The 114,841-nt window shown below is 71.7% G+C and carries 91 protein-coding genes and 3 pseudogenes (1 of these 94 cut by a window edge); 54 read left to right on the top strand and 40 right to left on the bottom strand.

Going from position 1 to position 114,841, the window contains the following annotated elements; translation table 11 throughout:
* The 9 genes from ACZ60Q_RS25330 to eccD form a co-directional block, all read right to left on the bottom strand.
* Positions 1–15,174: the 5' portion of a lonely Cys domain-containing protein gene (locus ACZ60Q_RS25330; RefSeq protein ID WP_469638908.1), read on the bottom strand. It extends 9,264 nt beyond the left edge of the window; only the first 15,174 of its 24,438 coding nucleotides appear in the window; it begins with the start codon at positions 15,172–15,174; the stop codon falls past the left edge of the window.
* Positions 15,175–15,288: 114 nt separating this feature from the next.
* Complete coding sequence (locus tag ACZ60Q_RS25325) at positions 15,289–15,657, bottom strand: hypothetical protein (protein WP_469638856.1); 369 nt, start codon at positions 15,655–15,657, stop codon at positions 15,289–15,291.
* A 3-nt stretch (positions 15,658–15,660) separates the two neighbouring features.
* The gene (locus tag ACZ60Q_RS25320; RefSeq protein WP_469638853.1) at positions 15,661–16,116 is read right to left on the bottom strand and encodes a YbaB/EbfC family nucleoid-associated protein; all 456 of its coding nucleotides are present in this window, start codon (positions 16,114–16,116) and stop codon (positions 15,661–15,663) included.
* A 103-nt stretch (positions 16,117–16,219) separates the two neighbouring features.
* Positions 16,220–19,729, bottom strand: a complete 3,510-nt coding sequence (locus ACZ60Q_RS25315; RefSeq protein ID WP_469638850.1) for an AAWKG family protein — start codon at positions 19,727–19,729, stop codon at positions 16,220–16,222.
* A gap of 53 nt (positions 19,730–19,782) precedes the next feature.
* The gene (locus ACZ60Q_RS25310; protein WP_469638848.1) at positions 19,783–20,259 is read right to left on the bottom strand and encodes a type VII secretion system-associated protein; all 477 of its coding nucleotides are present in this window, start codon (positions 20,257–20,259) and stop codon (positions 19,783–19,785) included.
* A gap of 117 nt (positions 20,260–20,376) precedes the next feature.
* Complete coding sequence (locus tag ACZ60Q_RS25305; protein ID WP_469638845.1) at positions 20,377–20,685, bottom strand: WXG100 family type VII secretion target; 309 nt, start codon at positions 20,683–20,685, stop codon at positions 20,377–20,379.
* 91 nt (positions 20,686–20,776) lie between these two features.
* Positions 20,777–21,112 (bottom strand): hypothetical protein, encoded by a 336-nt coding sequence (locus ACZ60Q_RS25300; protein ID WP_469638842.1) that lies wholly within the window; start codon positions 21,110–21,112, stop codon positions 20,777–20,779.
* Between the two features lie 443 nt (positions 21,113–21,555).
* Positions 21,556–23,100, bottom strand: a complete 1,545-nt coding sequence (eccB, locus tag ACZ60Q_RS25295; protein WP_469638839.1) for a type VII secretion protein EccB — start codon at positions 23,098–23,100, stop codon at positions 21,556–21,558.
* A gap of 44 nt (positions 23,101–23,144) precedes the next feature.
* Positions 23,145–24,551, bottom strand: a complete 1,407-nt coding sequence (gene eccD, locus ACZ60Q_RS25290) for a type VII secretion integral membrane protein EccD (protein WP_469638836.1) — start codon at positions 24,549–24,551, stop codon at positions 23,145–23,147.
* 400 nt (positions 24,552–24,951) lie between these two features.
* On the opposite strand from eccD, the gene eccCa reads away from it, so the two are divergent.
* Complete coding sequence (gene eccCa, locus ACZ60Q_RS25285) at positions 24,952–28,983, top strand: type VII secretion protein EccCa (RefSeq protein WP_469638833.1); 4,032 nt, start codon at positions 24,952–24,954, stop codon at positions 28,981–28,983.
* A gap of 46 nt (positions 28,984–29,029) precedes the next feature.
* Here eccCa and ACZ60Q_RS25280 read toward each other — a convergent pair whose 3' ends face one another.
* The 4 genes from ACZ60Q_RS25280 to ACZ60Q_RS25265 form a co-directional block, all read right to left on the bottom strand.
* A complete protein-coding gene (locus ACZ60Q_RS25280; RefSeq protein ID WP_469638830.1) occupies positions 29,030–30,268 on the bottom strand; it encodes a S8 family serine peptidase in 1,239 nt (412 codons plus the stop codon).
* Positions 30,265–33,582: a right-handed parallel beta-helix repeat-containing protein gene (locus ACZ60Q_RS25275; RefSeq protein ID WP_469638827.1), complete on the bottom strand. Its 3,318-nt coding sequence runs from the start codon at positions 33,580–33,582 to the stop codon at positions 30,265–30,267. The genes ACZ60Q_RS25280 and ACZ60Q_RS25275 overlap by 4 nt, the downstream gene beginning before the upstream one ends.
* A 144-nt stretch (positions 33,583–33,726) precedes the next feature.
* Positions 33,727–34,974 (bottom strand): ricin-type beta-trefoil lectin domain protein, encoded by a 1,248-nt coding sequence (locus ACZ60Q_RS25270; RefSeq protein WP_469638824.1) that lies wholly within the window; start codon positions 34,972–34,974, stop codon positions 33,727–33,729.
* Positions 34,971–35,681, bottom strand: coding sequence for a type VII secretion system-associated protein (locus tag ACZ60Q_RS25265; protein ID WP_469638905.1), 711 nt, complete (start codon positions 35,679–35,681; stop codon positions 34,971–34,973). Before ACZ60Q_RS25265 ends, ACZ60Q_RS25270 begins: the two co-directional genes overlap by 4 nt.
* Positions 35,682–35,971: 290 nt before the next feature.
* On the opposite strand from ACZ60Q_RS25265, the gene ACZ60Q_RS25260 reads away from it, so the two are divergent.
* The 4 genes from ACZ60Q_RS25260 (at position 35,972) to ACZ60Q_RS25245 (ending at position 41,832) form a co-directional block, all read left to right on the top strand.
* Complete coding sequence (locus ACZ60Q_RS25260; RefSeq protein WP_469638821.1) at positions 35,972–36,967, top strand: mannose-binding protein; 996 nt, start codon at positions 35,972–35,974, stop codon at positions 36,965–36,967.
* Positions 36,968–37,931: 964 nt separating this feature from the next.
* On the top strand, positions 37,932–39,083 hold the full coding sequence (locus tag ACZ60Q_RS25255) for a carboxylate-amine ligase (RefSeq protein WP_469638819.1): 1,152 nt from the start codon (positions 37,932–37,934) through the stop codon (positions 39,081–39,083).
* 137 nt (positions 39,084–39,220) lie between these two features.
* Complete coding sequence (locus tag ACZ60Q_RS25250; RefSeq protein ID WP_469638816.1) at positions 39,221–40,579, top strand: KamA family radical SAM protein; 1,359 nt, start codon at positions 39,221–39,223, stop codon at positions 40,577–40,579.
* Positions 40,576–41,832 carry a pyridoxal phosphate-dependent aminotransferase gene (locus ACZ60Q_RS25245; RefSeq protein ID WP_469638813.1) on the top strand — a complete coding sequence of 419 codons (1,257 nt, stop codon included), beginning with the start codon at positions 40,576–40,578 and terminating at the stop codon, positions 41,830–41,832. The genes ACZ60Q_RS25250 and ACZ60Q_RS25245 overlap by 4 nt, the downstream gene beginning before the upstream one ends.
* A 54-nt stretch (positions 41,833–41,886) precedes the next feature.
* Here ACZ60Q_RS25245 and ACZ60Q_RS25240 read toward each other — a convergent pair.
* Positions 41,887–42,023 (bottom strand): annotated as a pseudogene (locus ACZ60Q_RS25240) (IS630 family transposase); the annotation flags it as partial.
* Positions 42,024–42,339: 316 nt separating this feature from the next.
* Between ACZ60Q_RS25240 and ACZ60Q_RS25235 the strand changes: the two are divergent.
* From ACZ60Q_RS25235 to ACZ60Q_RS25200, 8 genes and pseudogenes are all read left to right on the top strand, one after another.
* A complete protein-coding gene (locus ACZ60Q_RS25235; RefSeq protein ID WP_469638810.1) occupies positions 42,340–42,909 on the top strand; it encodes a papain-like cysteine protease family protein in 570 nt (189 codons plus the stop codon).
* A gap of 16 nt (positions 42,910–42,925) precedes the next feature.
* On the top strand, positions 42,926–43,771 hold the full coding sequence (locus tag ACZ60Q_RS25230; protein WP_469638807.1) for a hypothetical protein: 846 nt from the start codon (positions 42,926–42,928) through the stop codon (positions 43,769–43,771).
* A gap of 173 nt (positions 43,772–43,944) precedes the next feature.
* The gene (locus ACZ60Q_RS25225) at positions 43,945–44,196 is read left to right on the top strand and encodes a putative leader peptide (RefSeq protein ID WP_469638804.1); all 252 of its coding nucleotides are present in this window, start codon (positions 43,945–43,947) and stop codon (positions 44,194–44,196) included.
* A 331-nt stretch (positions 44,197–44,527) separates the two neighbouring features.
* Positions 44,528–45,415, top strand: coding sequence for an ABC transporter permease (locus ACZ60Q_RS25220; protein ID WP_469638801.1), 888 nt, complete (start codon positions 44,528–44,530; stop codon positions 45,413–45,415).
* Complete coding sequence (locus ACZ60Q_RS25215) at positions 45,388–46,308, top strand: ABC transporter ATP-binding protein (RefSeq protein ID WP_469638799.1); 921 nt, start codon at positions 45,388–45,390, stop codon at positions 46,306–46,308. The genes ACZ60Q_RS25220 and ACZ60Q_RS25215 overlap by 28 nt, the downstream gene beginning before the upstream one ends.
* The gene (locus ACZ60Q_RS25210) at positions 46,305–47,333 is read left to right on the top strand and encodes an ABC transporter substrate-binding protein (RefSeq protein WP_469638796.1); all 1,029 of its coding nucleotides are present in this window, start codon (positions 46,305–46,307) and stop codon (positions 47,331–47,333) included. Before ACZ60Q_RS25215 ends, ACZ60Q_RS25210 begins: the two co-directional genes overlap by 4 nt.
* Complete coding sequence (locus tag ACZ60Q_RS25205; RefSeq protein WP_469638794.1) at positions 47,330–48,538, top strand: LLM class flavin-dependent oxidoreductase; 1,209 nt, start codon at positions 47,330–47,332, stop codon at positions 48,536–48,538. The genes ACZ60Q_RS25210 and ACZ60Q_RS25205 overlap by 4 nt, the downstream gene beginning before the upstream one ends.
* 102 nt (positions 48,539–48,640) lie before the next feature.
* Positions 48,641–48,871, top strand: a pseudogene (locus ACZ60Q_RS25200) (NAD(P)-binding protein); the annotation flags it as partial.
* A 179-nt stretch (positions 48,872–49,050) separates the two neighbouring features.
* Here ACZ60Q_RS25200 and ACZ60Q_RS25195 read toward each other — a convergent pair.
* On the bottom strand, positions 49,051–49,578 hold the full coding sequence (locus ACZ60Q_RS25195; protein ID WP_469638791.1) for a GNAT family N-acetyltransferase: 528 nt from the start codon (positions 49,576–49,578) through the stop codon (positions 49,051–49,053).
* Positions 49,575–50,828: a helix-turn-helix domain-containing protein gene (locus tag ACZ60Q_RS25190; protein WP_469638789.1), complete on the bottom strand. Its 1,254-nt coding sequence runs from the start codon at positions 50,826–50,828 to the stop codon at positions 49,575–49,577. The genes ACZ60Q_RS25195 and ACZ60Q_RS25190 overlap by 4 nt, the downstream gene beginning before the upstream one ends.
* 227 nt (positions 50,829–51,055) lie before the next feature.
* On the opposite strand from ACZ60Q_RS25190, the gene ACZ60Q_RS25185 reads away from it, so the two are divergent.
* From ACZ60Q_RS25185 to ACZ60Q_RS25150, 8 genes are all read left to right on the top strand, one after another.
* A complete protein-coding gene (locus ACZ60Q_RS25185; protein WP_469638902.1) occupies positions 51,056–51,523 on the top strand; it encodes an ATP-binding protein in 468 nt (155 codons plus the stop codon).
* Entirely contained in the window at positions 51,520–51,819 is a 300-nt protein-coding gene (locus ACZ60Q_RS25180) for a hypothetical protein (protein WP_469638786.1), read from the top strand. The genes ACZ60Q_RS25185 and ACZ60Q_RS25180 overlap by 4 nt, the downstream gene beginning before the upstream one ends.
* Complete coding sequence (locus ACZ60Q_RS25175; protein WP_469638783.1) at positions 51,816–52,376, top strand: nucleoside-diphosphate kinase; 561 nt, start codon at positions 51,816–51,818, stop codon at positions 52,374–52,376. Before ACZ60Q_RS25180 ends, ACZ60Q_RS25175 begins: the two co-directional genes overlap by 4 nt.
* Before the next feature lie 21 nt (positions 52,377–52,397).
* Positions 52,398–53,573: a radical SAM protein gene (locus ACZ60Q_RS25170; protein WP_469638780.1), complete on the top strand. Its 1,176-nt coding sequence runs from the start codon at positions 52,398–52,400 to the stop codon at positions 53,571–53,573.
* Positions 53,570–54,172: a 3'-5' exonuclease gene (locus ACZ60Q_RS25165; protein ID WP_469638777.1), complete on the top strand. Its 603-nt coding sequence runs from the start codon at positions 53,570–53,572 to the stop codon at positions 54,170–54,172. The genes ACZ60Q_RS25170 and ACZ60Q_RS25165 overlap by 4 nt, the downstream gene beginning before the upstream one ends.
* Positions 54,169–54,765 (top strand): AAA family ATPase, encoded by a 597-nt coding sequence (locus ACZ60Q_RS25160; protein ID WP_469638774.1) that lies wholly within the window; start codon positions 54,169–54,171, stop codon positions 54,763–54,765. The genes ACZ60Q_RS25165 and ACZ60Q_RS25160 overlap by 4 nt, the downstream gene beginning before the upstream one ends.
* On the top strand, positions 54,762–54,920 hold the full coding sequence (locus ACZ60Q_RS25155) for a hypothetical protein (RefSeq protein ID WP_469638771.1): 159 nt from the start codon (positions 54,762–54,764) through the stop codon (positions 54,918–54,920). Before ACZ60Q_RS25160 ends, ACZ60Q_RS25155 begins: the two co-directional genes overlap by 4 nt.
* 102 nt (positions 54,921–55,022) lie before the next feature.
* The gene (locus ACZ60Q_RS25150) at positions 55,023–56,177 is read left to right on the top strand and encodes an NAD(P)-binding domain-containing protein (RefSeq protein WP_469638768.1); all 1,155 of its coding nucleotides are present in this window, start codon (positions 55,023–55,025) and stop codon (positions 56,175–56,177) included.
* Between the two features lie 21 nt (positions 56,178–56,198).
* On the opposite strand, the gene mltG is transcribed toward ACZ60Q_RS25150, so the two are convergent.
* The gene (mltG, locus tag ACZ60Q_RS25145; protein ID WP_469638765.1) at positions 56,199–57,059 is read right to left on the bottom strand and encodes an endolytic transglycosylase MltG; all 861 of its coding nucleotides are present in this window, start codon (positions 57,057–57,059) and stop codon (positions 56,199–56,201) included.
* Positions 57,060–57,783: 724 nt separating this feature from the next.
* On the bottom strand, positions 57,784–59,601 hold the full coding sequence (locus ACZ60Q_RS25140) for an ABC transporter ATP-binding protein (protein ID WP_469638762.1): 1,818 nt from the start codon (positions 59,599–59,601) through the stop codon (positions 57,784–57,786).
* Positions 59,602–59,735: 134 nt separating this feature from the next.
* Between ACZ60Q_RS25140 and ACZ60Q_RS25135 the strand changes: the two genes are divergently transcribed.
* The 6 genes from ACZ60Q_RS25135 to ACZ60Q_RS25110 all read left to right on the top strand — a co-directional run bounded on the left by ACZ60Q_RS25135 (position 59,736) and on the right by ACZ60Q_RS25110 (position 69,187).
* Complete coding sequence (locus ACZ60Q_RS25135) at positions 59,736–60,269, top strand: MarR family winged helix-turn-helix transcriptional regulator (protein WP_469638759.1); 534 nt, start codon at positions 59,736–59,738, stop codon at positions 60,267–60,269.
* A gap of 33 nt (positions 60,270–60,302) precedes the next feature.
* Positions 60,303–63,248 (top strand): FAD-binding and (Fe-S)-binding domain-containing protein, encoded by a 2,946-nt coding sequence (locus ACZ60Q_RS25130; RefSeq protein WP_469638900.1) that lies wholly within the window; start codon positions 60,303–60,305, stop codon positions 63,246–63,248.
* Positions 63,249–63,510: 262 nt separating this feature from the next.
* Complete coding sequence (locus tag ACZ60Q_RS25125; RefSeq protein ID WP_469638757.1) at positions 63,511–64,995, top strand: Gfo/Idh/MocA family protein; 1,485 nt, start codon at positions 63,511–63,513, stop codon at positions 64,993–64,995.
* 159 nt (positions 64,996–65,154) lie between these two features.
* Entirely contained in the window at positions 65,155–67,002 is a 1,848-nt protein-coding gene (locus tag ACZ60Q_RS25120; RefSeq protein ID WP_469638754.1) for an ABC transporter transmembrane domain-containing protein, read from the top strand.
* Positions 66,999–68,780, top strand: a complete 1,782-nt coding sequence (locus ACZ60Q_RS25115; RefSeq protein ID WP_469638751.1) for an ABC transporter ATP-binding protein — start codon at positions 66,999–67,001, stop codon at positions 68,778–68,780. The genes ACZ60Q_RS25120 and ACZ60Q_RS25115 overlap by 4 nt, the downstream gene beginning before the upstream one ends.
* Positions 68,781–69,028: 248 nt before the next feature.
* A complete protein-coding gene (locus ACZ60Q_RS25110; protein WP_469638749.1) occupies positions 69,029–69,187 on the top strand; it encodes a hypothetical protein in 159 nt (52 codons plus the stop codon).
* A 53-nt stretch (positions 69,188–69,240) separates the two neighbouring features.
* On the opposite strand, the gene ACZ60Q_RS25105 is transcribed toward ACZ60Q_RS25110, so the two are convergent.
* Together ACZ60Q_RS25105 and ACZ60Q_RS25100 are read right to left on the bottom strand one after the other, a co-directional pair.
* Positions 69,241–69,879 carry a hypothetical protein gene (locus ACZ60Q_RS25105; protein WP_469638747.1) on the bottom strand — a complete coding sequence of 213 codons (639 nt, stop codon included), beginning with the start codon at positions 69,877–69,879 and terminating at the stop codon, positions 69,241–69,243.
* A gap of 443 nt (positions 69,880–70,322) precedes the next feature.
* Complete coding sequence (locus ACZ60Q_RS25100) at positions 70,323–71,885, bottom strand: fused MFS/spermidine synthase (RefSeq protein WP_469638744.1); 1,563 nt, start codon at positions 71,883–71,885, stop codon at positions 70,323–70,325.
* Positions 71,886–72,109: 224 nt separating this feature from the next.
* On the opposite strand from ACZ60Q_RS25100, the gene ACZ60Q_RS25095 reads away from it, so the two are divergent.
* A complete protein-coding gene (locus ACZ60Q_RS25095; protein ID WP_469638741.1) occupies positions 72,110–73,471 on the top strand; it encodes an NAD(P)/FAD-dependent oxidoreductase in 1,362 nt (453 codons plus the stop codon).
* 46 nt (positions 73,472–73,517) lie between these two features.
* Here ACZ60Q_RS25095 and ACZ60Q_RS25090 read toward each other — a convergent pair whose 3' ends face one another.
* Together ACZ60Q_RS25090 and ACZ60Q_RS25085 are read right to left on the bottom strand one after the other, a co-directional pair.
* Positions 73,518–75,053 (bottom strand): ATP-dependent DNA ligase, encoded by a 1,536-nt coding sequence (locus tag ACZ60Q_RS25090; RefSeq protein ID WP_469638738.1) that lies wholly within the window; start codon positions 75,051–75,053, stop codon positions 73,518–73,520.
* Between the two features lie 56 nt (positions 75,054–75,109).
* On the bottom strand, positions 75,110–75,901 hold the full coding sequence (locus ACZ60Q_RS25085; RefSeq protein WP_469638735.1) for a metal-dependent hydrolase: 792 nt from the start codon (positions 75,899–75,901) through the stop codon (positions 75,110–75,112).
* A 138-nt stretch (positions 75,902–76,039) separates the two neighbouring features.
* Between ACZ60Q_RS25085 and ACZ60Q_RS25080 the strand changes: the two genes are divergently transcribed.
* A complete protein-coding gene (locus ACZ60Q_RS25080; protein WP_469638732.1) occupies positions 76,040–78,553 on the top strand; it encodes a DEAD/DEAH box helicase in 2,514 nt (837 codons plus the stop codon).
* A gap of 34 nt (positions 78,554–78,587) precedes the next feature.
* Complete coding sequence (locus ACZ60Q_RS25075; protein ID WP_469638730.1) at positions 78,588–79,454, top strand: acyl-CoA thioesterase; 867 nt, start codon at positions 78,588–78,590, stop codon at positions 79,452–79,454.
* 10 nt (positions 79,455–79,464) lie between these two features.
* Here ACZ60Q_RS25075 and ACZ60Q_RS25070 read toward each other — a convergent pair whose 3' ends face one another.
* Entirely contained in the window at positions 79,465–79,719 is a 255-nt protein-coding gene (locus tag ACZ60Q_RS25070) for a DUF6011 domain-containing protein (RefSeq protein ID WP_469638727.1), read from the bottom strand.
* Between the two features lie 51 nt (positions 79,720–79,770).
* Positions 79,771–81,600: a glycoside hydrolase family 15 protein gene (locus ACZ60Q_RS25065; RefSeq protein WP_469638725.1), complete on the bottom strand. Its 1,830-nt coding sequence runs from the start codon at positions 81,598–81,600 to the stop codon at positions 79,771–79,773.
* 203 nt (positions 81,601–81,803) lie between these two features.
* Here ACZ60Q_RS25065 and ACZ60Q_RS25060 point away from each other — a divergent pair, with 203 nt between their 5' ends.
* The 5 genes from ACZ60Q_RS25060 (at position 81,804) to ACZ60Q_RS25040 (ending at position 86,143) form a co-directional block, all read left to right on the top strand.
* Entirely contained in the window at positions 81,804–82,769 is a 966-nt protein-coding gene (locus tag ACZ60Q_RS25060; RefSeq protein WP_469638722.1) for a DUF389 domain-containing protein, read from the top strand.
* Positions 82,770–82,791: 22 nt separating this feature from the next.
* Positions 82,792–84,249 carry a DUF2252 domain-containing protein gene (locus ACZ60Q_RS25055; protein WP_469638719.1) on the top strand — a complete coding sequence of 486 codons (1,458 nt, stop codon included), beginning with the start codon at positions 82,792–82,794 and terminating at the stop codon, positions 84,247–84,249.
* 204 nt (positions 84,250–84,453) lie between these two features.
* Positions 84,454–85,032: a helix-turn-helix domain-containing protein gene (locus ACZ60Q_RS25050; protein WP_469638716.1), complete on the top strand. Its 579-nt coding sequence runs from the start codon at positions 84,454–84,456 to the stop codon at positions 85,030–85,032.
* Positions 85,033–85,079: 47 nt separating this feature from the next.
* Positions 85,080–85,604, top strand: a complete 525-nt coding sequence (locus ACZ60Q_RS25045) for a GNAT family N-acetyltransferase (protein ID WP_469638713.1) — start codon at positions 85,080–85,082, stop codon at positions 85,602–85,604.
* A gap of 50 nt (positions 85,605–85,654) precedes the next feature.
* Complete coding sequence (locus ACZ60Q_RS25040; RefSeq protein ID WP_469638710.1) at positions 85,655–86,143, top strand: glutathione peroxidase; 489 nt, start codon at positions 85,655–85,657, stop codon at positions 86,141–86,143.
* A gap of 57 nt (positions 86,144–86,200) precedes the next feature.
* On the opposite strand, the gene ACZ60Q_RS25035 is transcribed toward ACZ60Q_RS25040, so the two are convergent.
* On the bottom strand, positions 86,201–87,427 hold the full coding sequence (locus ACZ60Q_RS25035; RefSeq protein WP_469638707.1) for an acyl-CoA dehydrogenase family protein: 1,227 nt from the start codon (positions 87,425–87,427) through the stop codon (positions 86,201–86,203).
* Between the two features lie 185 nt (positions 87,428–87,612).
* Between ACZ60Q_RS25035 and ACZ60Q_RS25030 the strand changes: the two genes are divergently transcribed.
* The gene (locus ACZ60Q_RS25030; RefSeq protein WP_469638705.1) at positions 87,613–88,275 is read left to right on the top strand and encodes a TetR/AcrR family transcriptional regulator; all 663 of its coding nucleotides are present in this window, start codon (positions 87,613–87,615) and stop codon (positions 88,273–88,275) included.
* 37 nt (positions 88,276–88,312) lie between these two features.
* On the opposite strand, the gene def is transcribed toward ACZ60Q_RS25030, so the two are convergent.
* Positions 88,313–88,858 (bottom strand): peptide deformylase, encoded by a 546-nt coding sequence (gene def, locus ACZ60Q_RS25025; protein ID WP_469638702.1) that lies wholly within the window; start codon positions 88,856–88,858, stop codon positions 88,313–88,315.
* A 114-nt stretch (positions 88,859–88,972) separates the two neighbouring features.
* Here def and ACZ60Q_RS25020 point away from each other — a divergent pair, with 114 nt between their 5' ends.
* The 7 genes from ACZ60Q_RS25020 to ACZ60Q_RS24990 all read left to right on the top strand — a co-directional run bounded on the left by ACZ60Q_RS25020 (position 88,973) and on the right by ACZ60Q_RS24990 (position 95,537).
* Positions 88,973–90,211: a MurT ligase domain-containing protein gene (locus ACZ60Q_RS25020; RefSeq protein ID WP_469638699.1), complete on the top strand. Its 1,239-nt coding sequence runs from the start codon at positions 88,973–88,975 to the stop codon at positions 90,209–90,211.
* 34 nt (positions 90,212–90,245) lie between these two features.
* Positions 90,246–90,974, top strand: coding sequence for a type 1 glutamine amidotransferase (locus tag ACZ60Q_RS25015; protein WP_215102167.1), 729 nt, complete (start codon positions 90,246–90,248; stop codon positions 90,972–90,974).
* Positions 90,975–91,184: 210 nt separating this feature from the next.
* Entirely contained in the window at positions 91,185–92,210 is a 1,026-nt protein-coding gene (locus tag ACZ60Q_RS25010; protein WP_469638696.1) for a 6-phosphofructokinase, read from the top strand.
* Between the two features lie 122 nt (positions 92,211–92,332).
* Positions 92,333–93,283: a cytochrome c oxidase assembly protein gene (locus tag ACZ60Q_RS25005; RefSeq protein WP_469638693.1), complete on the top strand. Its 951-nt coding sequence runs from the start codon at positions 92,333–92,335 to the stop codon at positions 93,281–93,283.
* Positions 93,284–93,349: 66 nt separating this feature from the next.
* Positions 93,350–93,508, top strand: a complete 159-nt coding sequence (locus ACZ60Q_RS25000; RefSeq protein ID WP_469638691.1) for a hypothetical protein — start codon at positions 93,350–93,352, stop codon at positions 93,506–93,508.
* Between the two features lie 194 nt (positions 93,509–93,702).
* Entirely contained in the window at positions 93,703–94,419 is a 717-nt protein-coding gene (locus tag ACZ60Q_RS24995) for a lysophospholipid acyltransferase family protein (RefSeq protein ID WP_469638688.1), read from the top strand.
* A gap of 86 nt (positions 94,420–94,505) precedes the next feature.
* A complete protein-coding gene (locus tag ACZ60Q_RS24990) occupies positions 94,506–95,537 on the top strand; it encodes an NAD-dependent epimerase/dehydratase family protein (protein ID WP_469638897.1) in 1,032 nt (343 codons plus the stop codon).
* A gap of 63 nt (positions 95,538–95,600) precedes the next feature.
* Here ACZ60Q_RS24990 and ACZ60Q_RS24985 read toward each other — a convergent pair whose 3' ends face one another.
* The 9 genes from ACZ60Q_RS24985 to ACZ60Q_RS24945 all read right to left on the bottom strand — a co-directional run bounded on the left by ACZ60Q_RS24985 (position 95,601) and on the right by ACZ60Q_RS24945 (position 102,652).
* Positions 95,601–97,118: an alpha/beta hydrolase gene (locus ACZ60Q_RS24985; RefSeq protein ID WP_469638894.1), complete on the bottom strand. Its 1,518-nt coding sequence runs from the start codon at positions 97,116–97,118 to the stop codon at positions 95,601–95,603.
* 219 nt (positions 97,119–97,337) lie between these two features.
* Positions 97,338–98,123 (bottom strand): urease accessory protein UreD, encoded by a 786-nt coding sequence (locus tag ACZ60Q_RS24980; protein ID WP_469638685.1) that lies wholly within the window; start codon positions 98,121–98,123, stop codon positions 97,338–97,340.
* Entirely contained in the window at positions 98,120–98,797 is a 678-nt protein-coding gene (gene ureG, locus ACZ60Q_RS24975; RefSeq protein ID WP_469638682.1) for an urease accessory protein UreG, read from the bottom strand. Before ureG ends, ACZ60Q_RS24980 begins: the two co-directional genes overlap by 4 nt.
* Before the next feature lie 28 nt (positions 98,798–98,825).
* A complete protein-coding gene (locus ACZ60Q_RS24970; protein ID WP_469638679.1) occupies positions 98,826–99,488 on the bottom strand; it encodes an urease accessory protein UreF in 663 nt (220 codons plus the stop codon).
* A gap of 12 nt (positions 99,489–99,500) precedes the next feature.
* The gene (locus tag ACZ60Q_RS24965; protein ID WP_469638677.1) at positions 99,501–101,222 is read right to left on the bottom strand and encodes an urease subunit alpha; all 1,722 of its coding nucleotides are present in this window, start codon (positions 101,220–101,222) and stop codon (positions 99,501–99,503) included.
* Positions 101,215–101,526: an urease subunit beta gene (locus tag ACZ60Q_RS24960; protein ID WP_469638674.1), complete on the bottom strand. Its 312-nt coding sequence runs from the start codon at positions 101,524–101,526 to the stop codon at positions 101,215–101,217. Before ACZ60Q_RS24960 ends, ACZ60Q_RS24965 begins: the two co-directional genes overlap by 8 nt.
* Before the next feature lie 13 nt (positions 101,527–101,539).
* Positions 101,540–101,842: an urease subunit gamma gene (locus ACZ60Q_RS24955; RefSeq protein ID WP_469638672.1), complete on the bottom strand. Its 303-nt coding sequence runs from the start codon at positions 101,840–101,842 to the stop codon at positions 101,540–101,542.
* 137 nt (positions 101,843–101,979) lie between these two features.
* A complete protein-coding gene (locus tag ACZ60Q_RS24950; protein ID WP_469638669.1) occupies positions 101,980–102,252 on the bottom strand; it encodes a hypothetical protein in 273 nt (90 codons plus the stop codon).
* Between the two features lie 115 nt (positions 102,253–102,367).
* Complete coding sequence (locus tag ACZ60Q_RS24945) at positions 102,368–102,652, bottom strand: type II toxin-antitoxin system Phd/YefM family antitoxin (RefSeq protein WP_469638666.1); 285 nt, start codon at positions 102,650–102,652, stop codon at positions 102,368–102,370.
* An 85-nt stretch (positions 102,653–102,737) separates the two neighbouring features.
* Between ACZ60Q_RS24945 and ACZ60Q_RS24940 the strand changes: the two genes are divergently transcribed.
* From ACZ60Q_RS24940 to ACZ60Q_RS24930, 3 genes are all read left to right on the top strand, one after another.
* Positions 102,738–103,343 carry an ATP-dependent Clp protease proteolytic subunit gene (locus tag ACZ60Q_RS24940; RefSeq protein ID WP_469638663.1) on the top strand — a complete coding sequence of 202 codons (606 nt, stop codon included), beginning with the start codon at positions 102,738–102,740 and terminating at the stop codon, positions 103,341–103,343.
* Between the two features lie 37 nt (positions 103,344–103,380).
* Positions 103,381–103,680: a hypothetical protein gene (locus tag ACZ60Q_RS24935; RefSeq protein WP_469638660.1), complete on the top strand. Its 300-nt coding sequence runs from the start codon at positions 103,381–103,383 to the stop codon at positions 103,678–103,680.
* 547 nt (positions 103,681–104,227) lie between these two features.
* Positions 104,228–104,698, top strand: a complete 471-nt coding sequence (locus ACZ60Q_RS24930) for a C40 family peptidase (RefSeq protein WP_469638657.1) — start codon at positions 104,228–104,230, stop codon at positions 104,696–104,698.
* 75 nt (positions 104,699–104,773) lie between these two features.
* Here the strand turns inward: ACZ60Q_RS24930 and ACZ60Q_RS24925 are convergent, their stop codons facing one another.
* On the bottom strand, positions 104,774–105,433 hold the full coding sequence (locus tag ACZ60Q_RS24925; protein WP_469638653.1) for a LysE family translocator: 660 nt from the start codon (positions 105,431–105,433) through the stop codon (positions 104,774–104,776).
* 72 nt (positions 105,434–105,505) lie between these two features.
* On the opposite strand from ACZ60Q_RS24925, the gene ACZ60Q_RS24920 reads away from it, so the two are divergent.
* Positions 105,506–106,447 (top strand): LysR family transcriptional regulator, encoded by a 942-nt coding sequence (locus ACZ60Q_RS24920; RefSeq protein ID WP_469638649.1) that lies wholly within the window; start codon positions 105,506–105,508, stop codon positions 106,445–106,447.
* Positions 106,448–106,504: 57 nt separating this feature from the next.
* Here ACZ60Q_RS24920 and ACZ60Q_RS24915 read toward each other — a convergent pair whose 3' ends face one another.
* Positions 106,505–106,936: an ATP-binding protein gene (locus tag ACZ60Q_RS24915; RefSeq protein WP_469638645.1), complete on the bottom strand. Its 432-nt coding sequence runs from the start codon at positions 106,934–106,936 to the stop codon at positions 106,505–106,507.
* A gap of 234 nt (positions 106,937–107,170) precedes the next feature.
* Between ACZ60Q_RS24915 and ACZ60Q_RS24910 the strand changes: the two genes are divergently transcribed.
* Positions 107,171–108,025, top strand: a complete 855-nt coding sequence (locus ACZ60Q_RS24910) for a helix-turn-helix domain-containing protein (protein WP_469638642.1) — start codon at positions 107,171–107,173, stop codon at positions 108,023–108,025.
* A 58-nt stretch (positions 108,026–108,083) separates the two neighbouring features.
* A complete protein-coding gene (locus ACZ60Q_RS24905; protein ID WP_469638639.1) occupies positions 108,084–108,317 on the top strand; it encodes a DUF397 domain-containing protein in 234 nt (77 codons plus the stop codon).
* 77 nt (positions 108,318–108,394) lie between these two features.
* On the opposite strand, the gene ACZ60Q_RS24900 is transcribed toward ACZ60Q_RS24905, so the two are convergent.
* Complete coding sequence (locus tag ACZ60Q_RS24900; RefSeq protein ID WP_469638636.1) at positions 108,395–109,555, bottom strand: 8-amino-7-oxononanoate synthase; 1,161 nt, start codon at positions 109,553–109,555, stop codon at positions 108,395–108,397.
* Positions 109,556–109,757: 202 nt separating this feature from the next.
* Here ACZ60Q_RS24900 and bioB point away from each other — a divergent pair, with 202 nt between their 5' ends.
* The 4 genes and pseudogenes from bioB to ACZ60Q_RS24880 all read left to right on the top strand — a co-directional run.
* Positions 109,758–111,023: a biotin synthase BioB gene (gene bioB / locus ACZ60Q_RS24895; protein ID WP_469638634.1), complete on the top strand. Its 1,266-nt coding sequence runs from the start codon at positions 109,758–109,760 to the stop codon at positions 111,021–111,023.
* Entirely contained in the window at positions 111,016–112,368 is a 1,353-nt protein-coding gene (locus ACZ60Q_RS24890; RefSeq protein ID WP_469638631.1) for an adenosylmethionine--8-amino-7-oxononanoate transaminase, read from the top strand. Before bioB ends, ACZ60Q_RS24890 begins: the two co-directional genes overlap by 8 nt.
* A gap of 6 nt (positions 112,369–112,374) precedes the next feature.
* Positions 112,375–113,070, top strand: coding sequence for a dethiobiotin synthase (bioD, locus tag ACZ60Q_RS24885; protein WP_469638628.1), 696 nt, complete (start codon positions 112,375–112,377; stop codon positions 113,068–113,070).
* Between the two features lie 9 nt (positions 113,071–113,079).
* Positions 113,080–113,483: pseudogene (locus ACZ60Q_RS24880) on the top strand (class I SAM-dependent methyltransferase); the annotation flags it as partial.
* Between the two features lie 106 nt (positions 113,484–113,589).
* On the opposite strand, the gene ACZ60Q_RS24875 reads toward ACZ60Q_RS24880, so the two are convergent.
* Together ACZ60Q_RS24875 and ACZ60Q_RS24870 are read right to left on the bottom strand one after the other, a co-directional pair.
* Positions 113,590–113,961 carry a fic family toxin-antitoxin system, toxin component gene (locus tag ACZ60Q_RS24875; RefSeq protein ID WP_469638625.1) on the bottom strand — a complete coding sequence of 124 codons (372 nt, stop codon included), beginning with the start codon at positions 113,959–113,961 and terminating at the stop codon, positions 113,590–113,592.
* Positions 113,958–114,185: a hypothetical protein gene (locus ACZ60Q_RS24870; RefSeq protein WP_010062312.1), complete on the bottom strand. Its 228-nt coding sequence runs from the start codon at positions 114,183–114,185 to the stop codon at positions 113,958–113,960. The genes ACZ60Q_RS24875 and ACZ60Q_RS24870 overlap by 4 nt, the downstream gene beginning before the upstream one ends.
* Before the next feature lie 109 nt (positions 114,186–114,294).
* On the opposite strand from ACZ60Q_RS24870, the gene ACZ60Q_RS24865 reads away from it, so the two are divergent.
* Positions 114,295–114,729: a GNAT family N-acetyltransferase gene (locus ACZ60Q_RS24865; protein WP_469638622.1), complete on the top strand. Its 435-nt coding sequence runs from the start codon at positions 114,295–114,297 to the stop codon at positions 114,727–114,729.
* Positions 114,730–114,841 lie beyond the last annotated feature (112 nt).

Here is a 114,841-nt window from a genome sequence, read left to right as displayed (position 1 = left end):
ATAGCCCTCGCCGACCTCCGCCCAGGCGAACTGGTTGACGCCGGTGCGGGCCGCGGCCGCGTTCAGCGGCTCGTGCGGCGGGTTGTCCGGCGTGTGGCTCAGGGCCCGGCCGTACGTCTCGCCCGGGGTGGGGGCGCCCACCACGCCTCCGGTGAAGCGCGGGTCCGAGCCCGCCCGGCGGGCCGCCCAGCCGGGGGTGACGCCAGTGGCGGGGAGGTCGCCGCGGGCGACCTCCGTCAGTGCCTGGGCCAGGTGGTGGGTGCCGGTGACCTCCCGGCCGTGCAGTCCGTTGACCGGGGCCGTGGCGACGGTGCCGTCCGGGCCGCGGAGAGCGATGTGGGAGAGCGGCGCGGCCTCGGCTCCGGCGACCATCCGGGCGAAGTCCCGGGTGAAGGAGTGCTCGGAGGTGCCGGACGAGGTCAAAAACCGTGGCTCCACCCGGAACAGCGGCTCGCCCGTCGAGCCGTCCTCCCGGGTCAGGAGCACGCTCACCGAGGTGTCGGCCACCAGTCTCACCCCGGCACCGGTGGCGGCCAGCCGCGCGGAGGAACGCTCGATCGCCGCCCGGGTCGCGTACACCTGCCTGCTCCGGCCGGTGGTGTCGTCTCCGGCCGAGAGCAGGGCCAGCGTCCGGTCCGCGGAGATGTGCAGCGGCGGCCGGTCGGCGGCGTGGACGGCGCCCTGGTCCTGGTGCGGCAGGACCAGGACGGGCGCGTCGGAGCCGCCCTCGGCCCGGACCTCGCCGACCGCCCGGGGGCGCGGCTCGGTGAACAGCACCCCGGTGGCGCTCTCGTCGACGACCCGGTAGTCGCGGGTGATCAGGGGCCGGGGGCGCAGGGCGTCGATCCGGTGTTCCCACTGGGCCCGGTCGGCGAGCCGGTCGAACTCCGCGTCCCCGTCGCTGGTGGAGCCGCTGCCGCTCTCGCCGTCGCTGTCCGGGTCGCTGTCACTGCTGAGGTCGCGGGCGCCGATCAGGCCGCGGTCGCGCGGTGGTGGCGGCGTGGCCCAGTCCGGCCCGGAATCCCCCGGGCTCCGGTGTACGACCATGCGGCGCTCTCCGGTGGTGGGGTGGGTGGCCACCTCGGCCGGGCCCGACGGGTACCAGACGGGGCGGGCCGTCGTGCCGGAGACCAGGTTCGCGACCTCTGCGGCGAACGTCGCGGGAAGTACCAGGACGATGTCCGCGCCGCGCGGGCGCCGGGAGTCGTAGGAAATGATCCGGGCCAGCTCCACGGCGTCGCGGACCACGAAGGTCCGCCACGGCGTGACGATCTCGATGCCCCCGCCGTCGGCCTCCTCGGCCACGATCACATACGGACTGCGCCACGGCGCGGGCTCCCGGGCGACACCGCCGGAGCGCTCGGCGAGGTAGGAGTCCAGCTCCGGCAGGCGGCGGCCCGTCCCGGTGAAGTCACGCCCGGTCGGGCTCCGGTCCTCGTTGCGCAGCAGGGTCTCCTCGGCCAGGGAGTCCCGCCGGATCTCGATCTGACGGTCGATGAAATACGCGGCGAGGCCCTCGGCGCTCTCCAGATCGTCCGAGGACGCCTCCAGCGCCAGCGCCCCGAGATCCAGCACGTCCTGGGAGCTCACCCCGGCCCGGCCCGGCAGGTGCAGGACCTCGCGGGTGAGGTCGGCCAGCCCGGCGCGCGGCGGACGGCCGCCCGCCGCCTCCTCGACCAGCGCGTACAGCGCCTCGGAGGTCTCCTGGAGCCGGGGGCGCGGGGCCCTGCTCCACTGCGGGCCGAACACCGTGCTCAGCCACCGGGGGTCGGCCCAGTCCGCAGGCCCGTCCTCGTCCTCGGAGTCCGTGCCCTCGTCCTCGGAGTCCGTGCCGTCGTCCCCGGAGTCCGTTCCGTCGTCCGGCTGGGGCTGTGCACCGGAGAGCGTGCTGAGTTCGTACGCCTCTTCCACTCCCGCCGGACCGGGTACGGAGGTGCCGGTGGCGGCGGGCGGGGCGGTGACCTCGGTTTCGGTGTCCGCGGGGGCGATGATCCCGGTGTCGGTGGTGACCGTCGGGGCGGTGACCTCGGCGTCGGTGACCGCCGGGGCCGAGGTGTTCTTGCCGTCGGACATCTTCTGCACCGGGTTCCCGGTCCTGGGCGTCACGGGAGCCTGGGTGCGCGGGATCAGGGTGACGAAGTCCCCGCCGCGCCGGCGGAGCCGGAGGACCGGGGAGTCAGCGGACGGGCCCGCGTAGGTGTGGGCGGTGCCGTTCTCCTCGATCAGCATGACGGTGGTGCCGGTCGCGGCGGCGGCCCACTCGGCCGGCGCGCGGTCGGCGTCCGGGCCCCACGGGGCCTCGGCCAGGTGGCGGCGCAGGTGGCCCTCGCGGGCTTCCCGGCTCGGCGCGGGTGCGCCCGGGCGGGAACGGAAGGGCGGGGGCGTGAAGAGCGCGTCGCGCTCCGCCGGGTCGCCGGGCAGGCCGTTCAGTCGCATCAGCTGGGCGGGCGAGGCTCCGGCGCGGTTGCGCAGCCGTGCGGCCTCCCGGCGGTCCACTCCCTGCTGCCCGGCCGCCTGGTGCAGGGCCGAGGAGAGCGCGCCGAAGAACCCGTTGCCCCGGCCCGCGGGGGCGCCTTGGGTGTAGGTCGCGCCGTCGGGAGCGGTGAGTACGCCGTCCCGGCCCAGGCGGTAGCGCGGGCCGGTGGCGTCGGCGGGCGGCAGCCAGGGGGCGGTGGCGTGACTACGGTGCGTCGGGCGCTTCGCCGGGGTCTGCGCCGTGGACGTGGTCGTCAGGGGCTCCGCTGTCGTGCCCGTCTCCGTGCCCGTGGCGGTGCTCGTCGCCGCGGGCGCCGGGAGCGGCGTCGTGACCGGTGGCGCGGTACCGGCCGGGAGCGTGGCGTGGAAGAAGCCCCCCTCGGCGAGGAGGACGGGATCGGTCGCCGCGTCGACGGCCGCCGGATCCGCGCCGTGCGGGAGGAAGAGCTGCGGTCGGCCCTCCCCCGTCACCACCGTCAGCGGGATGCCCAGGACCCTGGCCGCGAGCGCGGGCAGCAGGTCGGCGCCGCCGTGGTCGCCCGCGCGGCGCTCGGGCGGGGCCGGCTCTCCGGTGTCCCGGTCCGTCGTGTCCGCTGCCGACGGCTCGGCCGCGAACGGTCGGAACAGGGCCGCGACGGCCAGCGCGACCCGCTGTTCGGGCGTCGGCCAGAACGTCTGCGGGAGACGGCCGAGCGCGTCGAACTCCGCCTGCTGGGCGGCGGTCAACCGCACCCCGGCGCTGTCGAGTTCGTCCGGTGTGAACGTGTCCGCGACATCCAGGGCCAGGGCGTCGAGCAGGTCCTCATTGCCGTCGTCGGCCCATGCCCAGGCGAGGCGGTCGCGTGCGGCGGCGACGGCCTCGGCCGTGACCGCCGGATCCCCGGGGCCGGCCGCGAACCGGTCGGCGAGGTCGGTCCCGAGGAGGAAGGGGAGACGTCCGCGGTCCTGGGCCACGGCGAGCAGCGCGTGGAAGAACGAGGCGCCGTCGTGCGGCACGGCGTGTATCTCACGCACCGTGGCGCCGTCAGGTGAGGTGAGGGTCCGGGGAGCGGAGTCGGTGGCGTCGGTGATCGTGTACGGTTCCGGCGCTTCGGAGCGCCAGGCGGGGGCGGTGTACGCCTGCGGCGGGTCCTTCACCGCGGCGGAGGCCGAACCCTGGTGATGGGCGGTCAGGCGAGTCGCGGCGAGGTGCAGGCGGTGGTGGTCCGCGGCGGCGGCGTCGGTGCTCAGCTCCCACCGGCGTACCTCTTCTCGGGCCGTCTGCCAGGCGGCGACGGCCGGGGACTGTGCCACGGACCGGGGAAGGACGGTCGCCCGGTCGGGATGCCCGTCGCCGAGCGCGGCCCGCTCGTCGGCGCTCAGGTCGAGCCAGGCCTCCCGGGCCTGCGCACGGGCGTCGTAGTAGTTCTTCTCGGCGGCGGCGAGGTCGGCCGCCGCCGTGGCCTGGTCGTCCCAGGCCACGGCGGCCTCGTCGGGGAACGTGGTGTCGTCCAGGAGTCCGTAGTCACGGGCGATGTCCTCGCGCAGCCAGACCAGGGCGGTGGTCTCGGCCTCGGCGGCGCGCGGGCCGCGCCTCGGGTGGCCGAGCGCCCGCATCGGGCGGCTGTCGGTGAACCGGTGGTCGACCTCGGCGACCGTCAGCCAGGTCACCGGTACCGCGAAGAGCATGCTGCGGTCGGTGACGACCTTGACGTGGGTGCCCAGGGTGGTGTCCGTGACGGCCTTGAGCGTGGTGCCGTCGTTCGCCCCGCCGATCGGGACCGTGGCGCCGGGGTTGGTCACACCCGCGTTGCTGTTGCCCGCCATCGGCGACGAGCTCACCGCGCCCTCGACGTTGTCGACGATGCCCGCCTCCAGCGCGTCGGAGGTCTTGCGTCGCTGCATCGCCTCCATCCGCGGCTTGTTCTCCACAGCGAGCAGGCGGGCGCCCCGGCGGTGCATCTTCGCGTAGAGGCGGGATTCGGCGGTGTGGGACTGGCCGATGAGGTGGGCGGAGGCCCGGGTGGGCAGCGGCGAACCGTCCGCGCCGAGCGCCTCGCGGAATCCGGCGGTCAGGCCGACCTGGGTGGTGGCCTCCTGTTGGGCGTGGGCGGGGGCGGTGCCGAGGCCGGTGAGTGGGGTGTGACGGGCCATCCGGACACGCTCGGCGAGCACCGTTCCGGTGTGCCGCAGGCCGAGGTCGCTGTCGCCGGGGAAGCCGTCGGCGCGCGCGGTGGCGAGGGTCAGGGCGTCCCGCACCTGGGTCGCACCGAGCATGTCCACAGCGAGGATGCCGGAGCCGATCCGGTCGTCGAAGGGCAGGATGTCCGGGTCGGAGGCGCCGGTGTCCCCGACCGGGTTACCACGCCACTTCGCGATGGCCTCCGGCCGCGCCTGTTCTGCTGTCAGCAGCCTTACCGCGCGCTCCGGTTCCGGGATGTCCTGCTCGGTGAGCGCGCCGTCGGCGCCGTCGCCGTCCGGGGTGAGCAGGCTCGTGGGGAGGATCTCGTTGAGGCTGCCGACCGGGGCGGTGGCGGTGGGGCCGAGCGGCTCCCCGGACGCGTCCGTCATGGTGACGGTCAGGGTGTACGAGGTGACGATCTCGGCGTGCGTCTGGGTGGTGGCGATGTTCGGCATCGCGGTACTGCCGGTGGTCTCGGTCCGGGCGCTCGACCGCTGCTTGGCCGCGGTGCCCTGGAGCGCCGGGTTGGCGACCAGCACACCGCTGCCGGCCGCGCGTTGGCTCGCGCTGAGCGTCGCATCGGCGCCGCGGTCCTGGGACGTGTCCTTGGCCTCGTCCCGGGCCGTGGTGCGGTAGTCCTCCAGTTCGTAACCGGTGCGCAGCCGTTCCACGGTGGTGGTGACCGGCGTCAGCGTGAACCGGAGTTGCCCCGGGCTGCCGCCGACCGGCAGGTGGTGCGGGCGGGTCCACGCGCGGTAGCGGACCGGCAGCAACATCCCGTCGGTCGTCAGCTCGTGCAGGTGGGAGCGGAGGAAGTCGGGCGAGAGGTGCTGGAGCACCTGCTCACGGTCGTGCGAGGGCACGCCGATCTTCTCCAGTTGCGCCATCAACTGCCTCGCCGCCCGGCCCGCGTCGAGCTGTCCGCTGGGGTGGGAGGGGAAGCGGCGGCGGCTCAGGAAGGGTGGCAGCCGGTAGCCGCCGCCGAGGTTGGCCGGCGTGGTGGTGCCGAGGCCGTCCGGTGCGAGCCCGGCCTCGATGGCGTCCTGCAACGGCAGGTGGAACATCACCGCGTCGCGGATGTGCTGGAGCGCGGCGGCGGCCCGGCGCGGCGCGAGCCCTCGCCCGAGCCGTTCGGAGATCCGCCCGGCGGCGGCGCTGATCCCGGCCCCGGCGCGGGTGCCGACCGCCCCCATCGCGGCGGTCCAGCGGTCCCGTACGGCGACGGTCTCGGCGGCGTCGGCGACCACCAGGTACATCCGCCCGGCGTAGGCGAGGGTGGTGTTACGGCCCCGGGTGAGGGTCCCCGAGGCGCTGCGGCCCTTGCCCCAGGCGTACTGGAGAGCCGTCGTGTACGAGCCGACCACCGCCTGCTCGCCGGGTGCCTGCTGCAACGGCATGATGGCGCCCTGGAGACCGAGGGTGGTGCGGGACACGGTGCTGGAGCTGCCGGCGACGCGGTGCTCGTTGCCGATCGTGGCTTCGAGGCTGCCGGGCTTCGGGTCGCTCGCGACCCGTACGTTGGCGAGTTCGCCGCGGACCGCGGCCTTCAGGTAGTGGGTGGAGAGGGGGCCGGCGCCGTTGAGCCCGGTGATGCGGGAGCCGAACGGGCCTAGATACTGGCCGAGTTGTCCGGCGATGCTGAGGTTCGCCATCGCCCGGCGCAGGGCGGTGCGTATCGGGGCGCCGGGGGCGCTGACGTGCCAGGACGTGCCGGAGGCGCGGTCGGCGGTGTCCTGGACGAGCCGTTGGCGCTGCCAGCCCCCCTCGGTGCTGAGGACCACGTGCGGGGCGCTCAGAAGCCTCTGGACGAGCCGCCGGTCGGACGACTCGCCGCGTGGCAATGGACGTGTTCCGTCCAGGAGTTGGTCCGCCTCGGTGGAGGAGAGGGGGCGCGGCGCGGGGGTCGGCGCGGGCGCCGCCGGCATCGCCGTTGCTGTCGCCGTCTCCGTTGTCGTTCCAGCTCCTGCCCGTGCCCGTGTTGCGGGGCCGGTGGCCGGAGGGTCGGTGGGGGCATAGCGGTCGGAACCGTGCGCCGCGGGCACGGCCAGCTCCACCCGCCCCACGGCCTCACTCCCCCGGCTGAACAGCGGACGCTCCTCCGCCTTGCTGACGAAGACGCCCGCGCCCAGCAGACCGACCGAGACGAGCCGGGCCCAGCCGCGCGGGCGGCGGTGGCCCTCGAAGGTGGCACCCAGCTCCACCCGGTAGCTGTAGAGGTCGGCACCGTTCTGGAACGTCAGCTGGTCGTGGGCGACCGCGACAGTGCTCCGAGTGGCCTTCGCGTCGGTCCTCGCGTACCTGCCGCCGAGGGACACGTTGCCCGTCCGGCGCGGCAGCCCGGCCTCGGGCGCCTTGTCGTGGTCGCGCGGCGAGACGCCCAGTTCGACACCGGCGGACAGCGTGGTGGACGCCTGCTGCCCCTGGCCGGAGACCTCGGTGCCGATCACCGCGTTGCGCAGCGAGCGTTCACTCATGGTGGTCTCGAACCGCCGGTCGGTGAGGCGCGCCCGCAGGATCAGGGTGTGGTGGCCGCGCCGCACCTTGCCGTCCTCGGTGAGGGTGACCGGTACTCCGGTGGTCGTCAGGTCGTCCAGACTCTGCGCCAGACTGGGCCGGTTGAGCGCCTCGCGCACCTGACGGTCGTTGTGCAGCGCGGTCCGGATGCGCCCGTCCCCGTACCAGAGCTTGGCCAGCCGCGGGTGCCGCAGCATCAGCGGCGGGACGAAGAGGGACGGGTAGGAGTGGTGGAGTGTGTCCAGCACCGTGTCGGCGAAGGCCCGCAGGGGGTCCTGGGGAGACGGGTCAGGCGTGGGAGACGGGAGCGGCTGCCCGTTCCGGTCCTGCTGACGCTGCTGGTTCTGCTGATCCTGCTGGGCGGGTGGCTGACCGCTCGGGTCGGGCCCGGCGGGAGGTCGCTGGTCCGGCCGGAAGCCCTCGGCACGGACCTGCCCGCCCAGATGCACCGGATCCTCGCGGGTGAGGTACCACGGCACCGGCGGCTCGGCGTCCGGGTTCGGGCCCGTCGCGCCGGGCGTACGGCTGTCCCAGCCCGCGAGCCGGCGCGCGTCCTGGGTGGAGATCCAGTCCAGGCTGACCACCCGCACCGGCCGGGCCGCGGACGCCGGTTCACCGGCCCCCCGCACCATCAGGGTGCGTTCCACCCGGTAGAGCGCGAGCGGGTGACTGCGGACCCGGCCGGTGACCTTGCGGGCCGCGTCGTTGCCGAGGTAGTGGCCCCGGCCGGTGCTGAGATCCGCGCGGACCAGCGGGCCGCCCTGGAGGCGTACGTCCGTCTCCGGGCCGATGAGGGCGTGGTGGGGACCGGCGGTGACCTGCACGCCGAAACGGGTGTCACGGACGTGGGCACGTTGGTTCTGGTACGTGGTCTGGGCGAGGTCGCGCACCTCCGCCTTGACCGACTCCGTGACCAGGGTGGCCCGGTGCGGGATCGACCGCTCGACGACCAGGTGCCCGAGCGGGTGCTGACCGCTGCCACGGGTCAGCTCGGGCCCGCTGACCGGTCCGGACAACCGCCCGAACAGACCGTGCAGCCGTCCCGGCCGGACATAGGAGACCAGTGTTCGGTGCGCCGAACTTCCGGGCCGTGCACCGGATATGGCGATCGCCACGTCCTCCGGCGGGTCCGTCAGGTGCAGTGCGGTGGTGTCGCTGATCCGCGGCTCGACGCCGTCCGGGAAGGTGAGCGTCTCCGGAGCCCGCTTCGGCCCCGTGAACGGCACGGTGAGATCGTCCGGCAGTCGCCAGCTCAGCCCGTCCCGCATGGCGAACGTCGCGCCGTGCACGGGGGTGCGCTGCCACGGAGGAGCGGGGGCGGGCCGGGTGGCGTCCGGCCCGGTGGCCTTCGGCGCCTCGGTGACGCGCTCCACCCGCACCCGGTAGTGGACGTCGTCCAGGTGCAGATGCGAGCCGTCCACCGCCCGGTACTCGGACTGGTGGTACGCCTGGGTCCCCAGCGTGTAGTCGGTCCGGCGGCTCCAGCCCAGCGAGACGCCGATCTTCAGCATCCAGTTGAACGGCGGCCCCATGCCCACCGCGGCGGCCACCCGACGCCCGACGCCGACGCCGCGTCCGCCGCCCGTACCGGCCTGGCCGCGCCGCATGGTGTCCACCCGGACCGTGGAGCCATTGATGTCGGAGAAGCGTTCCCAGCGGTGGTACGGCACGGCCTCGACGGTCATCTCATGGCCGACGCCGGACTTCTCCCGGCCCACGAAGCGGGCGCCGCGCGGGGCGGTGAACGCGCCGGGCTGATCGGTCAGCAGACGCAGCACCTCCGCCTCGTCGAACTGGGCGCGCAGCTTCTCGGGCAGCTTGCCGAGGATCTCCTGGGCCACCTGTTCGGGCGAGCGGAGGATGAGGACGCCGACCCCGTTCAGGAGCCCCGTCCGGGGGGCGACGGCGGGGCGGGAGCCCGTCCCCCCGTCGTCCGGCCCGGCGTCCGGGCTGATCAGGACGGTGGGCAGCCGGCCCCCGTCCTCGAAGGTGACGGTACGCGGTGCGGGGCCTGGCGGCCGGGCGTCCTCGCCCGTCAACAGGCGGGCGGGGCGGTGCCGTTCGAGCTGTGTCTCCAGTGGCACGGGATCACCCGGATCCGGGACCGGGGTATCCGGGGCGCCCGCTTCGACGATCCCGCCCGTGTTCCGCAGGCGCTCCCCGAAGACGTCTGAGCCGGCCGGGTCCTGGGTGGCCGGAGCAGGAGTGCCGGCCGGAGCGGGAGTGAGGGCGGGTGCGGGAGTGAGGGCGGGTGCCGGGGCGAGGGGGAGGGGGGCCGTGGCGGGGACCAGGGCGTCGAAGTGGTCGGTGCCGTTGTAGGACAGGTGCAGGGCCTCGCCCCGACCGCCCGGGTTGAGGGGGGTGACGAAGGTGCTCCCCGGCGCCTGCGGGTCGGGCTGGACGAGCCGCAGGTCGAGGTCGAGGGTGTGCGCCAGCGCCTGCGGGAGTATGTCGGCGAACGGCGACGCCCACAGCGCGGGGAGCTCCGCCGCCGCCAGGATCAGCCCGTCGGCGCCCAGCCGCCGCGCGTCGGCGGGGGTCGTCGCCACCTCGGCGAGGTGCGGGTAGCCGCTGTCCCGGAGGATCCGCCGCCACCGTCGGCCGTCTCCGTCGGTGACGACCGCCTGCGCGATCCGGTCCCAGCGCTGGGCGATCCTGCCCTGTGCGTCCGGGTCCCGTACTCCGGCGAGGGCGGTCATCCGCAGGTCGTCGACGACGGCGAGCACCGGATCGGGGTTCGCCGCGGCCGCCGCGGTGAGAAGTTCGGACCCGGTGAGCCGGTCGCGCAGCAGCTCGCGCAGCCGGGTGACGTCCCGCGCGGCCCACGCCGGGGGGACGGACCGGCTGCGCGCACTGTCGAGCAGCGCCCGGAAGAGGCAGTCTCCGCCGCCCGGGGTGTGCAGACGGCGCAGAGCCAGCCCCTCCACGCGCACGGCGTCCGCGGGACCGGGCGTCACCGGGGCCTTGCTGAGCAGGGTCAGATCTTCGGCGAGGCTCTCCGGGCGGCTTCGCGTGGGCGCCAGATCGGGTCGCCGGCGGGCGAGTTCGGCGGTGTCCTCGGGGCTCAGGGCCAGATCGGAGAGGGGCAGCGGCGCGGTGGAGAGTGACCAGGTGATCCGCGCGGCGGGCGCGTAGGTGAGCCCGGTCACGTCTTCCGGCGAGACCAGGGCGGTCGGCGGGAGCTCGGGGGGCGGCGGGGGCAGCAGGGCGTCGAGCGTCGTGCCGGGCCCTGCGGTGGCCCTCAACTCGGCTGCGGCGCGGAGGAACTCCCGGTACTCCTCGGGTGTGGGGTCGGCCGACGGGTCTCCGGTGGTGGTCGCGGCGCCTACCGGGCCTACCTCCGGGCCGGCGGTCGCCGTCGTACCCGTCGCGCCGCGCCGGTCGATGACCATCCGGCGCAGGAGGTCCGGGGTCATCCGGCCATCGCCGTAGCGGGCCGCCGTGTCCTGATGGAGCCAGCGCAGGCCGTCCACGTACGCGAGTCCGGCGATCAACCCCCGGCTGTCGAGGTGCTGCTCGGCGTCCGTGCCGAGTACCCCGCGCAGTGTACGGATCTGCTGGAGGGTACGGGCCCGGGCGAAGACATCGGCCGGGTCCGGGCCCATGTGAAGGCCCGCTTCGCGTGCCAGCGCGTCCAGTTCGGCTCCGCCGGGCTCCGGGGTGAAGAGGCGCCACCGGCCCGGCCCGTCCGGGCCCTCGGTGAGCACCGCGCGAACGTCGCCGTCCCCGTCCCTGGCCGTGCCCGCCTCGGTGGTCGGCGCGTACACCGGGCGCCCGGTCCGGTTCGCGACGTGCTGGGCCACCGGCAGTCCCGCGATCCGCGGCTGCCGCCCGGTCTCGCAGGAGAACAGCACCAGTGGGCGGTCCCGATCGCCGTCCTCGGCCCAGTACTTGAGGAGCTCGCCGAGCTGCACCCCGCTGACCCGCACGGTGGGACGCGCGGCGTCGTCGGTGCCGAGCGTGACGGTACGGGGGGTGCCGTGGCCCGCGAAATAGTCGGCCCCCCGCTCTGTACCGGAGCCGGGGAGAGCGGTCGGCGGTCCCGTGAACATCGTACGGGGGGCGGGCGGAGCCTCGGTGGACCCCAGGGCCGGTGCCGGGGTCCCGGAGGAGGTGGTGCGCACGCCGCGGAAGGTGTCCTGGCCGAGCAGCGCCCGGCGGCCCGCGCTCCGCGCCGTGCCGTCTTCGGCGGGGCTCTGCGAGATGGTCAACGTCCGCACCGCGCGGCCCGGTCGGGGCTGGTCGGGCCCTTCCGGTACCCAGCGCCTCAGCTGTGCGAAGGGCACCGCGTGGCCGCTCAGGGTGGTGATGACCGGCTGCCCGTCGGAGGGTGTGGGGCCCTCTCCCCCGGTGGTGTCGATGCCGCCATGGCCCGACTCCAGGTGCGGTTCCGTGGCGGTCCGTTCCGGATTCGGGCGTGGCCGGCCGGTGCCCAGGGCGCCGTTGCGGACCAGGGACTCGACCATCTGCGGTACCGAACGGCCGCCCTGGAACAGGCTGTACATGTCGTCGGGTACGACGGGCCGGAGGCCCTGTTCCAGGAGGAGTTTGGGCAGCAGGATCTGGACGTTGGAGCGGAGGTTTCCGTCCTGGAAGGGGTGGACCACGTGCAGCGCCCGGATGGTGCGGGCGATGGAGGCGAGCTTGGCTCCGTCGTCGGCGTCGGGCCGGCCGACGCGCGCGTAGTGCTGCTGGAACAGCGTCTCCACGAGGTCGGGGGCGGCGCCCTTCCTGTAGTTGGTCGCCAGCGACGGGTTGCTGTGCATGAAGCGGGTGAGGATCGTGACCGGCCGGGGCGAGGGCAGCGGGTTGGCCCAGTTGTGCGTGCTCATGTCGTAGACCAGGGCCTGGCCCCCGATGCGCTCGTCGAAGATATCGGGAGCGAGCGTGTCACCGCGCAGCGGGAACTGGGTGGCACCGCCGCCGGACCAGCCGATCGTACGGCCGAGATGACCGGTCGCCAGACCGTGCATGGCCTGGTACGCGGAGGAGTCCATGGGGGTGGTGACGGTGTCGGGGTCACCCAGGAACCGGGCGTACGCAGCGACCATGCCCGCCTGGAAGCCCGGGGACCGGTCGTGGTCGTAGTAGGAGCCGGGATCGTCGGGGAAGGCGGCCAGCGCGGCGTCGTGGTTCTTGGGGTCGATGTAGAACCGCCACCACTCGCTCTCCGGCAGGACGTCCCGCAACGTCTCGGGCCGCCCCGGCCGCACCTGGCCCGTGGAAGACCCGCCGGTCCCGTCGCCCGTGCCCGTATCGGTTCCCGTGCCGGAGCCGGTGCCGGGCTCGGGGGTGGTTCCGTCGCCGCGCCCCGACTCCAGGAGCAGGTCGGCCGCCGTCTCGGTCCAGGGGCTGGACAGAGTGTCCGGCTTGGCCGCGGCGGGGATGCCGGGGGCGGTGCGGAGGCTGTCGGGGGCCGTGGTCGGCGTCGGCTCGAGGTCCGGGTCGGGCGAGCTGTCGGTCGTGGTGACGACCAGCGGCTCGACGTCCGTGCCGCCCTCGGTGCTGGTCACGGGAGTCGACTCGCCAGAAAGCACCTTCACGGGCAGCGGGTCCGGGTCGCTCGGTTCCGGGTCGCTCGGTGTGGACACACCACCGGCCGGTTTGCCGGCGGGCTTCTCCCCGGGTGGCGGAGTGGCCGAGGCGGCGGCCACGGAAGTCACCGGCGCGGGAGCGGTCGACGTGCCGGGCGTGCCGGGCGTGGCCGGCGCCGGCCCGGCAGACGTGACGGGTGGCGGGGTGGTCGAGACGACGGGCGGCGAAGTGGCCGACGCGATCGACGGCTGGCCGAGGGCGACCGAGAGCGGCAGCAGCACGTCGGCAGCGGGGAACGCGGTGCCGTCCGGTGCCACCGTGCCTTCCGGACCGGTGAGCGGACGGACCTGGACCGGATCGCCGGGGCCGTGGCGGGTCAGCTCCACGGCGGTGCGTACCGGCTCCCCGGCCTCCCCCGTCACGTCCGACGGGACCGGCGCGACCGGCGGGCCGAGCACCACGGCCCGATCCACCCCGGCGCCGTCCAGCAGCTCGGCGGCCTCCGGGGACCCCGCGGCCGGTGGCGGCGCCTCCGAGACGACGACCGTCGGCGCAGGTGCCTCGGCGCCGGCCACGGGACCCGCGACGGGCGGAGCCTCGCCCCACACCTCACGCACCTCACGCACGTCCGAACCGTCGTCGGCCTGCCCCGGATCACGCACACCCGAACCACCGCCCGCCTCGCCCGGACCCGGCACCTCCGAGCCGACGGCCGACGGCGCCTCGGCTCCCCCGGGCAGGGAGCCGCCCACCCCGATCGGCGGGGCCACCGTCACCGGCGTACCGAAGCCCCCGAGGGCCCTGCGGATCTCCTCGGCGTCCACCTGGGCCGCGGGGCTGTTCCCGGCGGGCACCACGCGGACTTCGGGCACCTGCGACAGACCGGCGTTCAGGCTGTCCCGTACACCGACCTCGGTGCTGCCGGGCCCCTGGCCGCCCCGTAGCGCGGCGAGGTCGCGCAGCGCCTGCTCGCGCAGCTCGGCGGAGCCCTGGTGGACCTGTTGCCACAGCCCGTTCTCGAAGGCGGTCACGGGCATCGGGCCCGGGGAGTACGGGGGCGGGTCCACCGGGACGTACGGCGGCGGATCCTGCGCGACATAGGGCGGCGGCGCCTGGCCGCCGGTGAGACCGCCCTCGCCGGTGGTCTGCTGGACGACCGGCACAGGCCCGCCGCGTGCGGATCCGTCGCCGCCCGTGGTGTCCGTACGCGAAGGGCCGTCGGTGCGATCCGGGCCGTCGACGGTGCGGGAGGAGTCCCCGGAGCCGCGCGTACCGGAGTCTGCGCCACCGGAGACGGTGGGCGGCGGCTGGTTGCGCAACTTGTCGATGGCGTGGCGCAGTTCGGCGCCACTGTTCAGGGCCGTGCTGGTGAGCGACGATTCCACCTGGCTGCTGATGCCCGCGCCGACGAAGGTGGACCAACTGGTGGACCAGTCACCGTCGAAGGCCCCCTTGATCAGGATCTCCGCGAGCGCCTCGCCGGACCCGGCGGCGAGGAAGTCGGCCGTTCCCTTCAGCCCGTAGTGCCCGGCCAGCGCGCCCGGCCGGTCGGAGTTGTAGCGCAGGATCTGGTTGTTCCGCCACAGATCGGGGTTGTTCCGGAAGGCGAGCGGGCCGTCCCGGAAGGTGACCGGCGGCCTGGGCGGGGGGATCGGCCCGTTCGGGGTCGGGGTCGGGTCGGGGCGGTCCTTCGGAAGGTTGCCGCCGCCCGGACCCGGCCCGGGGTGGGGGGTCGGGCCGTTGTTCTTCAGGTCGATGTCCGGGGTGTCCCGCAGGTTGGGGTTGTTCTTGAAGTCCGGCCCGCCCTTCAGGAAGTTGCCGTCGAAACTACGGACGATGTCCTTCGCGAACTTGTCGAAGATGCTCGAGAAGAGGCCCGCCGCCGCACCGAACGCGGCGGCCTTGCCGATATCGCTCCAGTCGATGCCGTCCGGTCGGCGGCCGTCCGGGGCGAAGTTCATCATCGCCAGCCGCACGGCGAAGGTGGTGAACGCCTCGGCGAACGCCTCGGTCAGGGAGGGCGTCAGGTGCAGCCGCTGGAGCAGGTGGCTGAGGGTGGTGAGGATGAAGAAGCGGCTGCGGAGCTTGGCCATCATGATCTGACTGGCCGAGGCGCCGCCGGTGAAGAAGGACATCGCCAGGTAGATGGCGATCTCGATGAGCAGCCGGATGATCTCGGCGATGACCTGCCACTTGGACTCCATGATGTCCATGGAGGTCTTGCGCCGGCCTTCGGCGATCTTGTCGAGCTGCGCGGCGAAGTCGCGCAGGTAGTTCTTGCCGCCGTCGTCGACGAGCATGCCCATCGCCCGGCCGTACGACGTGGCGAGGTCGTCCGGCATGGACTCGCCGATGTCGTGGATCGACTTGTCGATCAGCGAGGACAACCGCTCCAGTTTGCGCCCGAGGCCGGAGTAGGGCCGACGGCTGTCGAAGGCGAGATCCTCGTCGGCGTCCATGAGCTTCTCCCCGGTGAGGACGAAGATCATGGCGTTGATCTCGGGCGATACCTGGATGCTCACAGCCGGCCGCCTCGTGCGGCGCCCGGGCAGGACGGAGCGGCCGCTCCCGATCGCGTACGGGAGCGGCCTGCGCTGCGCGGGTCAGCGGCGGCCATACCCGCCCGGGCCGTCGAATCCATCGGTGTCGAGGCGGCTGTTGCCGTACTCGATCTCGTCGATGTTGCGGTCGCGGGTGTCCTTCATCATCCGGACGTTGCTGACCGTGGCGTCGGTGATGCCCACCAGCGCGTCGCGGATGGACAGCATGGTGTCCTTGGTGGTCTGCCGCTCCTCCTGCTCCTGCGGCTTGGCCTTCTCCGAGAACTCGCTGTTGGTTCCGGGCCACGAGACCGTGGGGGCCAGCTCGTCGAGGAACTCCTCGGTCATGCTCCTGGTGAGCGTGCCGATCTCCTCCAACTGCCGTGCCAGGGCCTCGATACGGTGCGGGTCGACGTAGTAGCGCTGTCCCATCCGTCAGTCCTCTCCCTCGTCGCCGAGCGCGTCCCGCCAGGCGGGGGTGGCCGGGCCGCCCCGTGCCGGATCCTCGTCGTCCTCGCGCAGCACCTCGGGGCCGAAGATGCGCTCCCAGTCCAGCTCGAAGCCCTTCAGCTCCGGCACATCGCTGCTGGGCTCGGCGAAGGGGGCCATCGCCCGCATCACATGCCGGTTCATCTTCAGGCGTGCCGCGCTCGCCGCCTCCAGGACGCTGGCGGCCAGCTCCTGCGGGGACATGTCACGGTACTTGTTGTCCAGGAACTCGATCCCGGTCAGTTCGCCCTGCGGGCCCGAGGTGGCCCGGACCACGCGGTCGGAGGAGAGCACGGCAAACGAGGCCGTCCGCAGCTCGCGCTCGGTGCGCGCGACCGCCTCCTGGGCCGCGTGCAGTTCGGCCATGGCCTTCTCCAGGCGCTTCTCCAGCGGTTCCGTCACGTCCGATCCCCTCCTGCCTCGTTCTTCCCGTCTCCACGTATGACCGTACGGTCACCGTGTCCGGCCCTCGCGTCCGGCCCCGCCGTGGGGGCCTGAGCGGCCGTCACCTGCCGATGACGGCCGGGGTGCCGCCCTCCTCCGTGCCCCACACGTCCGCGTCCTCCTCCAGGTAGTCGGTGTAGGTGGCGGGCCTGCGCTCCTGATCCGGCTCCTCCTCGGGGGTGTTGCCGCCGCCGGTGGTCGTCACCCGGGAGGCTGGGGCCAGGAAGGTGTCGCTGTCCTCCTGCCGGTTCCACGGGCTGCGCCTGCGGCGGTTGCGGCGTTCGCTCTCCTCCGCCGCGTCGACCAGGACGGCGCGCACGCGCTCGCCGTTGCCCTTCTCGCCACCCGCGCCCATGCCTCCCATGCCGCCGCCCATCGGCATACCGGGGCTGCCCGGCATGCCCGGGGCGCCGGGGGCTCCGGGGCCGCTGCCTCCGGCGCCGGGGGTCGTCGCGTTGTTCGTGGCGCTGTCGGAGAGCGGGGGCACCTGGCCGGGGATCTCCGAGGAGGGGAGGTTCGCACCGGGGAGGCCGCCGCCGGAGCCGCCCGCTCCACTCTGGGCACTCAGCCCCAGCTCCGAGAGCGAGACGTCCCGGGTGCTGGTCCCGTCGCCACCTCCGTCGCCGCCTTCGCCGCCGACTCCCTTCAGCGCGTCGAGATCGAGGTCCCGGCTGCCGTTGGGGTCCCGGTTCCCGTTGAGGTCTCCGAGGTCGCCGAGATCACGGTTCCGGCCGAGGTCCCGAAGGTCGTCGAGGTAGTCGGGCCTTCCGTCGCTCCCGCGCGAGTCGAGCTCGTCGAGGGTGACCGTCTCCGTCCTGCCCTGCGGGTCGGTGACGGTGGCGATGCCGGTGTCCGGGTCGATGGAGTGACGGGAGCCGTCCGGGAAGGAGTTGACGAACCGGCCGTTGTCCAGCGAGGAGACGGAACCGTCCGGGTTGGTCACGTCGGCCCCGTGGGTGAGGTCGGTGGTGAGGCTGGAACCGTCCGGAGCGATGCTGGTGAGCTGTCCCGTGTCCGGGTCGAAGACGGCTTTCCCACCGTCCGGGAAGGACGTGGCGAAGTCGCCGTTCTCCAGGCCGGTCAGGCTGCCCGTGGAGGAGGGGAGGCCCGCGCCGTCGGTGTTGAGGTTCCCGAGGTCACCGAGGTCGTTGACGGTCTCCCGGTCGCCGAGGGACTCGGTGGGCAGGTCGGCGTTGATGTCACCGAGGTCACCGAGGTCTCCCGTCCCGTTCCGGTCGTTCAGGCCCCCGAGGCCTCCGAGGTTCTCGGTGGTGACGGTGCCGTCGGGCGCGGTCGAGGTGGCCTGCCCGGACCTCGGGTCGATGACCTGCGTCGTCCCGTCCGGGAAGGTCGTGGTCAGCTTGCCGTCGTCGCCGAGCGAGGTGACCGAGCCGTCCGGGTTGGTCACCCGGACGCCGTCGCCCAGATCCTGCGTGGTGGTGCTGCCGTCCGGGTGGGTGGTGGTGAGCAGCCCGCTGTCCTGATCGAAGGAGGTGCTGCTGCCGTCCGGGAAGTCGGTGGTGAGGCCGGAGCCGTCGAGCTGGGTGGAGCCGCCTGTCGGAGTGTCGAGGGAGCCACCCGCACCGTTCAGGTCGCCGAGGTCGCCCAGGTTCCGGGTGATCGCGTCGTTGGCCGCGTCGGCGGGGTTCCTGGTGTTCCCCGGGCCGTTGAGGTTGCCGAGGTTCTGTCCGATCGGGAGAGGTCCGCCGCCCGGTGCCCGCTGGTTCTCGCCGCCCGGGTTGTTCACGTCTTTGAGGCCGCCGAGGTTCTCGGAGACCACGTGGTTCACGTCGTCGAGGCTCGGGCTGTTCCCGCCGCCGGGACCAGGGGTGTTGAGGCCGCCGAGGTCGCCGAGGCTCTCGGTCACCGGGACGTCCTGCTTGAGGTTCAGCAGGTCGTCGAGGTCGCCGGGGTTCCCGCTCCCGCCGCCCGGCCCGTTGATGTTGCCGAGGCTCTCCTCCATCTGCTTGGCCTGCTCCTCGGCCTCCCGCTTGGCCTCCTCCTTCTCGCGCCGCTGCTCCTCACGAAGCTCGTCCGCGTACCGGCGGTCCTCGTCGCGCTGGTTGTTCTGCTCCTCGCGCATCTCGTCCTGGAGCTTCTTGTCCTCCTCGCGCTGGAGGCGCTGCTCCTCACGCATCTCCTCCTGGAGCTTCTTGTCCTCCTCCCGTTGGCGGCGCTGCTCCTCGCGCAGTTCGTCCTGGAGCTTCTTGTCCTCCTCGCGCTGGAGGCGCTGCTCCTCGCGCAGTTTCTCCTGGTACCGGCGGTTCTCCTCGTTCTCCTTGTTGATCCTGTTCCTCTCCTCCTCCAGCTTCTTCTTCTCGTACTCCTCGCCCGCCGTACTGGTCGACTTGGGTTTGGGCACGTTCTCGGTGAAGTCGTCGGAGAGCGAGAGGAACTGGTTGTTGAGCTTGGACTGCACTGCGCGCGCGGGGACGACGAGCAGCTCGTCGACGGCCCTGCTCCAGATGTCGACCGCCTTGTCACCGACCTTCGCCCAGTTCGCGATGTCGTTGAGGTCTCCGTAGTCCGGGTGCACCTGGGTGAATCCGGCCTGCGGTTTGTGGGTGACCGTCGTGGTGTACCGGGAGCTGTACGACGTGATGTCCGTCTTCGCCACATTGTTGGTGTCCACCCACTGGGCCAGGTCGTCGAGCACGTAGCGCAGTACCCGGTGCGGGTCGTAGTAGTCGGACTGGGCCCAGGCCAGCCACTTCTCCAGCAGGGTCCTGGCCGCTTCCTCCAGGTGGGCGCGGCCCAGGGAGAGCGCGCGGGAGTACACGGTCTTGCCGGTGCCGTTCTGGTCGCCGGTGCCGGCCGTGTTGTCGAACGTCTCCACGTAGTTGTCGTAGTTCTCGCGGACCTTCCTGATGAGGCTGATGAAGACCTCGGCCGCCTCGCCCTTCCAGCTCGCGTCGTCGCGGCCGAAGCGGTCCTCCCACTCCTTGAGCAGCGGCGCCTGGTCCTTGAAGAACTTGGCCGCGTAGTCGAAGGACTCACCGGTGGAGTTGAAGGTGCTCAGGTCGACGATGCCCTTGTCGCTGGCTCCTTCCCCGCTGAAGCGGCCGTCCCCGCTGTTTCCCTGCAGCAGGGCGAGGAGTGCCGCCCGCGGCCCGTTCATGTACCGGGCCAGCGGGATGGTGCTCATCTTGTCCTTGTTGTAGTCCGTGAACTCGCCGCCCTCACGGACGCTCACCTTCGAGACGTCGGTGGAGTCGGTACCGGCGAAGATGATCTCGTCACCCGACTTCACACGCCCCTCGAAGACGATCCGGGCCTGCTTGATGGAGCTCTTCTTTCCGCTGTCGAAGAACCAGATGTCGTAGTCCTGGCCCTTGTTCTGCAGGAAGCCGGAGTCCTTGACGAGGAGACCGAGACTGCGCTCCTTGATGTCCATCCGGAAGAGCTTGCCGCCGTGGTCGGAGCGGAGCGTGTCGAAGATGGTGGAGCGGCTGGGCACCGGGTAGCCGGTGATGTGGGTGACGAGTTCGGCCCAGTTGTCGGAGGACGCCGCATCCGTCTTCCGGTACTTGTCGACGTTGCCCTTGGATTCATCGTCGTACTGGTCGGCCACCGGGCGCCCTTCTGGTCATGTGTCGTCCTCGCCCCCGCTGCGCGCGGGTCGCGCTACTTCTTTTCCGTGCCCGTGGACCCGCTGGTGAGCGCGTCGACCTCGTCGAAGGTCTGGAGCAGCGTCTGGGCGTCGATCGCGTCCAGGTTCTTGTTCTTGGTCTTCTCGGCCTCGTCGATGGTGTCGGTGAGGGCCTCCTTGAGCTCCTTGAAGAGCTCCATCTGGTCACCGAGCAGTTTGTCGAGGGCCTTCGCGGCCGTGGCGACGCTCTCGATCAGCGTCGGTCCCGAGACCAGCTTGTCGGTGTTCATGAACCCCAGACGCAGCATCTGCTGGGCCTGGTTCAGGTTGTCCGCCGTCGTGTAGCCCTTGATGAGCTGACCCAGGGGCCGGATGTGGGCATCGCCCTCCTCGCCGCTGCCGTCCTCCCGGTGCCGCTTCGCCTTGGTGTACACCGGGTGCACCTCGTTGTCCCGGAAGTTCTCCATCTGCTTGAGGTCAAAGTGCTTGACGTCGGCCTTCTCACCGGCCATGAGGCGTCCTCCTGCGGTCGGAGCGGGACAGGGTTACGGGAAACGGGGCGGGGAGCACACGCGCATGCCGGGGTTCGCCCTCCGCACCGTACGGGCGGAGGTGAACCCCGGCGGGGACTACCGGGCGCGCACACCGCCCCAGTTGTCGGCGCTCCTGCGCTCGTCGCGGGAGTGGTTGTCATGGATGCTCTGGACCAGATCACCGCTGTCGCCGAGGAGCAGGGCCATGTTCTTGGTCGCCTGGTCCCACTCGGCCTGGACACCGCGGTACATCTGCTGGTCGTCACCCTCCCACGAGGTCACGAGCGGCTTGAGCTCGTCCTCCAGGTTGTTGAGGGTGGTGATGATCTGCTGGGTCTGCTGCTTCAGCTCCTCGATCGCGTTGCGGACCGTGGAGTACTGCACATCGATGATGCCGTCGGCCATGACATCTCCTCTCGGGTGGCCGGGCCCCTGGGCCCGGGGATGCTCACAGGTTCCGGCCGCCGTGGGAGGGGCCGGTGCCGCCGGGGACGGCTCAGCGCAGCGCCTCGAAGACGCCCTGGCTGGTCTTGCTGTTGAGCACCTCGGTCAGGTCCTGGTTCTCCTTCGCCAGCCGGTCGGCCGACGTCACGTTCTCCTGGAGCGCGTCGACCATCTTGCTGATCTGCACGACGACCTTCTGCGCCTCGCCGTTCCAGCTGCGGAACAGCTTCAGCAGGGACTGACCCTCGTCACCGCCGACGCCCGAACGCGCGGCGATCTCGGCGACGTTGTTCTGGATCTTCTCGACCGCGGCCCGGGCCGACTCCAGAGAGGAGACACCTCCCAAGCCCTTGGCATGGTCCGCCCGCCTCTGGCCACTGTCCGCCATGTCGCGCTCCCTTCGTTGAGTGACTTCGCATCGCACCGTTGCCCGCTGAGGCTAAAGAGAAGCCACCGTCCGGCGCAACGCGTGCAGGAAGATTTGAGCATAGTTCCGCGCGTCGGAATCCTTACCCGCCACCGGAGTTGTCCGAAGGTTTCCAGGAAATGAACGCGACCCGCCCCGTCGGCTCCCGGGACCGGCCGATGCGGACGGAAAACGGGCAGCCAGGGAATCCGAACGGTCATCGAGGCGGTCCGTTTCCGACACCGTACGCCCCTTTTCACAGGTTCTCCCAGAGAGGCGGTAGCCACATATCTGAGCTTTTTCTGAGGTTTCCCGAGCGCGCGGCACACATCGAATGGCACGCCGGGTGACGCCGAGTCAGGCGCGAAGTTCCACCTACCCACCCATTTCCCTTTCTTCGCCACCGTATGGGGTTTTTGCCTGGATCATGGCCGGGAGTCGACTGTCCCGGTCTTCCCGGCGGCGGCGCACTTCGGGGCGGTGACCCTGGGCTCCGCGGTGCCGGAGGCGGCTGCCGGATCGAGGTCCGCACCGGTCGGCAGAGCGGCGAGCAGCGGGGCGGGGACCGAGCCGATGTCGCCCTCCCCGTACCCGAGCGCCTCCAGCGATTCCTTGGCCGGGACCCGGTACTTCACACCGTTGTCCGCGACCAGGTAGGTGGTTCCGGCGTGTGCGGCGCCGCTCGCGTGCAGGGCGCGGACCAGGGCGCCGCGCCCGGGGCGTACCACCGTGGCGTCGGTCCGGGCGCAGGCCGCGAGCAGCGGCCGGTCGGTTCCCTGCGACATCGTGACGGGGGCGAGCCCGGTCAGCGGGACCAGCACCGATCCGATCCGGGCGCCGCCGTTGCCACCGTCCACCTGCGCGCAGAGCGCGGTGCCGCGCGGCGTGGACTGCGGGACGGGCGGCGTACGGGGCAGCTCCGCGGCTCCGGGGCCGGCGGGGGCCGTCTCCTTGGCCCGGTGCGTACGCAGCGCGTCCGCGCCGACCGCCCGGGCCTCGGGTGAGCGCCCCTGGTAGGCGTCCTTCTGGGTGGCCGGGTCGCCCAGTACCAGGGCGGCCTCCAGCCGGGACACCGGTACCAGGCCGTCCTTCCGCAGCAGGTGGTACGTACTGCCGCCGCCGGGCACGCTGACCTCGAAGAGCTGGCCGATCCTGCTCCGTTCACCGCCGAGCACCGGTCCCCTGCCTCCGCGCCCCGGCACCTCCTGCGGCTTCAGGGCCGGGCCGGGGGCGAGTGCGTCGAGGAAGGCCGCCGAGACCGGCATCGTCCGCTCGGAGCCGTAACCGAGGGCGTTGCGGGCGTCGGAGTCCGGGTCCAGCGGGAGCCGGCTGCCCCGCCACACCAGGTACTCGGTGCGGTCCGGGCCCCGCACGAGCACCGCGCGTTCGGCGTCGACGCCCCGGGAGTCCAGCGGCGCCCCGGCGACCACGGTGGTGGCCCCCGGCCGGTCCACGCCGGCGTCCGCGACGGCGCCGGAGGTGCTGGGCAGGGCACCGTCCGGTCCGGTGACGCACATGTGCCAGGCGCCGGCGTCGAGCCCGCCCTTGCCGGGCAGACTGTCCGGGGCGCCGGGGATACCGGCCGGGGACCCGACGGGGACGTCCCGCAGCGAGGCGGTGGAGACGTCCACGGCCTTGAGGTCGGACCCGCCGATCAGCCGCGCCGAGGCGTAGTTGCGCACCGGGTGCAGTACGCCGTCGGTGCCGGTCCACAGGTAGCGGGCACCGGTGTCACGGTTGACGACCAAGTGCTCGCCCTTGCGCCAGGTGTCGTTCCCGCCGGGGCGCAGCAGCCCGTAGACGGTGGCCCCCGCACCGATCAGGACGGTCACCAGCAGGCCGAAGACGACGCCCCGGGTGGTGCGGCCCAGTGGGCTCTCCGCGGCGTCCGGTTCGGCGGTCAGCAGGCCCGAGCTGAGCCTGCCCATCATGAAGCCGTGGGCCTGGACCTGGTCGCGCTTGGACTGCACAGCCTCTCCTCAACTCGTTTCTGGTGGACCGGCGTACGGGGTGCTCAGCCGAACAGGCCGCGCAGCCAGCCGAAGAGGCCCGCCCCCCACAGCGTGAGCGGCAGCAGCGCGACGGCCAGCCCGGTGTGCGCCAGTTCCGCCGCCCGGCCCCAGTACGGCAGGACCCGCCGGCCGGGCACCGTCCAGGAGGCGGTCACCAGGACGGCCGCCGCGGCGAGCAGCACCCCGAAGACCACCACGCGCCCGTCGGCGTCGCTGTCCACCGCCCAGGCGCGGGCGAGCAGCAGCAGCCCGATGATCCCGGGCACTGCCAGGGTGAGGCGCTGGCCGATGTGGACCAGGCCCCGGGAGTGCAGGAGCAACAGCAGGGCCAGTGCCAGGGCGGTGAGCGTCCCGGGCAGGTCCGGGTGGTGGGCGAGAACGGCGAGGGCGGCGGCGGCGATGGCGCCGGTGGCGGCGAAGAGCGCGGTGACCCAGCGTCCGGCGAGCTCGGTGCGCTCGGCGACCTCGTCGCCCGCGTACGGGTCGATGCCTTCCTGGAGCTGTCCGGCGGAGGACGGCAGGGCGGGCATCCGCATGCCGGCCAGCTTGAAGGCGAAGGGGGCCACGGCCCCGGCGGCCAGCGCGACGACCGTCGCCACCAGTGACACCGCGGCCGCCGCGTCCAGGCCCGTGTAGCCCATCAGGGCCCCGGAGACCGCCGTGGCCACGGCGACCACGGCGGTGGCCAGGAGGGCGGGGGCGCCGACCGCGGTGGCGGCGAGCGCGAGGACCGCGCCGCCCGCGGCCGCCGCGCCCGCCGCGAGCAGCCGCGCGCCCACGACCTGTGCCGCGTCGGGGCCGGAGAGGTCGCCGCCGGGCAGCACCCAGCCGACCAGCGCGAAGCACGGGGCGACCAGCAGGGCGAGCGCGGTGGCGGAGAGCCGGTCGCCGACCGCCCGGCTGGCGGAGCCGGCGCCGGCGAGGAGCAGTAGTCCGGCCACGGCCGCGAGGGCCGCCCGGGTGGCGGCGGAATCGGTCACTCCGGGCCAGAACACCAGCAGGAGGGCGGACACCACGGTCGCCACGGCGGTGCCTGCCAGCAGGCCGCGGGCCGCGTCGGCGCTCCAGGTGTGCAGCCGGCGGCCCACGGTCTCGGCTATCCCGTCGACCAGGTCGTCGAGCCGCGCCTCGGGGAGCGCTTCGGTGTGCGGGCGCAGATGGAGCACGGCTCCGTCGGCGAGCCCGGCGCGGGCCAGGGTGGTCTCCTCGTCGAGCGGGGCGTCACCGAGCCGCTGGAGCACCCAGCCGGCGTGGTCGAGCCCGGCCTCCTCGGCCTCCTCGCCGACGTACCGCAGGAGGGTGGGGAGCAGATCGGCGACCGGTACGTCGGCGGGCACGGCCAGATCGATGGTGACGCTCGGCGCACGTACGGTCAGGCGGCACGATTCGGCCACCGCACTGTCGGTCATCAGCAGAACTCTCGGCTTCCGTGCGGGCTTTGACAGAGGACTTCCGGGGGAGGGAATGTGCGAACAGTACGGATAAGTCGGCGCGGCCGTGAACCGGGGGGCCGCGCAGGGAAATTGTGCCCGCACACCGGGCGACCGCCCCTCCCGCGTGGACAGGTCGCGTTCCGTGAATGCAGACTACTGCCTGCGGCCACCGGTCGCGCTGCGGGCCGGGCCTCGAATCCGGTATGCGGTTGGTCATCATGGAAGTTGGCCGTTCCGCGCTCCCCCGCTCGAAACATTCACCCGGCGTTCACCGGGGCGCGTTCCGCCCGGAGAATCAGCCTGGTGCGGCCTTTCCCCTGCCGGGTACGCCGGTATTCTGCGGGCCGGAAAGTCAGTGAACCGGAGGTTCTGTTCCTTGAGTGTCGTGCTGTTTCGCCGCCCGGCCCGCAGGCGCGGGCCGGAGATGCCCGATGGGCAGTTGACCCTCCAGGAGCCGCCCGTCCTCTCCGAGACGGTGCCCGACACCTCGGCGGTGTGGACGTACCTGCCGATGGCGCTGATGTCGGTGTCGATGATGCTGATGTTCCTGCGCCCCGGCGGCGGGAACGGCGTCTTCATGTATCTGGCGATGGGCGTCATGGCGCTCTCCGCCGGCGCCATGCTGCTGGGGCAGTTGATGCGCCGCTCCAGCGAGCGCAAGCAGCAGCTGAGGGGCGAACGCCGCGACTACCTGCGCTATCTGGCCCAGACCCGCAAGCGGGTGCGGAGCACCATCGCGGAGCAGCAGCGGGCGCTCGCCTGGCGTCATCCGGAGCCGGCCTCGCTCCGCTCGCTGGCCCGCACCTCCCGACTGTGGGAGCGCCGCCCGGCCGACGAGGACTTCGGCGAGGTCCGTCTCGCGGTCGGTGAACAGCAGCTGGCCCTCACCCTGAACCCCGTCTCCACCCGACCGGTGGAGGACCTCGAACCCCTCTGCGCGCACGCCCTGCGCCGCTTCATCCGCGCCTACTCCACCATCCCGGAGCAGCCGCTGGGGCTCTACCTGCGCTCCTCGGCCCGGATCCTGCTGCGCCCGGAGGAGGCGCCGGACGAGGGGGCCGCGGAGGCTCCCGGGGTGAGCGGCGAGGAGTCGAAGGACCCCGACGCCGTACGTGCCCTGGTACGGGCCGTGCTGGGACAGCTCGCGGTGTTCCACGCGCCCGAGGAGCTGTGGATCGCCCTCTGTGTCAGCGACGAGCGGCGGCCCGACTGGGAGTGGGCCAAGTGGCTGCCGCACGTGCTGGACCCGCACGAGGAGGACGGCGCGGGGCAGGCCCGCCGGATCACCGCCGACCTCACCGAGCTGGACGACCTGCTGGGCGCCGAGTTCGCCGAGCGCCCCGGCTTCGACCCGGACGCCCGCCCCGGCCGTGACGAGCCGTACACGGTCCTCGTGCTGGACGGCGTCACTGTCCCGGAGGGCCACCGCTGGGAAGGACACGGCTACCGCAACGCCCTGATCCTCGACGTGTCCGGGGCACTGCGCTGGCGGCCCGGCCGCAACACGCTGCGGTTGACCGTCGGCCCGGACCGGGTGAGCCTGGTGCGCACCGACCGCAGCCGCAAGGAGCGCTCGGTGCCGCTGGGCGTTCCCGACCGGCTCGGCCCGCTCGGCGCGGAGTCGCTGGCCAGGCTTCTCACGCCGCGCCGGATGAGTCTCGGCACCGACATCGCGCAGCCGCTGGACTCCGACGTCGAACTGACCACCCTGCTCGGCATCCCCGACCTGCACCGGCATGACCCGCAGACCCTGTTCGACCGGCACTCCGGCTCCGGCAGGCTGCGGGTGCCGGTCGCGGTCGGCGTGGACGGCCGCCCGGTCGAGCTCGACATCAAGGAGTCCGCGCAGGGCGGCATGGGTCCGCACGGCATGCTCATCGGCGCCACCGGCTCCGGCAAGAGCGAGCTCCTGCGCACCCTCGTCCTCGGCCTCGCCCTGACCAACTCCTCCGAGACGCTCAACTTCGTGCTGGTCGACTTCAAGGGCGGTGCCACCTTCCTCGGCCTGGAGGAACTGCCGCACACCTCCGCCGTCATCACCAACCTCGCCGACGAGGTCGCGCTGGTGGAACGCATGCAGGACGCCCTGCACGGTGAACTGATCCGCCGGCAGGAGCTGCTGCGCTCGGCGGGCAACTACACCTCGGCCCTGGAGTACGAGCGGGCCCGGGCCGCCGGGGCGGACCTGGCCCCACTGCCCAGCCTGTTCGTGGTGGTCGACGAGTTCAGCGAACTTCTCTCCACACACCGGGAGTTCATGGAGCTGTTCGTGATGATCGGCCGCCTCGGCCGCTCACTGGGCGTGCATCTGCTGCTCGCCTCGCAGCGGCTGGACGAGGGGCGCATGCACCAGTTGGAGAGCCACCTCTCGTACCGCATCGGGCTGCGCACCTTCTCCGCGATGGAGAGCCGCGGTGTGCTCGGCGTCCCGGACGCCTACGAGCTCCCCGCCGCGCCCGGCAGCGGCTATCTGAAGTCGGGCGTGGAGGCCCTGACCCGGTTCCGCGCCGCGTACTCCTCGGGGACGTACCGGCGTCGGACGGGTGCGGTGGTGCAGGCCCGGGTGGCCAGCCAGGTGGTGCCGTGGACCAGCGGCTGGGTGGTGCCCCGCACCTTGGAGACCCCGCCGGAGCCGGAGCCGGAGACGGAGGAGGCGGGGGACGACGAGGCCCTGCTGGACGTGGCGCTCGACCGGCTGCGCGGCTCCGGACCGGCCGCCCACCAGGTGTGGCTGGCGCCGTTGGACGAGCCGTCTCCGCTGGACGCCCTGCTGCCCGGCATCGTGCCGGACGAGGCGCGCGGTCTGATCGCCGCCGGCTGGCCCGGCGCCGGCCGGCTGCGGGTCCCGGTCGGTCTCGTCGACAAGCCCTTCGAGCAGCGCCGCGATCCGCTGATCGTGGACCTCTCCGGTGCGGGCGGCCATGTCGCCGTGGCGGGCGGTTCGCAGAGCGGCAAGTCCACGCTCGCCCGCACGCTCATCTCCGCCCTCGCGCTGACCCACACCCCGGCCGAGGTCCAGTTCTACTGCCTGGACTTCGGCGGCGGCGGGCTCTCCCAGCTCGCCGCGCTCCCGCACGTGGGCGGGGTCGCGGCGCGGCTCAACCCGGAGCGGGTGCACCGGGCGGTGGCCGAGGTGATGACGCTGCTGGCCCGTCGCGAGCAGTTCTTCGTGGACCACACCCTCGACTCCATGCAGTCCTACCGTCGTCGCCGGGCCGCCGGGGAGTTCCCCGACGAGCCGTTCGGTGATGTGTTCATGGTGGTCGACGGCTGGTCCACCGTCCGTCAGGACTACGACGACCTGATCCCGAAGTTCAACGAACTCGCCGCCCGCGGTCTCAACTACGGTATTCACCTGATCATCACCACCACCCGCTGGGTGGAGCTGTCCGCCCAGGTCCGCGATCAGGCGGGGACCCGTCTGGAGCTGCGGATGGGTGATCCGATGGACTCCGAGATCGACACCCGCAAGGCCCGTTCGGTGCCGCGCACCGGTGGCCGGGGCATTACCGCCGACAGCAAGATGCACTTCCTCGCGGGCCTGCCCCGCCTGGACGGCAGCGGCTCCCTGGAGGACCTCGGTGACGGCGTCGCCCATCTGGTCGCGGAGATCTCGCGGCACTGGCAGGGTCCGTCCGCCCCCCAGGTACGGATGCTGCCGCACCGCCTCCCGCTCGCCGAACTGCCCGCCCCCGAGGCCACGGAGGGCGGCGGCATGCGCCTCGCGCTCGGGCTCGACCAGGACGCCCTGGAACCGGTCTGGCACGACTTCAGCCGGACCCCGCACCTGATCGCGGTCGGCGACACCGAGAGCGGCAAGACCAACCTGCTGCGCCTGATCACCCGGGGCATCACCGCCCGCTACACCCCCCAGGAGGCGAAGATCATCGCGGTGGACTACCGCCGCACCCTGGTGGACGCCATCCCCGAGGAGTACCGCATCGGGCATGTGATCTCCCTCGACAACCTCAACGAGACCATCGAGGGCGCGGCCCGCGCGATGAAGACCCGCGTCCCGGGGGCGGACATCGCTCCGGCCCGGATGCGCCGGTGCGACTGGTGGACGGGCCCGCGTCTGTTCATCCTGGTCGACGACTACGACATGGTCTCCGGAAACTCCTTCCAGAGCCCCTTCGAGCCGCTCTTCGAGAGTCTGACGCTCGGCTACGAGATGGGTCTGCACCTGGTCGTCGCCCGCAGTGCCATGGGCGCGGGCCGCGGTCTCAGCGACGGGCTCATCCGCCGTCTCGACGAGGCCAACAACCCAGCGGTCCTGCTCTCCTGCCCGCCCACGGAGGGCCGCCTCTTCGGCAACGCGAAGCCGCTCAACCTCCCGCCGGGCCGGGCCCTGCACATCGCGCGCCGCAAGCCGCGGCTGATGCAGACGGCGCTGGTGGAGGAGGGCTGAGCGTACGGACGAGAGGCGCCCTCCCGCGGGAGGGCGCCTCTCGCGTTCATCCCTTGCCCGGTGCGCCCGCTCCCGCCGGACGCCAGCCCCGGGCGCGCGCCCGCGAGAGGGCGAAGCCGGCCCAGAGGACCGCGAGGACACCGGCCGCGCCGAGCAGCACGAAGAGCGTGGCCCGGCCGGTGGCCCGGTCGGTTGCGGAGGTGTCGCGTACGGCCACGGGTTCCGCGGCGCGCTCGCCACCGGTGGCCGGTGCGGCCGCGTCGCCGAGGACCGTGGTGACGGCCGCGTAGGCGTCCAGCTGGGGAATGTCGGCCGGGTAAGCGGTCGCCGTCAGCCGACGGGTCACCTCGTCGGCCGTGTCGTCGGGGTGGGTGGCGCGGACCACCGCGGCGGCGCCGGCGGTGTACGCGGTGGCCACCGCGACGCCGCCGCCGAGGTAGTGACCCTCGCCGCGCGGCCCGCCGGAGACCACCCCGGCGCCGGGAGCGGCCAGGTCGACGGTGCCGGTCGGAAAAGCGTTGTCCGGGCGGGCACCGGCGGGCAGCATGTCGGCGACCGAGAGGACGCCCGGTTCGCCGGCGGGCCAGTAGGTACGGGAGGGGGGCTTGTCGGCGGAGCCCCGCGACGGCGGCTCCGGGGTGGCCGCGGCGACGACCACGGCTCCCGCCCGGCGGGCCTCGGCGACAGCCCGGGTCAGCTCCTCGTCCCGGCGCGGCAGGGCGACCGCGACCGCGATCACGCCGGCCCGGGCCCCGGTCGCCTCGCGCATCGCCGCCGCGACCAGGGCCGGGTCCGGCTGCCCGCGCCGGTCGGTGCCGCGCAGGGCCAGGATCTTCGCGCCCGGGGCGACTCCGGCCAGCCTCGGGGTGCTCCCCCCGGTCCCGGCGATCAGCCCGGCCAGGAACGTACCGTGTCCGACGCAGTCGTCGGCGGCGGTCCCCCGGGCGGCGATCCGGCCATCCAGCCCGGTGGCGTCGGGGTCGACCCCGGTGCCGATCAGCGCGACGGTGACACCCGCCCCGGTGGAGTGCTGGCGCAGTCGGTCCAGGTCGAGGCGCTGACGCGACCAGTCCTGCTTCTTCGCCTTCTCCTCGGAGGCGGGGGTGCAGACCACCTCCTGGGCACGCGGGTCGAGCGCGGAGGGCATGCCGGGCAGCTCCTGGCCCTTCTTCCCGTCGGCCGCGGGAAGGTACGAGGGGGGTGCGGCCTGCGCGGGTACGGCCACGGGCAGCATCAGGGCGGCCGTGAGCCCGGCGCCGGACAGCAGGCGGGCGGGGAGCCTCATCGGGGGGCCGCCTCGGGTGCCGCGGCCGTGACGTCCGCCGGGATGAGGACGCGCAGGTCGTCCAGGGTGGGTGCGGCCAGCGAACTGAGCCTGCCCGCCTGGCGGGTGACCATCGACTCGACGACCTGGCGGGCCAGCCGGGCGTTGCCGAAGGAGCGGTCGCGGGGCACCGCGTCGAAGTACTCCTTGAGGAGGGGGCCGGTGCCGGGCCCGCACTCGTACCCCATGTTCGCGGCCTGGGCCCGCACGATGGTGACCAGTTCCTCGGAGGAGTAGTCGGCGAAGGAGACGCGGCGCGGGAAACGGGAGGAGAGCCCCGGGTTGGAGGCGAGGAAGCGCTCCATCTCGTCGGTGTAGCCGGCGACGATGACGACGACCTCGTCGCGGTGGTCCTCCATCAGTTTCAGCAGGGTGTCCACCGCCTCCTGGCCGAAGTCGGCGCCGCCGCCGCGCGGGGTGAGGGTGTACGCCTCGTCGATGAACAGCACACCGCCGCGGGCCCGTTCGAAGACCTCGCGGGTCAGCTGGGCGGTGTGGCCTATGTAGCGGCCGACGAGGTCGGCGCGGGCAGCCTCGATCAACTGGCCGCGTTCCAGGACGCCGAGCTGGGTCAGCACCTCGCCGTAGAGGCGGGCGACGGTGGTCTTGCCGGTGCCGGGCGGGCCGGTGAAGACCAGATGGTTGCTGAGTGAGGGCACGGGCAGCCCGGCGGCGGCACGGTGGCGGGCGGTGGTGATGAGGTTGACCAGGTCGGCGACCTCGCGCTTCACCCCGGCCAGACCGATCATGTCGCCGAGGCGGGTGAGCGGGTCGTCGGCCGGTGCGGCGGTCTCCGCCGCCGACGCGGCGGCGGTGGCGGTGGCGGAGACGTCGTCCGGCAGCAGGAGCCGCAGATCGCGCTCGCCGACCTGCGGCTGTGCGGAGAGCCGGACCGCCTGCCGGTCCACCATCTCCTCGAACACCCCGCGTGCGGCACGACCGTTGCCGAATCCGGCGTCCCGGGGCATCGCGCCGAAGTGCGCGGCCAGGGCCTGGGCGGTGCCCTCGCCCAGTTCGTACTGGTGCTGGGCGCACATGCTTTCCATGATCGCGACCAGCTCGGGCACCGAGTAGTTCTCGAACTCGACGGTCCGTGAGAAGCGGGACGCCAGCCCGGGGTTGGAGCCGAGGAAGGAGTCCATCTCGCGGGAGTAGCCGGCCGCGACCACCACCACGTCGGCGCGGTGGTCCTCCATCAGCTTCAGCAGGGTGTCCACGGCCTCACGGCCGAAGTCGGCGCCCCCGTTGCCGCTGTCCGAGGTGAGGGTGTACGCCTCGTCGATGAACAGCACGCCGCCCAGGGCTCGTTGGAAGGTCTCGGAGGTCTTGATCGCGGTGCCGCCGACGACCTGGGCAACCAGGTCGGCGCGGGAGACCTCCACCAGGTGCCCGCTGCGCAGCGAACCCAGCTCGGCCAGGATCGCCCCGTAGAGGCGGGCGACGGTGGTCTTGCCGGTGCCGGGCGGGCCGGCGAAGACCAGGTGTCTGCTCATCGGCGGTGCCGACATGCCGAGTTGTTCGCGGCGCTGGGCAAGCTGGGTGAGGTTGACCAGGGTGCCCACCTGCTGCTTGACGTTCTCCAGGCCGATCAGCGCGTTGAGGGCGCCGAGCGGGCCGTCCGCGCGGTCCGGTGGAGGCGCGTCGGCGGCGCCGGAGCCCGCCGGGTCGGTGTTCTCGGCACTGCCGCTGCCCCAGGCGTCCCGCTTGCCGTTGCCGACGCTGTTCAGGCCCTCCACCGCGAGCCGGTCGCCGGGCGCGGTCTGCACCAGGCCGCCGCCCTCGTTCTCCCGGGCGGTGCAGTTGACGAGCGAGACGGGGGCGGTGGACTCCACCCGGAAGCCGTCCTGGGCGCCGCCGTTCGCCTCGCAGCCGCTGAGCGAGGCGAGCGCACCCTCATGGAGCAGGAAGCCGTGGCCCTGGGGGGCGTGCACCGAGGTGCGGTTGGCGGTCAGCTCGCCGCCGGCGGCGACCACCACGCCTTCCTCGCCACTCTTCTCGACGCGGAAGTCGCGGACGGTGACGTTGCCGCCGTCCTCGACGACCAGACCGCTGGTGGCCGTGTCGAAGGCCCCGCCGCCGGCCAGGTAGAGGGTGGATCCGGACGCCACCCGTACACCCGCGCCCTTCGGCCGGACGATCTCGCAGTCCTCGACCCGGCCCCGGGCGTCCCGGGTGGCCGCGATGCCGTCACCGGCGGGCTCCACCAGCCGGGCCCGGCGCAACAGCGGGTTGGCGCCGCCGAGCACGGCGACGGCGGGCGAGGAGCCGATCACCTCCAGGCGGTCCAGCTCGGGCGCCGAGTCCTCCTCCAGGAGCAGCCCGACGCCCTCGCAGTCGCGGACGGTCAGGCCGGTCAGCGCCGGGGAGGAGGCCCCGGCGACGCGCAGCGCCGCCGCCTGTGCGCCGTCCACCCAGCAGTCCTCGAAGGTGCCGCGCGCCCGGTCGGTGACGACCACACCGTGGCCCCGTACGCGTGAGACGCGGCAGCGGCGCAGTACGGGGTCGGTGCCTTGGGCCAGGGCGATCCCGTTTCCGGAGGCGCCGGTGACGCGGACGTCCTCCAGGGTGGTGCGGCCCGCGCTGCTCAGGTGCACACCGGTGCTGGTGTCGTGCACGACGGTCCGGACGACCGAGACGGCGGAGTTCTCCTCCAGGGCGATGGAGGGCTTGTCGGTGGAGGAGATGTCGCAGTCCTCCACGGTGCCACGGGTCTCGCCGTTGGCGAGCAGACCGTTGCCGCGGGCGCCCCTTATGGTGCAGTCGCGGACGCGTGCCTCGCCCTGTTCGGCGAGGACGATGCCGCTGGTGCCGAGGTGTTCGAGCGTGCAGGACTCGACGGTGGTGGGTGTGGTGGAGGTGACCACGATGCCCGCGCCTTGCGGGTTGCTCACCCGGCAGTCGCGCAGCGCGAGGGAGCCGGTCCCGCCGGCCAGCATCGCGGTCCAGGCGGCGCCGACGATCTCACACCCGTCCAACGCGGCCTGCCCGCGCCGTACGTCCACGGCGGGCAGCTCGGTGTCGCCGCCGCGCAGGGTGAGTTCGCTGAGCATGACGGCGTCGGCGCGCAGCGCGATGACGCTTCCCGAACGCGGCCGGATCTCCACCGTGCCCCGCCCCTCGGCCGCGGTGAGGGTGACCCGGGTGTGGATCACCAGGTTCTCCGCGTACGTTCCGGGCCGTACGCTGATGAGCGCACCGGTGCGGGCGGCGGCGAGCGCCTCACCGATCGTGGAAAAGCGGTCCTCGGGGCCGACCGACAGTACCTGGCGCGACACGCACCAACCTCCTTGCTACGGCGGCGTCCTCGACGGACGCCCCACTTCGCCGGGACGCGGGTCGGCGATCCGGCGGTGCCATCATGCCTCGCCCGGGCGCACCAGGCGCGCGGGAGCAGGGCTCCCGGCACCTGTGCGTTCAGGTCAGACGCTCCACTTCTGGTTGTCGAGGCCCGTGCAGGTCCACAGGATCAGATAGGTCTCCGGGCCCCTGTCACGGCTGTGGTTCGGAATGTCGACGCACTTGCCGACGGTGGTGTTGACCAGGTCGCGGGCACCGTTCAGGGCGAACTTCTGAGCGGCGGCCCCGTCGCACCGGGCGATCTGGATACGCGAGCCGTTGTCGAGGTTCGCGTCGGCGACGTCCAGGCACTTGTCCTTGACCCGAATCGTGCCGTCGGAGGCGAAGCGCCACTTCTGGGCGTCGGCGCCGTTGCAGTCCCACATGAACAGCGGCTGGCCGTCGTTGAAGTTGTGGCCGGGAACGTCGATGCAGCGGCCGGAGAGGTGGCTGCGGAAGGAGACGGGCCCGCTGAGGGTCACGGGGGCGACCTCGGCGGGCTGGTTCTTCGCACCGTCGGCCTTCTTCGGCCGGGCCTTGGGGCTGTCGGTCTTCTCGGGCGGGTTCTTGGGGGCGTCGTCCGCCTTCGACGCGTCCTTGTCCGTGCCCGCTGCGGGGGCCTCCCGGACGCTCTCGGCGGACTTCTCCGGCTTCTTCTCGTCGCCCTTGCCGGCGCCCGAGGGGCTGGTCTCGGGCGCGGTGACGGCGAACTCGCCCGGCGCCTCCTGTCCACTGCCGTCGAGCACGGTCCCGGCCGCCGCCGTCGACGGCTGCTCGGGCCCCTTGTCGTCGTTCCCGGACAGGACGAGGAAGGGCACGGACACGAGCAGCGCGCCCGCGACCGCGGCCCCGGCGAGCACGGCCCTGCCCGGTCGCCCGACGGGCCCGGCCTGCGGCTGCGGCCGGTCGATGGCGGTGGCGGTCATGGTCCGTACGAGGGCGGGGAGCCGGCTCTGCGCGGCGGCGGAGGCGCCGGGGTCGGGGGCGGATTCGGCCTCGGGAGCTCCGGGCCGGGCCTCGGTGGATTCCGGCCGGGTTCCGGGGACCGAGGACTCCGGGTCGGCGGCGGGGCGGGCGGTTGCGGCCTCGGCCCCGGGGTCCTTCCGCTCTGCGGACTTCTCGCTCTCCGGAGCACCCGGGGCACCCGGGGCAGGTACCGCGGCCGTACCGGGCTCAGCGGGAGCAGTAGGCGCCGCGGGCCCGACGGAGGCGGCGCTCGCGGCCGTCCCCTTGCTCTCGGCGCTCTCGGCGCTCTCGGCGCTCTCGGCGCTCTCGGCGCTCTCGGCGCGAGCCTCCGGGGAGGCGGGGGTCTGCTGGGACGAACGCGTCATGGGGTCCTCCCTATGGTGTGGTGCCAGGGCTCGGTTGAGCTGTGGTCGCCCTTCCCGCTCGCGGCTCCGAGAAGGCTGTCGGCCGGGACGAGCAGCGGGGCCGCGGCTCCGGCGTTGACCAGCAACAGGACGTCGGCGGTCCTCAGCGAACTGGCCAACTCCCTGGCGGGAAGGCTGTCATGGTGAAGTGCCGAGGACATGAATTCATGGGTGGGCGAGGTGAACAACAGCATCACCGGCGACCCGTCCCGCCCGGCGGCCGTGAGCGGCCCGCCGTCCACCCCGCGCACGACGGTGATCTCCGCCTCCGCGAGGGCCTCCAGCGCGGCTTCCACCGATCCGTACCCGGTGGCGGCCCGCTGGGCCGCCGCGTCCACCGGATCGGTGGGCTCCGGCCACCCGAGAACCCGCGCCGAGGGCCGGTAGGCCGGGTTGGCGCGGTACTCCCCGACGCTCCCGTCCTGGTCCGACCGCCACTCCCCCAGCACAGCCCACTCCGGCGGCGTCCGCTCCTCGGCCCACTCCGGGTCGACGATCCCGACCCAGTGCCCCGGAGCCCGCCGGGCGGCGTCCCTCACGGCACCGGGCACCAGGGAGGCGTCGACCACCTCGGTGCTCCCCGAGCCGGACACCTCGGACCCCTCGGACGCTCCGGAAACGCCGAACGGAACAACCTGTCCACCCACTTGCCGCTCTCCGGGCCGCATCTCCACCTGAACTCTTGGCTCCGTACACATTCTTGAGCACCGAACGGCAAACGCCCGCCGCCGAAAATGATCAGATCGGGGAGCCATCAGGATGTCATACGAGCGCCACCCACGGGACGCGGCCCCGGGTCCGTTTCGGCCTCCCACGTGCCCGTTCACTGCCCGAGCAGAGAACTTTCCGGGACCAGTGAGGCGTGGGAGGACAAAGCGCCGGGGGAGTTCGGGGCGAGACACCGCCGTCGCCCCCACGACGGGCTACGTTGGGCGCGCCACCGAGGAGGAATCACCGCATGTCCCCCGAGCACCCCACCCCCGGCGCCACCACCGCGGCAGCGACCGCCAGCGCGGAGGAGCCCGGCTCACCGCCCCCGCCGTCCACCACACCGGCGGCACAGGCCCAGCCCCCTGCCCCCACCACCGAGGCGGAGTCCGCCACGACGCCGGCCGGCGAGACGTCCGCCGCCCCGCCCGAGCCCTCAGCCACGGAGAAGCCGGCCGAGACGCCGGAGGCCCCCGAAGCCCGCGCGGAGCGCCACAAAGTGGCAGCGGCCATCGGCACGACTCCGGCGACCCGGACCGTCACGGCGGTCGACAAGGGACGCCCCCGCACACCGATCCTGGCGGGTGCCGCGTTCGTCGGGGCCGCCCTGGTCGCGATACCCGTGCTGCTGATGGGCAGCGCGAACGACGAGGAGCCCCGTAACCCCGCCACAACCCCGGTCGCGGGGAGCACCGACACGGTCCTCAACCCCGAATCGGCCCCGGCGGCCCTGGACGACTACGTTGCGGTGAAGCCCTCGCCGTCCCCGACGAAACCGAAGAAGACCGCCCCGGCGAAGGCCGTACCCGCACCCGTGGCGACCGCGGCCGCGGCCGCGCCCACGCCCCGGACCAGCACGAGCGCTCCCGCCGAGAAGCCGAAGACCTCACCGAAACCGAAGCCCAAGGCGGCCCCGAAGCCGGACTGGGGCAGCCAGACGGTCTCCGCGACCAGCTCCATCGGGGTCGGCCAGTCCTGGGCCACCAACCGCATCCGCATGACGATGCAGCAGGACGGCAACCTCGTCGTCTACAACGAGCAGAACAAACCGATCTGGGCCGCCATGACCTTCGGCGAGAACCACCGGGCGATCTTCCAGCCCGATGGCAACCTGGTCGTCCACAACGGCGACGACCGAGCCATCTGGGCCTCCAAGACCCATGACTTCGGCGGCGCCCGGATGATCCTGAGGCCCGACGCCAAGGTCGTCATCGTGCACAACGGCGGGGTGGTCTGGTCGACCTGACCGGTGCCGCGAGCGCCTGGGCCTGACGGACGGCGGGCGACAGGGCGGGCCCCGTGCCGGGGCAGACGCGCGGGAGGCCGACTGTCGTCCCGGCCCGGTCGGTCGTGTCCCTCCGTCAGCCCCGCCTCCCGTGCGGCGATGCCGGCGCACGAGCTCCGGGTGGAGCCGCGCGATCCGCTCGCGCGGCGGCTTCTCGGCGCGGGCGTCGTCGGCGACGGACCGGCACATCGAGACGTTCTCCCGCGCCGTGGCCGCCTGGCCTGTGGAGACGGGCGACGTGCTTCTGGTCGCCGGCGCCCTTCCGCTCCGTGCGTGTGGCTGCCGGCCGCGCGGCTGCGGCTGCGGCTGCGGCTGGAGGACTTCGGGCCGACGCTGACCGCCAGGAACGCGCGGAGCGCGGCTGGACAGCGGTTCACCGGGTCGTCCGGGAGATCCACCGGACGCGCCGGCTGCGGTGACGGCCGCGCCCGCGATCATGGCGACGGCCGCCGGCGGCACCGCACGCGACGGTTCGGACACGGACCTCGGCCTGGCACGGACCATCTCTGACGACGAGCGCGTCTGTTACGTCCAGGACGTGGTGGGCAACCCCGCGTATCGCCGGCGGACAAGCGCAACCGTCACATGACGATCTACGGCTGAAGCTCAGGAGAGACGCCCCATTTTCTGCGAGCGGAGGGTGGGGATGGCTACCGTCGCCGACTGCCCTCCGGCGAGGGCCACGAGGCCCGTGCCCCCTGTTCAGCCGTTGCCCGAGGTCGCCGAGTGGCGAGGAGTCATGCCGTCCGGGATGGTGGGAGGCAGAGTGGCCGCGACCACCTCCGCTCCGATCAGGCCCGGTCCGACCCGAACCGCTGAGCAGGTCTTACGCCCCGCACGCCGCTCCGACAGGGAATCCGGAGCACAGCGGACCCACGCTGCGCGGCGAACACGCCGGACGTACCGAGCAGGCCAAAGGATCGCCATGTCAGGTCTCCGCGCCACCCCCACCGGCAGTTCCCACGTCGAGGACGCCCCCCTGCCCTTGACCGTGGGCGTCGAGGAGGAGTTCCTCCTCGTGGACGCCCACTCCCATCAACTCGCCTCCGTCGCCGAAGCCGTCATGGTCAAGGCGGGCGGGGAAGGCGAGAACACACACATCGAAGCCACCCAGCACCAGGTGGAATCGGCCTCCCCCGTGGCCCGTACCGGGCCCGAGCTGCGGGCCCACCTCCTGGCGCTGCGCCGCCTCTACACCGACGCAGCCGCCGCACACGGTTGTCGCCTGGTGGCCAGCGGCACCCCGGTTCTCATGCCAGCCGGAGGGCCATCGCTCATCGATGCCCCGCGCCGCCGGGAACAACGAACCCGCTACGGTGCGCTCACCGAGACCTTCGTCCACTGCGGCTGCCACGTCCACGTCGGCGCGCTCGACCTCGACAGCGCTGTCAGGGTCGCCGACCATGTGCGCCCATGGGTGCCCACCCTTATCGCCCTGTGCGCGAACTCCCCCTTCTGCGGGGGACGCGACACCGGCCACGCCAGCTGGCGCGCCGTCAGCGGCACGATGTGGCCCGCCGCCGGCGTCCCGCCCCACCTGGAGTCGCCCGCGCGCTACCAGCGCGTCCTGGAGTCCCTGATCTCCTCGGGCACGATCATGGATGCCAAGATGCTCTACTGGGACGTCCGCCCGTCCTCGCGATGGCCCACCCTTGAGGTCCGGGCGCCCGACGTGTCCACGAGCGTCGACGAGGCCGTTCTCCAAGCCGTTCTGGTCCGCGCCCTCGTCGCCGGTGGACTGCGCGCCGTCCGCGAGGACCGCCCCGCCCCCGACGTGCGCGACGAGGTTCTTTCCCTGGCCCGCTGGCGGGCCGCCCACGACGGACTCGAAGGCCAGGCCGTCCACCCGTACACCGCCGATCTTGTGCCCGCGCACTCCCTGGTCGACGCCCTGCTCGACCACCTGCACGTCGACCTGCGAGCCGCCGGCGACCTCCGCCACGCCCTGGAAACCGTCGCGGCGTTGCGCCGCGACGGCTCCGGCGCACACCGCCAACGCCGCGCCTACGAGCGTCGGCACCGCTTCACCGACGTGGTGCGGCACCTCGCGGACGCCACCGAGCGCCAGGACGTCTGACCCGTCCTCCCTCGCCGACGGCACAGCTGCTCCCGCAACGCCTCGGCGGCTCCGTACCGACCCGCTCCGTACCGAATCGCGCCGTGCTGCCATGCCCCGTACCGCCTCACGGCCCGTAGCCCATAGAGGAGTTCGTCATGCCCAAGACGCTCACCGCGGTGATGGAAACCGCGCGCTTCCGGGCCCAGGGACCACATCAGCTCGACGACATCGCGGACCGCTACGGTCTCTCCGACGACCTGCGCGACACCATCCGCGTCGTCTCCCGGGTGCTGCCCTTCTGGGTCAACGAGTACGTGTTGTCCCGCCTCATCGACTGGGACAACATCCCCGACGACCCGATCTTCCGCCTGGTCTTCCCTCAACGCGGCATGCTCGACCCCCGCGACCACCACCTGGTGGCCCGTCTGATGGCCGCCCCCCACGGCAGAGCCGAACTCGACGCGATCGTCAAGCGCGTCCGCGACGGACTCAACCCGCACCCCTCCGGCCAGCAGCAGTTCAACGTGCCACGACTGGGCGACGCCGAGATCCCCGGGCTGCAACACAAGTATCGCGAGACAGTGCTCTACTTTCCGGGCCAGGGCCAGACCTGCCACGCCTACTGCACCTACTGCTTCCGGTGGGCCCAGTTCATCGGCGACGCCGACCTGCGCTTCGCCGCACCCGACCCCAGCGGTCTCGTGGCCTACCTCGCCGCGCACCCGGAGGTGGAGGACGTCCTGGTCACCGGCGGCGACCCGATGGTGATGTCGACGGAACGTCTGCGTGGCCACCTCGACCCCATACTGGGCGTGCGGAGCGTACGCACCATCCGCATAGGCACCAAGTCCGTGGCGTACTGGCCGCAGCGTTTCGTCACCGACCATGACGCGGACGAGGTACTGCGCCTGTTCGAACGTGTCGTCGCGTCGGGACGCAACCTCGCCGTCATGGCGCACTTCAGCCATCCCCGGGAACTCGGCACCGACCTCGCCCGCCGGGCGTTGGCCCGCATCCGCGCCACCGGCGCCCTCGTGTACTGCCAGGCTCCGCTGATCGGACACGTCAACGACGACGCCCAGGTGTGGGCCCAGCTGTGGCGGGGCGAACTCGCCGCCGGCGCGGTCCCGTACTACATGTTCGTCGAACGCGACACCGGCCCCCACTCCTACTTCGCGGTTCCTCTCGCCAAGGCCGCCGAGATCTTCCGCTCGGCGTACCGCACGCTGCCCGGACTCGCCCGCTCGGTCCGAGGGCCGGTCATGTCCACCACCCCCGGCAAGATCGTCGTCGACGGCGTCCAGGAGAGCGCCGAGGGTCGGTTCTTCCAACTGCGGATGCTCCAGGCCCGCGACCCGTCACTGGTCGGACGCCCGTTCCGGGCGTGCTACGACCCCCGCGCCACCTGGCTCGACGAACTCGTCCCGGCCCCGGACACCCCGGCGGACATCGCCGCCGCGCTCGCCACCCACATCCGCCGTCCGTGCCCCGAGAGGGAGACGCCCTGCCCATGACCACGTGGCGCACCTCCCCCAACCTGGCCCTTGACGAACTTGTCGCCCGCCGCCGCGCCGGCGGCGCGCGCGTCATTCACCTGGGCTTCGGCGAGTCCCGCCTCCCCGTCTTCGCCCCGCTGGCCGAACACCTGGCCGCAGGGGCCGACGCCACCGCGTACGGCCCGGTCGCCGGCGCGTTCGCGGTCCGCGAGGTTGTCGCCGGCTACTTCACCCGCCGACGCCTGCCCACCGATCCCGAACAGGTCATCGTCGCACCCGGCAGCAAAGCGGTCCTGATGGCGATCCAGCACGTGGTCCCGGGCGACGTACTCCTGCCCCGCCCATGCTGGAACACCTACGCACCCCAGGTGCGCCTGGCAGGAAAGACCCCTCTGGGCGTGCCCATCCCTGCCGAATGCGGAGGTATTCCCGACCCCGCCGCACTGCACGCCGCGCTCCGCGCCGCCCGCGCCCGCGGTCTGGATCCGCGCATGGTCGTGTGCACGCTGCCCGACAACCCCACCGGCACCCTTGCCCCCGCCGCACTCGTTGGCGAGCTGTGCGCGATTGCCGAGGACGAGGACCTGCTCGTGGTCGCGGATGAGATCTACCGCGACGTGGTCCACGACCCCGCGACCGAGATGCTCAGCCCTGCCGAGATCGTGCCCCACCGCACCATCGTCACCACCGGACTGTCCAAGAGCCTCGCGCTCGGCGGTTGGCGCATCGGCATGGCGCGGTTCCCCACCGGCGCCCGGGGCGAGGAGATCCGTGCCGGCGTGATCGCGGTGGCCAGCGAAGTGTGGTCGACCCTGGGGCGCCCCCTGCAGGAGGTGGCACGCTACGCATACGGCGAACCACCCGAAATCCGTGCGCGCCTGGCGGCGAGCGCCGAACTCCACGGTGCCGTCGCCCGCGCGGTCCACACGATCATGATCACCACCGGCGCCCGCTGCCGACCGCCCACCGGGGCCTTCTACGTCTATCCCGACTTCGAACCCCTGCGCGAGCCACTGGCCAAGATCGGCGTCACCGACTCGCACTCGCTCCAGCAACACCTCCTCGAAGAACTGGACATCGCGGTTCTCGCAGGCCATCTGCTTGGCGACGACCCGCACGCGCTGCGCTTCAAGGCCGCCACGAGCATGCTCTACGGCGACACCGCCGAGGAGCAGGAGAGCGCGCTCTCCTCGCCCGACCCCATCGGTCTCCCGCACATCCGGGCCGTGCTCACCCGGATCGAGACCGCCTTCGAAAAGCTCTGCGCGTGAGGGTCCTTCCTCGCTGTGAGTGAGCGTGTCGGTGGTGTGGGATGTGCGGTCGACCGTGCCGTGGCGGGCGTGGTCGAAACCGCGGCGTTCAGGAGCACCCGGCAGCATGGGAAGTACCGGCGCGGTCCGCTCCACTGCCTGGATCTGCGGTTCTCGTCCACCGAGAAGACCACCGCGTTCGTCCCGGCCGATCGCCCGCAGACGGAAACGCGGGGCAACCGTCATGGGCTGTTCGAAGAACTCCGCACGCCCGCCCCCGCCCCCGCCCCCGCCCCCACAGCCACAGCCACAGCCACAGCCACAGCCACAGCCACAGCCACAGCAGAAGATCACAACGCGAAGAAGCTCGAATTCAGTCGAACATACACAATATTCCGGACTATACGACGACTCGTCACATTAGGTGTCTTTGGTCCTCAGCTCCTCCATGGCACCGTCAGTTCGAGGTGTCATATGTCTGCTCAAACTTTCGGCGCTCGCCCTACCCGCACGGGAAAGCAGGAACATATGAGCAGACGCAGGTTCAAGGCCGCCGCGTCGGCCTTCGTACTGGCCTCGGGGCTGCTCCTCGCAGCAGGCGGTACGGCCCAGGCGGAGAGCAACTACGACGACATCACCATGCTGAAGCAGGAGAAGAGCCAGTGGTGCTGGGTCGCGTCCGGGCTCACCATCGCCAAGTACCAGGGGTACAACACCACACAGGCAGACTTCTGCGACCGCTCCTCCCGGTACAGCGGAGGCCCCAGCTGCAACAACCAGCCGGCCACGCTCCAGGACATGGCGAACGCTTGGTCCAGCCTGGGCCTGAGTAAGACCGGCACGGGCCTCAACAGTGCGGCCTCGTTCGCGCAGGTCAGCACAGACGTCAAAGCGGCACGGCCCATCGGAGCCCGTATCGGCTGGGCCTCGGGCGGTGGCCACATGAACATCGTCTACGGATACGACACGTCGAACAGCACCATCGCCGTCGGCGATCCGTGGCCGGACACCCCCACCTACACATGGTGGAAGTACAACGACTACGTCAACAACAGCTCGTTCAAGTGGACCCACTCCAGGATCGGCATCTCCCGCTAGAGAGCAGGAACGTGACATGCGCGACCGAAGACTGCCCACCACGCGGGAGAATTCCGTTCTCTCCCGGCTTCCCACCGTCCTGGTCCTGAGTGCGTGCGCACTGCTGTCCACCGTCGGGCAGGCCGCCGCGGCCGACATCCCCGACTACCCGGCCGCACTCGACGCGGTGAAGTCGCCTGCCGTCCGCGACACCGTCTGCCGCTTCCTCAGTGTTCCGGTGCCCACAGGGGACTCCTCGGCCCCGGTGACGGTCCCGGACAAGGCCGATCCCTGCGAAGGACTCCCGGCGTTCACCCTGAAGGACCCGCTGGCCGTGCACGAGATCACACCGGACTTCGTGGCGGGCACGGCCCAGCCGATCGCCACCCAGGCGGTCAGGCTGAGCCATCTCGTGTCCTCGCTGAACACCACCGTCAACGGCCGCAACGCCACCGTCCTGCTGGCCCCGACCCAGGGTGGAGGCTGGCACCTGGCAGCCGTGCGCGACGGCGACAGCGACGCCACCTACGCGAGCAGGGCGACCGTGGGAACCCTGGTCTTCACCGAACCGCAGATCCGAGGCTGGTACCAGCTGAAGCTCACCACCGTCGAACCCCTCAACGACCAGGCCAAGCAAGGGCTCGACGGCCAGACGTCGATGTCGCTCGGCGACTACCAGAAGCTACTCAAAGCCCGCTATGCCGATAAGATGCCCGGCTCCGACTACGACGGCAAAGGCATGTCCAGCGGCTATGCCACCCCTGACGCGGAGGACGACCCCTCGTCCTCCGCACCGCTGATCACGGCCGGTTCGAGCGCAGCACTCGCCCTCGCGGGAGGCGCCTTCGCCCTCAACCGACGCCGACGTCACACACCTGCCTGAATCCCGACCGCCCCGGTCCCGGCAGCACCCAGGACCGGGGCGCGGACCACAGCCAGAGCAACCGGCGGCTGTAGCCCTCGCCCCGGAGTACAGCGCGTTCTGCCTGGTCAACGAGCTTGTGCACGGCAAGGTTGAACTTCAACGTGTGCGCCGAGCGAGGGAGTTGACACTCGATGGGCCCTGGAGACCGGCCGCACCTCCTGGGTCCGCGCTCCTGGACGCCATCCGGCTCACTGCCCGCGCCGATCTGGCCGCAGTCACCGCCCGCGAGGTCCGAGATGACGCGTCCACGCTCCGAGACGCCATTGACCTGTCCCGACCGGATGGCTACGTTCAGCGCCATGTTCCGATCAGCTCTGCTCACTTCGCGCGGTCACATCGACCTGCTGCGAGTGGCCTCCGCCGCTTGTTGTCGCGGCTGCTGACGTTCTCTCAGCGACTTCCGAGGCGTTCTCCTCCGCACGGCTGAGCCTGCGAAGCTCCGTCGCTCCCGCTTCCGTAACCGTGCTGGTCGCGTAGGCGCGCAGTCGCGTCCGGCTCCGTGCCGCCCGGCGACCGCTGAGTGCGATGCGGTTTCTTCTGCCTTCCGCCGCCCCCGTCGGCCCCGCCGGCCTCCCGGTCGGACATGTCGCGTGGGCACGGGTTGCCCCGGCCTGCCCGCGGCCTCCCCTTTCCACTCGCTGCACCGCGTCGCCCCTTCCCCTTCCTTCCTTCGCCCTATCGCCCCGCATCCGTGCGGCCTTCCGTGGAGCCCTCATGACCGTCAGCCATGCGCCACCATCCGGCGTGCCCCTTGCCCCGGGGAAATACTCCGCGCCGAGCCGTACGCCCCCGGTTCTGGAGGCGGTTGTTCCGGCGTCCGTCCGGCGGTCCCGACCGCGGGCCGCTCCGCGGTGGGTGCGGCGGGCGGTGGGGCCGTTGCTGTTGCTCGCGCTGTGGCAGGTGTTCAGCGCCACGGGGGTGCTGCATCCCGACGTGCTCGCCTCGCCCGGGACCATTGCCCGCGCGGGCGCCCATCTGGTGGCCGACGGGACGCTGCCCGCCGCGATGGGGGTCTCGCTCCAGCGGGTGGTCGTGGGGCTCCTGCTCGGCGGGGTCGTCGGGACGGCGCTCGCGCTCGTGTCGGGGCTTTCACGGCTCGGGGAGGACCTGGTCGACGCGACCGTGCAGATGCTGCGCACGGTGCCCTGGGTGGGGCTGATCCCGCTGTTCATCATCTGGCTCGGGATCGGCGAGGCGCCGAAGGTGGCCCTCATCGCACTCGGGGTGGCCTTCCATCTGTATCTCAACGTATACGCGGGAATCCGCGGCGTTGACGCCCAACTCATCGAGGCAGGTCAGTCGTTGGGGCTCGGGAGGTGGGGGCTGGTGCGGCATGTGGTGCTGCCGGGCGCGCTGCCCGGGGTCATGACGGGGCTGCGGTACTCGCTGGCGACTGCCTGGCTCGCGCTCGTCTTCGGGGAATCGATCAACGCCGACGCCGGGATCGGGTTCCTGATGAACCAGGCCCGTGAGTTCTTCCGGACCGACGTGATCGTCGTCTGTCTCGTCGTGTACGCCTTCCTCGGCCTCACCGCCGACGTCATCGTCCGGATCCTCGAAAGGCTGCTGCTGCAATGGCGACCGACCTTCACGGGCCAGTGAACGACACCCCCACCCCCGACCGACGGGCGGCAACGTCGGCCGGTGCCCCAAAGGCCGCCGTACGGGCCGAAGGGCTCACCCGGTCCTTCGACGGGCGCCCGGTCATCGACGACCTCGATCTCACTCTGAGGGCAGGCGAGTTCACCGCCCTGCTCGGGCGCAGCGGCTGCGGCAAGTCGACGTTGCTGCGGGTGCTCGCCGGGCTCGACCGGGAGATCTCGGGCACCGTCCTGGTGCCCCGCCGGCGCGCGGTCGCGTTCCAGGCCCCGCGCCTGATGCCCTGGAAACGGGTCTGGCGCAATGTGCTGCTAGGACTGCCGGGCAAGCCCGAACGCGGCGTTGCCGAGCGGGCGTTGGCGGAGGTCGGGCTTGCCGAGCGGGCCGGGGCGTGGCCCAAGACGCTGTCCGGCGGTGAGGCGCAGCGCGCTTCGCTGGCCAGGGCCCTGGTGCGCGAGCCCGATCTGCTGCTGCTCGACGAGCCCTTCGGCGCGCTGGACGCCCTGACCCGGATCAGGGCCCAGCAGCTCGTGGCCGAGCTCTGGCAGCGGCGCGGCTGTGCCGTGCTGCTGGTCACCCATGACGTGGACGAGGCCCTGCTGCTGGCCGACCGGGCGCTGGTGATGCGGGACGGGCGCATCGCGTACGACACGCCCGTGGCGCTGGACCGGCCGCGCGGAGTCGGCTCCCCCGGCTTCGCCGACCTGCGCTCCCGGCTGCTGACCGAACTGGGCGTCGAGGGTAGGGGCGGCGTCGAAGCCGGGGCCCAAACCCACGGCGAGTCGGACGCCACCGCCGGTGAGGAGCCGTCCGTGGCCGCCGTCCCGTCCGGTCCCGGACCGGCGAAGAACCCCGACGTATCGGCCGCACACCCCCGTCACGGAGAGGCCTCATGAAACGCCGCACCCTGCCTGCCCTGCTCCTCCCTCTCGCCCTGCTTCTCTCCGCGTGCGGCGGCCCCTCCTCCGCGAACTCGGCCGGCAACACGGACGGAACAGGCGGCCTCACGCTCAACATCGGTGACCAGAAAGGTGGTTACGAGGCGATTCTGCGGGCCTCAGGAGAGCTCGACGACCTCGATTACCGCATCACGTGGTCCACCTTCACCTCGGGCCCGCCGCTGCTGGAGGCAGTGAGCGCCGGGGCGGTGGACATCGGGGGCGTCGGCAACACTCCGCCCGTCTTCGCCGCTGGGGCCGACTCGAACATCACCGTCATCGGCGCCACGCACGGCTCGTCGGCCGGTGAGGTCATCGTCGTGCCCGAGGACTCACCGCTGAAGAGGCCCGACCAGCTCAAGGGCAGGTCCATCGCTGTGGCACAAGGCAGTTCGGCCCACTTCCAGCTGGTCGCCTCGCTCAGGAGGGCCGGGCTCGGGATCGAGGAGGTGAGGCTGAACTACCTCCAGCCCGCCGACGCGCTCGCCGCGTTCAGTCGGGGCAAGGTCGACGCCTGGGCGATCTGGGACCCGTACACCTCGCAGGTCCTGCGCACGGCGGACGCCCGGGTGCTCACGACCGGCGAAGGCGTCGTCAACGGTCTCGGTTTCCAGGTCGCCTCACCCGTATCGCTCAAGGACGGGCAGAAGTCGCAGGCCATCGGCGATCTTCTGGTGCGGCTGGAGCGGGCCCAGAAGTGGGTCTTCGAGCACCCGGAGGCGTGGGCGAAGGTCTGGGCGAAGGAGACCGGGCTCCCCTACGAGGTGGCGCTGGACGCCGTGAAGCTCAGTTACGGCACCCGCGTCCCGGTCGCGATCGACGCCGCGGCCATCGCCTCCGAGCAGGAGATCGCCGACACCTTCGCCGAACTGGGGCTGATTCCCCGGCGGTTCGACTTCGAGGACTACGTCGACACCCGGTTCAACCGTGACCTCCCCGCTTCCTCCACCACGCCGCGCTCCTACGGAAAGGCCTCCTCGTGAACGTCCATCTGCACTGGTTCCTGCCCACCGGGGGCGACGGCCGGACACTCGTCGACCGGCACGCCTACACCGACGGCGGCATCAAGCGCGACCGGATCACCCCGGTGCACGGGGTGCGGGCCCCGGACATCGAGTATCTGGCCCAGATCGCCAAGGCGGCCGAGCAGTTGGGCTTCGAGGCCGTGCTGACGCCCACGGGTACGTGGTGCGAGGACGCCTGGCTGACCACCGTGGCGCTCGCCCAGCACACCGAGCGTCTGAAGTTCCTCGTGGCGTTCCGGCCGGGGGTCATCTCCCCGGTGCTCGCCGCCCAGATGGCCGCCACGTATCAGCGGATCACCCGGGGGCGGCTGCTGCTCAACGTGGTGACCGGGGGCGATTCGACGGAGCAGCGGCGGTTCGGGGACCACCTGGACCACGACCGGCGCTATGCGCGGACCGCGGAGTTCCTGTCGGTGGTACGGGGCGCCTGGGGCGGGCAGCCGTACGATTTCGACGGTGAGCACTACCAGGTGGAGGGCGGGCTGACCGCGCTGCCGCCGGACCCGCTGCCGGAGATCTTCTTCGGCGGGTCGTCCGCTGCCGCGGGACCGGTGGCCGCGGCCCATGCCGATGTCTATCTGACCTGGGGCGAGCCACCGGCCGCGGTGAAGGAGAAGATCGGCTGGATTCGCGGCCTGGCGGAGGAGCAGGGGCGCACGGTCCGGTTCGGCATCCGGCTGCACACCATTTCGCGGGACTCCTCGGCCGAGGCCTGGGCCACCGCCGACCGGCTGCTGGGCGAACTCGATCCGGACACGATCGCGGCGGCGCAGCAGGCGCTGGGGCGGAGCGAGTCGGTCGGGCAGCAGCGGATGCTGGCACTGCACGGTGGTTCGCGCGACAGGCTGGAGATCGCGCCGAATCTCTGGGCGGGCGTCGGTCTGGTGCGTGGCGGGGCCGGGACCGCGCTGGTGGGCAGTCACGCGGAGGTCGCGGACCGGATCGAGGAGTATCACGCGTTGGGCGTGGAGCACTTCGTGCTCTCCGGGTATCCGCATCTGGAGGAGGCGTACTGGTTCGGCGAGGGGGTCACCCCCGAGCTGGCCCGGCGCGGGCTGCTGTCGATCGTGCCCGCGTCCCCGCTGCTGGGCGGGACCGGCGCCGAGGGCCGGACCGCCCCGGCACCGGGCGGGGCGCCGCTGCTGCTCGCCGGAGGACGCTGAGGTCCGCCGCCGACAGCCATCGACGCCGGGGCTCCGGGACCTCCCCCGTACGGGAAGATCCCGGACCACCGAACAGTTAGTACAAGCGTGAACATTTCTGGGGTGCGTGAACTGGACGTGATCGTGATCGGCGCGGGTCAGGCGGGACTGTCCGCCGCTCACCACCTGCGCCGCGTCGGACTGGAGCCGGACGTCGGCTTCGCCGTGCTGGACCACGCGCCCCGGCCGGGCGGCGCATGGCAGTTCCGCTGGCCCTCGCTGACCTACGGCAAGGTCCACGGAATGCACGCCCTGCCGGGCATGGAGCTGACCGGAGCCGACCCCGACCAGCCCTGCGGTTGGCGCAGGGCCGTGGCGACCTCCCGGCCCACGCTGGCGGCGGCGCCCTTGTTCGGGGTGACGGCCCAGTTCCGTACGGACCGACCGCGGATCGTGACCGGAGCCGGCGGCGCAGTGTTCTGCTGCTCCGGCGGATCCGGGCCCCGCGGGTAGGTCTCGCTGCACGGCTGTACTCAGGGGTGCAGCCGCTTCATCATGACCGCGTACAAGGGGGAGTCGGCGAAGGGCCGCTGCTCCCCAGCCTTCTCATAGCCCCATGTCTCGTACAGTTTCTGGACCTTCGGGTGAGTTACGTCGACGAGGAGAACGGCGAGGTTCTCCTCACGGCGTGCCAGGAGGGCTTCGTGCAGACGGTCGGAGATACCCTGCTTCCGCCACTGCGGACGCACCATCACCTCGGAGATGGCGAAAGTCGCCGCATAGCCGTTGTTCGGCTTGAAGTCTGTGGAGCGCCACCATTCGCGGCCTGGCTGGAGCGGTGCGCCGTACGCGAAGCCGGTCGGATCGTCGCCTTCGAAGGCGACGACGCATGTGAAACCGTCCATCTCCGACCAGTGATCGACGAACCACGGAAATCGCTGGTTGAACTGGTCTTCCATCGCGTCCGCGTAGGCATCGGCGTGCACGTCGATCAGCATCTGCTTGAAGCCTTCAGGAAGGCTATCCCGGCTGTAGTACCGCAGATTAGTCACCATGGTCATACCAGACTCCGTTCATCTCGCGTCCGATCTACCCACTGGCGGGCGTAGGTAGTGGATGGTGCCAGCCTGAGCAAGTCCCGGTGGAAGTCCCCGATCAATGTACGCATGCGTCCTGGCATCGGAGCGCCGTCCATGATCGCAAAAACGGTGGCTGCGGTGTCCGTGGCCTGCTCAGGTTCTCCCTGCCGAAGCTGCGCAACGGCGAGCCGGCATGTCGCCAGAGCCCTGTTTCGCTGGAACTCCGCCGGAATCTTCGCCAGCGCGCGATGCGCCGTCGCTTCTGCTTCGGCGTAGTCCCCACTGGTAGTCAGGATGATGGCCGCAAGGTGGTCAAGCTCGGCCGCTCCGTAGAACGCGGTCCATCGAGGGCGCTCATCCACCGGCGCCTTCCGAAGGGCGTCCTGCGCGGCGCCGAGTGCCCTCGCAGCCGCTCGCGAGTCCCCAAGGGTCGAGTGAGCCAAGGCGAGACGGACCCGGCTCAGGGAGCCGAAGAACGGGTCTCTGCGGGAGGCCTGGGATGCGTGCGCCGCCTGAGCTGCGGCGAGTTGCTCGGGCCAGTTCTTCCGCTGGTAGGCGAGCATGGCGATGTTGAGCCACACCCTCATTCCGGTCGGCGGGTCCTGAGAAAGCCCTGCGAACGTGGTCGCCTCGTGCAGATACTTCTGGGCCGCGTCCAGGTCGCGCAGGTCAATGCAGGACCAGGCCGCGATGGTGGTGTACTCGGCCGCGAGCGCGTACAGGCAGCGGCGTACCCGCTCGCTGGCGTTGCGCCGCTGAAGTTCCAAGACCTTGGCGCGGCCCTGAAGGGCCTCAGCGGCCAAGGACGCATGCCCGCCGAGCCGGTCATCCGCTTCCACGAGCTGATTCATGCCGGCCGCGGCCCGTTGCACGTCCGTCATGCCCACTGAGCGACGCTGCTTGAGGATCGGGACACCGGCCGCCCCCATTCCGGTGCTGGAGATCATGAAATCGCGACGCCGCACGGGGTCCTCCAGGGGGTGCTGCATGGAGAGGGGGGCGCTGAACCCTAGGTCCGCCACGGGGCAGCCGAACACACGCTCAAGTGCAGCGCAAGTACGTCCGATCGGCCGATGACTGGAGCCGGAGAGCAGATTCCGGACCGTGCGAGAGGAGATTCCTCCCATGCGACCAGTGATCTCCAGCAGCGCCTGATTGAGCCGATCAGCTAACTCCTCTTGCGTGAGCCCGAGTTGATCCATCCGGCCCCGGAGGGCAGCATTCACTCCCATGTACTGACCGTAGTGCCGTCGTCACGCGCCCACCTAGTCGTTAGGTAATGCAACCGTAAAGTCTTCCGGCTGGCAGCGGCACCCAGACCCTGAACCTTCCTGTCGCGCCCCGTTGCCGACTCGTTCACTGGGTACAGCCGTCGGCCGACACCGGTCCGGCGGCATGGAGGAAGCCCGGCCCAGCCCCTCGGGACCGGGTGCCCCATGCCGGAGGGAGTGACCTCGTGATGATGACCACAGCAAACCTGAACGTGCCCGCTATCAGGCACCATGCGCCCGCCGTCCAGCTCTACGAAGTGAGCCTTCGCCGCACGACTCAGCCCGGCCAGCCGCTGACGGAAGCCGATCGGCGTCAGCCCCAGGAGATACGGCGCCTGAGTTGTGTCCTGCTCACCGCGTGGTGCCTGTTGCCGTGCCTCGACAGTCTTGAGCTGCTGGTCTCCGAGCTGGTGACGAACGCGGTACAGCACGGGGCGGGCCCGGAGATCGGCGTCATTATCTGTACTGATAACGAGTACCTGCACGTCTACGTCCGCAATGGGTCCTCCCGCACGCCCTTGCCGCGCCCGCTCGACTCCGAGGCGGAGAATGGGCGTGGCCTCCACATCGTGGCCGCCGTCGCCGACCGTTTCGACGTCAGCGAGGACGGCACCACCGTCCACTGCGCGCTCGTCCTTCCGGCGGTGGCAGCATGACCGCCACCGTCGGCTATGGGCTGCTCAGCTACGTTTTCAGCTTCACGATGATCCAGGAGTACGCGGCCGTGCAGCTCGGCCTGGGGCTCAGCTCGTACACCCGCACCACCGGCTCGGCAAGCGTGAACGGCCGGAACGCCAAGCGCGTCAGGAGCTTGCTCGCCGAGGCGGACGCCCGCCCGCACCCGCTGCACTTCGACTTCCCGGCCATATCCAAGGGGACCGGCCCGGTCCCCCTTGCAAGGGTCCTCGGACACAAGTGGGCAGCCTGCCCGATCTCCGAGGACACGCTGTGAGCCGAAAGCCGCCCAGAGGCACCGTCGTAGAGGGCATGGACTTCGACCGCTGGTCGGTGATCCTGTGCAAGCCGGACGCCGTGCAGCGCGGCTTGGCGGACGCCGTGCTGGAGCGGATATCCGCCGTCGGCTTCAGCGTCACCGGCCGCCGCGACATCACCGCCCGAGCGTGGCAGGCCCACGTGCACTACTGGGACCTGCTCGTGGACGCCGACCACTACACCAACCGCGACATCCCCGCCTGCCTCGACGCGCTGTACGCCGACCAACCCGTGGTCGTCGCGCTCGCGTACGGCGAACCCGACTGCCACCAGCGGCTGCGGAAGCTCCTCGGTCATTTCGATCCGACCGTCGCCACCCGCGGCACGATCCGCGGAGACCTCGGTGACGACAGCCTCGAAGTGGCTCTCGCGGAACGACGCCTGGTCAACAACCTCGTGCACACGTCGGACGACGTAGCCGCCGCCCGCCGCGACTTCGGGACCTGGTTCGGAGCCAACCGGCGCGCGCTCCTCACCGCCCCGGTTCCCGCGAAGAACACTCCTTCCGACGCCTGACCGCCCCCTCTGGAGGAATCCATGGCCGCCCCCATAGCCCCACTGCGCCGTGCACTGCCGATCCTGTCCGCGGACAGGATCGGCGGGCTGAAGCCCGAACTCGCTGACGTGATCGAGTACCGCAAGTCCGGGTTATCTCTCAACTGGATCGTCGGCTGCCCGCTGGAATGCGGGTACTGCGTACGGCACCTGTTCGACAACTTCGGGATGAAGGCTCCCCGACGCCTGATGAGCGACGAGGAAGCCGTCGACCGGCTGCTCAGCCACCCCTACTTCCGGGCGCACAGGACCCCCGTCCAGCTCCTGAACCGGGCGACCGACCCCATGCTGCCCGTGGTGAAGCCGCACGTGTTCACCGTGCTGCGGAAACTCGACGAGCAGGGCCTGACCAACCACGTGCTGATCATCACGCGGTGGCGGGTCGCCCCCGAGGACTGCGCCGTCCTGAACTCGTTCGCGAACCTGCGCCTCACGGTCCTGGTCACCCACTCCAACATCGCGGACCCCGCGATCGAGCCGGTGGACTCCACCATCGCCGCACAGAGCCTGCGCACCCTGTACGAGCACGCCGAGCGGTACCGCACCGTCCTGTACTGGCGGCCGATCGTGCCGGGCCTCAATGACTGCCCCGCCGACATCGCTCGGGCCCGGGAACTGTCCCGGCACGCGCACGCCACCGTCTTCACCGGCCTGTTCTTCCGCAAGGAGATCGCCGCCTACTACGAGGCGCACGGCCTGCCGATGCCGTACGACGAGACGGCGCGGCGGAAGATCATGCCGGAGGACGCCGAGCGGCGGATCCTCGGGGCCCTCCAGGAAGGCGACTGGGGCGCCCTGTTCCGCAAGACGTCCTGCGGAGTCGCCTACGCCCATGGCGAGGCCGACTACAACGGGCACTTCGGGGTGCGCGAGCTGTGCGACATCTGCCCCGAGGACCAGGTCGCCCGGTGCCAGGCGGCATGGGTCAAGCCAGACCTCGCGGCAGTCACCCGGGAAGCCCGCCTCCTCGGCGCGACCGGCGACGTTGAGATCAACGACCGTGCCATCGTCGTGGAAGGACTGGACGAACCACCGCGCTACTACCTTCAGCACGGGTTCGGCTACCAGTGCCACGACCGCGCCAAGCCTCACCACCACCGCCAACACGGCCGAGCCCCCATCGGCTGGAAGGCGGGGAACGGAACCGACGCCGTATGAACTTCTCCTCCTGGCCCTCGCTCCTCATTGTCGATGTCGAAGGCAACGGGGCCAATCCGCCTGACCTGGTCGAAGTCGCCGCCCTTCCCGTACGCGACGGCCGGCCGGACACCAGCACGGCAGGGACGTGGCTGACCAGGCCGAAGCACCCCGTCACGCCCTTCGCCGCACGGGTCCACGGCCTGACCAACAAGCGGCTGGAGCGGAAACCGGACTGGGAGGCGATCGCCGACAGCGTGCACACGCTGCTGAGCAGCTCATGGATCTGCGCCCACAACGCGCACGTCGACTACAAGGTGCTCTCCACGCACCTTCCACGCTGGCAGCCGGCCGGAGTGCTCGACACGCTCCGGCTGGCCAAGGCGACCTATCCGCGGCTGCCGAGGTACAGCCTCGACGCCCTGATCGAGCACGTCCGGCCGGACCTCACCGGAGCGCCCGCGCAGCGGCACCGCGCCACGTTCGACGCCTACGCCACAGCCCTGCTCCTGATCGAGATGGCCGGCCACTACGACACCTGGGACCGGCTTGTCGCCGCGGCGGTGCCGCCCGGCCTGCCCGGAGCTCCCCAAGTAGAAGAGGAACCCACCCTGTGGTGACCAGAACTTCGCCCATCCGCATCGGCGTGCTCGGCACGCACTCGACCGGCAAGACGATTCTGCTCCGGCGGATCGAGATGGAGCTGCGCGCGAACGGCGCGACCCCCGTCCGGACCGGCGGCATCGGGAAGCGGGCAGCCCAGACCGGGCTGCCCAAGATGGAGCGGCACACCGCGGCATCCACCGAATGGATCATCGCGCAGGGCATCGCCGACGAGATCGCCGCCGCCGCTCAAGGGGCCGACGTCGTCCTCGCGGACCGGGCCGCCCTCGACGCCGTCGCCTACCTCAACGCGGCACTGGAGTTCCGCGGCGAGCAGCTCCACCGGCTGGAGGGGCACCGGATTCTGTCGCTGGCCTCCACCCAGTTGCCGAAGTACGACCTGCTCCTCGCCACGGTCCTCGACCCGTCCGTGCCCATCCAGAAGAAGCACGGTTACGACCCCCGGTACCGCCGCCTGGTCGACGAGCACACCCACGCCCTCCTCAAGAGTGAAACGATTCCCCATCTGCGCGTCACCAGCGACCCCGACAGCCAGGCGGAGGCCGTCAAGCACGCCCTGAAGCTGTACCTCAAGAAGGCATCCGTATGAACACCCCACCGCCCTCGGGCACGATCGAACTCGCGGGGAAGACCGTCTCCCGGCTCGGCTTCGGCACCATGCGCCTGACCGGCGGGACCGGCGCCGAGGGCCGGACCGCCCCGGCACCGGGCGGGGCGCCGCTGCTGCTCGCCGGAGGACGCTGAGGTCCGCCGCCGACAGCCATCGACGCCGGGGCTCCGGGACCTCCCCCGTACGGGAAGATCCCGGACCGCCGAGCAGTTAGTACAAGCGTGAACATATCTGGCGTGCGTGAACTGGACGTGGTCGTGATCGGCGCGGGTCAGGCGGGACTGTCCGCCGCTCACCACCTGCGCCGCGTCGGACTGGAGCCGGACGTCGGCTTCGCCGTGCTGGACCACGCGCCCCGGCCGGGCGGCGCATGGCAGTTCCGCTGGCCCTCGCTGACCTACGGCAAGGTCCACGGAATGCACGCCCTGCCGGGCATGAAGCTGACCGAAGCCGACCCCGACCAGCCCTCGTCTGAGGTGATCGGCGCGTATTTCGCCGCGTACGAGGAGCGCTTCGGCCTGCGGGTCCACCGCCCGGTGGAGGTGAGCGCCGTGCGGGAGGGGAGCGGCGGGCGGCTGCTGGTGGAGACGTCCGAGGGGACGTACGGTCCAAGGGCCCTGATCAACGCGACCGGCACCTGGGACCGGCCGTTCTGGCCGCGCTACCCGGGCCAGGAGACGTTCCGGGGGCGGCAGTTGCACACGGCGGACTACCCCGGGCCCGAGCAGTTCGCGGGGCAGCGCGTCATCGTCGTCGGGGGCGGCGCCTCCGGTACGCAGCATCTGATGGAGATCGCCGAGCACGCGGCCGGCACCTTCTGGGTGACCCGGAGCGAACCGGTCTTCCGCGAGGGTCCGTTCACCGAGGAGTGGGGGCGGGCGGCCGTGGCGATGGTGGAGGAACGGGTACGCAAGGGGCTGCCGCCGCGGAGCGTGGTCAGCGTGACCGGGCTGCCGATGACCGATGCGGTCCGGCGGGCCCGGGAGGAGGGAGTCTTGGACCGGCTGCCGATGTTCGACCGGATCACGCCGAACGGCGTGGCCTGGGAAGACGGTCGGGTCGTCGAGGCCGATGTGATCCTGTGGGCCACCGGGTTCCGGCCCGCCGTGGACCACCTGGCACCACTGAAACTGCGCGAGCCGGGCGGCGGCATCCGGGCCGAGAACACCCGCGCCGTACGCGACGGGCGCGTCCATCTCGTCGGGTACGGCCCGTCCGCCAGCACCATCGGCGCGAACCGCGCGGGCCGCGCCGCGGTTCGGTCGGTCATGCGGCTGCTGAAGGAGACGGGCGAGGAGAGCGGCGACCGGCGGCCGGGCCGCGAACCGAACGGCGCACGGAAGGACCGGGAAGCCGGGGCGGTCGTCGCCGTCCCGGTCTCCGGGGGCTGATCCCTCCGTGGGCGGAGGCCGTCAGCTCGTGGTGGCGGAAGCGCGGTTGCGGTTGAACTCCTGGACGTTCTTCCGCTGCTCGTCGTAGTTTCCGGTGAACCGGGTGTCGCCGGGTCCGACCGTGACGAAGTACAGCCAGGGTCCGGGTGTGGGGCTGATGGCCGCGCGCAGCGCCTCCTCTCCCGGGTTGCCGATGGGTGTCGGCGGCAGCCCCTTGATCCGGTAGCTGTTGTACGGGCTGTCCAGCTGGGTGTCGGTGGTCGTCGTGTCCAGGGTGGAGCGCTTCAGGGCGTAGTTGAGGGTGGAGTCCATCTGCAACGGCATGTCCTTGAGCAGTCTGTTGTAGACGACCCGGGCCACCTTGCCCATGTCGGACGCGGTGTCGGCCTCGGCCTGGACGATGCTGGCGATCGTGATCGTGTCGTAGACGGAGACGTTGTTGCGCTGGGCGCCCGCCGTGACGTGGTCCGCGCCGAAGTGCTTGCGGGCGGTGTCCGCCATGTAACGCAGCAGACCGGCGGGCTCGGTCGCGGCGTCGAGCGGATACGTGGCCGGGAAGAGGTATCCCTCGGGGTTGCCCTCGGCCTGGGCGGGCAGAGGCAGGTCCACCGTCGTCGCGGCCTTCCGCGTGCTGCCGGGCTTCAGGCCGAGCGACTGGTCGACGGCCTCGTACACCTGCGAGGCGCGACGGCCCTCGGGGATCATCAGCGTGCGCCTCGGGCGCTCCTTCTCGCGCCCGCCCTCGTCCGATCCGACCAGGGACAGCGGGATCAGGACGGCGGCCGACACGACGATCAGGGCGCCGACGGTCAGGACGACCTTCCCGCGGCGGGTCGGGCGGAGTCTGCGACGGGGTCGGGCGTCCGGGGACTCGTTCACCATGCGGGCACGTTAACCCGGGGCACGAGCCACGGCTGGTAGCTCGGCCACGGCGTCGGCTCCGGCGACACGAACGCCGTACCGGGCGACCAGAACACACGGCACACAGAACACACGAACAAGGGCTCGGGTGTTCGCTGGAACGTGTGATCGTCAGTGGATTCATTGCTGTTCACCCGTCCGGGGCGTGATGATTGCAGAGCGCAGTCAACGGGCTGCAGACCGCTACTGCGCAGTCCCGCAGATGCACCACGCACAAGGAGAAAGACCAGATGAACTTCCTGACCAACCTGCTTGCCGGCGTCGTCCACTTCGTGGGTTGGCTCGTCTGACCATCGCTCCGCCCGGCGCCGTCGCTTCCCGTCCCACGGAAGCGGCGGCGCCGCCGTGCGTGCTGAGCCGACCGGCTCAGCCATTCGCCGCCGCCGGTCCGGTGACGGGCGGCAGTGCGGTGAACCCGGGGGCGGCCGTCACCGCCGCGAGGAGTCGAGCGGCCGGCGGACCCGGGTGAGCGGGTGGTCCGGGAACTCCGCGTCCCACTGGGCATGGCCCTCCGCGCGCATCTTCACGACAGCACATCACCGTGGCCGTTCAGCCAGGTGCCGTGTCCACGGTTCGGTGGCCGGGGAGTTCCGCCCCGAGGGGGGCTCTCATGCGCGGCGATCATGCCGTACGCGCCGCGCCAGTGGCATCAGGGGGTGCCACATCACCCTGATGCCGGGGGCGGTCAGGGGGCCGGCACCGGGGCCGGGTGGGAGTCGCGGCGGATCAGGGCGGCGTAGTGGCCGTCGCGGTCGAGCAGTTCCTCGTGCGTACCGCGCTCGGCGGCCCGGCCGTCCTCCAGGACGACGATCTGGTCCGCGTCGCGAACGGTGGACAGACGGTGCGCGATGGTGAGCGTGGTCCGCCCGGCGGAGAGGGCGTCGATCGCCTGCTGCACAGCCTGTTCCGTACGGGTGTCGAGCGCGCTGGTCGCCTCGTCGAGGATCAGCACCGGCGGGTCGCGCAGGATGGTGCGGGCAATGGCGAGGCGCTGCTTCTCGCCGCCCGAGAAGCGGTAGCCGCGCTCACCGACCAGGGTGTCGTAGCCGTCGGACAGGGAGGCGATGTGGTCGTGGATCTGCGCGGCGCGGGCCGCGGCCTCGATCTCCTCGTCGGTGGCGTCCGGCTTGGCGAAGCGCAGGTTGTCGGCGACCGAGGCGTGGAAGAGGTAGGTCTCCTGGGAGACGACGCCGACCGCCCGGGCGAGGGTGTCGAAGTCCAGGTCACGGACGTCGACCCCGTCGAGCGTGACCCGGCCGGCGGTGACGTCGTACAGCCGGGGCACGAGGTAGCTCAGCGTGGACTTGCCGGAACCGGTGGATCCGACGACCGCGAGGCTGGCGCCCGCGGGGACGGTCACCTGGATACCGGTCAGCGTCGGGCCGTTCTTCTCGTCGTAGCTGAAGTCGACGTTCTCGAAGGCGATCTCGCCGCGGATCTTCTCCAGGCGGACCGGCTCCTCCGGTTCGGTGATGTCCACCGTGAGGTCGAGGTACTCGAAGATGCGCTGGAAGAGGGCGAGGGAGGTCTGCATCTGCACACCCGTGGAGAGCAGGCTGACCGCCGGGCGGAACAGCCCCTGCTGGAGCGTGACGAAAGCGACCAGCGTGCCGAGGGAGACGGCCGTGGCGCCGGACTGGAGGGTAAGCCCGGCCGCCCAGTAGATGACGGCGGGCATGGCGGCCATCACGATGCCGATCGTGGACATCCGCCAGCGGCCGGCCATGTTGGAGCGCACTTCGAGGTCCACCAGGCGCTCGGACTCCTCGGCGAAGCCCTGGGTGAGGGAGTCGGAGCGGCCCATGGTGCGGCCGAGGAGGATGCCGCTGACCGACAAGGACTCGGTGACCGTGGCGGCCATCGCGGCCATCTGCTTCTGGCGCTGGGTGGTGATCTTCTTGCGCTCCCGGCCGACGCGGCGGCTGATCGCGACGAAGACCGGCAGCAGAAGCAGCGAGACGACGGTGAGCCGCCAGTCGAGGGCGAGCATCGCGACGACCGTCGCGATGACGGCCGTGAGGTTGGAGACCAGCGAGGTGGCGGTGGAGGTGACCGTCGCCTGCATGCCGCCGATGTCGTTGGCGATGCGGGACTGGACCTCGCCCGTGCGGGTGCGGGTGAAGAAGGCGAGCGGCATCCGCTGGAGCTGGGTGTAGACGGCGGTGCGCAGGTCGTGCATGACGCGCTGGCCGACGGTGGTCGAGATCAGGGTCTGGAGCACGCCGAAGACGCCGGTCATCACGGCGGTGAGGATCATACCGAGCGCCAGCAGGGTCAGCAGGCCCGTGCGCCCCTGCGGGATCGCGGTGTCCAGGATCTCGCGCAGCAGGAACGGGGAGGCGACCGATACCAGGGAGGACGCGCCGACCAGCAGGCCGACGACGGCCAGGCGTCCGCGGTAGGGGTGGAAGAGGCGGAGGATGCGGCGCACCTCGGCGGGCGGCCGGTCGGCGGCGGCGCGGGCATCGGGTGGGGGCGTCCACGTGGGCTCGTCGGGTTTCATGGGCTCCTTCGTCGGGCGTGAGGCATGGCCGGGCAGACCCGACCGGGACCGGGCGGACCCGACCCTCGCACATCGAGAGCTTAGCTCATTGTTACCTATGTTCACAATGAACAAGGTCCTGATATTGTTCCCGTATGGACGCCCCAGATTCCCCCGGTCCGCTCGAGTCCCCCGGACCGCTCAGCTCCCCCGGCTCCCCCGGCTCCCCCGGCTCCCCCGGCTCCCCCGGCTCCCCCGACACCGACGGCATACTCGCCGAACAGTTGCTGCGGCTGACCCGTCGGCTGCACCGCATCCAGAGCCGCCAGCTGGAGCCGATCGACATCACCCCGGCCCAGTTCCGGCTGCTGCGGACGGTCGCGAGCTACGAGGCGGCCCCCCGGATGGCTGATCTCGCCCGGCGTCTGGACGTCGTTCCGCGCGCCGTGACGACGCTGGTCGACGCGCTGGAGGTGAGCGGCCGGGTGCGCCGCGCCCCGGATCCCGACAGCCGCCGGGTGGTCCGCGTCGAGATCACGGACGAGGGGCGCGCCACGCTGCGGTCCCTGCGCAGCGCGCGCCGGGCCGCCGCAGAGGAGATCCTGGCTCCATTGACCGCCGATCAGCGCGAAGTCCTCGGCGGGCTGCTGTCCGCTCTGGTCGACGGCATGCCGGAACGCCACTGCTGAACACCGCGCCGAGCCGCCGAGGAGATGGCCGACATGCCGCTGCTGGAGCCCGACCCGGAAGCCCTGCGCCCCGGAACGGCACGGGAACCCGCCCCCGACCGGGTCATCGACCGCAGCGCGGGCGGCACCCCGGAGCCGCTGCGCGGCGAGCTGATGGCCCTGCTCGGCGCCGACAAGGTGCTCTGGAAGATCTCCGACCTCGTGCGGTACGCCTCCGACGCCAGCCCCTACCGCTTCCTCCCCCGGGTCGTGCTGGTCCCCGAGGACCTCGACGACGTCTCCGCGATCCTCTCGTACGCCCATGGCAAGGGCCGTGACGTGGTCTTCCGGGCCGCGGGCACCAGCCTCAACGGCCAGGCCCAGGGCGAGGACATCCTCGTCGACGTACGCCGCCACTGGACCGGCGTCGAGGTGCTGGACGACGGGGCGCGGGCCCGGATCCGGCCGGGGACGACGGTGCTGCGGGCCAACATCGCCCTCGCCCGGTACGGCAGGCTGCTGGGCCCCGACCCGGCCAGCGCCATCGCCTGCACCGTCGGCGGGGTCGTCGCCAACAACGCCTCGGGCATGACCGCGGGCACCACGCGCAACTCCTACCGGACGCTCGCCTCACTCACCTTCGTGCTGCCGAGCGGCACCGTCGTCGACACCGCCGACCCGGCCGCCGACGAGAAGCTGGCCCGCGCCGAACCGGAGCTGTGCGCCGGGCTGATGGAGCTGAAGGCGGAGATCGAGGCTGACGAGGAGCTGGCCGCGAGGATCCGCGCCAAGTACACGATCAAGAACACCAACGGCTACCGCCTGGACGCCTTCCTCGACGGGGCGACGCCGGTACGGATCCTGCGCGGGCTGATGGTCGGATCCGAGGGCACGTTCGGCTTCATCTCCGAGGTCGTCTTCGACACCCTGCCGCTGGACCGGCGGATCTCCAGCGCCCTGCTGTTCTTCCCCTCCCTCACGGCGGCCGCGGCCGCCGTGCCCCGGTTCAACGAGGCGGGGGCCATCGCCGTGGAACTGATGGACGGCAACACACTGCGCGCCTCCGTCAGCGTGCCGGGCGTCCCGGCGGACTGGGCGGCGCTGCCCCGGTCCACGACCGCGCTGCTGGTGGAGTTCCGGGCGGCCGACGAGGCCGGCCAGCAGGCGTTCGAGCGGGCGGCCGGCGCCGTCGTCGCCGACCTGGACCTGGTCGTCCCGGCCGTGTCGGTGACCAACGCCTTCACCCGGGACGCCGGGACGATCGCCGGGTACTGGAAGGCCCGCAAGGCGTTCGTCACGGCGGTCGGCGGGTCCCGGCCCTCGGGCACCACCCTGATCACGGAGGACTTCGCGGTGCCGCCCGCACGGCTGGCCGACGCCTGCGAGGCGCTGCTGGAACTCCAGTCGCTCCACGGTTTCGACGCCGCCGTGGCCGGTCATGCCGCCCACGGCAATCTGCACTTCCTGCTCGCGTTCGACGCGGCGAAGCCGGCCGACGTCGAGCGGTACGACGCTTTCATGCAGGAGTTCTGCGCGTTGGTGGTGGACCGTTTCGACGGGTCGCTCAAGGCGGAGCACGCCACCGGACGCAATATCGCACCCTTCCTGGAGCGGGAGTGGGGGCCGCGCGCCACCGAGCTGATGTGGCGGACGAAGCAGGTCATCGATCCCGCCGGGGTACTCGCTCCGCGCATCGTCCTGGACCGGGATCCGCGGGCCCATCTGCGGGGTCTGAAGACCATTCCGACGGTGGAGGCGGTCGCCGACCCGTGCATCGAGTGCGGCTTCTGCGAACCGACCTGCCCCAGCGAGGATCTGACGACCACTCCGCGCCAGCGGATCGTGCTGCGCCGGGAGATGATGCGCCAGGCGGACGGTTCACCGGTCGAGACCGGTCTCCTGGATGCCTACGGGTACGACGCCGTGGACACCTGCGCCGGGGACTCCACCTGCAAGCTCGCCTGCCCGGTCGGCATCGACACCGGGGCGATGATGAAGGGTTTCCGGCACCGCAGGCACACGCCGCGCGAGGATCGGATCGCCGCGCTGAGCGCGAAGAACTTCCGTGTGGTGGAGGCCTCGGCACGGCTGGCCGTGGCGGTGGCCGACGCGGTCGGCGACCGGGTGGGCGACGGTCCGCTCGAGGCCGTGACGCGGCTCGCCCGCAAGGTCGTCCGCCCCGATCTCGTACCGGAGTGGCTGCCCCAGATCCCGGGGGCGGCGGCCCGGCGACTGCCGCGTACGGACCGCGTCGGGGCGAGCGCGGTCTACTACCCGGCCTGCGTCAACCGCATCTTCGCCGGGCCGGACGGCCGCCCCGGCCTTTCCCTCGCCGAGGCGGTGGTCGCCGTGTCCGGGCGGGCCGGGAAACCGGTGTGGATCCCGGAGGATGTCGCGGGGACGTGCTGCGCGACCATCTGGCACTCCAAGGGGTACGACGCGGGCAACAGGATCATGGCGAACCGTATGGTGGAGGCCGTCTGGGGCTGGACGGCGGGCGGGACGCTGCCCCTGGTCGTGGACGCGTCCTCGTGCACGCTCGGCATCGCCGAGGAGGTGGTGCCCTACCTCAGCGAGGAGAACCGGGCGCTGCACCGTGAACTGACCGTCGTGGACTCGCTGGTGTGGGCGGCCGACGAACTGCTGCCGGAGCTGACGGTGTTCCGCACCGCCGGGTCGGCCGTCGTGCATCCGACCTGTTCGATGGAGCACCTGGGTGACGCGGGGCGGTTGCGCGTGCTGGCCGAGGCCTGTGCGGACGAGGTCGTGGTGCCGGACGACGCGGGGTGCTGCGCGTTCGCGGGCGACCGGGGCATGTTGCACAAGGAGCTGACCGACTCGGCGACGGCCAAAGAGGCGGCCGAGGTCGCGCTGCGCCCCTACGACGTCCATCTGTCGGCGAACCGGATGTGCGAGATCGGTATGGAACGAGCCACCGGGCAGCCCTATCGCTCGGCGCTGATCGAGCTGGAGCACGCCACCCGGCCAACCGTCCGGTAGGCCGTTGAACGAGGGCGCGAACGCCCGTCCGGCCTGCACAACTGAGCGTATCGAGGCCCCGATTGGTTGCACCAGTCGAAGCTTCGGCGTGCCGTGAGGAAAGTCCATGGTTTGAGGACGAGAGTCCAAATACTTCCCTTGCGCACCAACAACCTCACCCTCCAGGGTCCTTACCGAGACCCCGGTCCCCGCGCTCGCCATCCGTACGGGGACCGGACTCGCTCACGCACCGTCTGAACCCCCAACCCCACCTGGAGGCTCGATGAACGACGACGCCCGGCCCGCACCGGAACCGCAGGACATACCTCCGCACAGCGGCGCGGCCGACGAGGCGGCGCGGCAGGATCCCAGCCGCCGTTCGGTGCTGTGGACCACGGCGGGCGTGGCCGGCGCCGGAATCGGCCTCGGGGCGCTGGGCGGGGGGACCGCGTCGGCAGCCGGGGCGGCCGCCCCGGAAGCCCTCTCCACCGCGGCAGCGGTCGCCGCCGCTCCCGCCCGGCAGGGCCGCACCATGGCGGGCGTCCGCTTCGAGGGGCGCTCCACGATCCGGGTCGGCATCGTGGGCCTCGGCAACCGGGGCGACAGCATGATCGACCTGTTTCTCGCCGTACCGGGCGTCCAGGTGAAGGCGGTCTGCGACCCGGTCCGGGACAAGGCGGAGAAGGCCGCCGCCAAGGTGACGGCCGCCGGTCAGCCCGCACCCACCGTCTACGCCAAGGGTGAGGACGACTACGAGAACCTCTGCAGGCGCGGGGACCTCGACTTCGTCTATGTGGCGACGCCCTGGGAACTCCACTTCCCGATGGCGAAGGCGGCGATGCTGAACGGGAAGCACGTCGGCGTGGAGTGCCCGATCGCCATGCGGCTGGAGGAGCTCTGGCAGTTGGTGGACCTCTCCGAGCGCACCCGGCGGCACTGCATGCAGCTGGAGAACTGTTGTTACGGCAAGAACGAGATGCGGGTGCTGCGCATGGCGCACGCGGGTCTCTTCGGCGACCTGCTGCACGGGGCGGGCGCGTACAACCACGATCTGCGCGAGCTGATGTTCGACCCCGACTACTACGAGGGTCCCTGGCGGCGGCTGTGGCACACCCGGCTGCGCGGTGACCTCTACCCCAACCACGGGTTCGGGCCGGTCGCCAACTACATGGACGTCAACCGGGGTGACCGGGCCGTGAGCATCACGAGCATCGGCACGCCGGCCCTGTCGCTCGCCGAGTACCGCAAGGAGCATGTGCCGGCCGGCGACCCCAGCTGGAAGGAGTCGTACATCGGGGCCGACCGGACGATCAGCCTCGTGCAGACGGCCAAGGGGCGGGTGATCCGGCTGGAGCACGATGTGTCGAGCCCGCACCCGTACTCGCGGATCAACAGCCTCGGCGGTACGCGGGGCGTGTTCGAGGACTACCCGGAGCGCATCTATCTGGAACCGACGAACACGAACCACCGGTGGGACGACTTCAAGAAGTACGCCGAGTGGGACCACTGGCTCTGGAAGGAGCACGCGAACCCGCCGGGCGGGCACGGCGGCATGGACTACATGATGGTCTTCCGGCTGATCCAGTGCATGCGGCTCGGCCTGGTCCCCGACTTCGACGTGTACGACGCGGCGACCTGGACGGCCCCCGTGCCGCTGAGCCATCTCTCGATCAAGGCCAAGGGCGCGCCGCTGCCGATCCCGGACTTCACCCGGGGCGAGTGGAGGAAGGCCCGGTCCGGCATGGACTCCGAGAAGCCGGCGGAGTGACGTCCCCGGGGTCCTGGGCCACGTGGGCCCAGGACCCCGGGAGCCGGCGGAGAGGGCTGGAAAACCGGTTGCCCCGGACCGGGACGAACAGGGAACCTTGCACGTCACCCCGTTCTTCGAGGTCCGCCCGGATCTCCGTTTCACAAGCCCTGGGACGTCATGCAGATTCGCGACCTTCCGTATTCGGATCCCGGCGACCCCGATGTCCGTTCAGGCCCTCGATTCCTCTACTGGCTCGGGCGCAACCAGCTCGCCGGGCAGCTGAAGGCCCTCTGCTGGGGGCTGCTGCACCAGCTGGGCATCGCCGGTATGCCGGTCGGCGTGGGTCTCGCCGTCCAGGCCGTCATCGACCGCTCGGGAAGCCGGCTGGCCCTGGCCGGCGGTCTCATCGCGGTCCTCGGCGTGGTGCTCGCCCTCGGCGACACCATGCTCCACCGGACCGCCGTGACCAACTGGATCACCGCCGCGGCCCGGATCCAGCAACTGCTCGCCCGCAAGACCGCGGAGCTGGGATCGGCGCTGACGCGGCGGGTCGCGGCCGGTGAGGTCGTCGCCGTCTCGACCGGCGACGTGGAGAAGATCGGCTGGTTCGTCGAGGCCCTCTCCCGCTTCGTGGCCGCCGCCATCGCCCTCGTGGGGGTCTGCGTATGGCTGTCCTTCTATCTCCCGTCCCTCGGTCTGATGGTGGCGCTCGCCATGCCGGTCCTCGCCCTGGCCGTGCTGCCTCTGCTGCCGCGCGCCACCCGGCGCGCCGACGAGCAGCGCGAGAAGGCGGGCAAGGCCACCGAGCTGGCCTCGGACACCGTCGCCGGACTGCGCGTCCTGCGCGGTATCGGCGGCGAGGAGCTGTTCCTCGGCCGCTACCGCCGAGCCTCCCAGGAGGTTCGCGGGGCAGCTGTGCGCTCGGCCCGGATGTGGGCGCTGATCTCGGCGGTGCAGGTGCTGCTGCCGGGGGTCCTGCTGATCTCCCTGGTCTGGTACGGGGCAACGCTGGCCCGGGACGGCCGTATCGAGGTCGGACAGCTGGTCACCGTCTACAGCGCGGTCACGCTGATGCTGTTCCCGCTGCGGCACTTCGAGGAGATCGCGATGGCGTACTCCTTCTCGCGGCCGTCCGCCCAGCGCGCGGTGCGCGTGCTGTCGCTGCGCCGCAGCACCCGGGAGACCACCGTCGAGGGGGTGACACCCTCCGGTGATCTGTACGACCCGGCGACCGGACTGCTGGCCCCTCGGGGGCAGTTCACCGCTGTCGTCTGCGGTGACCCGGACCAGGCGGGCCGGCTGGCCGAACGGCTCGGCGGGCACGCGGAGACCGGCGAGGAGAGCGGGGACGGGGAGGCTTCGGCGACGACTCCGTCGGTCCTGCTCGGCGGTGTCGCGCTCGACGAGCTCCCGCTGAACGCCGCACGGGCCGCGGTGCTGGTCCAGGACAAGGACCCGGTGCTGCTGTCCGGCACGCTCAGCGAGCTGCTGGACATCCCGTCCTCGGGCCAGGTCCCCGCCGAGGCGGCGTTGGAGGCGGCCCAGTGCGGTGACGTGCTGAGCGCCCTGGCGCAGGCCTCCCCCGACAACGACGGGGACCCGATGCGGACCCGGATCACCGAGCGCGGCCGGTCCCTGTCCGGCGGCCAGCGCCAGCGCCTCGCGCTGGCCCGGTCGCTGGTCACCGACCCGGAGGCGCTGGTGCTGGACGAGCCGACCTCCGCGGTCGACTCGCACACCGAGGCACGGGTCGCCGCCGGGATCGCGAAGCTGCGCCGGGGCCGTACGACGGTGGCGTTCGCCTCGTCCCCGCTGCTGCTCGACGCCGCCGACCGGGTGGTGCTCGTCCACGAGGGCACGGTGGTCGCCGCGGGAACCCACCGCGACCTGCTGCGCACCGAACCCCGCTACCGGGCGGTCGTCACCCGGGAGACCGACGACGAGACGGCCGCCACGAGCGCGCCGCACGGCATCGGCGAAATCCCCGCCATGAAGAGCACCCAGGAAATCGAGGAGAGGGCATGATCGGCGTCGCACCCCCGGCGTACGACCCCGCGGCCCCGGAGTCGGCGACGACACTGCCCGTGGGCACGCCGACGACCGTACGGAGTTACGTACGGAGTCTGCTGCGCCGGCACCGCAGGGCGTTCACCATCCTGGTCACGGTCAACGCGGTGGCGGTGATCGCCTCGATCACCGGCCCGTATCTGCTGGGCGGGCTGGTGGAGGACCTGTCCAACGGCGTCACCGACCTGCATCTGGAGCGCACGGCGGCGATCTTCGCGGTCGCGCTGGTCGTCCAGACCGTGTTCACGCGGAGCATGCGGCTGCGCGGGGCGATGCTGGGCGAGGAGATGCTCGCGGATCTGCGCGAGGACTTCCTCGTACGGTCCGTGGGGCTGCCGCCCGGGGTTCTGGAGCGGGCCGGGACAGGCGATCTGCTGTCCCGGATCACCACGGACATCGACCGGCTGGCGAACGCGATGCGGGAGGCCGTGCCGCAGTTGGCGATCGGCGTCGTGTGGACCTCCCTGCTGATCGGCGCGATGACGGTGACCGCTCCCCCGCTGGCGCTGGCCGTGGTGATCGCGCTGCCGGTGCTGATCGTGGGCTGCCGCTGGTACTTCCGCCGGGCCCCCGCGGCGTACCGCTCGGAGGCCGCCGGTTACGCGGCCGTCGCCGCGATGCTCGCGGAGACGGTGGACGCCGGGCGGACCGTGGAGGCGCACCGCCTCGGCGACCGGCGGGTGGCGCTGTCGGACCGGCGGATCACGGAGTGGACGGCCTGGGAGCGGTACACGCTGTTCCTGCGCTCGGTGCTGTTCCCGGTCATCAACGCGACGTTCGTGACGGTTCTCGGCGCGGTGCTGCTGCTCGGCGGCTGGTTCGTGCTGGAGGGCTGGCTCACGGTCGGGCAGCTGACGACGGGGGCGCTGCTGTCGCAGATGCTGGTCGACCCGATCAACCTGATCCTGCGGTGGTACGACGAGCTCCAGGTGGCCCAGGTGTCGCTGGCCCGGCTGGTCGGCGTCCGGGAGATCGAGCCGGACGCGGGCGACGCCGGGGTCGGCCCGGACGGCCGGGACGTGCGGGCGGACGACGTCAGGTTCGGTTACCGGGAGGGCGTCGACGTCCTGCACAAGGTGTCGCTCGATGTGGCTCCGGGCACCCGGCTCGCCCTCGTCGGCCCCTCCGGCGCGGGCAAGTCCACGCTGGGCAGGCTGTTGGCGGGGATCTACGCGCCGCGCACCGGTGAGGTGACGCTCGGCGGGGCGGAGCTGTCGCGGATGACGGCCGAACGGGTCCGTGAGCATGTGGCCCTGGTCAACCAGGAGCACCACGTCTTCGTCGGCTCGCTCCGGGACAACCTCCTGCTGGCCCGCGACGGGGCGAAGGACACGGAGCTGTGGGCGTCGCTGGCCGCGGTAGACGCGGACGGCTGGGCGAAGGCCCTGGAGGAGGGGCTGGACACCGAGGTCGGCTCGGGCGGGTTCGCGCTGACCCCGGCGCAGGCGCAGCAGATCGCCCTGGCCCGTCTCGTGCTGGCCGATCCGCACACGCTGGTGCTGGACGAGGCGACCTCGCTGCTGGACCCGCGGGCCGCCCGCCATCTGGAGCGTTCACTGGCCCGGGTGCTGGAGGGCCGCACGGTGGTGGCGATCGCGCACCGTCTGCACACCGCGCACGACGCGGATGTGATCGCGGTCGTGGAGGACGGCCGGATCAGCGAGCTGGGCAGCCACGACGAGCTGGTGGCGGCGGACGGCGCGTACGCGTCCCTGTGGCGGTCCTGGCACGGGTGAGCCGCCCGGACCTCTCGTTCTGTAGGTTCCGCGAGCCGGTGCGCACTGTACCCGTGAGATGCGCACCGAATGCGTAATCCCGAGGATCTGTGCGCACTGACTCCGGACGGTAACCAGCTTCCTGTCTATGGTCATCCGGAGTCCAGCACGGGTACGCGCGAAGTACGAACAGCCGATGGCGTCGGTGCGCTACGACGACGCGTCGGTCCGCAAGGTCCGGTCAAGGAACTGCGGTTGGCGGATTTCACATGGCCGGCTCCCTGGCGAAAGTTTCGCTCCACGCCTCCGCCACCCCGGAGGCCACCGCGGCCGACGTCACGGCACAGCTCGGCTACCCGACCCGCTCCGCCCTCACCGCCGCACAGAACCGGACAGCACCCAGCGCACCTGTGCGAGCCCGGACGTGAACGCCTCAGCCGTGATCCCCCTGGGTTTCCCTGGCCGCCCCGGGTCCCGCGGTTCAGAGCCGCTTCTCCTCATAGCACTTCCACTGCTCGTCGACGTCGTCCTTCCGCCCCACTGCATCGCGGGACTGGTAGTGCCAGCTGCATACCAGTGTCGGATCGACGGCAGTACGGCAAATCCACTTGTGCGGCGGGCTGGACAGGGCCTTGACGTTGTGAGTCTGCTTGTACTTGTCGCGGCAGTACTCTGGCAGGTTGTCGACGCCTTTCTCCGTATTACGCCCGGAAGCCGTGACGCACACGCCGGTGTTCGGGTCGTCGGGGTCGGTGAACTTCATGGTGTCGCCGTCCCTGTCGAACCGTTTGTCGCAGGCATCTCCCAGGTCGATCAGGGATTGGCAGCCCATCCCCTGTGTCCCCTTGAATCCGTACGAGGTGCAGTAGCCGCTCAGGTCTACGCCACCCAACTCCTCTGTCACGGTTGTCCGTTGGGCCATCAGGTACCCGCTGATCGTGAGCCCCGTGGCGACCGCGCCCACCACCACGAAGACCAGGATCGCCTTTAACCACTTCTTGCCCGAGATCCAGGCCGGCCAACGGATCCGCCGCATCTCCACGATAATGGTGATGATTCCGGCGGCTATGCCGACCAATACGCCTATTGTGCCGAGTGTCGCGATCGTGAGGTCAAACACCCCGTTACCCCCCTGCGATAGCACCAACGCCCGATGCGGTGCCCCACTCTCTTACTGAGTTCAGTGTTGCGGCGTCAAGGTAATGAGCCAGCCTCGGCCTCAACTCGCAAACTGAGAGGCGTGCTTCACAGGCGGTCACCGCTGAAGCGGGGGACGCGAGCCCACTGCACCGCTTGTTCGGCGCACCGCGTTCCTCACCCTGGGTAACCTTCGGCGTCGCCTACCAGACCAAGATTGCGCACCACTGTCCAACTACGGCGTTGCGCATGGAGCCCGGATTCCGGCGTTTCCGCAGGACTCGGTACGGGCGAAGGCAGCGTGCGAAGGCACAGAACCTACACGTTCGGATCACGCCGGGCGCTCGGGGTCCGGCGCTCCGATCCGGGCCGACCCGAACGAGAGGCCCGTTAGAACCCAAGGAACCCGAGGTTGGGGGCCGGGAATCACCGGGCCGTCCGCGTGCGGTCGGGCTGGAGGAGCTGGTCGACGGGCGCGTGGTCGTCGGTGAGCACCCGGGCGTCCCCGGTCCAGGAGGCGAGTCCGTCGCCGGTGTTGATCTTCCAGCCGACCTCCCGGGCGTCCAGGGCCTGCTGGATCGCGGGGGCGTCGACCGGCCGCTCGGAGGCCACCACCACCAGGTTGCCGCCCACGGTGGAGGCGGTCGGGTCCAGCCCGATGTCCGCGGGCTTTCCGAGGAGGGCGACGTGCCCGAAGGTCGCGGCGAGGGTGGCGACCTCGGCGCGGGCGAAGGCCAGCTCGCCGTGGTCGATGAGGTTGGCGACGTACAGGCCGTCCTCGTCGAGCGCCCGGCGGACGTCTCCCAGCGCCTGCGACGTGGTGAGGTGCCACGGCACACTGACGCCCCCGAAGGCGTCGCCCACGACCAGGTCGTGACTGCCCGCCGCCAGCCTGCGCAGGCCCAGTCGGCCGTCCTCCACGCGCACGTCGATGCCGGTGGCGGTCGACGGCCCCAGGCCGAACCGGTCGCGGTCGATGCGCACGACTCCGCCGTCGATCTCGGAGACGAGGCTGCGGGTCCCGGGGCGTGAAGCGGCGAGGTAGCGGGGGAAGGTGAGGCCGCCGCCCCCGATGTGGTGGGCGGTCAGCGGCTCGCCCCCGGGAAAGGCGGTGTCGACGACCGAGGCGATGGCGCGCACGTACGCGAACTTCAGGTGCGCCGGGTCCTCGACGTCGACGTAGGAGTGGCTCAGGCCGTCTAGGACGAGGGTGTGACCGCTGTCCCGGTCGGGGTCCGCGACGACCTGTGCGCAGTGGTAGCGGGTCTCCGCGTCACAGCCGCCGGGGGCGAACGCGGTGGCGAGGGAGCCCGCGACGACGACCGAGAGCGCGACGGCCGAGGCGCGCCGCCGGCGGCGGGCCCGCCATCCGACCAGGGCGCCCCCGAGCACCAGCAGCGTGCCGAGGCCGATCAGGATGGAGCTGACGGGCAGTCGCGAGACCAGGACGAAGCCGGTGAGGACGGTGCCGACGATGGCGCCGAAGGTGCCCACGCCCGACAGCCGCCCGACCACGGTCCCGGTCTCGGCCAGGCTGGTGAGCCGCAGCTTCGTCACGAACGGGGTCACCGCGGAGAGCAGTGCGCCGGGCACCAGGAGGGTCGCCGACGCGACCAGCAGGAGCAGCGCCGGCGACCACTGCGCGACGGTACGCAGCAGGAGCGGGGTGAGCGCGACGACCACGCCCGACACCCCGAGCGCCGGTCCGATGAGCCGGTGCGGGTCGACCTGGTCCGCGATGCGCCCGCCCAGCCAGGAGCCCAGCGCGATGGCGGTGAGGGCGATGCCGATCACCATCGTGCTGGTCTCCAGGGTGAGGCCGAGGTACGGGGCCAGCAGCCGCAGGGCGACGATCTCGACCACCAGGACCGCGGCCGATGAACCGAACACGAGGACCGCGGCGGCGCGGGGGCCGAGGCGGTGATCGCGGGGCGGGGCGTCGGCCGGGGAGGAGCCGTCGGTCACGGGCGAGGGGGGTGAGGTGGTCACCGCAGCATCCTCGCACGGGGCGACGACCGAACTCCCTTCCCCGCCAAGGGCGAAGGAGGCCGGTACACCGCCTCGCGCGACGGGCCGGGGGCGGTCGGCGGGCCCCCTTTCACCCCTGTCAGGAGGCGGATGCCGGGGCGTCCGGTTAAGGATGAGGGGTGAGTCACCCGGTAGACGGGGCAGGCGAGCGCAGAACCGCGCAAGCCCGAGAAGGGACGCAGACCGTGGCACCACCCAGGATTCTCGTCGTCGGCGCCGGATTCGCGGGCGTCGAGTGCGTGCGCCGCTTGGAGCGCAGGCTCGCTCCGGGAGAGGCCCGGATCACGCTCGTCACGCCGTTCTCCTACCAGCTGTATCTGCCGTTGCTCCCCCAGGTGGCTTCCGGGGTGCTCACACCCCAGTCCGTCGCGGTGTCGCTGCGCCGCAGCCGCCGCCACCGGACGAGGATCGTGCCGGGCGGGGCGATCGGTGTGGACACGCGGGCGAAGGTCTGCGTGATCCGCAAGATCACGGACGAGATCGTGAACGAGCCGTACGACTACATCGTGCTGGCGGCGGGCAGCGTCACCCGGACCTTCGACATCCCCGGGCTGCTGGACCACGCCCGGGGGATGAAGACGCTGGCCGAGGCCGCTTACGTCCGGGACCACGTCATCGCCCAGCTGGATCTGGCGGACGCCAGTCACGACGAGGCCGAGCGGGCCTCCCGGCTCCAGTTCGTGGTGGTCGGCGGCGGTTACGCGGGCACGGAGACGGCCGCCTGCCTCCAGCGTCTGACCACCAGCGCGGTCCGGCACTATCCGCGGCTGGACCCGCGGCTGATCAAGTGGCACCTGATCGACATCGCGCCCAAGCTGATGCCGGAGCTGGGCGACAAGCTGGGGCGGGCCGCCCTGGAGGTGCTCCGCAAGCGGAACCTGGAGGTGTCGCTCGGGGTCTCGATCGCGAGGGCGGGACCGGAGGAGGTCACGTTCACCGACGGCCGGGTGCTGCCCTGCCGGACCCTGATCTGGACCGCCGGAGTGGCCGCCAGCCCGCTCATCGCCACCCTCGGCGCGGAGACCGTACGCGGTCGGCTCGCGGTGACCCCGCAGCTGCGGCTGCCGGGCGCGGACGGGGTGTTCTCCCTCGGCGACGCCGCCGCGGTGCCCGACCTGGCCAAGGGCGACGGGGCGGTCTGCCCGCCCACCGCGCAGCACGCGATGCGGCAAGGGCGCGTGCTGGCCGACAACCTGATCGCCTCGCTGCGTCATCAGCCGCTCAAGGACTACGTGCACAAGGACCTGGGGCTCGTCGTGGACCTCGGCGGCAAGGACGCCGTGTCCAAGCCGCTGGGCGTCGAGCTGCGTGGGCTGCCCGCGCAGGCGGTGGCACGCGGCTACCACTGGTCGGCGCTGCGTACGAACGTCGCCAAGACCCGGGTCATGACGAACTGGATGCTGAACGCGGTCGCCGGTGACGACTTCGTGCGGACCGGGTTCCAGTCCCGCAAGCCGGTTGCGCTGCGGGACTTCGAGTACACGGATGCCTATCTGACGCCGGAGCAGATCAGGGAGCACACGGCGGCGACGGTCACCAAGCGCTGAGCAGCCGGTCTCCGCGTGAGCGCGTCCCGGGTTCCGCGGGGCGCGCTCACGGCTGCCGGGACAGGACCGTCTCCACGGTGTCCGCCTCCTGCGCGGTCTTGTCCTGCCGGTAACGCAGGACGCGCGCGAACCGGAGGGTTACCCCGGCGGGGTAACGGGTGGAGCGCTGGAGACCGTCGTAGGCGATCTCCACGACGATTTCCGGGCGTACGGTGACGACACGGCCGTCGTCGTCGGTCGCCAGCTCCCCCAGCCGCTCGGTCTGCCAGTCCAGCAGGGCGTCCGTGAGCCCCTTGAAGGTCTTGCCGAGCATCGCGAACGTGCCGTCGGGCCGGCGTGCGCCCAGGTGCAGGTTGGAGAGCTTGCCGGTGCGCCGGCCGCTGCCCCACTCGACGGCGAGCACCACCAGGTCCAGGGTGTGGACGGGCTTCACCTTCAGCCAGGACGCGCCCCGGCGGCCCGCGCCGTAGCCGGCGGCCAGGTCCTTGACGACGACTCCCTCGTGGCCGCGCTCCAGGGCGTCGGCGAGGAACGCGTCGGCCGCCTCGCGGGCCCCCGGGGCGTCCGGATCGGCGACGACGGTGTGCCGTACTCGCAGGTTCTCCGGGAGGAGCCGGGCCAGGGCCGCGTGGCGGACGGTGAAGGGCCGGTCGAGCAGGTCCTCGTCATCGACCGACAAGGCGTCGAAGAAGACCGGGACGACGGGCACGTGCGCCGCGGCTCCGGCCACGTCCCGCCGTGAGCCCACCCGGGAGGCGGTCTCCTGGAACGGCCGGGGCCTGCCGTCCTCCCCCAGGGCGATCAGCTCGCCGTCGAGGACGAAGCGGCGCCCGTCGAGCGCGGCGACGGCGGTGACCAGTTCGGGCAGCCGGTCGGTGATGTCGTCGAGGGTCCGGGTGTAGGCGTGGATCCGGTTGCCGTCCCGGTGGACCTGCACCCGGATCCCGTCGAGCTTCTCCTCGACCGCGCAGGGGCCCAGCTTGTCGAGGGCCTCGCCGACCGAGGCCGCGGTCTGCGCCAGCATCGGCTGAATGGGGCGACCGACGGTGAGACGGAAGGCCCCCAGCGCTCCGGGGCCGTCCGCGAGGAGGACCTTCGCGACCTCCGGGAGGGAGCCGGCGAGCATCACGGCCCGCCGGACGTCGGCGGGCGGTGCTCCGGCGGCGTGGGCCAGGGCCTCGGCGGCGACCGCGTCCAGGGCGCCCTGGCGTACCTCGCCGGTGAGCAGGGCCCACAGGAAGCGCTGCTCGTCGGCGGTGGCGGCGGCGAACAGGGCCCGCAGGCGCTCGCGGCGCAGTGCCTGGGACCCCGGACCGGAGGTGGCGGCGAGGGCGGTCAGCTCGGCGTCGACGCCGGTGACGGTGAGCGTGGGCTCACCGGCGGGTTCCACCGGTTCCCCGAGGCTCCGCCGGCCGACGCCGATGCGGCCCTGGGGCAGCCGTCCGGCGAGGTACGGGATGACGACGGGGACGTCCTCGGGTCCGGCGTCCCGGAAGAGGCGGGCGAGGAGCGCCGTCTTCCGGGACCGGGCGGAGGTGGCGGCGACCTCCAGGGACACCTGGGCGAGCTCGGCGAGCAGCATGCCGCCATGGTGCTACGGGGCGGAGCGCGTCGCCCGCCCGCGCGGGCGGCGATCGGTCATATGAAGTTGAGGGCGGCCGCCCCGCCCACTCCCCCGAGGACCATGAAGGCGGGCATCAGCACCTTGATCTCCACCCAGCTGCCGGCCCGGAACCGCATGAACTTCGGAGGGCCGAGCGGGTACCAGCGCTTTCCGGCGATCGGGAGCGGCCACAGGATCGGGCACCCCGAGACGGTCAGCGCGTCCCCGATGTCGTGGACCAGGGCGCCGAGCACGATGGGCAGGCCCAGCCACATGTACTCCTGGCCGGGGGCGTCGAAGAGCCAGCCGGCCCCGTTGCCCGGCTGGTCAAGGACGCCGGCGAGGATCCACGCGCTGGTGGCCCCGAGGAGCCAGACGAGGACGTCGCTGGAGACCCGGGCGGCCCGCCACAGCAGGCCCTCGACGGCGAGCACCAGGTGGACGAAGAGGATCGCGAGGACCGCCCAGCGTCCGCCGGTGACCGCGGCGAAGGAGCAGCCGGCGCCCATCAGGACGGCGAAGAACCAGGTGTGGGTGAGGGTGCGGTGGCCGCCGGTGCGGCGGGTGTCGGCCTTGCTCCTGGTGGCCTTGTAGACGGCGTACGAGAGCTTGTCGGCTATCTCGCAGAGCCCCTTGGAGAGGGGTCCGAAGGCGCGCGAGATGGTCGCGGACTTGTGGTCGAGGTCGGGGGCGAGCGCGGCTCCCGCGCAGATCAGCGCCCCGACGACGAGGACGGGCCACGGCATCGTGTGGCCCGCGGCGGCGGCCGCCGCGCCCACCCCCAGCCAGGCCGCTGCTCCTGACAGAGAGTGTGCCGGTCCCATCATGGTCTTTTCCCGCCCCCAGAGCGTCATGCGCCCATCGCCGGTGCGGCGCGGGCAGGTTGACACCGCAGCGTATCGTCCGTGATCTTCGTGCCGTCCTCCGGTTCCCTCATCCGGGCGCAAGACAGGCAAGATGGGGGTGTGACCCTCATCGACCAGCTGCCTAAGACCCCCGACCCGGACGCCCTCTTCGAGGCCTTCTCGTCATGGACCGAGACCCAGGGCATCACCCTCTATCCGGCTCAGGAGGAGGCGCTGATCGAGGTGGTCTCCGGGGCGAACGTGATCCTTTCCACTCCGACCGGCTCCGGGAAGAGCCTGGTGGCTGCGGCCGCGCACTTCACCGCGCTGGCCCAGGACAAGGTCACCTTCTACACGGCGCCGATCAAGGCGCTGGTGTCGGAGAAGTTCTTCGACCTGTGCAAGCTCTTCGGCACCGAGAACGTCGGCATGCTCACCGGCGACGCCTCGGTCAACGCGGACGCCCCGGTGATCTGCTGTACGGCCGAGGTGCTGGCCTCCATCGCGCTGCGCGACGGCAAGTACGCCGACATCGGCCAGGTCGTGATGGACGAGTTCCACTTCTACGCGGAGCCGGACCGGGGCTGGGCATGGCAGATTCCGTTGCTGGAGCTGCCGCAGGCCCAGTTCGTGCTGATGTCGGCGACGCTCGGCGATGTCGCGATGTTCGAGAAGGACCTGACCCGGCGTACCGGCCGCCCCACCTCCGTGGTGCGCTCCGCGACCCGCCCGGTGCCGCTCAGCTACGAGTACCGCTTCACGCCGATCACCGAGACGCTGACCGAGCTGCTGGACACCCGGCAGTCGCCGGTCTACATCGTGCACTTCACACAGGCGGCGGCCGTCGAGCGGGCGCAGTCGCTGATGAGCATCAACATGTGCACGAAGGAGGAGAAGGAGAAGATCGCCGATATGATCGGCGGCTTCCGCTTCACCACCAAGTTCGGCCAGAACCTCTCCCGTTACGTGCGCCACGGTATCGGGGTGCACCACGCGGGGATGCTGCCCAAGTACCGCCGCCTGGTGGAGAAGCTGGCCCAGGCGGGTCTGCTGAAGGTGATCTGCGGGACGGACACGCTCGGCGTCGGCGTCAACGTGCCCATCCGTACGGTGCTGTTCACGGCGCTCACCAAGTACGACGGCACCCGGGTGCGGACGCTGCGCGCGCGGGAGTTCCACCAGATCGCGGGCCGGGCCGGGCGGGCCGGGTTCGACACGGCCGGCTTCGTCGTGGCGCAGGCGCCCGAGCACGTCATCGAGAACGAGAAGGCCGTCAAGAAGGCGGGCGATGACCCGAAGAAGAAGCGCAAGGTGGTCCGCAAGAAGGCCCCGGAGGGCTTCGTCGCCTGGTCGGAGACCACCTTCGACAAGTTGATCACCTCCGACCCGGAGCCGCTGATCTCCCGCTTCCGGGTCACGCACACCATGCTGCTCGCGGTCATCGCCCGGCCGGGCAACGCGTTCGACGCGATGCGGCATCTGCTGGAGGACAACCACGAGCCGCGCCGGGCGCAGCTGCGGCACATCCGGCGGGCCATCGCGATCTACCGCTCGCTGCTGGACGGCGGGGTGGTGGAGCGGTTGGAGACGCCGGACGCCGAGGGCCGGATCGTCCGTCTGACGGTCGATCTCCAGCAGGACTTCGCGCTGAACCAGCCGCTCTCCACGTTCGCGCTGGCCGCGTTCGACCTGCTGGACACCGAGTCCCCTTCGTACGCGCTGGACATGGTCTCGGTCGTCGAGTCGACGCTGGACGATCCCCGGCAGATCCTGGCCGCCCAGCAGAACAAGGCGCGCGGCGAGGCCGTGGGACAGATGAAGGCGGACGGGGTCGAGTACGAGGAGCGGATGGAACGGCTCCAGGAGGTCACGTACCCCAAGCCGCTGAGCGAGCTGCTGTGGCACGCCTACGACGTGTACCGCACGAGCCACCCGTGGGTGAACGACCACCCGGTGTCGCCGAAGTCGGTGATCCGGGACATGTACGAGCGCGCCATGACCTTCACGGAGTTCACCTCGCACTACGAGCTGGCCCGGACCGAGGGCATCGTGCTGCGGTATCTGGCGAGCGCCTACAAGGCGCTGGAGCACACGATCCCGGACGACGTGAAGTCGGAGGACCTCCAGGACCTGATCTCGTGGCTCGGCGAGATGGTGCGCCAGGTGGACTCCAGTCTGCTGGACGAGTGGGAGCAGCTGGCCAACCCCGAGGTGGAGACCGCCGAGCAGGCCCAGGAGAAGGCGGACGAGGTCAAGCCGGTCACGGCCAACCCCCGTGCCTTCCGGGTGCTGGTGCGCAACGCGATGTTCCGCCGGGTGGAGCTGGCCGCGCTGGACCGGGTCCGGGACCTGGGCGAGCTGGACGGCGACGCCGGGTGGGACGAGGACGCCTGGGGCGAGGCGATGGACGCGTACTGGGACGCGCACGAGGATCTCGGGACCGGTCCGGACGCGCGCGGTCCGAAGCTGCTGAAGATCGAGGAGGACGCGGCGCACGGGCTGTGGCGGGTCTGGCAGGCGTTCGCCGACCCGGCGGGCGATCACGACTGGGGCATCAAGGCCGAGGTGGACCTCGCGGCCTCCGACGAGGAGGGCCGGGCGATCGTCCGGGTCACCGAGGTCGGCCAGCTGTGAGGGGACCCCTGGGACACGAGTGGAGAGGTACCGCATGACGAATCCGGCCGAGCGCCTGGTCGACCTGCTCGACCTGGAGCGGATCGAGGTCAACATCTTCCGCGGCCTCAGCCCCCAGGAGTCCCTGCAACGGGTCTTCGGCGGGCAGGTCGCGGGCCAGGCGCTGGTGGCGGCGGGCCGGACCACCGACGGGGACCGGCCGGTGCACTCGCTGCACGCCTATTTCCTGCGGCCCGGCCGCCCCGGAGTGCCGATCGTGTACCAGGTGGAGCGGGTGCGGGACGGCCGGTCGTTCACCACCCGGCGGGTGACGGCCGTCCAGGAGGGACGGACGATCTTCAATCTGACGGCGTCGTTCCACCGCCCCGAGGAGGCGGGCTTCGAGCACCAGTTGCCGCCGGCCCGGATCGTCCCGGACCCGGAGGAGCTGCCGACGGTGGCCGAGGAGGTGCGCGAGCACCTGGGCGTGCTGCCGGAGGCGTTGGAGCGGATGGCACGGCGGCAGCCCTTCGACATCCGTTACGTCGACCGGCTGCGCTGGACGAAGGACGAGGTCGAGGACGCGGATCCGCGGAGCGCGGTGTGGATGCGGGCGGTGGGCCCGCTGGGCGATGACCCGCTGGTGCACACCTGCGCGCTGACGTACGCGAGCGATATGACGCTGCTGGACGCGGTCCGTATCCCGGTGGAGCCGCTGTGGGGTCCGCGGGGCTTCGACATGGCGTCGCTGGACCACGCCATGTGGTTCCACCGGCCGTTCCGGGCGGACGAGTGGTTCCTGTACGACCAGGAGTCCCCGGTCGCCACGGGCGGGCGCGGTCTGGCGCGGGGCCGGATCTACGACCGGTCGGGGCAGCTGCTGGTGTCGGTGGTGCAGGAGGGGCTGTTCCGGCGGCTGTAGTACGGCCGTGTCAGGTGCCGGGCAGCGGGTCCTGGTCCACCTCGTGGCGGCGGGTGCGGATGTCCGGCGGCGCCGGGTGCAGCTTGGCGTCGCAGGACGGTCCGAGGCCGGCCCGGCGCGAGTCGGTCCCGGTGAGAGGCCGGCCGCAGAGGCGGCAGCGGACGAGGCGGCGGCCCCGATGCTGCTCGCCGTCGGCGGCCGGGTCCCGGTCGGCGGCTGCGGCTCCACCGGGCAGCGGTTCGGGAAGGACGTCGGGAATCTCCACACGCCGATCCTGCCAGTACGGCGCCGCAGGCGCCCGGCAGGGCCTCGTGGCTCAGTGGCAATCGCGCTCCCGGTCGAGCGCTTCGTCCAGGGTGCGGGCCGCCATGATGAGCGAGAGATGGGTGAACGCCTGGGGGAAGTTGCCCAGTTGTTCACCGCTGGGGCTGATCTCCTCGGCGAACAGGCCCACGTGGTTGGCGTAGGTGAGCATCTTCTCGAAGGTGTAGCGCGCCTGGCGCAGCCGTCCGGCGCGGGCGAGGGCGTCGACGTAGAGGAAGGTGCAGAGGCTGAACGTCCCTTCGGAGCCGCGCAGTCCGTCGGGTGAGGCCGCCGGGTCGTAGCGGTGGACGAGGCTGTCCGAGACCAGGGTGCGGTCCATGGCGTCCAGGGTGGACAGCCAGCCCGGATCCCTCGGGGCGAGGAAGCCCACGCGCGGCATCAGGAGCAGGGACGCGTCGAGGACCTCGCTCCCGTAACTCTGGACATAGGCCCGGAGGTTCTCGCTCCAGCCGCGCTCCGCCACCTGCTCCAGCACGGCGTCCCGCGCCACGGTCCACCGGGCGGTGTCGGCGGGGCGGCTGAACTGCTCGGCGAGCTTCAGGCCCCGGTCGAAGGCGGCCCAGCACATCACCCGGCTGTAGGTGAAGTCCTTGCGCCCGCCGCGGGTCTCCCAGATGCCTTCGTCGGGGCGGTCCCAGGAGTCCGCGAGCCGGTCCAGGGTGCGGGAGAGGATCTTCCATCCCCGGTAGCCCGCCTGGATGCCGACCTCGTGGCCCTCGGACAGCGCGTAAAGGGCCTCGCCGTAGATGTCGAGCTGAAGCTGGTCGGCGGCGGCGTTGCCGAGGCGGACCGGGTGGGAGCCCCGGTAGCCCTCCAGGTGTCCGAGGACCTGCTCCGTCTCCAGGGGGCGCCCGTCGACCCGGTACATGATCCGGAGCGGCTCGCCGCCGGTGTCCTCCCGGTCCCGCAGACGGTCGCCGAGCCAGTGGGTGAACGCGGTCGCCTCGTCGACGAAGCCCAGGTCCAGCAGGGCCCGCACCGACAGGGAGCCGTCCCGCACCCAGGTGTACCGGTAGTCCCAGTTGCGTTCGCCGCCCAGCTGTTCGGGCAGCCCCATGGTCGCCGCGGCGACGGGTGCGCCGCTGGGTTCGTACGTGAGCAGTTTCAGGGTGATCGCGGAGCGGTTGACCATGTCGAGCCAGCGGCCGTGGTAGCGGGAGGCGCGCACCCACCTCTGCCAGAAGTCGACGACCTCCCAGAGCTCGTCCGTGATTCCCTCGGTGGTGGGGTGCGGCGGCTCGGGTCCGTCGGGGGCGCAGAGGGTGAGAACGGCCCCCGCTGTCTCCCCGGCGTGCAGGGTGACGCCGCCGACCGCGTCGTGGCCGTCACGGGTCAGGGGGATGCCCGTCCGGAGATGGGCCGATACGCCCGGCGCGCGGAAGACCGCTCCGTGTCCCGTGGGTAGGAGCTCCAGCTCGTGGGCGGCCCGGCCGTAGTCGAACCGGGGCCGGCACTCCAGGCCGAAGCGCACGGTGCCGCGTACCGAACGCAGGGTGCGGACGAGGGTGTGCCGGTCGGTCGGTCCGCCGGAGCGGATCGGGGTCATCCAGTCGAGGATCTCCCCCACGCCGCCGGGCGCCATGAACCGGGTCACGACGACCGCGGTGTCGGGATAGTAGAGCTGCTTGCACGTGTGGGTGCCGCCTTCGGGCGCCAGCCGGAAGAAGCCGCCGCGCTCGTGGTCGAGCAGGGCGGCGAAGACGCTGGGCGAGTCGAACCGGGGTGCGGCGAGCCAGTCGACGACGCCCCGCGAGGAGATCAGCGCGACGGTCTGGAGGTCGCCCACGATCCCGTGGTCGGCGATCGGCGGATAGCGGTCCATGCGCCTTCCTCCCGGTCGGGCCCCGTCCCCTTCACTATCCGGTACTCCCTCCCCGGGTGCGCGGCACGCTCCCCTGTGCCGGGTCCGGGGCCGGGCGCCCGGTTTGCCGAACGGGGCCGGGGCCGCGTTACTGGAGTGAGCCCCCGGGCCACCGGCCGGGCGGAGCTCCGTGCGACGGGGCCGGGAGCCGCGGAGGTACCGGGATGGACATGATCCACATCCGCGCGGTGAGCCCGCCGGACCTGACCGACGAGGTCGTCGGCCTGCTCTCGGGCGACCCCTGCGTGCTCAATCTCATCGTGCGGCGCGACGCCGCCCACCGCCCCGACGGGGACTCCGTCGCCTGCGACGTACTGGCGGGGGCGGCGAACGACGTGCTGCACCGCCTGCTCGGTGTCCACCTCGACCAGCGGGGCTCGCTCATCATCGAACCGGTCGACATGGCCTTCCCGGGCAGGGCCTCCGCAGAGGGGCGGCGCGCACTGGGGCCGCTGAGCCGGGCACCGGTGTGGGAGCAGGTGGAAGCACGCATCAGCTCCGGGGGGAGGTATCCGCCGAGCTTCTATCTCTACCTGGTCGTCGCCGGCCTGATCGGTTCGGTCGGCATCGTCACCAACTCGCAGATCCTGATCGTGGCGGCGATGGTCGTGGGGCCCGAGTACGGCGCCATCGTCAGTGTGGCGCTGGGAATCGACCGGGGCCGTCGGGCCATGGTGCGCAACGGGCTGGCCGCTCTGGGGATCGGTTTCCTCCTCACCATCGTCGTCACGTTCCTCTTCGCCCTCCTCATCCGCGGTTTCGGGCTGCAGTCGGAGGCCTTCGACCGGGGGCTGCGCCCCGTCTCCAATCTCATCAACACGCCGAACTTCTTCTCGGTCGCCGTCGCCGCCCTGGCCGGGATCGTCGGGATCGTGTCGCTCACCGAGGCCAGGACGACCGCCCTGCTCGGTGTGTTCATCTCCGTGACGACGATCCCGGCCGCCTCGGACATCGCCGTCTCCACCGCCTTCACGAGTTGGTCGGACGTGTGGGGCTCGGCCGTCCAGTTGGTGGTGAACATCCTGGTGCTGATCGTGGTGGGCACCGCCGCGCTCAAAGCCCAGCGGGTGATCTGGCGGAAGGTCGCCCTCCGGCTCGACCGTGACCGCCGGCTCGCCGAAGAGGCCTGACGAACTCCGGAAGGGGCACCTCATGGACAGGGAAGCCACGGCGCGGCTGCGCGCCGCACCTCACTCGACACCGGCCGAACGCTCGGCACTCGGCAGGGCCGCCCGCCGGGACGCTCCCCGGTCGAGTCATGCGGAGTTCACGCCGTCGCCGCGACGCCCCGACCCGCTGACCGTCCTCGAAGCGCAGTCCGCGGACCGGGTTCCCGAGCTGGTCCCGATCCGCTACGCCCGGATGACCGAGTCCCCGTTCCGCTTCTACCGGGGGGCGGCCGCCCTGATGGCCGCCGATCTGGCGGGCACCCCGGAATCCGGGATCCGGGCGCAGTTGTGCGGCGACGCCCATCTGCTGAACTTCAGACTGCTGGCCTCGCCCGAGCGGAATCTGCTCTTCGACATCAACGACTTCGACGAGACGCTGCCGGGTCCCTGGGAGTGGGACGTCAAACGGCTGGCGGCCAGCCTCGTCATCGCGGGGCGGGCGAACGGCTTCTCGCACCGGGAGCGGGCCGGGATCGTACGGGCCGCGGTCCGCTCGTACCGGGAGTCGATGGCCCGGTTCGCCGGGATGCGCAATCTGGAGGTGTGGTACGCGAGGACCGACGCCGAGCGGCTGCGTACGGTGGCCGCTGAGCAGTTGGGCGGGCGGGGGCGCAGGAACGTCGACCGGGCGCTGGGCAAGGCCCGCTCCCGGGACGCTCTGCAGGCCTTCGGCAAGCTCGCCGAGGTGGTCGACGGGCGGCTGCGGATCGCGGCGGATCCGCCGATGATCGTCCCGCTCACCGATCTGATGCCCGGGGTGGAGCCTGCGGCGGTGTACGGGCGGTTCGGTGCCATGGTGGCGGGTTACGCCCACAGCCTGGCATCGGACCGGCGCAGTCTGCTGGAGGACTTCGCGCTGGTGGACGTGGCCCGGAAGGTCGTCGGTGTGGGCAGTGTCGGCACCCGGTGCTGGATCATCCTGCTGCTCGGCAGGGACGGCGGGGACCCGCTGCTCCTCCAGGCCAAGGAGGCCGGTCCCTCGGTGCTGGCCGAGCACGCCGGGGCGAGCACGTACGGCAATCAGGGCGAGCGGGTGGTCGCGGGGCAGCGCCTGATGCAGGCCTCCAGCGACATCTTCCTCGGCTGGGAGCGGACCGACGGCATCGACGGCCGGAGCCGGGACTTCTACGTGCGCCAGTTGCGCGACTGGAAGGGCATCGCCGAACCGGAGTCGATGGTGCCGAAGGGGATGCGCGCGTTCGGCGAGGTGTGCGGCGCCACGCTGGCCCGCGCCCACGCGAGGTCCGGGGACCGGATCGCCATCGCCGGCTATCTGGGGCGGGGGGACGCCTTCGACCGGGCGCTCGCCACGTTCGCGGAGTCGTACGCGGACCGCAACGAGCTCGATCACCGGGCGCTGGTGGACGCGGTGGCCTCGGGGCGGCTGTCGGCGGACATCCCGGGCGGCGGCGCGAGGGGCCTTCCGGGGCCGGGCGGCTGACCTTCTCGCACCGGAGGGCGTGTCCGCGCGGCGGGGAGGCGCCCGGTCCGCCGGTGCGTGGTGTCCCCGCGTGAACCCGTGGGCACCCGCCCCTTGTCTCCTTCCCGGGGACCTTCACCCCGAGGAGTTCGCACGATGCCGGCGAACGGGGCAAGTCCGAGGGCCGTCTAGAGACTGTCCCGCATCCGGGATACCATCCTGGATATGAGAGACGTGACGGAGGAGCCGGATCCCGTGGACGTCCGGCTCGCCGTGAGACTGGCGGAGCTGCGCACCGAGCACGGCTGGTCCCTCGATGAGCTGGCCCGTCGCAGCGGGGTGAGCCGGTCCACACTCTCGCGGCTGGAACGCTGCGAGGTGAGCCCTACCGCCGCCCTGCTCGGACGGCTGTGCACGGTCTACGGCCGGACGATGTCCCGCCTCCTCATGGAGGTGGAGGAGGAGCCCCCGCCCTTGGTGCCCGCGGCCCGGCAGACGGTCTGGCGCGACGAGGAGGCCGGGTTCGTCCGGCGCTCGGTCTCGCCGCCGCACGCCGGACTGCGCGCCGAGATCGTCGAGTCGGTCCTCGAACCGGGCGCGTCGATCTCCTACCAGGGCGCGCCCGTGCCCGGTGTGGAGCAGCACATCTGGGTACAGGAGGGCACCGTGGACGTGACGATCGCCGAGGTGACGCACACCGTGCGCACGGGGGACTGTCTCCGCTTCCGGCTGCACGGCCCCTCCCACTTCCGCTGCGCGGGCCCGGGGCGGACCCGCTACGCCGTGGTCGTCGTCCTGCCCTGACCCCCACGCCCCCTCCCGGCCGTTCCGTCGCGAAAGGACTCCCACCCATGACCGAGATCGTCCACGTGTCCGCCCCCGAGCTGGTCACGTACGCCGACGACCTGGCCGGCCTCCTGGCCGAGACCGTCGACGAGGGGTCCTCGGTGGGTTTCCTCGCCCCGTTGGACCGGGAGACGGCCGCCGCCTGGTGGCGTGAACGGGCCGCCGACGTGCGGGCGGGGCGGATCGACGTCTGGATCGCCCGCGAGGGCGGGCGGGTCTCCGGGACGATCGCCCTGGTCCGCGCCCCGCTGCCGAACGCCCGGCACCGCGCGGAGGTCGCCAAGCTGATGGTCCGGCCCTCCGCGCGCGGCCAGGGGCTCGGCGGGGCGCTGCTGTCCACGGTCGAGGCGTACGCGGCGGCCGAGGGCATCACGCTGCTGATCCTGGACACCGAGAGCGGCAGCCTGGCCGAGCAGGTCTACCGCGGGGCGGGCTGGACGAAGGTCGGGAGCGTACCGGGATACGCGGCGGATCCTGCGGGCAGCCTCAAGCCGACCACTTTCTACTACAAGGAGCTCGCCGCTCCGTGAGCGGCGGGCGGCACGATGAGCACCACCACGCAATGATCAGGGAGAGCTTCATGACGCTGCACGACATTCCGCTGCGCACCCTCGCGGGCGAGCCGACCACGCTGGGCGCGTACAGCGGCCGGGCCGTCCTCCTGGTGAACGTGGCCTCCAAATGCGGGCTCACCCCGCAGTACGAGGGCCTGGAGCGGTTGCAGCAGAACTACGGGGACCGGGGCCTGACCGTGCTCGGCGTCCCGTGCAACCAGTTCGCCGGGCAGGAGCCGGGCAGCGCGGAGGAGATCCAGACCTTCTGCTCGACGACGTACGGGGTCACCTTCCCGCTGCTGGAGAAGATCGACGTCAACGGTGCGGACCGGCACCCGCTGTACGTGGAGCTGACGAAGCTGGCGGACGCGGACGGGGAGGCCGGGGACGTCCAGTGGAACTTCGAGAAGTTCCTCATCTCGCCGGCCGGTGAGCCGGTGGCCCGGTTCCGTCCGGGCGCCGAGCCCGAGGCCACGGAGGTCGTGGCGGCGATCGAGGCGCAGCTGCCGGGCTGAGCACACGGAAGGGGGCGGCCCGGAACACCCGTTCCGGACCGCCCCCTTCTTTCGCCGCTAGCGGATCGGCATGCCCGACAGCGTGCGGGCGATCACCAGGCGCTGGATCTCGCTGGTGCCCTCGAAGATGGTGTAGATGGCCGCGTCGCGGTGCATGCGCTCGACCGGGTACTCGCGGGTGAAGCCGTTGCCGCCGAGAATCTGGATCGCCTGCGCGGTGACGTCCCGGGCGGTCTCGCTCGCGTACAGCTTCGACATGGATCCCTCGGCCGAGGTGAACGGCTTTCCGGTGGTGGCCATCCAGGAGGCGCGCCAGACCAGCAGCCGGGCGGCGTCGATCCGGGTACGCATGTCGGCCAGCTGGAAGGCGATGCCCTGGTTGTCGATGATCGGGCGGCCGAACTGGCTGCGGGTCCTCGCGTAGTCGAGGGCGACCTCGTAGGCGGCGCGGGCGGTGCCCACGGCCATCGCGCCGACGGCCGGGCGGGACGCCTCGAAGGTGGCCATCGCCGCGTTCTTGACGCGCTCTCCGCCGGACTTGGCGCGCTCGTGGGCGCGGGCGAGGCGCTCGTCGAGCTTCTCCTTGCCGCCGAGCAGGCAGTGTCCGGGGACGCGGACGTCCTCCAGGACCACCTCGGCGGTGTGGGAGGCGCGGATGCCGTGCTTCTTGAACTTCTGACCCTGGGAGAGGCCGGGGGTGTTCGGCGGCACGATGAAGGAGGCGTGGCCCTTGGAGCCGATGTCGGGGTCGACGACGGCCACGACGACGTGGACGCCCGCTATGCCGCCGTTGGTCGCCCAGGTCTTGGTCCCGTTGAGCACCCACTCGTCCTTGGCCTCGTCGTGGACGGCCCGGGTGCGCATCGAGGCGACGTCCGACCCGGCGTCGGGCTCGGAGGAGCAGAAGGCGGCGACCTTCACGTCGTCGGCGTCGCCGTACATCTGCGGGATCCAGGTGCCGATCTGCTCCTCGGTGCCGTTGGCGAGGACGCCGACGGCCGCCAGGCCCGTACCGACGATCGACAGGGCGATGCCCGCGTCGCCCCAGAACAGCTCTTCCATGGCCATGGGAATGCCGAGACCCGTAGGGTCGAAGAACTGCTGGGCGTAGAAGTCCAGGGAGTAGATGCCGATCTTGGCCGCTTCCTGGATAACGGGCCAGGGCGTTTCCTCACGCTCGTCCCACTCCGAGGCGGCGGGGCGGATGACATCCGCCGCGAAGCCGTGGAGCCAGTCCTTGACCTGCTTCTGGTCGTCGTTGAGCTCAAGCGTGAACTCGGCCATGTTTCCCCTCCAGGCACTGCGGCGAAAACCATGCGTTACTTGCGGTAACAACAGTCTGTTACCGGCAAGTAGGCACTGTCAACCGTCACGGAGCCGATCAGGCGCCCGCCCTGCGGAGTGTTACGTTGCGCGGGCATGCAGAGGCGGTGCGACGGCATCGCGTGGCCAGGGGTGGGAGAGACGACATGGAGACCGCACGAAACGCCGAGCGACAGCGGACCGCGGCCGAGCGCCGTCGCCGCGAGTTGCTGGAAGCGGCGGACCGGGTGGTGCTCAGGGACGGACCGCAGGCCTCGATGAACGCCATCGCCGCCGAGGCCGGGATCACCAAACCCATCCTCTACCGCCACTTCGGGGACAAGGGCGGCCTCTACCGCGCCCTCGCCAAGCGGCACACCGACGCGCTGCTCATCGCCCTGCGAGCCGCCCTGGACGCGCCCGCCGACCGGCGCGAGCGGGTGGAGTCGACGCTCGACACCTACCTCGCCGCGATCGAGGCCCGCCCCCAGGTCTACCGCTTCCTGATGCATCCCGCTGACGGCGCTGTCGCCGACACAGCCCCCTCCCCCGAGCAGGGCTTCGACGTCGGCCGGCACTCCGCCCCGCTGCTGCGCCGCCTCGGCGAGGAGCTGGGCCAGGTGATCGCCGAGCGCGTCGAGCTGGGCCCGGACAGCGAGCAGATGGCCCGCATCTGGGGGCACGGGATCGTCGGCATGATGCACGCGGCGGGCGACTGGTGGCTCGGTGACCGGCCCTGCTCCCGCGAACGGCTGGTGAGCAGCCTCGCCGATCTGCTGTGGGGCAGGCTCGCGGAGGCGGGCGACCTCCAGGGCGGCCCGGGGTTCTGACCCGCTCCGGCCGCCGGGGCCAGCAGGCCGGGCGGGCTCAGCCCTGACGCGCCCAGGGTGCGCGCCGCGCCGCGCGCAGCGCCCGGGTGCGCCGCAGCCCGGTCAGCCGGTCGGTGTAGACCGTGCCCTCCAGGTGGTCGCACTCGTGCTGGAGGCACCGGGCGAACCACCCCGTCCCGGCGATCCGGACCGGCTCGCCGGTCATCGTCAGGCCCTCGACGACCGCGTGGTCGAAGCGATCCGTGCCCGCTTCCAGACCGGGAAGTGACAGACAACCCTCCGGTCCGCGTACGGTGAGTCCGTCCGCCTCGACCAGTTCGGGATTGACCACGTGTCCCAGATGGCGGACATCGTCGTCGTCCGGGCAGTCGTAGACGAACACCTTGAGCGGGACGCCGATCTGGTTGGCGGCGAGCCCGACACCCTGTGCGGCGTACATCGTGGCGAACATGTCCTCGACCAGCCTCGCCAGCGACGGGCCGAAGTCCGTGACGTCCTCGCAGGCGCGGTGGAGCGACGGGTCGCCGAGAAGACTCATCTCACGGACGAGTCCGGAACTGCCGGGGATCGGGCGGTTTCGCATGGCGGCAAGGTTACGTTCCGCCGGGGCCGGGGAGTTCCCGTGGTGCCGCGGTGCGGTCGCCACGCCGGACATCGATAGGCTGGGCGCTGACCGATGCAAGGAGGATCTAGGACGATGGCAGGCAACACGGAGCCGTTGTCGCCGCGGGCCAAACTGGCCGTGACGGCGGGCAAGGCCGCGGCGGCGGTGTCACGCGCCGCGGGGCGGGGCAGCGGATCGGTGATCGGCGGCCGGGTGGCGCTCAAACTCGACCCCGACCTGCTGGGGCGGCTGGCGCAGCACCTGGACGTGATCCTCGTGTCGGCGACGAACGGCAAGACGACCACCACACGGCTGATCGCCGAGGCACTGGGGGCCGCCGGGCCCGTCGTGTCGAACGCGCTCGGCGCGAACATGCCCGCGGGCATCACCTCGGCACTCGCCGGCGGCTCTGACGCGAAGTTCGGCGTGATCGAGGTCGACGAGAAGTATCTGGCGGGGGTCGCACGCGACACCACACCCAAGGTCATCGCACTGCTCAACCTCTCCCGCGACCAGCTGGACCGCGCGGCGGAGACCCGGATGATGGCCGAGCACTGGCGCGAGGGCCTCTCCGGCTCGAAGGCCGTGGTCATCGCGAACGCGGACGACCCGCTGGTCGTGTGGGCCGCATCCTCCTCGGCCAACGTGGTGTGGGTGGCGGCCGGTCAGGCGTGGAAGGACGACGCCTGGTCCTGCCCGTCCTGCGGCGGTGTGATGCAGCGCCCGGGCGACGACTGGTTCTGCGGGCAGTGCGGCTTCCGCCGGCCCGCCCCGAGCTGGGCGCTGAACGGCGACTACGTCCTGGACCCGCACGGTTCGGCGTGGCCGATCCACCTCCAGCTGCCGGGCCGCGCGAACAAGGCGAACGCCACCAGTTCCGCCGCGGTCGCCGCCGTCTTCGGGGTGCCGCCGCAGGTCGCGCTGGAGCGGATGTACCAGGTGCAGGCGGTGGCCGGACGCTACGACGTGGTCGGCTTCCAGAACCGTGAGCTGCGTCTGCTGCTGGCGAAGAACCCGGCCGGCTGGCTGGAGACGTTCTCGCTGATCGACCCCCCGCCGACGCCGGTGATCCTCTCGGTGAACGCCCGCGGCGCGGACGGCACGGACACCTCCTGGCTGTGGGACGTGGACTACACACAGCTGGCGGGTCACCCGATCTTCGTGCTCGGCGACCGGAAGCTGGACCTCGCGGTCCGCCTCGAGGTGGCCGGTCTCGACTTCCGGGTCTGCGAGACGCTCGACGAGGCCGTGCAGTACGCACCGCCCGGCCGCATCGAGGTCATCGCCAACTACACCGCCTTCCAGGATCTGCGCCGTCGTGTCGGCAACTGACCCCGGCCCCGGCCACCTCCGGAGAGGACGAAGCATGAGCAACAACGGTCTGCGTCTGGTCTGGGTCTACCCCGACCTGCTCAGTACCTACGGCGACCAGGGCAACGCCCTGGTCGTGGAGCGGCGGGCCCGACAGCGCGGTCTGGACGTGCAGCGCGTCGACGTGCGCAGCGACCAGCCGGTGCCGACGTCCGGCGACATCTATCTGATCGGCGGCGGTGAGGACCGGCCGCAGCGCCTCGCGGCCGAGCGGCTGCGCCGCGACGGCGGACTGAGCCGGGCCGCGTCCAACGGCGCGATCATCTTCTCGGTCTGCGCGGGCTACCAGATCCTCGGGCACGAGTTCGTCAACGACCTCGGCGAGCGCGAGGCCGGTCTCGGCCTGCTCGACGTGGTCTCCACCCGCGGCGAGGGCGCACGGTGCGTCGGCGACGTACTGGCGGACATCGACCCGCACCTCGGGCTGCCGCCGCTGACCGGGTTCGAGAACCACCAGGGGGTCACCCATCTCGGCCCGACGGCACGGCCGTTCGCCCGGGTGCAGTTCGGCCGGGGCAACGGCACCGGGGACGGCACGGAGGGGGCGTACAACGACACGGTCTTCGGGACGTACATGCACGGCCCCGTGATGGCCCGCAATCCGCAGATCGCCGATCTGCTGCTGAAGCTGGCCCTCGACGTGAACGCGCTGCCGCCCACCGACGACCGCTGGTACGACGCGCTGCGCTCCGAGCGGATCGCCTCGGCGACCCAGCCCGCCTGAGGCGCTTTCCGCTCGCTTGAGCGCGGCCCGTCCGAGGTGTTCTCCGCTCGCCCGAGCGATGTCCGCCTGAGGTCTTTTCCGCTCGGTTGAGCGGAGTCCAGCAGGCGGACGGCCGGTTCGGTCCCGCCACCCTGCGCCGGTAGGGTGGCGAGGATCCAACCGGACGACGTGGTCCGGTCGTCGACTCAACGTTGCAAAGGTTTTCGGGCCATGCGCATTGGCGTACTCACCTCCGGCGGCGACTGCCCCGGCCTCAACGCCGTCATCCGTTCCGTCGTGCACCGCGCGGTGGTGGACCACGGCGACGAGGTCATCGGCTTCCACGACGGCTGGAAGGGCCTGCTGGAGTGCGACTACCGCAAGCTCGACCTTGACGCGGTGGGCGGCATCCTGGCCCGCGGCGGCACGATCCTCGGTTCTTCCCGGGTCCAGCCCGCACATCTGCGCGACGGCGTGGAGCGCGCCCGCGGCCATGTCGCGGACCTGGGCCTGGACGCCATCATCCCGATCGGCGGCGAGGGCACCCTCAAGGCCGCGAACCTCCTCTCCGAGGCCGGTCTCCCGATCGTCGGCGTCCCCAAGACCATCGACAACGACATCGCCTCCACCGACGTCACCTTCGGCTTCGACACCGCCGTCGGCGTCGCCACCGAGGCCCTGGACCGGCTGAAGACCACCGCCGAGTCGCACCAGCGGGTGCTGATCGTCGAGGTCATGGGCCGTCACACCGGCTGGATCGCCCTGCACTCCGGCATGGCCGCCGGCGCCCACGCCATCGTGGTGCCCGAGCGCCCCTTCGACATCGACGAGCTGACCGAACTGGTCGGCAAGCGCTTCTCGGCGGGCAAGAAGTTCGCCATCGTGGTGGTCGCCGAGGGCGCCAAGCCGCGCGCCGGCTCCATGCAGTTCGAACAGGGCGTCAAGGACATCTACGGTCACGAGCGGTTCGCCGGGGTGGCCACACAGCTCTCCGGGGAGCTGGAGCAGCGGCTCGGCAAGGAGGCTCGCCCGGTCATCCTCGGCCACGTCCAGCGCGGCGGCACGCCGACCGCGTACGACCGGGTCCTGGCGACCCGGTTCGGCTGGCACGCGGTGGAGGCGGTGCACCGGGGCGAGTTCGGGATGCTGACCGCGCTGCGCGGCACCGACATCGTGATGGTCCCGCTGGGCGAAGCCGTCGAAACGCTGAAGACGGTCCCCGCCGAGCGGTACGCCGAGGCGGAGTGCGTGCTGTAGAACACCTCCTGGGTACATGCCGTCCAGAACTGCCCCCGGCCGCAACCGCGGCCGGGGGCAGTTCTACTCTGGACCGGACAACCGGCACGAAACGGGGACGTGTCCCCATCGGGAGTGAACAGATGGATCACAGCGGGCACGGCATGAACATGGATCTGCCGCCGTTCACGCTGGGGCGGGGGCTGGAGCTCTCCGTCGACCCGTTCTTCCTGACCGGCTGCCTCCTGGCGCTCGCCCTGTACGGGTACGGCGTGGTGCGGCTGCGTCGGCGCGGGGACGGCTGGCCGGTGAACCGCATCGTGTTCTTCGTCGTGGGTGTGCTGAGCATCGCGCTGGTGACGTGCACCAAACTCAACGACTACGGCATGGTCATGTTCAGCGTGCACATGGTGCAGCACATGGTGATCAGCATGCTGTCGCCGATCCTGCTGCTGCTGGGCGCTCCGGTGACGCTGGCGCTGCGCGCGCTGCCGCCGGCCGGGCGGGGGCGGACCGGGCCGCGCGAACTGCTGCTGAAGCTGCTGCACAGCCGGTACATGAAGATCATCTCGCATCCGGTGTTCACGATCCCGCTGTTCATCGCGAGCCTCTACGCGCTGTACTTCACGCCGATCTTCGACTTCCTGATGAGCTCGAAGCCCGGCCACATCGGCATGATGACGCACTTCCTCGCGGTCGGCCTGATCTTCTTCTGGCCGATCATGGGCGTGGACCCGGGCCCGCACCGGCCGGGCTATCTGATGCGGATGCTGGAGCTGTTCGCCGGGATGCCGTTCCACGCGTTCTTCGGGATCGCGCTGATGATGGCGTCGACGCCGATGGTGAAGACGTACGAGAACCCGCCGGCCTCGCTCGGCATCGACGCCCTGAGCGACCAGAACTGGGCGGGCGGTATCGCGTGGGCGTTCAGCGAGATCCCCTCGGTGCTGGTGCTGATCGCGCTGGTCTTCCAGTGGTACCGCTCCGAGCAGCGCACCGCACGGCGCACCGACCGGGCGGCGGACCGCGACGGTGACAAGGAGCTGGCGGCGTACAACGCCTATCTCGCGTCTTTGCAGGCGCGCGGACGGTAGCGCGGAGGACGCATACGGGGTGACCATGGGGACAACGGCCGCGCGGCCGACGAGGAGCGTGCGCGCATGTCCGGATCGACGAAGACCATGGGATACATGACCGGCGGGGCACTGATCGCGGTGACCGCGTACACGGTGGGGCTGGGATCCAGCGGCTGGCTCTGGTTCGGCTGGGTGGTGCTGGGCCTGTGCACCCTCGGCATGCTGGCCACGCAGGACACCTGAGCCCCCCGGCGGGTGAGGACGCCTGACGGGCCCGGAGGCGGGTACGAGCCGGAAGAGCGGTTCGCTACGGTCGCACGGTGGTGCCGGGGTCTACGCTGTAGCGCCCCGGCACGACCGTGACCTGGTAGTACGCAGCCCTGAACCTGGCAGTACAGCCCTGACGCCGACCCGGCAGAGCGAGGTGCACCCGCAAGGTGTTCTATTACGTCCTGAAATATGTCGTGCTGGGGCCCGTACTGCGGCTGCTGTTCCGGCCCCGGATCGAGGGCCTGGAGAACATTCCGGAGGACGGTGCGGCGATCGTCGCGGGCAACCACCTCTCCTTCTCCGACCACTTCCTCATGCCGGCCATCATCAAGCGCCGCATCACCTTCCTGGCGAAGGCCGAGTACTTCACGGGCCCGGGAATCAAGGGCCGGCTCACCGCGGCCTTCTTCCGCAGCGCGGGCCAGATCCCGGTGGACCGGTCCGGCAAGGACGCCGGGCAGGCGGCCATCCGCGAGGGCCTCGGCGTACTGGGCAAGGGGGAGCTGCTCGGTATCTACCCGGAGGGCACCCGCTCGCACGACGGCCGGCTCTACAAGGGCAAGGTCGGGGTCGCGGTGATGGCGATCACCGCGCAGGTTCGGGTGATTCCCTGCGCCATGGTCGGCACCTTCGAGATCCAGCCGCCCGGCCAGGTCGTGCCGAAGATCAAACGGGTCGCGATCCGCTTCGGCGAACCGCTGGACTTCTCCCGCTACGCGGGCATGGAGAACCAGAAGGCCGCGATCCGGGCCGTGACGGACGAGATCATGTACGCGATCCTCGAACTCTCCGGGCAGGAGTACGTGGACGAGTACGCGGCCAAGGTGAAGGCAGCCGAGCAGGAGACCGCGCCGCCGAGGAAGTTCCCCAAGCTGCGACGCTGAGCGCGGATACGCCACCGGCAGAGCGCCCTCACCCCGGCGGGGTCCGTTCCCCTAGCGTCGGCTCCATGGGCAAAGGACACGCATGGGTGCTGGGAGCGACGGGCCAGATCGGGCGGGCCGCGGTGCGGGCGCTGGCCGCGGACGGCTGGGAGGTCACCGCGGCCTCGCTCGGCGGCGGCCGCGACCGGGGATGGGACGCCGGGGTCCGGGCGGTGGCGCTCGACAGGGACGAGGAGGGGGCGCTCGGCCGGGCGGTGGGCGAGCGCTGTGACGTGCTGGTCGACATGGTGGCGTTCGACAGGGCGCACGCCCGGCAGCTGACGGGGCTGGCCGGCCGGATCGGATCGGCCGTCGTGATCTCCAGCGGGGCGGTGTACGAGGACGACCGGGGCCGCAGCTTCGACACCCAGGCGGAGAGCGACGGTTTCCCCCGCTATCCGGTGCCACTGCCGGAGACACAGCGCACGGTGGCGCCGGGGGACGCCACGTACGGGACCCGGAAGATCCTGCTGGAGCGGGAGCTGCTGGCGGCGGGCGAGGAACTGCCGGTGACGCTGCTGCGCGCGGGCGCGGTCCACGGCCCGTACTGCCGCACACCGCGCGAGCTGCACCTGGTGAAGCGGCTGCTCGACGGGCGCCGGCGCCGGGTGCTCGCGTACGGCGGGGCGAGCCGCTTGCACCCGGTCCATGTGTCCAACGCGGCGGAGCTGATCCGGCTGGCCGCCCGGCGGCCGGGATCGCGTGTGCTGAACGCCGGGGACCCCGAGGCCCCCACGGTCGCGGAGATCGCGTCGGCGATCGACGAGGTCCTCGGGCGGGAGACGGAGACGGTGCTGGTGGACGGCGCTCCCCCCGAGGGGCATGTCGGGGAGACCCCGTGGAGCGGCGCCCACCCCGTGGTCTACGACATGACGGCCGCCGGGGACCAGCTCGGATACCGCCCGGTGACCGGGTACGTGGAGTCGCTGCCGGAAACGGTCGAGTGGCTCGCCGGGGAGCTGTCGGGGCGCGACTGGCGGGAGGCCTTCCCGAAGATGCTGGCCAACTACGGCGAAGGGCTCTTCGACTACACGGCGGAGGATGCCTGGCTGGAGGCGTACGACCGGGAACGGCGCTGAACGGCGGGTCGGGCGGCCCGTCCCGGAGGACGGTCCGCCCAGCCCTGGATCCTGCTGCCGGTGTTACGGCTTCGGTGCGGCGTGCGGGGCGCACGTCACATCGCGCCGGTCGGTCCTCCCGGTGAGCAGGTAGGTGTCCACCCGGTCGTTGACGCAGGGATTGACCAGTCCGGTGACACCGTGGGATCCGGCGTCCCTCTCGGTGATGAGCCGGGAGCCCTTGAACCGCTTGTGCAGCTCGACCGCGCCCGTGTACGGGGTGGCGGCGTCGCGGGTGGACTGCACGATGAGGACCGGCGGCAGGCCCTTGCGGGTCTTCACGTCCAGCGGGGTCTGCTGCTTGGCCGGCCAGGTGGCGCAGGGCAGGTTCATCCAGGCGTTGGCCCACGTCATGAACGGGTACTTCTCGTGCAGCCGGGTGTTGTCCCGGTCCCAGGTGCGCCAGTCGGTGGGCCACTTGGCGTCGGCGCACTCGACGGCGCTGTAGACCGCGTTGCCGTTCTCGGCGGCGGCGTTGCCCGCGAGGTCGCTCATATCGGGGGCGGCGGCGTCGACCAGGGCCTGGGTGTCACCGGCCCGGTAGGCACTCCAGGTCCTGGCGGTGCGGGCCCAGGCGGAGTCGTAGTACGGCGCGCCCTGGAAGAAGCCGATGAGCTCGGCGGGCCCGACGACGCCCCCGATGGGCTCCTTCTTGGCGGCTGCCCGCAGCTCCAGCCAGGCCTTCTCGACCTTTTGCGGAGTGTCGCCGATGCCGTAGACGGAGTCGTGCTTCGCGACCCATGCCTTCCAGTCGCCCCAGCGCGTCTGGAAGGCGATGTCCTGGTTGAGGTTCGCCCGGTACCAGATGTTCTTCCGCGACGGGTCGACCACACTGTCGACGACCATGCGCCGGACGTGGGTCGGGAAGAGCGTGCCGTAGACGGCGCCCAGGTAGGTGCCGTAGGAGACGCCGATGAAGTTGAGCTTCTTCTCCCCGAGCGCGGCCCGGATGACGTCCAGGTCGCGTGCCGTGTTGGGTGTGGTCATGTGCGGCAGCATCGCGCCGCTGCGCTCGCCGCACCCTTCGGCGTACGCGCGGGCCAGCTTGCGCCGGGCGCGCTTGTCGGCCTCGCTGTCGGGGACCGGGTCGGCCTTGGGGGCCTTGACGAACTCCTGCGGGTCGACGCAGGAGATCGGGGCCGAGTGGCCGACGCCGCGCGGGTCGAAGCCGACGAAGTCGTACGCCTTCGCGGTCTTCGTCCAGAGCGGGTTCTTGGCGGTGACGCGGGCGGGGAAGCGCAGTCCCGAGCCGCCGGGGCCGCCCGGGTTGTAGAGCAGGGCGCCCTGGCGCTCGCCCTTCGTGCCGGTGCTGACGTGCCGGTCGACGGCGAGCTTGATCTTCTTGCCGTCCGGCCGGGCGTAGTCGAGCGGCACGGTCACCCAGCCGCACTGGATGGGGGCGGTCAGACCCCAGTCCTCGGGGCAGTCCTTCCAGTCGATCCCGGCATTCGCCGCCCGGTGCGCCGCGACGGCGACCCCGCGCGCCCGCGCGTCACCCCGGTCGTGATGGCGGCCGTCGGCACTCGCCGCGGGTGCGGCCATCGCCCCCGCTATGAGCGTGCCCGCGACGAGAGCCCCGGCCGAGCCGAGCACCTTGGTGCGTCTCACGTGAAACCTCCCCCTTCATCCGATCCGCCGCCGAAGGCGACGTGGTCATCGGTACGTCGCGGGGATCCTTTCGTCAGACGGCACCCGGGGCCAGGGCGTACACCTGTTTCTTTGCCGAACCCATAACCGGTGAAGGAGGTTCGCTGAGCGGACTCAGCCGGTGTGGCCCGTCTTCAGCCCGTCCAGCAGCTCGCGCATGGCACCGTCCAGGATCCCGCGCAGCAGGCGGGCGTCGGCGGCCACGGCGGTCACCAGGACGGCGGGGCCGACGAGCGGGGTGAGGGCGGCGGTGGGACCAAGGAGACGTGCGGGGAGCGGGGCGTCCTCGAAGGCCGGGTCGGCGAGGAGCAGTTGGCCGACGGCTCGGTGGCCGCCGAGGACGGCGGGGCCGTCCCAGCCGTCGGGGGCTCCGGGTCCGTAGGCCAGTTGCTGGTCCAGGAGGGGGCGGCCCGCACGGTGCACGGTGAGCCGGGTGGTGAGCGCGCCGGTGGGTTCCCCGTGGCGGCCGAGGATCTGTTCCTCGCGCAGCAGCAGACGGGCGGTGGGGGCGAGGCGGACCCGGGTGGTCTGGTGGAGGTCGCTGCCGTGGGCGGAGACCAGCTGTTCGGGCAGCCAGTGCAGGACGGCCCCCTCCCCCACGCCCAGGTCCACGGTGTACGTGGACGGGCCGGTGTCCGCCCGCGCCCCGGGCAGGGCCACGGTGGCCGCCGCCGAGTCCACGGAGAGGCGCGCCCCGTCCGTGATGTCCGCCTCGATCGCCAGCCGGTCGCCGTTCAGCGGGGCGCTCATCGCTCCGACGATGGTGACCCGGGCGTAGGCGTCCCGAGGTGAGCGGGTGCGGCGCAGGGCGAGCGGCCCGTCGCTGACCAGGACGGGCAGGGCACTTTCGCCCCGCCCGTCGGGTTCGGCGCGCAGCCGGGCCGTCGCGCGGACGCTCACGCGGCCCAGGCGGCGAGCCGCGCCCGCACCCAGGCGGCGACCGGGCCGACGCCCTCGGCCGATGTCAGCGAGGTGAAGACGACGGGGAGTTCGCCGCGCTGCTTCTCGGCGTCGAGAGCCATCCGCTCCAGGTCGGAGCCGACGTAGGGGGCGAGGTCGGTCTTGTTGATGACCAGGAGGTCGGCGGTGGTGACGCCGGGGCCGCCCTTGCGCGGGATGTCGTCGCCGCCCGCGACATCGATGACGAAGACCTGCGCGTCGACCAGTCCTTTGGAGAAGGTGGCGGTGAGGTTGTCACCGCCGGACTCGACGAGGATCAGGTCGAGCGGCCCGACCGCGTCTTCCAGGTCCTCCACGGCTTCGAGGTTGGCGGAGATGTCGTCGCGGATCGCGGTGTGCGGGCAGGCGCCGGTCTCGACGGCCTGGATCCGCTCGGGCGGCAGGACCGCGTTGCGCAGCAGGAAGGCGGCGTCCTCCTGGGTGTAGATGTCGTTGGTGACGACGGCGATGGAGAGCCGGTCGCGCAGTTCGCGGCAGAGCGCGGCGACGGTGGCCGTCTTGCCGGAGCCGACGGGTCCGCCGAGGCCGATGCGCAGGGCGCGCCGGGTGCCGTCGGGGCGGGTGGCGTCGGCGCTGACGGCGGCGGGTCCGTCGTGGGAGTGGCCGAGGTGCATGGGGGCTCCAGTGGTGGTCAAAGGGTGGCTACGAGGCGAAGAGGCGGACCGGCCAGGCGGCGTGCGCCTCGGCGGTGATGTCGAGGAGCGGCGCCGAGGCGGCGGGCAGGGCGTCGAGGCCCTGCCGGGCGGCCTCGGCGGCCTGTTCGGCGATCCGGTCCAGATCGGGGGCGAGCCCGGCGAGTACGGCGGTGGCGTGAAAGGGATCGAGGGAGAGGAGCCGGACGACGGCGGTGGCGGGGGCGCTGACGGACTCGTACGCGACACAGTGCGCGGCGTCCACGGGCCCCAGGCCCGCCGCCCGTGCGGTGAGCCCGAGGACGATGGGCTGGTGGGCGCCGCGCGGCCGGGCCGCCGCGAGCGCGGCCAGTTCGGGGCTCGGCCAGGTGGCGCGGGCAGCCCTCATCATCTGCCGGCCCAGCTTGCGGGCGGTGGTCCGCAGGGCCGGCGAGGGCGTACGGGCGTCGGCGGCCTCGTCGAGGGCGAGCGGGTCGAGGCCGTGGGCCGCCGCCGCGGCGAGGGCGGCGGCGGTGAGGCCCGCGGTGTGCAGCCGGCCCCGGCAGAAGTCGGCGAGGGAGTCGGCGTCGAGGACGCGGCCCTCGGCGACGGCCGGTTCGGCGCCGCCGGAGTGGGCGTGACCTCCGGCGGGGAACCGGCCGTCGGCGAGGACGAGGAGTGCAGCGCGTGACATGGACGGGTCCGCTCAGAAGAGGAAGTAGCGCTGGGCCATGGGCAGTTCCGCCACCGGTGCGGGCTCGACCGGATCACCGTCGATGGTGACGGCGAAGCTGTCGGGGTCGACGTGGACCTGCGGCAGTGCGTCGTTCTCGCGCATGTCCGCCTTGGTGACCCCTCGGGTGCTGGTGATCGGCACGAACCGCTTGTTCAGGGCGAGCCGTTCGGGCAGCCCGTCCTCGATCGCCGCGGTGGAGACGAAGTTGAACGAGCCCTGGGCGGCCGCCCGTCCCAAGGCGCCGAACATCGGCCGGGGCAGGACCGGCTGGGGCGTCGGGATGGAGGCGTTGGCGTCGCCCATCTGCGCGTACGCGATCTGACCACCCTTGATGACGGTCTGCGGTTTGACGCCGAAGAACGCCGGATCCCAGAGGACGAGATCGGCGAGCTTGCCCGTCTCCACGGAGCCGATCTCCCGGTCCAGGCCCTGCGCGACGGCCGGGTTGATGGTGTGTTTGGCGACATAGCGACGGACCCGGTGGTTGTCGGCCCGCCCGTCCCCGGGGAGGGCTCCGCGGCGCTTCTTCATCACATGGGCGGTCTGCCAGGTCCGCAGGATCACCTCGCCGATGCGGCCCATGGCCTGGGAGTCCGAGGAGATGATCGAGATGGCACCGAGGTCGTGCAGGATGTCCTCGGCGGCGATGGTGGAGGGCCGGATCCGGGACTCCGCGAAGGCCAGGTCCTCGGGGACGGCGGGGTTCAGGTGGTGGCAGACCATCAGCATGTCGAGGTGTTCCTCGATGGTGTTGACGGTGTGCGGCCGGGTGGGGTTGGTCGAGCTGGGCAGGACGTACGGCTCGGAGACCACGCTGATGATGTCGGGCGCGTGCCCGCCGCCCGCCCCCTCGGTGTGGTACGCGTGGATCGTCCGGCCCCCGATGGCGGCGAGGGTGTCGGCGACGAACCCTGCCTCGTTGAGGGTGTCCGTATGGATGGCGAGCTGCGCGCCCGTCCGCTCGCAGACGGTGAGGCAGGCATCGATGACGGCGGGTGTCGCACCCCAGTCCTCGTGGATCTTGAATCCCAGTGCACCACCACGCAGTTGGGAGTGCATGGCCTCGTGGGACATCGTGTTGCCCTTGCCGAGCAGCCCGATGTTGACCGGGAAGGTCTCCAGCGCCTCGAACATCCGGGCCACGTGCCAGGGCCCCGGGGTGATGGTGGTGGCCTTGGTGCCCTCGGCGGGTCCCGTGCCGCCGCCGACGAGGGTGGTGATGCCGCTGGAGAGCGCTTGGTCGATGAGGGTGGGCGAGATGAAGTGCACGTGGGCGTCGACCGCTCCGGCGGTGAGCAGCTTCCCGTTGCCCGCGATGACCTCGGTCTCCGGGCCGATCACCAGGTCGGGGTGGACGCCGTCCATGGTGTCCGGGTTCCCGGCCTTGCCGATGCCGGTGATCCGGCCGTCGCGGATGCCGATGTCGGCCTTGACGATGCCCCAGTGGTCGATGACGACGGCCCCCGTGATGACGGTGTCGGGCGCGCCCTCGGCGCGGGTGGTGCGGGCCTGGCCCATCGACTCCCGGATCACCTTGCCACCACCGAATACCGCCTCGTCGCCCGCGTGTCCGGGGCCGCCCGAGCGGTCCTCCTCGATCTCGACGAGGAGATCGGTGTCGGCGAGCCGGATCCGGTCGCCGGTGGTGGGGCCGAACAGGTCGGCGTACACGGCTCTGTCGAGGTCAGGCATCGAGAGCACCTCCGGTTTCGCCGCGCAGGCCGGGGACGACGCGGCGGCCTGCGAGGGGGACGAGTTCGACGTCGGCGGGGATACCGGGTTCGAAGCGGACCGCCGTGCCGGCGGCGATGTTCAGCCGCAGACCGCGGGCGGCGGCACGGTCGAAACGCAGCCCGGGGTTGGACTCGGCGAAGTGGTAGTGGGAGCCGACCTGGACGGGGCGGTCGGCGGCGTTGAGAACGGTGAGGCGGGTGACCGTCCGCCCCTCGTTGAGGGGAATGCCCCCGTCCGCGTACAGGATCTCTCCGGGAATCATCGGCACTCCCCCGTCAGACGATCGGGTCGTGGACGGTGACGAGCTTCGTGCCGTCCGGGAAGGTGGCCTCGGCCTGGACGTCATGGAGCATCTCGGGGATGCCCTCCATGACCTCGTCCCGGGTGAGCAACGTACGTCCGGACACCATGAGTTCGGAGACGGTACGGCCGTCCCGCGCACCTTCCAGCAGATGCGCGGTGATCAGGGCGACGGCCTCGGGGTGATTGAGCCGCAGCCCGCGCGCCCGGCGCTTCTCGGCCACGTCGGCGGCCACATGGATGAGCAGACGCTCCTGCTCGTGCGGGGTCAGTTGCACGCTTCCACCTCATCGTCATCCGTCCGGCTCAGGCTCCGGACGCAGCGGGACCATATCCCCGTTCAACAGTTCGTTGAACGGGAACAGTGGCCTCGCGACCAGGCATTGCACGTTAGGGCGGAAGTTTTTCCATCGCGTTAACTGATCTTTTGCGGGTTGATGGACATCAACCCGCACAACCCGTTCTCCAGCTCTTCGGGGCGTACGTCGTCACCCCCGCCGAGGAGTGCGGCGAGCCGTTCGTCGCGCAGCGTCTCGGACCGGAGCTGGACGCCGAGCGCGGCGAAGACCCGACGCTCCAGCCCGTGCGCCTTCCCCGCGAGCACCCCGCCGACGCTGACACTCTCGCTGTGGTCGCTGTCCGGCCTGGCGGCGGCGCTGTTCGTCCGCCGGGCGCCGACGCCGGCCAACCCGTCCGGAAGCCGGCCCTGACCGGCTGAGCCCGGGATCCGCGTCAGCCGAGCCGGGTGCCCCTCCTATGAGGAGCAGCACCCGGCTTCCCGCTGCCCCGGGGCAGTCGTGGTCTCAGGTGTCCCGTCCGTCGTGGGGGCGGTGCTCGGCGGCGATACCGAACCTGCGCCGTTCGCCCTGAGCGGATGGCGCGGAGCCGATCGAGGAGACCGAGCTGATCACCCGCTCCTCGGCAGCGACTTCCTCCGCTTCAAGTTGTTGCAGGTCAGCGGCGGAGACCAGCGCGATGAGCGGCTTGCCGTGCCGCGTCACCACAACGCGTTCACCGCCGTAGACAACGCGGTTGATCAATTCGGCGAGCTCCGCCCGTGCTTGCGTCACCGGAATCTCGTAGGCCATAGTCCCCATCATAACCTTCTGTACGTCCTGTACATTTTTTACGGACGGGCAGACGGATGGTCAGCTCCAGGAGAGAGGCACCGCCATGATCCGCCCCGCCGCCCGCTACGTACTGCCGGAGTTCACCGAGCGCACCGCGACCGGAACCCGGACCCTGGACCCGTACTCCAAGCTGCTGTCCGAGCGGATCGTCTTCCTCGGGAGTCCGATCGACGACATCGCCGCGAGCGACCTCATCGCCCAGTTCATGTATCTGGAACACGCCGATCCGGACCGGCCCCTGTCGCTCTACATCAACTGCCCCGGCGGCTCGTTCCAGGCGATGGCGGCGGTCTACGACACGATGCGGTTCCTGACCTGCGAGGTGGAGACCTTCTGCCTGGGGCAGGCGGGCTCCTACGCGGCGGCCCTGCTGGCGGCCGGGGCCAAGGGGCGCCGACATGCGCTGCCCGGCGCGCGGGTAGTCATTCAGCAGCCCGCGATGGAGGAGCCGATGCGGGGCCAGCCGTCCGACCTGGAGATCCACGCGCGCGAACTGGTGCGCACCCGAGAGATGTTCGCGGCCATGCTGGTCCGGGACACGGGTCGGACCGCGGAGCAGATCACCGCCGACATCGAGCGCGACACCATCCTCGACGCCAAGGCCGCCCTCGCCCACGGGCTGGTCGACCACGTCGTGGAGAACCGCTGACTCTCCCGGCCGCCGTACGACGCGAGGTGAAACGCCGATGGAGCCACCCGACTTCCCACCCCTGCCCGCACTGACCCGCGCCGAGGGCGAGTTCGTCGACTGCTATCTGGCCGTGCTCGACCAGGTCGGCCGGATCAATCCGGCCCATGGCAGCGACACCTACAGCGCGCTGCGGGCCGCCCAGGCCCTGGCCTCCCGGGCGGCCGCCCTGCGCGACGCCCTGGCCCTGATGCACGAGCGCGGCGAGTCGCGGCTCCACGCCACCACCCTGGCGCGGGCCCTGCGCGTCCTGGACGGGGAGCGCCGGGCGGGCCGGGTCGCGATGCCGCCCCCGTGAACTGACCGGCTCCGCGCACGGGGAGCGCCCTACGGGAGCGGAGCGGTCGGTCCCGGGCACGACACGCCCGGTCCCGGGACCGATTCGCCTCGCTCGTTCGGCGTAGGCGATCACCCGCGCGAGCGACGGCTCAACTTGCGTTCGGCGCGCAATCCGTACTCGAAATGCGCCCTTTCGTCGCTGGTACGGGGGTGTGCGCCCGGCTCATGGGCGAGCGCGAATCCGAGCTGTCCACCCGAATGGATCAGTGGTGAGGAGACTCACAAACCGCTGTTTCAGCTCGGAAAACCGGCATCGAGTGAGTCAAGATCCCTGGGACGACAAGCCCCCGCCACCGCGGCGGGGCGGTCCGGGCGGACGCCGAGTCCTGCCGCCGCCCGGATGACTGGTCGACAGGAGTGGATCGGCAGGAGTGGAGGACCCGAGCACAACGGGCCGACCGGGAGACCGGGAAGCCCTCGGGGTGAAGCCGCGAAAGCGGCCGGGCGACTTCGCCGGCCCGAACCCGACAGGTCATCCTTCACAGGCGGCTGACGAAGGGTTGCGCATGTCTGCGCAGGTTCATGTCCCGTCTCTGTTCGCCCGGGTCACAACGGCCTCGGTACTCACCCTGGCCGTGACGTCCACGATGCTGGCGCCCGGTCTGGTGAGCGACGCCGAGGCCGCCACCCACTCGACGAAGGCCCTGAAGGTCGCCGCGTCGAAGAAGGGTGCTCCCTACAAGTACGGAGCGGCAGGTCCCAGTCGCTTCGACTGTTCGGGGCTGACGGCCTATTCGTTCAAGAAGGCCGGCAAGAAGCTTCCCCGCACGGCACAGCAGCAGTACAACAAGACCCGCCACATCGGGAAGTCGCAGCGCAAACGCGGCGACCTCGTCTTCTTCCATTCGGGGCGCAGCGTCTACCACGTGGGCATCTACGCCGGAGCCGGGAAGATCTGGCACTCCCCCAAATCCGGAGACGTGGTGAGGCTGGCCAAAATCTGGTCCAAGAGCGTCTGGTACGGACGGGTCCGCTGACCCACCGACCGGACGCTCTTTGAGTGCGGGCGGCCCGGCCCGCCCTCGGGGCCGCCCGCGACACCCACGGTGTCCTCAACGCAGCAGGGGGCCGGTGACCAACGCCAGTCCCAGACCGGTGAGCGCCACGCCGCTGCCGCCCTCGATGGCGCGGGCGGTACGCGGGCGGCGCAGCCACCGGCCCAGCCGGTCCACGAGCAGGGCGACGGCCGGGAACCAGATCAGCGCCAGCACCACCACCAGGGCCGCGAGCAGCAGGGTCCTGGGCAGCGGCGGCTGACCGTGGGGCACGAACTGCGGCAGCAGGCTGAGGAAGAGGACCGGGGCCTTCGGGTTGAGCGCGTTGGTCAGGAACCCCTGGCGCAGCGCCCGTCCGAACTCCCTGGGCACGGGCCGCCCCGGCTCGTCCCCCGGTGTACCGGAGGGTGAGCCGGAGCTGTCCGGCGAGGGGCGGCGGCGGATCGCGTAGAGGGCGCTGATCCCGAGGTAGAGCACATACGCGCCGCCCAGCAGCTGGACGGTACGGAAGAGGACCGGCATCGTCACCAGCACCGCGGCGAGTCCGGCGACCGCGAGCGCGGTGTGCACCAGCAGCCCTCCGGCGACGCCGAGCGCGGTGGCCAGGCCCGCGGTGCGCGAGGCCAGGGCGTTGCGTACGACGACGGTGAAGTCGGCGCCGGGCAGCGCGACCATACCGGCGGCGACCCCGGTGAAGGCGATCAGTTGTGCGTCCATGGGTCCACCTTGGACCGGCGGACCCTTTAGCGTGTACTTGTAATCTTCTGGGTCTGCCTAAAGGAACGCTTCATGTACGACCCGACACGGCTCGCGGCACTGGTGGCGGTCGCGGAGGCCGGATCGATCACCCGGGCCGCCGCCCGCCTGGGCTACACCGCGCCCGCGCTCTCCCAGCAGCTGGCCAAACTGGAGCGGGAGGCCGGGGCGACGCTGCTGGTGCGCCACCATCGCGGGGCACGGCTGACGGCGGCGGGCGAGCTGCTGGCGGGCCGGGCCCGGCGGGTCCTGGACGAGCTGGACCAGGCACGGCACGAGCTGGCGCAGTTGGCCGGGCTCTCGGGCGGCAGGCTGCGGGTGGGGACGTTCACGACGGCCGGGATCCATCTGCTGCCGCCGGTCCTGAGCGCGTTCCGGCGGGCCCATCCGGAGGTCGAGCTGGCCGTCGCCGACTACGAACCGCCCGGCGGGATCGCCGCGGTGGTCGCGGGCGAGGTGGACCTCGCCCTCACCCACGCCTACGAGCCGGCGGCGGCCGAGCCCCCGCCGGCGGGCGTTCTCGTCGAACCCCTGCTGGTCGAGGAGCTGGTGCTGGTCACCTCGGTGGGCCACCGGCTCTCCGAGGACACCGGGCGGCTGCCGGTCGCCGAGCTGGCGGGGCGACCGTTGATCAGCAGCGCGCCCACCCATCCGCCCCGACGCGGGGTCGAGAACGCGCTCGCCGAGGCCGGGGCGACGCCCGCGGTGGTCTGCGAGTCGCCCGGGTACGCGCTGGTGTGCGCGCTGGTCAGCGCGGGCCTCGGGGTGGCGGTGGTGCCGGAGATGGTCGCCTCGATGGCGGCGGCCCCGCTGTCGGTCCGACGGCTGGAGCCCGCGTCGTTCCGCCGGACCATCTCGGTCGTGCACCGGGGCGGCCGGTCGACCGCAGCGGCCGCGACGCTGCTCGCGCTGCTGCGCAGCGGCTTCGGCCGCGGGAGCACGGCCCCGGCGACGAACCGGCCCTCGGCGGGCTGACCGGCCCGTGACCGGTCAGCCCACGGGATACCGACAGGGGCGGCCCCGGACCGCGGTTCAGCCCTGGACCGGAACGTCCCAGGGGAGGGCGATCCAGACCGTCTTGCCGCCCTCGGCGGTCGGGGTCACCTGGAGCCTCCCGCCGTGCTCCTTGGCCAGCGCCCGGATGATGACCATGCCCCGGCCGTTGTCCTGCCGTACGGCGGCGGGCAGCCGCTGGGGCCAGCGGGGGTGACTGTCCGTGACGCCGAGATACAGCTCCTCGTCGCGTTCGAGGCGCAGGTCCACGGTGAAGGTGGGCGACTGGCCGAACGTGTGCTGGACGGCGTTGGTGGTCAGCTCCGAAATGATCAGCCGGATGGTGTCGGCGAACTCGGTGTCGTCGGGCAGACCCCATTGGGCCAGGGTCCTGGCGACATGTCTGCGGGCCGATGAGACCGAGACCGGATCGGTCGGCAGAGTGACGGTTGCTTCCTGATGGTCTGCCATGGCGACGCCGTCCCTTTCCCGCCCCGGTCGACCGGCGGTCGACCAGGAGTGTGCTTCGCGCCAGATTGCCATTGATGCAGCTCCCCGTAACAGCATTCGGCCAAGATATGCATATATCTGTCGCTCGAAGCGGTGAATTCGGGACCCGTGCGGTGTGGCCGGACGGCACACTGACCCCTCTGCGAGCCGGCCCGGTGACGGACCGGCCCTTCCCGACAGCAGAAGGAGACCGGTATGCCCCACGGCCCCGTCGTCCGACGGCGCAAGCTCGGTGAGGAGCTGCGGAGTCTGCGCCACGCCTCCGGGCTGACCAGCCGGGACGCGGCGCGGCTACTCGGCTGGCACCAGTCGAAGGTGAGCCGCATCGAGACGGGCGCGAGCGGGGTGACGCCCACCGACGTGTCACGGCTGCTGGACGTCTACGCGGTGCGCGACGCCCCGTTGCGTTCCCTGCTCGAGGTCCTCGCGGGGTCGGCGGGCGGAGGCGGTTCTGGCTGGTGGCACGCCTACCGGGGGCTGATCCCGCCGCAGTACCGGGACTTCATCAGTCTGGAGTCGCAGGCGAGTACGGTCCGGACGCTGGAGACCTCGGTGGTGCCGGGACTGCTCCAGACCGCCGGATACGCACGTGCCGTTACCCGCGCCTCGCTGGCCGGGCTACCGGACGGCCTGCTCGACTCGCTGGTCGAGGTCCGGCTGACCCGCCAGCGGGTCCTGCGCGCGAGTCCGCCCCTGCGCTTCACCGCGGTGCTGGACGAGGCGGTGCTCCACCGCGAGGTGGGCGGACCGGAGGTGATGAGAGATCAGTTGCGACATCTGCTCGAGGTGGCCCGACTCCCCCATGTGTGCTTGCAGTTATTACCGTTCTCGGTCGGCGGCTACATCGGACTCACCTGCCCTTTCGTTATCTTCTCCTTTCCGAACATTTCTGATCTGGATGTGGTCGTTCTTGACCACTTGACGAGTAGCCTCTATCTGGAGCGGAAAGAAGACCTCGAGGCGTACAGCTCGGCCTTCTGTTCCTTGCAGGCGCACGCGCTGTCGCCCGAGCACTCGCTGGACCTCATCACCACGATCAGCCGCAGCTAGCGGAGCCGGGCCGTCCGGCCGGTTCCGTCGGACCGTCCGACTGCCCGAGGGGGCCGCCATGCCCGACCGTCCCGCACCGCCGCCGTTCACACCACCCGCCGTACCACCCGCGCCGTTCGCCGCACAGTGGCGACGCAGCAGCCGCTCGACCGGGATGAACAACTGCGTGGAGACCACGCGGTTCGACGGCGCGCTCCTCGCCGTACGCGATTCGAAGAACGTGGACCGGCCGCCGCTGCGCTTCTCAGCGGCGGCCTGGAGTACGTTCGTGGCCGGACTCGGCCCGCACTGAGCTGGATCCGCACGGAGCCGATCCGCACGGATCCAGCTCTCACGGGGCCGGTTCGCACGGAGCCGGTTCGCACCGGATCAGCCGACCCGGGCGTCCGCCCGCCGCGGAGCGGTGGCGAGGACCGTGGCCACCGCGGTCGTGATCTGCTCCTCGGTCAGGTCGGCGCGCGCGGTCAGCCGCAGCCGCGAGACGCCGTCCGGTACCGACGGCGGGCGGAAGCAGCCCACCGCCATCCCGGCCGCGTGGCAGTCGGCCGCCCAGCGCACCGCCGCGTCCGCTGAGGGCGCCCGGACGGAGACGACGGCCGCGTCGGGCCTGACCGCCCTCAGCCCGGCGGCGGTGAGCTGTCCGTGCAGCGAGATGGCCACCTCCCGTGCACGAGCCGCCCGTTCGGGCTCCCGGCGCAGCACTCCGAGGGCGCCGAGCGCGCCGCCGGCCGCCGCCGGGGCGAGCCCGGTGTCGAAGATGAAGGTACGGGCCGTGTTGACCAGGTGTTCGATGACCCGGGCCGACCCCAGGACCGCGCCACCCTGGCTGCCCAGGGACTTCGACAGGGTGAGCGTGGCCACGATCCCGTCGCGGCCCGCCAGCCCGGCCGCGGCGAGCGCGCCGCGTCCGCCGTCGCCCAGCACTCCGAGACCGTGGGCGTCGTCGACCAGCAGGGCGGCGTTCGCGGAGCGGCAGACCTCGGCCAGGGCGGGCAGCGCGGCGGCGTCGCCGTCGACGGAGAAGACCGAGTCGGTGGCCGCGAGGGCCCGCCCGTCGTGCGCCCGCAGGGCCTTCTCGAAGGCGCCCGGGTCTGCGTGGGGCACGACGGCGGTCTCGGCGCGGGAGAGCCGGCAACCATCCACGATCGAGGCGTGGTTGCCCGCGTCGGAGACGATGAGGGAACCACGCCCGGTCAGCGCGGTCAGCGCGGCGAGATTGGCCGCGTACCCGGAGGAGAGCACGAGGGCCGCCTCGAAACCGCAGAAGGCGGCGAGCTCCCGTTCCAGCTGGGCGTGCAGGGCGGTGGAGCCGGTGACCAGCCGGGACCCCGTCGCCCCCGCCCCCCAGCGATGGGCGGCGCCGGCGGCGGCGGCGGTGACCTCCGGATGCCGGGTGAGACCCAGATAGTCGTTGCTCGCGAGGTCCAGCAACTCCGGCTCGGCACTCCGCGGACGCAGGGTCCGCACGAGTCCGGCGGCGGCCCGGTCGCGGGCCTCGGCGTCGATCCAGTCGAACGGGGCGAAGGACATGGGGCGGTCCCTTGGGTAGGCGGGCCCTCGGCGGGCGGCTCCGCGCGGACGGTCCGGTGCGGACGGTCCCTTTGTAGGCAGCCAACAGACCCTAGCCGGGTGCGCAGCAGGTCAGGGTGTGGCAATACACACACCCTCGCCCAGGTCTCCTGTCTGGTTCCTCCTTGGCTGGAGGCGGTGCCGTAAGCCAGGATCATCTTCCATGGACCTGCTGAACACGCTGGTGGACAAGGGGCTGCGGCGCGAACTGCCGACCCGCGAAGAAGCGCTCGCCGTACTGGCGACCTCCGACGACGAGCTGCTCGACGTGGTGGCGGCCGCCGGGAGGGTGCGCCGTCAGTGGTTCGGGCGGCGCGTCAAGCTCAACTATCTGGTCAACCTCAAGTCGGGGCTCTGCCCCGAGGACTGCTCCTACTGCTCGCAGCGGCTCGGTTCGAAGGCCGGGATCCTCAAGTACACCTGGCTGAAGCCGGACGAGGCGTCCAAGGCCGCCGCCGCAGGGGTGGCGGGCGGCGCCAAGCGGGTCTGCCTGGTGGCGAGCGGACGCGGCCCGACGGATCGGGACGTCGACCGGGTCTCGAAGACCATCGAGGCGATCAAGGAGGAGAACGAGGGCATCGAGGTCTGCGCCTGCCTCGGTCTCCTCTCCGACGGACAGGCCGACCGGCTGCGTACCGCGGGCGCCGACGCGTACAACCACAACCTCAACACGTCCGAGGAGACGTACGGGGCGATCACCACCACCCATACGTACGCGGACCGGGTGGAGACCGTGCAGCAGGCCCAGGCCGCCGGGCTCTCGGCGTGTTCCGGGCTGATCGCCGGGATGGGCGAGAGCGACAAGGACCTGGTCGACGTCGTGTTCGCGCTGCGGGACCTGGACCCGGACTCGGTGCCGGTGAACTTCCTGATCCCGTTCGAGGGAACGCCGCTCGCCAAGGAGTGGAACCTCACCCCGCAGCGCTGCCTGCGCGTTCTGGCGATGGTCCGCTTCGTCTGCCCCGACGTCGAGGTGCGGCTCGCGGGGGGGCGTGAGGTGCACCTGCGCTCGATGCAGCCGCTGGCGCTCCACCTGGTCAACTCCATCTTCCTGGGCGACTACCTGACGAGTGAGGGCCAAGCCGGCCAGACCGACCTGGACATGATCGCGGACGCCGGTTTCGAGGTGGAGGGCGCGGGCACGACGACGCTGCCGCGCCACCGGGCCGACGCCCTGAGCGGCGGCTGCGGGACGCGGGACTCCACCGTGGGGACCGGCTGCGGATCGCACGACACCGGCGGAGCCGAGGGCTGCGGTTCCCACGGAGGCGGCGGGGGCTGCGGGCCGTGCGGCGGCCATGGGGAACTCGAGGAGGAGCAGCGGGAGAGCGTGCCCCTCCCGCGTACGGACGCCACCGGACCGGCACGCACGGATCTGGTGGCGGTCCGCCGTCGCGGCGCGGGAACGGATCTCGCGCCCAATGCCTGAACCACACGCCCCCGGGGCCATCGAGGACTCCGGACCCGCCGCGCCGAAGCCGTACTCCCCCGAGGAGCTGCGGGCGCTGGATCGCGCACACGTCTGGCATCCGTACGGTCCGATGCCGGGCCGCCAGGAGCCGCTGGTCGTGGAGTCTGCCTCCGGGGTACGGCTCCGGCTCGCCGAACCCGTCGAAGGCCGAAGCGAGTTGGTGGACGGCATGTCCTCCTGGTGGTCGGCGGTGCACGGCTACAACCACCCGGTCCTCAACGAGGCCGCGCGCGGCCAGCTGGACCGGATGAGCCATGTGATGTTCGGCGGGCTCACCCATGAGCCCGCCGTCCGGCTGGCGACCCGGCTGGTGGAGATCACCCCCGGGCCGCTCCAGCACGTCTTCCTCGCCGACTCGGGGTCCGTCTCCGTGGAGGTCGCGGTCAAGATGTGCCTCCAGTACTGGCGTTCGGCCGGGCGTCCGGCCAAGCGGCGGCTGCTGACCTGGCGCGGGGGTTATCACGGGGACACCTGGCAGCCGATGTCGGTGTGCGACCCGGAGGGCGGGATGCACGAGCTGTGGTCGGGGTCCCTGCCCCGCCAGGTCTTCGCCGACGCCCCGCCGGACGGCTTCGACGCGGAGCCTGACACCGCCTACGTGACGCACCTGCGGGAGCTGATCGCCGCGCACGCCGACGAGCTCGCGGCGGTCATCGTGGAGCCGGTGGTGCAGGGCGCGGGCGGGATGCGGTTCCACTCCCCCGCCTATCTGCGGGTGCTGCGCGAGGCCTGCGACGAGCACGACGTCCTGCTGGTCCTCGACGAGATCGCGACCGGTTTCGGGCGTACGGGCAAGCTCTTCGCCGCCGGGCACGCCGGGATCTCGCCGGACGTCATGTGCGTCGGCAAGGCCCTGACCGGCGGCTATCTCACGATGGCGGCGACGCTGTGCACCACCCGGGTGGCCGAGGGCATCTCCAGCGGCCAGGTGCCGGTGCTGGCGCACGGACCGACGTTCATGGGCAATCCGCTGGCCGCCTCGGTCGCCTCGGCCTCCGTGGACCTGCTGCTCGGGCAGGACTGGGAGGGCGAGGTGGCACGGATCGGCGCGGGCCTGCGCTCCGGGCTCGCTCCCGCCGCGGACATCGCCGGGGTGGTGGACGTACGCGTCCTGGGGGCGATCGGGGTCGTCCAGCTCGACCGCGAGGTGGACATGGCGGCGGCGACCCGCGCGGCCGTGCGCGAGGGCGTCTGGCTGCGGCCGTTCCGCGATCTCGTCTACACGATGCCGCCGTACGTCACTAAGGACGAGGACGTCGCGCGGATCTGCCGGGCCGTGTGCGCGGCGGCACGGGAGGGCTGAGCCGATATGCCGACGATTCTGGTGGTGTCCGGTACGGGCACGGAGATCGGCAAGACCGTGGTGACCGCCGCGGTGGCGGCCGCCGCGCGGGGCCGCCGGGTCGCGGTCCTCAAGCCCGCGCAGACCGGGCTCGCCCCCGGGGAGCCGGGCGACGCGGCCGAGGTGGCGCGGCTGGCGGGGAGCCATGTGACGGCGGTCGAACTGGCCCGCTTCCCGGAGCCCTTGGCTCCGGCCACGGCCGCCCGACGGGCGGGGCTCGTGCCCGTGCGGCCGTTCGAGGTAGCCGAGGCCGCGGAGAAGTTGGCCACCGAACATGACCTCGTACTGGTGGAGGGTGCGGGCGGGCTGCTCGTGCGGTTCGACGACGAGGGCGGCACCCTCGCGGACGCGGCCCGTCTGCTGTCCGCCCCGGTACTGCTGGTGGCCCCCGCGGGCCTGGGCACGCTGAACGCCACCGCTCTGACGGCCGAGGCACTGCGGACCCGGGGGCTGAGCTGCCGGGGCGTCGTGATCGGCAGCATGCCGGCGGAGCCGGACCTCGCGTCCCGCTGCAACATCGAGGACCTGCCGGTGGCGGCCGGCGCACCACTGCTCGGCGCGGTACCGGCCGGCGCGGGTTCACTGTCGGGCGCCGCCTTCGCGGCACGCGCGCCGGGTTGGCTGGCTCCGGAGCTCGGTGGGACCTGGTCCGCCGCACGCTGACGGGGCGCGCCGGGGGCGGCCGAGGCGTTGCCGGTCAGGAGCGAGGCCTTCGACGGGGCGGTGGCGTCCCTGGTCCTGTGCACCGTATGGGATCTGCCCCGGGCGCTCGCCGAGATCAGGCGGGTCCTTCGGCCGGGCGGCGAACTGCGGTTCTTCGAGCACGGGCCGGCGCCGGGCCGGGCGCCGGCCCGTGCACGGCACAGCGGGTGGCCGACGGACCCTGTGGCCGCTGCTCTTAGGCGGCTGTCACCCGGCCCGGGACCCGCCGGCCGCGATCGCGGCCGGCGGGCTTCGAGAGGGGCACGTACCGCAGGCTGCGGATTCCGGAGACGTGTCTCCAGGTGCCCTCCTCCCTCTGTGTCCTGGGCGTGGCCCGCAAGCCGTTCACCGAGGACCGAGGGAATGAGGACTGAGGACCGAGCCGGATCGTGGGGCGTTTCACCGAGCCTGTCGTGGGGCGTTTCGCCGAGTCTGTCCTGGGTGTCTCACCGGGTCTGTCGTGGGGTGTCTCACCCGCTCTCACATGCTCCACTGCCGCAGCTCGTCGGCGATGGCCCGCACGTCCGCCTTGCCCTGCTTCACCAGTAGCGCCAGATCGCGGACCTGCTCGGGCGAGGTGATGACCTTGAGCCCGGAGGCGACGAGGTAGCCGTACGCGACGGCCGAGGCGAACATCGCATTGGAGTGTTCGAGTGCGGGCACGTGCAGGAGCAGCTGCAACAGGGCGGCCGCCCGCGCGTGCGGGTCGCTGTAGACGGCGCTGCCGAAGATCTCCGCGTCATGCCGTGCGACGGCGGCGACGAGCGCACCCCAGTCGGCGACCTGCGGGTCTCCGGGCGTCTTGTGCTCGGCGACCATCAGCAACCAGGAAAGGTCGATCCGCAGGTTCAACGGGTGCCTTCGCGCTCCGGGCCGAACTCCTCGGCGAACACCGACTCGTACTGCTTCATGAAGTCGGCCGCGGCCTCGACGAAGGTGTGTCCCACCTCGCCCGCGTCCTGCTGGACGAGTTCCTCTATGTAGCGGTTCACGCTCATCCCCCTCTGCAGCGCGCGTTGCCGCGCGGCCTCGGCGGTGGCCTCGTCCACTCGAACGTTCAGCTGAGTCTTGGGCACCCGACCACGCTAGCGCGACCGTGCTAGCACCGGCAAGAGGAGCGCGGGGGGCAGGGGCCGCGCCCGGACCGTGGAACGCGATCGACACCCCGTCGCGGCGGATGGTGGGATGGCCGTCATGAACGATCTTTCGATACGGTCCGCGACCCCGGCCGATCTGGACGAGGTCCTCACTTTCTGGAAGGTGGCCGCCGAGGGCACCAGCATCAGCGACGACGGGGACGGGGTCGCACGCCTGGTGGAACGGGACCCCGACGCCTTGATACTCGCCGAGCGGGAGGAGGTGCTGGTGGGCACGGTCATCGTGGGCTTCGACGGCTGGCGCTGCCATCTCTACCGGCTCGCGGTCCACCCGGACCAGCGGCGCCGGGGTGTGGGCGGCGCCCTCCTCGCGGCGGCCGAGGAACGGTTCGTCGCGCTGGGCGGGCGGCGCGCCGACGCCATGGTCCTCGACCGCAACACGTCGGCCCACCACGCCTGGCGCGCGGCGGGTTACGAGCCCCAGCCACGGTGGACCCGCTGGGTGAAGCACCTGACGGGCTGAGCGGTACGGGACGGATACCGGCCGCGGTGCGGCACGCCCTGGCACGGTACGGGGGCTTCCGGCGCGATGCGGCACACATCGACGCGGTGGGCGGGGCGCTGCTGGGCAGACG

It is taken from the genome of Streptomyces sp. NPDC104313 (assembly GCF_055583985.1).
This window is presented reverse-complemented; position numbering and strand designations above follow the sequence as displayed.

What these genes read in the sequence shown, in the direction of transcription:
- ACZ60Q_RS24940 (WP_469638663.1), top strand. Translation starts at nt 102,738, where the DNA reads ATGATCCGCCCCGCCGCCCGCTACGTACTGCCGGAGTTCACCGAGCGC.
- eccD (WP_469638836.1), bottom strand. Translation starts at nt 24,551, where the DNA reads ATGACCGACAGTGCGGTGGCCGAATCGTGCCGCCTGACCGTACGTGCG.
- ACZ60Q_RS25065 (WP_469638725.1), bottom strand. Translation starts at nt 81,600, where the DNA reads ATGGACCGCTATCCGCCGATCGCCGACCACGGGATCGTGGGCGACCTC.
- ACZ60Q_RS24910 (WP_469638642.1), top strand. Translation starts at nt 107,171, where the DNA reads ATGCCCCACGGCCCCGTCGTCCGACGGCGCAAGCTCGGTGAGGAGCTG.
- ACZ60Q_RS25325 (WP_469638856.1), bottom strand. Translation starts at nt 15,657, where the DNA reads ATGGGACAGCGCTACTACGTCGACCCGCACCGTATCGAGGCCCTGGCA.
- ACZ60Q_RS25050 (WP_469638716.1), top strand. Translation starts at nt 84,454, where the DNA reads ATGAGAGACGTGACGGAGGAGCCGGATCCCGTGGACGTCCGGCTCGCC.
- def (WP_469638702.1), bottom strand. Translation starts at nt 88,858, where the DNA reads ATGCGAAACCGCCCGATCCCCGGCAGTTCCGGACTCGTCCGTGAGATG.
- ACZ60Q_RS25190 (WP_469638789.1), bottom strand. Translation starts at nt 50,828, where the DNA reads ATGGGAGTGAATGCTGCCCTCCGGGGCCGGATGGATCAACTCGGGCTC.
- ACZ60Q_RS25045 (WP_469638713.1), top strand. Translation starts at nt 85,080, where the DNA reads ATGACCGAGATCGTCCACGTGTCCGCCCCCGAGCTGGTCACGTACGCC.
- ACZ60Q_RS25210 (WP_469638796.1), top strand. Translation starts at nt 46,305, where the DNA reads ATGAAACGCCGCACCCTGCCTGCCCTGCTCCTCCCTCTCGCCCTGCTT.
- ACZ60Q_RS25255 (WP_469638819.1), top strand. Translation starts at nt 37,932, where the DNA reads ATGTCAGGTCTCCGCGCCACCCCCACCGGCAGTTCCCACGTCGAGGAC.
- ACZ60Q_RS25195 (WP_469638791.1), bottom strand. Translation starts at nt 49,578, where the DNA reads ATGACCATGGTGACTAATCTGCGGTACTACAGCCGGGATAGCCTTCCT.
- ACZ60Q_RS25220 (WP_469638801.1), top strand. Translation starts at nt 44,528, where the DNA reads ATGACCGTCAGCCATGCGCCACCATCCGGCGTGCCCCTTGCCCCGGGG.
- ACZ60Q_RS25110 (WP_469638749.1), top strand. Translation starts at nt 69,029, where the DNA reads ATGGCCGGCTCCCTGGCGAAAGTTTCGCTCCACGCCTCCGCCACCCCG.
- ACZ60Q_RS25170 (WP_469638780.1), top strand. Translation starts at nt 52,398, where the DNA reads ATGGCCGCCCCCATAGCCCCACTGCGCCGTGCACTGCCGATCCTGTCC.
- ACZ60Q_RS25005 (WP_469638693.1), top strand. Translation starts at nt 92,333, where the DNA reads ATGGATCACAGCGGGCACGGCATGAACATGGATCTGCCGCCGTTCACG.
- ACZ60Q_RS25185 (WP_469638902.1), top strand. Translation starts at nt 51,056, where the DNA reads ATGATGACCACAGCAAACCTGAACGTGCCCGCTATCAGGCACCATGCG.
- ACZ60Q_RS25090 (WP_469638738.1), bottom strand. Translation starts at nt 75,053, where the DNA reads ATGCTGCTCGCCGAGCTCGCCCAGGTGTCCCTGGAGGTCGCCGCCACC.
- ACZ60Q_RS25015 (WP_215102167.1), top strand. Translation starts at nt 90,246, where the DNA reads ATGAGCAACAACGGTCTGCGTCTGGTCTGGGTCTACCCCGACCTGCTC.
- bioD (WP_469638628.1), top strand. Translation starts at nt 112,375, where the DNA reads ATGCCGACGATTCTGGTGGTGTCCGGTACGGGCACGGAGATCGGCAAG.
- ACZ60Q_RS24915 (WP_469638645.1), bottom strand. Translation starts at nt 106,936, where the DNA reads ATGGCAGACCATCAGGAAGCAACCGTCACTCTGCCGACCGATCCGGTC.
- ACZ60Q_RS25120 (WP_469638754.1), top strand. Translation starts at nt 65,155, where the DNA reads ATGCAGATTCGCGACCTTCCGTATTCGGATCCCGGCGACCCCGATGTC.
- ACZ60Q_RS25035 (WP_469638707.1), bottom strand. Translation starts at nt 87,427, where the DNA reads ATGGCCGAGTTCACGCTTGAGCTCAACGACGACCAGAAGCAGGTCAAG.
- ACZ60Q_RS25230 (WP_469638807.1), top strand. Translation starts at nt 42,926, where the DNA reads ATGCGCGACCGAAGACTGCCCACCACGCGGGAGAATTCCGTTCTCTCC.
- ACZ60Q_RS25155 (WP_469638771.1), top strand. Translation starts at nt 54,762, where the DNA reads ATGAACACCCCACCGCCCTCGGGCACGATCGAACTCGCGGGGAAGACC.
- ACZ60Q_RS25310 (WP_469638848.1), bottom strand. Translation starts at nt 20,259, where the DNA reads ATGGCCGGTGAGAAGGCCGACGTCAAGCACTTTGACCTCAAGCAGATG.
- ACZ60Q_RS25020 (WP_469638699.1), top strand. Translation starts at nt 88,973, where the DNA reads ATGGCAGGCAACACGGAGCCGTTGTCGCCGCGGGCCAAACTGGCCGTG.
- bioB (WP_469638634.1), top strand. Translation starts at nt 109,758, where the DNA reads ATGGACCTGCTGAACACGCTGGTGGACAAGGGGCTGCGGCGCGAACTG.
- ACZ60Q_RS25225 (WP_469638804.1), top strand. Translation starts at nt 43,945, where the DNA reads ATGGGCCCTGGAGACCGGCCGCACCTCCTGGGTCCGCGCTCCTGGACG.
- ACZ60Q_RS25180 (WP_469638786.1), top strand. Translation starts at nt 51,520, where the DNA reads ATGACCGCCACCGTCGGCTATGGGCTGCTCAGCTACGTTTTCAGCTTC.
- mltG (WP_469638765.1), bottom strand. Translation starts at nt 57,059, where the DNA reads ATGGTGAACGAGTCCCCGGACGCCCGACCCCGTCGCAGACTCCGCCCG.
- ACZ60Q_RS25215 (WP_469638799.1), top strand. Translation starts at nt 45,388, where the DNA reads ATGGCGACCGACCTTCACGGGCCAGTGAACGACACCCCCACCCCCGAC.
- ACZ60Q_RS25280 (WP_469638830.1), bottom strand. Translation starts at nt 30,268, where the DNA reads ATGAGGCTCCCCGCCCGCCTGCTGTCCGGCGCCGGGCTCACGGCCGCC.
- ACZ60Q_RS25115 (WP_469638751.1), top strand. Translation starts at nt 66,999, where the DNA reads ATGATCGGCGTCGCACCCCCGGCGTACGACCCCGCGGCCCCGGAGTCG.
- ACZ60Q_RS25260 (WP_469638821.1), top strand. Translation starts at nt 35,972, where the DNA reads ATGTCCCCCGAGCACCCCACCCCCGGCGCCACCACCGCGGCAGCGACC.
- ACZ60Q_RS25270 (WP_469638824.1), bottom strand. Translation starts at nt 34,974, where the DNA reads ATGACGCGTTCGTCCCAGCAGACCCCCGCCTCCCCGGAGGCTCGCGCC.
- ACZ60Q_RS25140 (WP_469638762.1), bottom strand. Translation starts at nt 59,601, where the DNA reads ATGAAACCCGACGAGCCCACGTGGACGCCCCCACCCGATGCCCGCGCC.
- ureG (WP_469638682.1), bottom strand. Translation starts at nt 98,797, where the DNA reads ATGCACCTCGGCCACTCCCACGACGGACCCGCCGCCGTCAGCGCCGAC.
- ACZ60Q_RS25000 (WP_469638691.1), top strand. Translation starts at nt 93,350, where the DNA reads ATGTCCGGATCGACGAAGACCATGGGATACATGACCGGCGGGGCACTG.
- ACZ60Q_RS25300 (WP_469638842.1), bottom strand. Translation starts at nt 21,112, where the DNA reads ATGGCGGACAGTGGCCAGAGGCGGGCGGACCATGCCAAGGGCTTGGGA.
- ACZ60Q_RS24905 (WP_469638639.1), top strand. Translation starts at nt 108,084, where the DNA reads ATGCCCGACCGTCCCGCACCGCCGCCGTTCACACCACCCGCCGTACCA.
- ACZ60Q_RS24965 (WP_469638677.1), bottom strand. Translation starts at nt 101,222, where the DNA reads ATGCCTGACCTCGACAGAGCCGTGTACGCCGACCTGTTCGGCCCCACC.
- ACZ60Q_RS25085 (WP_469638735.1), bottom strand. Translation starts at nt 75,901, where the DNA reads ATGATGGGACCGGCACACTCTCTGTCAGGAGCAGCGGCCTGGCTGGGG.
- ACZ60Q_RS25075 (WP_469638730.1), top strand. Translation starts at nt 78,588, where the DNA reads ATGACGAATCCGGCCGAGCGCCTGGTCGACCTGCTCGACCTGGAGCGG.
- ACZ60Q_RS25165 (WP_469638777.1), top strand. Translation starts at nt 53,570, where the DNA reads ATGAACTTCTCCTCCTGGCCCTCGCTCCTCATTGTCGATGTCGAAGGC.
- ACZ60Q_RS24985 (WP_469638894.1), bottom strand. Translation starts at nt 97,118, where the DNA reads ATGGCCGCACCCGCGGCGAGTGCCGACGGCCGCCATCACGACCGGGGT.
- ACZ60Q_RS25135 (WP_469638759.1), top strand. Translation starts at nt 59,736, where the DNA reads ATGGACGCCCCAGATTCCCCCGGTCCGCTCGAGTCCCCCGGACCGCTC.
- ACZ60Q_RS25125 (WP_469638757.1), top strand. Translation starts at nt 63,511, where the DNA reads ATGAACGACGACGCCCGGCCCGCACCGGAACCGCAGGACATACCTCCG.
- ACZ60Q_RS24890 (WP_469638631.1), top strand. Translation starts at nt 111,016, where the DNA reads ATGCCTGAACCACACGCCCCCGGGGCCATCGAGGACTCCGGACCCGCC.
- ACZ60Q_RS25250 (WP_469638816.1), top strand. Translation starts at nt 39,221, where the DNA reads ATGCCCAAGACGCTCACCGCGGTGATGGAAACCGCGCGCTTCCGGGCC.
- ACZ60Q_RS25130 (WP_469638900.1), top strand. Translation starts at nt 60,303, where the DNA reads ATGCCGCTGCTGGAGCCCGACCCGGAAGCCCTGCGCCCCGGAACGGCA.
- ACZ60Q_RS24970 (WP_469638679.1), bottom strand. Translation starts at nt 99,488, where the DNA reads ATGTCACGCGCTGCACTCCTCGTCCTCGCCGACGGCCGGTTCCCCGCC.
- ACZ60Q_RS25030 (WP_469638705.1), top strand. Translation starts at nt 87,613, where the DNA reads ATGGAGACCGCACGAAACGCCGAGCGACAGCGGACCGCGGCCGAGCGC.
- ACZ60Q_RS24865 (WP_469638622.1), top strand. Translation starts at nt 114,295, where the DNA reads ATGGCCGTCATGAACGATCTTTCGATACGGTCCGCGACCCCGGCCGAT.
- ACZ60Q_RS25235 (WP_469638810.1), top strand. Translation starts at nt 42,340, where the DNA reads ATGAGCAGACGCAGGTTCAAGGCCGCCGCGTCGGCCTTCGTACTGGCC.
- ACZ60Q_RS25040 (WP_469638710.1), top strand. Translation starts at nt 85,655, where the DNA reads ATGACGCTGCACGACATTCCGCTGCGCACCCTCGCGGGCGAGCCGACC.
- ACZ60Q_RS25055 (WP_469638719.1), top strand. Translation starts at nt 82,792, where the DNA reads ATGGACAGGGAAGCCACGGCGCGGCTGCGCGCCGCACCTCACTCGACA.
- ACZ60Q_RS25060 (WP_469638722.1), top strand. Translation starts at nt 81,804, where the DNA reads ATGGACATGATCCACATCCGCGCGGTGAGCCCGCCGGACCTGACCGAC.
- ACZ60Q_RS25265 (WP_469638905.1), bottom strand. Translation starts at nt 35,681, where the DNA reads ATGCGGCCCGGAGAGCGGCAAGTGGGTGGACAGGTTGTTCCGTTCGGC.
- ACZ60Q_RS24960 (WP_469638674.1), bottom strand. Translation starts at nt 101,526, where the DNA reads ATGATTCCCGGAGAGATCCTGTACGCGGACGGGGGCATTCCCCTCAAC.
- ACZ60Q_RS24925 (WP_469638653.1), bottom strand. Translation starts at nt 105,433, where the DNA reads ATGGACGCACAACTGATCGCCTTCACCGGGGTCGCCGCCGGTATGGTC.
- ACZ60Q_RS25245 (WP_469638813.1), top strand. Translation starts at nt 40,576, where the DNA reads ATGACCACGTGGCGCACCTCCCCCAACCTGGCCCTTGACGAACTTGTC.
- ACZ60Q_RS25305 (WP_469638845.1), bottom strand. Translation starts at nt 20,685, where the DNA reads ATGGCCGACGGCATCATCGATGTGCAGTACTCCACGGTCCGCAACGCG.
- ACZ60Q_RS24935 (WP_469638660.1), top strand. Translation starts at nt 103,381, where the DNA reads ATGGAGCCACCCGACTTCCCACCCCTGCCCGCACTGACCCGCGCCGAG.
- ACZ60Q_RS25010 (WP_469638696.1), top strand. Translation starts at nt 91,185, where the DNA reads ATGCGCATTGGCGTACTCACCTCCGGCGGCGACTGCCCCGGCCTCAAC.
- ACZ60Q_RS24930 (WP_469638657.1), top strand. Translation starts at nt 104,228, where the DNA reads ATGTCTGCGCAGGTTCATGTCCCGTCTCTGTTCGCCCGGGTCACAACG.
- ACZ60Q_RS24945 (WP_469638666.1), bottom strand. Translation starts at nt 102,652, where the DNA reads ATGGCCTACGAGATTCCGGTGACGCAAGCACGGGCGGAGCTCGCCGAA.
- ACZ60Q_RS24920 (WP_469638649.1), top strand. Translation starts at nt 105,506, where the DNA reads ATGTACGACCCGACACGGCTCGCGGCACTGGTGGCGGTCGCGGAGGCC.
- ACZ60Q_RS24900 (WP_469638636.1), bottom strand. Translation starts at nt 109,555, where the DNA reads ATGTCCTTCGCCCCGTTCGACTGGATCGACGCCGAGGCCCGCGACCGG.